Genomic DNA, 113545 nt, shown 5'->3' on the forward strand with positions numbered 1-113545 from the left:
ACCGCGCGGGCGAAGGTCCGGGTGGGTGCCAGTGGAATGGAGTCCGGGATGGCGCGGGCTCCTTGGATCGCTGCAATCTGCTGGTCCGTTACGGTGCGGCCATCCTCACGCAGCGTGATGGCCGGAACGAACGCCTCCGGGCCGGCCGCCTCCACCTGCTTTGCGTAGTCTCCCGGATCAACGCCCACCAGCGCGGCGAGCTTCGTGGCTGAAGCAGCGGGATCCGCCGCTCCGAGGCGCGGCTTGTCGATGCCTACATTTACGACCGGACGATAAGTGACCAGGGGCGCGTCACCGGCGCCAAGGATGTCCGCCCTGGGCGGTGTCTGCGTGCCTTTGGTGAGGATCTCATTGTCCGAGAGCCCGGGTGCAAGCGTGCCCGGATCCCACACAGCCAGCCACCCGTCCCCGGACTTCCTGAAGTTCACGGTCGAGGCATATTTCCATTCGGCATCCCCGAACGCCCACGTGAAGTTCATCGGCGCGGCGGCCTTGTCGCCGTCGAGAGTGAGCTCCCCGGCTTCCACAGCCGGCTTTTGTGGCTCGAGCGCCGCGAATACGGCCTTGACCTGCTCGTTGGCCGCGGCAGCATCCTTGCCGTCAAATGCCACGGAACCTACGTCCAGCCGGGAGAGGGCGGAGGCAAATTCCTGTGCCGCGGCTTCGGCCTCGCCGCGTCCGTCGTCGCAGGACACGAGTGACGCTCCAAGAACCAGTGCAACAGCCACGGCGGAAAGCTTTTGTTTTATCCCCATGGCGACATTATCGCCTGCCCGCCAGGCGCTTTATGACTGGAGTCCGAGGTCTGGAACATCCAGGCTGAATATGTCTTTCAGTGCATATCTTGCGGCATGGAGCCCGGGCATACCCGTGACCCCCGGACCTGGAGGCGTGGAGGACGAACAGAGGTACACTCCCTGGGCCGGGGTCCGCCACGGGACCGGGGAAACCACCGGACGCTGCACGAGGCCCCTGAGGTCCATGGTGCCCGCCGAAAAGTCCCCACCCACGTAGTTCCGGTTGTACTCGGCCAGTCCCGCCGCGGTGACCGCGTGTGATTCCAGCACGAGGTCGCGGAAGCCGGGCGCGAAGCGTTCAAGCTGGGCCGTCACGGCCTCGGTCATGTCCACGGTGGAACCTGCGGGGACGTGGCAGTAGGTCCACAGCGTGTGCCGGCCGGCCGGCGCCCGGGAAGGGTCGAAGCGGGACGGCTGTGCCACCAGGACATAGGGCTTTTCAGGATGCCGCCCGGCACTGACGTCGTTCTCGGCGCGGGCAAGTTCGGCACGGGTACCGCCCACATGGACCGTGCCGGCGTCCAAAAGCTCCGCCGCCTGCCAAGGCACCGGACCGGACAGGATGAAGTCCACTTTGCAGGACCCGTTGCCATACCGGAACCGCTCCAGTGCGCGTCGGTAGCGGGGCGGGAAGGCATTCCCGGCCATGGCCAGGAGCCCGCGGGGCGCCACGTCGAGCAGGGTGGCCCGGGCGCGCGGCAGTTCCGCCAGCCGGTCAATGGGCGTGCCCGTGTGAATCAGTCCGCCGTGGTCGATGATGTCCCTGGCCAGGGCACCGGCTATGGAGGCTGAGCCACCCACGGGGATGGGCCAGCCCTTGGCGTGGCCCAAGGCGCCCAGCATCAGCCCTGCGCCGGAGGCAGCCAGTGAGGGCAGGTGGGAGACAGCATGCGCGGCTACCCCGCTGAGCATGGCCGGCGCCGCGTCTTCGCGGAACCGGACGTTCCACAGCCCTGTTCCCTGTTCCAGCGTCCGCAGGCCAAAGATGCCTGCCGCGAAGGGGCTCCGCGGCAGGCGCAGCAGCTGGTTCTGGGTCAGATCCATGATCCCGCTGACGTGGCGGACCAGCGGAGCCATCAGCCGGCGGTACGCCGCCCCATCCCGCCCCAGTCCTGCAGCGGTCCGCTCCAGTGAAGTGAAGGATAACGCGGCCCGTCCACCGTCCAGGGGCGAGCCATAGGAAAGGTCCGGCGTAATCAGCTCCAGCCGGCGGTCCAGTTCGAACGCGCGGAAGAAGGGTGACGCCACGGCCATCGGATGGACGGCGGAACAAACGTCATGAAAATGCCCGGGTCGCATCAGCTCCGTGGTCCGCGTCCCGCCGCCGATGGCTTCCGAGGCTTCGAACACCTCGACGGACAGCCCGGCGCGCGCCATGACGGCAGCTGCGGCAAGCCCGTTGGGGCCTGCTCCCACGACGACGGCGTCAGGCATTTGCGCCAGCTCCCGCCCGTGAATGTGGCCCGCCCAGCCTGAACGCATCGGGCACCTGGTCGAAGGGCCCGCCATGGGGGTCGTCGGCGTGTTGCCGCCGGAGCTGGTCGCGGGCGGGCTCGTAAATGTCGCCGGCCACGCGCACCACGAGATATGCCACGGCGAGCATATGAGCAACGACAGCGAGGACGTAGTAGAGCATGTCCAGGTTGTGCTGGGTGGAGCCTGCGCTGGTCACCTGTCCAAGGTACATCCAGACGGCGCCCCAGTGGAGGCCCTCGATGCCCTGCCACACCAGGAACTCACGCCAGTGCGGCCGGACCAGGGCGAACAGCGGAATCAACCACACCACGTACTGCGGCGAATAAGCCTTCCCCGTGAGGATGAACGCCGCCACGAGCAGGAAGAGCAACTGCGCCAACCGGGGCCGCCGTGGTGCAGAGAGGGCCACCAGCGCAATGGCTGCGCACGCCAGGAGGAACAGCCCGGAGGACAGCACGTTGACGGCTTCAGCGCTCAGGGCAGGCCGATTGAGCCGTTCTGCCAGGAGATTGTAGGCAAACCAGGGAGAACCGTAGCCGGCCGGCCGATCCGCCAGGGAGGTGAAGTAGTAGCCCCAACCGGCTGCGTTGGCCGCCATGAACGGAACGTTCACGGCCAGCCACCCGGCCCCCGCTGCGGCCGACGACACGGCCAGGGGACGGAAGCGCCCGGTCCGCACGCTCAACAGCGCCACGGCCACGAGGAACATCAGCGGATACAGGTTCGTGGCCGCTGCCAGACCCACCAGCAGCCCGGAGGCCACCAGGCGTCCCGTCGCGAAGAAGTACATGCCCACGGCCAGCAGGGCCACGGTCCACAGGTCCCAGTTGATGGTTCCCGCCAGGATGATGCCCGGTGCCAGCGCCACGAAGGATGCGTCCCACGCACGGCGCCCCGCCAGCCGGGCGGTGGCCAGGACTGCCACCATGGCCGCCGCGGCCAGCAGCACGGCGTTAAGGTCGAAATAGGCCAGGATCCGGGCGTCCGTCGCACCGGAGCCCGGCACCAGCCAGGCGGTGATTCCAGCGATGAGCCCGGTAAGGGCCGGGTACTCGAATTGGCCGGCGGCAATGGGGAAGGCCCCGTCCGCGAGTCCGCGGTTACGGAAAATGTCCGGCAGGTCCGAATAGCAGGTGGAATAGAACTGTGACGGCGTGTCCCAGCCGTTGACCCGGCAATAGCCCTTGACCAGGAGTCCGGCGAAGGCGGCCAGGATGGTCAGCAGGACCAACACCCGGTCCACGCTGAAAAAGCCGGGGGAGACCACCCCCGGCTCGGCCCGGGCTCCCAGTGGCCCGCCCACCACTTCCGTGAAGTTCCGCAGCAGGTGGTCACTGCGGCTGGGTACCATCAGGCGGGCGCGCGGAAGATGTTCCTGCGGCTGCGTCTCCTGCATGGCTTGAGCTTACCCGGGCTATAGGCCCCACCGGACGATGGCGGGTGTCCTCTTATCCCAGCCCAACGTGCAGATTTTCGCCGTCCCCAGGATGAAATGGCGGCCTTCCACCGCGGGCAACTCGAGCCAGCGCGCGGTCAGGATCCGGGAGAAATGCCCGTGGGCCACGATCAGGACGTTGTCCATTCCGGATTCCAGGACGCGCGCGATGATCTTGTCCGCCCGTGCCGCGACCTCGTCCAGCGTCTCGCCGTTGGGCACCCCATCGGTCCAGATCAGGTAGTCGGGGTTGTCCTTGCGGATAAGGTCCGAACTGATGCCTTCGTAGTCGCCGTAGTTCCATTCCACGGCGAGGGGTTCGTGCCGGGCATCCGGGAATCCGGCCAGTTCCGCGGTGCGGCGGGCACGGCGCAGCGGCGAGGTGAGGACCAGGTCGAAATCGACGGTGTCCAGCAGCTTGCGTGCTTCGACGGCCTGCTGCTCGCCTTCGACGGTCAGCGGCAGGTCCGTCAGCCCCGTGTACTGCCCGCTTTTGGACCATTCGGTTTCGCCGTGGCGCAGGATCCACAGCTGCGGGCGGGGGGCAAAAGCGGAACTGGTCATTGGGACTCCTCTGACGGGGGACGGTCGACGGCGGCCGGCGGCGTTTCCGCCGGGGCTTCGGCAGGTACGGATTCAGGCTGTTCTGCCCACCAGCGCAGGAGCTTCGCCTCGGCCTCCTCGGGCGGCAGCGGGCCGTGCTCCATCCGCTCGTTCAGGAGGAACTTGTAGGCGCGCCCCACCACCGGGCCGGGCCTGAGACCCAGGAGGGCCATGATGCGGGCGCCGTCCAGGTCGGGTCGGACCGCATCAAGCGATTCCTGCTCACGGATCGCGGCGATCCGGGCCTCGAGGTCGTCGTACGCGAACGCCAGGCGTTCGGCCTTGCGCTGGTTGCGGGTGGTGACGTCGGACCGGGTGAGCCGGTGCAGCCGCTCCAGGAGCGGTCCGGCGTCGGTGACGTAGCGGCGCACGGCGGAATCGCTCCAGCCGGCGTCGCCATATCCGTAAAAACGCATATGGAGTTCCACCAGGCGCGCCACGGCCTTGGTGGTGTCCTTGTCGAACCGCAGGGCTTTCATGCGCTTTGAGGTCAGTTTCGCGCCCACCATGTCGTGGTGCCGGAAACTCACCGCGCCGCCCGGTTCGAAGCGGCGCGTAGCCGGCTTGCCGACGTCGTGCATTAACGCTGCGAAACGCAACACGAAATCGGGACCCGGAACGGGGCCATCCGGGTCCGTCTCCAGCTCCGCTGCCTGTTCCAGGACCTGCAGCGAGTGCTGGTAGACGTCCTTGTGCCGGTGATGCTCGTCGGATTCCAGCCGGAGGGCCGACACTTCGGGCAGCACGTGGTCTGCCAGGCCGGTGTCGACCAGCAGGTCCACTCCCACGCGGGGATGGGCGCCGCAGATCAGCTTGACCAGTTCCTCCCGGACACGTTCGGCGGAGATGATGTTGATCCGTTCGGCCATGCGTTCCATGGCGGAACGGACGTCCGGGTGCACCGAAACGCCCAGTTGAGCGGCGAACCGGGCGGCGCGCATCATGCGCAGCGGGTCATCGGAGAAGGAGGCCTCCGGAGCGCCGGGGGTGGCCAGGACCGAAGCGTGCAGGTCCCGGACACCGCCAAAGGGGTCCACCAGTTCCAGCGACGGCAGCTTCAGCGCCATCGCGTTAATGGTGAAGTCCCGGCGGAGCAGGTCATCGGTCAGCGAGGATCCGAACGCCACCACGGGCTTGCGGGAATCGGGGTCGTACGCCTCGGCGCGGTAGGTGGTTATCTCGATCTGGAAGCCGGCTTTGCGCATGCCGATGGTCCCGAAAGCGCGGCCGATCTCCCAGAAATTGTCAGCCCACTTCTTGATCAGCGCCACGGTCTGGTCCGGCGTCGCATCCGTGGTGAAGTCCAGGTCCGGAGAGGTGCGGCCCAGGAAGAGGTCACGCACGGGGCCGCCCACCAGGGACAACTCGTGCCCGGCGTCCACGAAGCGCTGTCCGAGCTCCAGGACCACCGGGTCCACCTGGAAATCGACGGTGTGGGATTCAATCTTGTGATGTGCGTGCGCCATAGTTTCTTAAGCTTGTCAGAAACCGGGCGGACGTCAGGCCAAAATGTGCGGAAGATCCGGTCTTATCCGCCGGGTCCCGGCTATCGGCGTCATATGCCGTCCATGTTGGTGTCATGTTCCGGTCATCACGAACGGGCAACAGTCGTTAGAGTGGACTGCATGGCCCATCCAGTACCGAGCGCTCCAGGCAGGAGGACAAACGCACCGTTGCCGTCGGCAATCGGTGCGCATGTTGCCCCTGCCGCGCACTCGGCGCCGGCGTCCCTGCCTACGGTGGAGGAGGTTTCGGCCGGCGGCGTGGTGGTTGATACGTCCGACGCCGTACTGCGGGTTGCGATTATCGCCCGCTTCAACCGCGGAGGGCGGCTTGAGTGGTGCCTGCCGAAAGGTCATCCTGAGGGCAAGGAAACCAACGAACAGGCCGCGGTGCGCGAAATTGCCGAGGAAACCGGCATCGAGGGCGACATCCTGGCCCCGCTGGGCAGCATCGATTACTGGTTCACAGTCAGCGGGCACCGCGTCCACAAGACCGTCCACCATTACCTGCTCCGCGCTACTGGCGGCGAACTCACCATCGAGAACGATCCGGACCAGGAAGCCGTGGACGTGGCTTGGGTGCCCATCCACGAGCTGGCCCGGAAACTGTCCTTTCCCAACGAGCGGCGCATCGCGGACCTGGCCCGGGAAGTCCTTCCCGGCCACCTCTAGCCAGCAGATTTCGTCCGCGTGCAGGGCCCAAAACCTCGTTATCAGCACTCCAAGTGGACAAAAATGCGCGGGGGGAGTGAGACGATGAAGTCGATGTCAGCTACCAACTCTTCCCCGGGCAACTCCGGTCCGGCCTCCCAGCCTGCGCCCCAGCCCGGCACAGCCAGCGAAACCCGTTCCAGTGCCATCATGGCCGCAGGCACACTGGTGTCCCGTTTCCTGGGCTTTGGCAAGACCTGGATGCTCGGCACGGCCCTTGGCCTCGGTTCCACAGTCAATGACACGTTCATCAACGCGAACAACTTGCCTAACCTGATCTTCCTGCTGGTGGCCGGCGGCGTGTTCAACGCCGTCCTGGTGCCGCAGATCATCAAAGCAAGCAAGGCCCCGGACAGGGGAGCAGACTACATCAGCCGCCTGCTGACGCTTGCGGTACTGCTGCTCCTCGGACTGACGGCCGTGGTGACCCTCGCGGCGCCATGGGTGATCGAGCTGACCACGCAGGGTTATTCGGGCCAGCAAAAGGCCCTCGCGGTGACATTCGCCTTCTGGTGCCTGCCGCAGATCTTCTTCTATGGGCTGTATGCCCTCCTCACCCAGGTCCTGAACGCCAACGGAGCTTTTGGCCCGGCGATGTGGGCGCCTATCCTGAACAACCTGGTGGCCATCGCCGGACTGGGCATGTTCATCTGGATCTTCGGCACCAACGAGCTCACGCCCCACACCCTGGACAGCTGGGGACCCACCCAGACCCTCTTCGTGGCGGGGTTCTCCACCATTGGTGTGGTGTCCCAGACGGCAATCCTCCTGATCCCGGTCTTCCGGCTCCGGCTGGGACTGCGTCCGCGTTTCGGATGGCGCGGCGTCGGCCTGGGCCAGGCAGCCCGCCTGAGCGTCTGGACGCTGTTGACTGCCGCCGTCGGGCAGCTGGCGTTCCTGTATGTCATGCGCATCGCCACCATTCCCGGCGCCGCGCGCCTCCGGCTGCAGCAGGCGGGCGATCCGGCCGCCGCCATGCTGCCCGGCAACGCTGTACTCGAAGTAGCCAGCCAGCTGTACCTGCTGCCGCACTCCATCATTGCGCTCTCGCTGGCCACCGTGCTGTTCAACCGGATGACGCGCGCTTCTCAGGACGGTGACCGGGATGAGCTTCGGGACGCCCTCTCGCACGGCCTGCGGACCATGGCCGTGGCCACCGTTTTCGGGGCGCTGGCACTGTTTGCGCTTGCCGGGCCCCTGGGCATGTTTTTCTCGGGCGGCCTGCGCCAGGACGGCGTCATGCTGGCCCAGACGCTCACCATCCTGGCTCTCAGCACGCCGTTCATGAGTGCCAACTTCATGATGTCCCGTGTCTTCTACGCCAACGAGGACGCTCGCACCCCGTTCTACATCCAGCTTTTGCTGGCCGTGGTGTACGTTGCCGGTGCGTTTGCCATCCAGTTCCTGCCGGTGGACCAGATCATTTACGCCATCGCCGTCCTGTACATGGTGGGCAACGTCCTGTCCGTAGTTATCAGCGCGTACTTCCTGCGGCGGCTTCTGGGGCACCTGGACGGTCCGCGGATCGCCAGCTCCTATATCCGCATGGGTTACGCGGCGCTGGGCTCGGCCGTCGCCGGTGCCGGTGCGCTCTGGCTCCTGGGAAGTTACAGCCCGGACGGCTTCGCCTGGCGGGACCGCGTCACCGCACTGGTCACTGTGATCGTGGCGGGCCCCGTCATGCTGGTGGCCTACCTGCTGCTGCTGAGGCTGTTCCGGGTCAGCGAACTCCGGGATCTCCTCCAGCCGCTTTTGGGCCGGTTTGGCCGCGGCGGCGGGTCGGACGATGAGGACGGGCAGCCTCCCCAGCGGCAGCCGGGGGAGGCATATCCCGGCGACCCGGACTCCAGTACCGCCGACGTTCCGGAACCCGCAGGCGCGGGGGTGGGGACGCCGTCGTCGGACGCTTCGCGGTACACGCCTGAGCGTGCCACTACGTCCGTGGACACCGGACTCATCCCCCGGATTTCCGGGGAGTTCGACGCCGTTTCGTTCCGGGCGGGACCGGATCCGGCGCGTCGTTCGGGGCGCAGAAACGCGGACGACGGCGGAACGAACGTTCCGTCCAAGGGCGCCTACCTGCCGGCGGAGGACCAACCGGGCACCGCCCGCGGCGGCCTGCTGCGTGAGCAGATCCCGCTGCCGGGCCGGCGCACCTTCCAGGGCAAGGCCGGCGAAAACCCGTATTTCAAGCCGCGGCGGCCGCGCAAAAAGTGACGCAGGCGTGCGTTCTGGCCCAGGTTCTTCAAGGCGCGGCGGGCTCGATCGGCTAGGATCGGAAAGGTACAGGGGTAGTTGCAGTCGCGAGTCGGCCGCCGGCCAGCCCGCGAATGAAAGCCGGCAATCCCGGACAGCATGAGGAGGAACACGTGTCCAACCCGATCGATGTCGGATCAGTACTGGGCGGCCGCTACAAGGTCACGGCCACCGTATTGACCTCGCACGACCACGATCTGGTGCTGGACGGTGTGGATCAGGTTCTGAACCGGCCTGTCAGCATCCTCGTTGCAGGCCCGGAGAACACCGAGCAGGTTGCCCAAAGCGCCCGCGAGGTGGCCACCGGAGAGCGGCCGGGTTCGGTCCAGGTGCTGGACCTTGGCGTGACAGAGGATGCCACCTACCTGATCACCAACCACACGTCCGCCGCGGACCTGCTGGACCTGGTGGTTGCCGCCAATCCGCCCTACGTGGAACCGTTTTTCACGGACACCCTTGGCAGCGAGATCTTCGGCCAGGCGCGCTCCCACGAGCCGGAACCGTATGACGATGACGAAGACGTCGACGCCGGCTACATCGACTACTCAAGCGGCCAGCCGCGCCAGGTGAGCCCGCCACGGGTTCCGCAGCCGCGCGTGTCGCCGCCCGTTCCCCCCAAGCCTCCTGCGCGTCCGACGGCGGCGCCCGCCGCAGGAGGTGCCGCCGGTGTTGCCGGGGCGGCCGGAGCAGGCGCTGCGGCCGGTGCTGCTGCGGCTTCCGCGTCGGTGAGTGGCCGGACCGATGCACACACCCGTCCCGTAGAACGCACGGATGTCCCCTCGTCAGTTCCCTCGTCCGGGGGGCGGGACGGTGAGGCAGGAAAACCGAAGGTTTCGCTGTGGTCCGGCGACGATTTCGACCAGGCGGGCATCCGCAGCGACGCGGACGATGAACCGCAGGAGCGGAACCGGCCAGGAATCCTGGCCCGTGCTGCCGCTCCGGCAGCAGCTGCGCGCGCGGCCTTTGAGAACCAGGGCGACTACGAGGACGACGAACCCCAGCGTGAACCGCGCTCCATGCGTTGGCTGGTCGGGGGACTGCTTGCCGTAGTCCTCATCACCGGACTCATCTTTGCCCTTACCAACCTTGGCGGGTTGTTCACTCCCGAGCCGCGGGCCGTGGCTCCGGCGGGTTCTGCGGGGGCCACCACGGGGGAGGGCTCGCCCAGTGCCACCGCCACCGAAGAGCCCACCACAGCCGCACCCACCGTGCCGCCGGCCATTGATTCCATCAGCCGCCAGGGCGACTTCGAATTCGCAGCGAATTTCGACGGCGACCTCGTGAAGGCCTATGACGGCAACGATGCGAGCTACTGGTCAGACATGGAATTCGCCACGGACGCCTGGGGTGGCCTGGCACCGAACGGCGTTCCGCTGGTCGTCAAGCTCAAGAACCCGGCGACGGTTTCGTCCATAACGCTGACCCAGCTGGGCGGCTCGGGCGGAAACATCACCGTCTACACCAACGACCGCCCCTCCCTGGACGGTGCCAAGGCTGTGGGCACCAACAGCTTCACCTCCACTGATCTGAACATGCCGCTCGCTGAACCCGTCGAAGCCCAGTATGTGATTGTGTCCATCAATTCGCTGCCGAAGCTCGCGGCGCCCAAGACCCGGTACGGTTACGGCCTGCGACTGGCCGAGGTCAAGGTCCAGTAGTTTTCCGGTATTGACTGAGCAGCCGTCCAACCCCTCCCATGGCTGGACGGGTGCTTGTGGATCCACCCGGAATAATCAGGGTGGGGTAATAGTTGTGCCATGTGGCCGGCCTCTAAAGGGAGGCGAGTCGAATAAGGAAGAGGTTCACCGTCAGTGACCACTGCAGAAAACACCGCGTCTGAAGTACGTGATGTCATCATTGTCGGCTCGGGCCCGGCAGGTTACACGGCAGCCGTCTACACGGCCCGCGCCAACCTGAAGCCGCTGCTGCTTGCAGGTTCGGTCACCGCAGGGGGTGAGCTCATGAACACCACCGATGTGGAGAACTACCCTGGTTTTCCGGAAGGCATCATGGGTCCGGACCTCATGGAGAACTTCGAAAAGCAAGCAGTGCGCTTTGGGACGGAAATCCAGTTCGAGGACGTCACAGAGCTCGATCTCAACGGCCCGGTCAAGACCGTGACCATTGCTTCCGGGGAGTCCTTCCAGGCCAAGGCCGTGATCCTCTCCACCGGCTCCGCGTACCGGGAGCTGGGCCTGCCGAATGAGAAGCGGCTTTCCGGCCACGGCGTGAGCTGGTGTGCAACCTGCGATGGTTTCTTTTTCAAGGACCAGGACATCGCCGTTATTGGCGGCGGGGACTCCGCCATGGAGGAGGCGCTTTTCCTCACCAAGTTCGCCAAGTCTGTCACCGTGGTGCACCGGCGGGACACCCTGAAGGCCTCCAAGATCATGGCTGACCGCGCACTGGCCCACGAGAAGATTAATTTCATCTGGAACAGCACCGTTGAAGATGTTCTCGGCGAGGACAAGGTTGCCGGCCTGACGCTGAAGAACCTGGTGGATGGCACCACCTCCACCCTGGACGTCACCGGCGTTTTCGTCGCTATCGGCAACGATCCCCGGACCGACCTGGTAAAGGATGTCCTGGAGATCACCGACGAGGGAACCATCGCCGTTCAGGGGAGGAGCTCCAAGACCAGCATCCCGGGCGTCTTCGCTGCCGGCGACGTAGTGGATCCCACCTACCGTCAAGCCATCACGGCATCCGGCTCCGGTTGCGTTGCAGCCATCGACGTCGAACACTACCTGGCAGATCTTGCTGCCTGAGCCTTCCCAGACACCCTTAGGAGAAAGACAAAGGATATGAGCAACGCGAAAGACGTAACTGACGCAAGTTTTGGTACTGATGTCCTGGCGGCGGATAAGCCTGTCATCGTGGACTTCTGGGCAGAATGGTGCGGCCCCTGCCGCAAGCTGGGTCCCATCCTGGACGAGATCTCGGTGGAGTACTCGGAAAAGGTCGACGTCGTCAAGGTCAACGTAGACGACAACCCGTCCATCGCTGCCCAATACGGGATTACCTCCATTCCCGCCGTTTACCTTTTTGAAGGTGGGGAAGTGAAGAACACCGTCATCGGCGCCAAGCCGAAGCAGTTCTTTGAGAAGGAGTTCGCGGACGTTCTGTCCTGACGCGCTTTTCGAATCATTCCGTGTGAGGCCATCACCCCTGTGGGTGGTGGCCTCACACGTTTGGGGGCTAAGGTCTGCATGTTTCACGTGGAACGCTGCGTACGGCTCGGGCTGGCGCGTCGCTGGAGAAGGTAGCCGCGTAACAGCTGCCTGAACGAGGCGCCGGATGCGCATAAGCGACGGCATGGTTTCACGTGAAACATGGTTTCAATGACTGTGCATCCGTCCCTCATCCCTTGGATCTGGGGCGGTTAGGACAACTGCGTTCGCGTAGGCCGTGACGGGGGCTAGGACGTGGGAGGCCTGTCCCGAAGCGGCTCACAAAGTAGCGGACGCCCTCGGAGACCATGTAGACAAGAGTGCGCGCTGCAGCATCTCCCTGCGCACCATGAGAAGGCCCGGTCGGGAGAAGATGCACGCGAGTCAGCCGTCTTGAGTCCGGATTTCGTTCCTCGCACGGGTCCAAGGTCGTGGCGCCAAACGATCAGGCACTCCGGGTGAGCCTTGGACTGCCCGTGGGCCCGGTCGTTCCCCGCCAACATTCCCGCCGGCAACGCTGTGCGGGGGTTGGCGTCGTCGGCGCACCTTGCCGCGAGAGCATGAGGGCCAGCACGGCCCACGCACACACGTTTCACGTGAAACAGCGCCCCTAACCGAGTCCACCCTGGCTTGCCAAGAAAGCGAGTACAACGGCAGTCTCCACAACGGTAACCATGCTGCGTTTGCAGGGAGGAATAAACCACGAAGAGCCTGCACCATGCCGCACCGTCCGCTACAGGGTTGTAAACCGCCCCTGGCATCGACCGCTCTGCCACCGACGCCACCGAAACCATCACAACCACCAGCCATCGCAGCATAACCCAAGCGGACGATTTCAATTTCGATGAACGCAGTCGCCTGGCCGGTCAAAGGCGCTGGAGGGGGCTTGAACTCACAAACCACATTCCCGGGCAGCTGACGATGCGGCCGCTAAGGATCTCGACCGGCATGACCGGACAGACTGCGCACTTGCTACCCTTTCCAACAGGGACGGAACAGCCGGAGGCGCATCCGGGCGACAGCGTCCCGTCGTACCAAAGGATGTGAGGAGTGTGGTCCGGACCCACCGAGGGAGTGTTGCGTGGGACGGAGGACCCAGCCGTCCGTACCAAGGAGAGCAAGTGCGCCTTCGAGCCGTCCCGGGAAAACGCTCCATACTGCTGGCCTCGCCGACCCACTATACAAAGGTCTGGGAAGCCACATCACAGCAGCTGCATTAGCCAACGGCACACCAGCGCTCTCGGGGGACCGATTAGGACCGCCTGAAGGCGCTTCGCAGACATTCCAAAGGTGCAGACCTTTCCATAGACCGGCGAGGGCTGGATTGTCCTTTGAATGCATACGACCTCCTTCGTCATGGCGACTTCTATCCGAAAGCGCCGCGCGGCTAACAGCCATGCGTCCCTACAGCAGGGCCCGGCCGTTGACTACGCTCCGCCACCGCATTCTGTTCTCCACAGCGATCCGCGTAGGCCCCCGGGCCGACCGGGCACGGGACCAACGGCAGCATTCTCCCCAATTTATCCACAGGGTCGGGCGCCCTTTATGCACATCGTTATCCACAGGGTGTCGGCGCTATTCGTGTGTAAAGCCGGGCCGCCGACTCCGAGTCCCACGAGGAGTTCCGCAGTCCATGCGTCGGCCCTCATGAGGGAGGAGCCATGAGCGTGCCACGGGACACCTCCAGTTGTACCTGAAGGGAGAACAGAAGCAGGTGATTTCCCTGTCCATCGTGCAAACCCGGAGGTCGACAGGGGCCCTGGGGCTGCGTTAGGTTTCACGTGAAACCGCACAGGCTCATTTGCACCTTGGACGAGGAAGCGAAGTACAGTCTGGGCAGGCCCATCCTTCCTAGCTAGCGGTGAAGGATGTGCCACAATATCCACATAGTTATCCACAGCGCTATCCCCTGCTTCGATGGACCCTGTGGATGTCGGCTGAGTCGGATTTGGGAGTGTCAAAACTAGTGGACCTATTCAATGACGGCACTGAGTACCATGCCTGGCGTCGCGGCCGCGGCCCCCGGCTGCGGCAACCCCGCCCCCCTCATGCTGGCATCTCAACGCCGTCCAGAGCATGGCGCGGCGCCCGGCACGACGACAAGGGCACGTGCCGGATATCCTGCCCCGTCTAGGACTTTATGCCCGGACGCATTCGGTAAGGTACAAGTGTTTCGGGGCGGGTTAGCAGCCAGACTCCGCCATCAGGCGGGCGGCAGCCAGGAAGCTAAGAAGTTGGACGCCAGTTCAGGGCCGGCCGCGGCTCGAGGCCCCAAGGCCCATGCACGGCATGTCTGGGTTGGGCCTGCAGAGCCATTGGGGCTAGCCTACGCCGTCCTCCGGGGCCTTCGCTGAGGAGCAGGGGAGCGAAGGGCCTCCATCAGCTCACAGCATTCAGTCGGGAGCGCGGATGGCCGCTTACCATCCAGTCGCGCTATCACGTCAACTGCGCCGGGGAGCAGTCTTCCGAGCTCCCGCACTTCAGGTGTGTCTCACTGGCATGGCCGCCACCGTTCCCGCCGTCTTCGCGGGGCGCGGGTTGCGCCCGCGCCTTACCGCACCGGCTCCATACGACCGGTGAGGCAGGGAGCGTCCTCCCAAGCCCTCAGAGTACAGCGCATTCGCCCATACCCACGAGGCGCGTTGGCTTTCCTTGCGTATCAGAACTAGCCGCTGATCTATCCATGGCCCTGGGCGTGGAATTACGTCGCCGGTATGGTCGCCCCAGACCAGCCTTATAGAAAAGCCTGCATTGCATGCCGGGGCGTCTATCTCTGCGAAGCCGTCCGTCCTAGGCCCAGTGCCAGGAATACTTCGGTGTTTCACGTGAAACACCCAAGTCTGGTGCCCATTCGCGGGCCGCTAGCAGGCGGCGGAGGAGCCCCGCCACTTGATTCAGCCTTTCACCCTGGTTGATTCTTGTTCGGCCCGCACGTGAACGGACTTCGCCATGCGGTTGCCTATCTCCAGCCTGCACTATCACTGCTCCCTAATGGGGCTTAGCCGGCCCGATCCTGCAGCATTCCCCAAAGTGAGGGACAGAGAAGACAACGGCAACGTTTCGGACGCCGTACGTCGGAACGGCAGGTAAGGGAAAATTGTGCTTGCGGGCTTCGATTCATCGCCTAGTGACACCGCAGAGCCTGACTCCAAAAGGCTCGGTGCGAAGCAAACGCTGGCTCCTCAAATGTGGCGCGGCAGTATCCGGATCTCTTGGAAGGCTGCCTGGCCGACAGGGCCCGGGGAAGGATGTCGCCTGCCCGGCAACGTTTCACGTGAAACACACCGGTAGCATTTCAGCGGATGGTTACGGTCGCTGTGACTACCGGCCTAACGGGACCTTTCCCGGTCCCATTTTGAGTCCAACGTGAGCCCGATGTTGCCTTTGCACACCTCAGTGTGGCACGTTTCAGCGCTTCGTGCGTTTCACGTGAAACCTAAGACATCGAAGTCCGCTGCGCGCGAAGTAATCAATACTGCACGAACGCTGGGTGCTTTCGCCGGGAAGCATCCGCTTTTACAACGTGCGGTGAGTAGCGCTGCCATTGTCTGGAGATTTGCAATTGGAGAATGAAAAAGGCCCGACCTCCAGGGGGTCGGGCCCTTTTCGGGCGCGCAAACACAGTGGTTTCGGATAGCTAGTTGCTGGATCCCGGTGCGAGGACATCCATAATGCGATTGAGGTCCTCAACGCTGGCAAACTCGATGCTCACCTTGCCCTTACGGACGCCCAGGGAAATCTTGACGTTGGTATCGAGTCGGTCCGACAGCGAGGATGCCAGGTAGTCCAGCCGCTCATGACGGGCTCCGGGCCTGGGTATATTGTTCTTGCTCGGCTTGGCAGGGTCCTGATGCAACGTCACCGCCTCTTCAGTAGCGCGCACTGACATACCCTCTGCGACGATCTTTTGGGCCAGCTTCTCCATGGCTGCCGCGTCGGGCAGGGAGAGCAGCGCCCGTGCGTGGCCGGCAGACAGCACACCAGCAGCCACACGCCGCTGAACCAGGGGAGGCAGCTTCAGCAGGCGCAGGGTGTTGGAGACCTGCGGACGCGATCGGCCAATCCTGTCGGCCAACTGCTCATGGGTAGTGCCAAAGTCTTCCAGCAGCTGCTGGTACGCCGCAGCCTCTTCCAGCGGGTTGAGCTGGCTGCGGTGGAGGTTCTCCAGCAGGGCATCCCGCAGGAGGTCATCATCGGTGGTTTCACGGACGATGGCGGGGATCGTGTCAAGACCCGCAGCCTGCACGGCACGCCAACGGCGCTCACCCATGACCAGCTCGAACGGTTCTCCACCGTTCTCAGTTGACTTTCGCACCACGATTGGCTGAAGGACGCCGATTTCACGGACCGAGTGCACCAGCTCGGCCATGTCGTCTTCATCGAATACCGACCGCGGCTGCTTTCGGTTCGGGTGGATGTCAGTTACCGGAATCTCAGCAAAGTGCACGCCGGGAACTTCTACGAGCTCGACGCCAGTTTCCGCACCGCTAAGTTCGTCCCTGTCCTTCGCCTTCAGACCCTTCCCATGGGACGCCGGGACGTCAGGCCCTACAGCAGCCGCGGAAGCCTCAGCCGCAGGTGTGGCGTCCGCTTCCGGTCGATCGGCGCCCCGCGTGAACCGGTTCTGCGAATCCGCATTCTTCGAATCGCCAGTGGCTGCAGGTTTCGCCTTTGCAGCAGTCTTCGGTTTAGCGACGGCAGCAGCAGGCTTGGCAGTGCCCTGCGATGAAGAATTCACGGTATCGGATGCCTTCGGCCCCGGACCCGGTTGGGTCTCCCCGGACATCGCCGGTTCAGACTTCTTCCGGCCTTCAGGAAAGAAGAGATCCACTGGGCGCGATGCAGTGACAGGAGCCGCAGCACCATTGCCGGCTGCGGAACTTGGAATCAGCGCGCCAAGACCGCGGCCCAGGCCCCGTCGCTTCTCACTCATGCAGTAATCCCCTTAGTGATAGAGCAAGGACATGCCAAGCTCCGGTCGTTGCAGTTTCCAAGATTCTAGCGTTCAGCTATTTCGGCGGCGGCTTCCAGATAAGACAGCGCGCCGCTGGAAGAAGGGTCGTAGGTCATGACGGTCTGCTGGTAGCTGGGCGCCTCGGAAATACGCACTGAACGCGGCACCACTGCGGAAAGGACCTTTTCCGGGAAGTGCTGGCGCACCTCGGCAGCAACCTGCGCCGCCAGATTGGTGCGGCCATCGTACATCGTCAGCAGGATGGTGGAGACTTCCAGTTCGGCATTGAGGTGCTTCTGGATCATCTCGATATTCTTCAGGAGCTGGCTTAGGCCTTCCAGGGCGTAGTACTCGCACTGGATGGGGATAAGTACCTCACCCGCGGCGCAGAAGGCGTTGACCGTGAGAAGGCCAAGGCTCGGCGGGCAGTCGATGAAGATATAGTCCAGTCGCTCCTCGCCGTTCTTCTCCCGCTCTTTGGCGTAGACGTCAATGGCACGGCGGAGGCGCTGTTCCCGGGCGACCAGAGACACAAGTTCGATTTCCGCGCCGGCCAGGTGGATCGTGGCTGGCGCGCACACCAGGTTTGCAATGTCCGGGCACTGGGCCACAACATCCGCCAAGGGAACGTCATTGATCAGCACATCATAGATGCTGTCCACGTCAGCGTGGTGCTCAATGCCCAATGCAGTCGAGGCGTTTCCCTGAGGATCGATGTCAATGACAAGGACATTCAGCCCGGCCGCCGCCAGTGCCGCCGCAATGTTGACGGTAGTGGTGGTCTTGCCTACACCGCCCTTTTGGTTGGAGACAGTGAAAATACGGGTCTTCTCCGGGCGCGGGAGGCGGCGGCCCATCAGGCGTTCCCGGCGGCGTGTTTCGTGGGCGAGGTCGCGTGCAATGGGGCTTGAGTCATCCATGGAATCCATAACGTTGGCGCGACCGGATGCGGTTGTTTCACGTGAAACCGGAACAGCAGGCGCGGCATCTTCAACCGGATTTGGGTGAATACCCGCGCGAATGGACATGCCAAAAGGACCAGCGGCGGAACGTGCAGACCCCAAAGACACGAACGGGGGTATCCGTTGTGCGGAGGCTTCGCTACTGGTCACTGGGCACACTCACTCTCGTTCGGCCAATTATGCTGCCGTTCTCTAGCCTAACGGGTTGCCCGGTAGGCACTGGCCAACCGGGCCCTGCCTAGGCCTTCTTTTGGGACTTGTTTACAACGATGCGAACCACCGTGGTGGGCTCCTCAAGGAGTTCCGCACCAACCGTGACCACGGAGGTTTCAACGCCACCCAATTTTCGAATGACCTTGGCCGCCTTCTCGATTTCCTCAGCGGCGCTGCGGCCCTTGATCGCAACTACCTCGCCATGCCCGCCAAGCAACGGAATGGTCAGTCCGGCCAGGTTGCTCAAGGCGGACACCGCCCGGGCCGTCACGACATCCGCATCTACATGCCCCACTGCCAGTTCAGCCCGGGTGCGCATCACCGTCACATTGTCGAGCCCCAGATCATCAACCACTTCCTGCAGCCAGATCACCCTGCGTTCCAGCGGTTCGATCAGGGTCAACTCCAGGTCCGGACGGGCAATCGCCAAGCACAGGCCGGGCAGGCCTGCGCCGCTTCCGACGTCCGCCACGTGGCTGCCCTGGGCGATCTCGCTTTCGATCACCGCGCAATTCAGTACGTGCCGGCTCCAGAGGCGGGGAATTTCGCGCGGGCCGATAAGCCCGCGCTCCGTGCCGGACGTTGCCAGGTGCCCGACATAGCGCTTGGCGAGGTCCAACCGGTCCCCAAAAATCTTTTCAGCGGCCAGCAGCTCAGCGGGCGTGATGTCAACCATGATTAGCGGATCCACAATTCCCTAGTCTGCGGATACAACGATGTGGCGTCCAGCGCCCTCGCCCTCGGACTCACTGACCAGGCCAAGGTCCGCAACGGCGTCGTGCACGATCTTCCGTTCGTAAGCGCTCATGGGCTCCAAGGCTACGGTTCCACCGGTCTTCTTCACGGTTTCAACCGCTTCTTCGGCAATCTTCTGGAGATGGCCGGTACGCTCCTGGCGGTAGCCGTTGATGTCCAGGACCAGGCGCGAACGGTTATCCGTTGCTGAGAGCACGGCAAGGCGCGTCAGCTCCTGCAAGGCCTCCAGCACTTCGCCGTCCTCGCCAACGAGGCCGTCCAATGCCGCGGATTCTTCCTCCGCCACAATCGAGATGTAGGTGCGTCCGCTGCGGACCTCGATGTCAATATCACCATCGATGTCAGCGATATCCAGGAGTTCTTCCAGATAGTCGGCCGCGACATCGCCTTCTTCTTCGAGACGGCTTGCCGCGGATCCCTTGGCGCCTTCGTTCGCTGCAGCGTCCTCGAGGGTCTCTTCGGGAAGTGCCTGTTCGGTGCTCTCGGCTGACATTACTTCTTCTTCCTGTTCTTGCGCTGGGGCTGGACACGCTGGACCTTGGGTTCAACGGGGGCTGCCGCGGCATCCGCCGCGTCGTCCTTCCTGCCGGTCAGGACAGCGAGGGGCGGAAGCCCCTTGGCGGCCCGGCGCTCGGCGAGGGCCTTCGCGGCAGGGGATCCCGGCGTCGGCATGCGGCGGATGACGAAGAACTGCTGTCCCATGGTCCAAAGGTTGGTAGTGGTCCAGTAAATCAGGACACCGATGGGGAAGTTGATGCCGCCGACACCGAAAACGATCGGCAGGATGTACAGCATCATCTTCTGCTGGCGCATGAACGGGCTGGCCATGGCCTCTTCGGACATGTTCTTGGCCATGATCTGCTTCTGGGTGATGAACTGCGATGCAGTCATCGCCAGGATCATGATGATCGAGAGGACCCACACGGCCACGACGTTGCCCCCGGGAGGGGTGCCGTGAAGCAGGGTTGCGGAGAGAGGCGCGCCAAAAATCGTGGATTCATCGAACTGCTCCACCTGCTGGTGGCTGAGTGCGCCAATGCCCTCGCCCTTGTCGCGGGCGGTGGAGATGCCGGACAGCACTGTGAACAGCGCGAAGAAGAACGGCATCTGGATCAGCATGGGCAGGCAGGCAGAGAACGGGTTGGTACCGTGCTTCTTGTACATGGCCATCTGCTCTTGCGCCATGGCCTGGCGGGACAGCTGGTCGGTCTTGCCCTTGTACTTGTCCTGGAGCTTCTTCAGGTCGGGCTGCAGCAGCTGCATCCCGCGCTGAGCCTTGATCTGCTTGACGAATACGGGAATCAGCGCAGCACGGATCACCAGCACCAGGCCGATGATGGACAGTGTCCACGTCCAGCCCGACGCTTCCGGCAGCCCAATGGCGGTCAGGCCCTCGTGGAAGCCCACCATGATGATGGACACAAGCCACTTGAACGGAAACATGATTGTTTCAAAGAAGTCCATACTTATCCCTATTCGTCAGGCCGCACTGCGGCCTTCTTTATCAGTCCGAGCAGCCAGGTACTTGTCCGGGTTGTTCAGCACAACAATTATGGGGGTGCGGCCAGCGGGCCATTCCCGCGATCCGGCGGGGACGTGGTCCACACCGCCGGCGTTCCATGGGTGGCAGCGGCCAAGGCGCCGCGCAGCAAGCCAGCTGCCCTTTACGGCACCGTGCACAGTGACAGCTTCGAGGGCGTAGGCCGAGCAGGAGGGAAAGAAACGGCAAACCTGGCCGTACAGAGGCGACACGGCTTTGCGGTACGCCTTCAGGAAAAGAATGATGATGTTCCGGGGCAGGTTCCAGAGGAAACGCCCCACCGCCGTAACGGCAGTACGGAGGGACCGGACGACGGCGGCGCTTGCGTCAGGCACGCGGTGTCCCTTCCTGTGTAGTCCCGGCCGGCCCCGGGGCGGCTGCCCGGGTTTGGGCGGCCAGCCGGGCTACGGTCAAATCCAATGCGGCGTTGTAGTCCGACGACAACTGGGCCCAGCTGGCGGAGGCGGACGCAGGAAGCGCCCGGACAACAATGGCAAGGCCCGTGCCGTGCTCGCGCAGCGAGGCGGCACCGGCTTCCCTCAGTCTCCGCTTAACGAGGTTTCTGACTACAGCGTTCCCGACACTCTTGGAAACGATGAACCCGATCCGGCTGGGCTCGTCGGCAGCGATGGCTGCCGCATATAACACTACGTTCCGGCGTCCATTGCGGACACCGGAACGTACAGTTGTTGAAAAATCGGCGGCAGTCCTCAATCGGTTACGGGTGGCCAGCACCTTAAACTCGCAAAGAAATGTCTGCCGACAAGTCAGTTATTTACGCCGACAGCTCGGTACGGCCCTTGCCACGGCGGGCTGCCAGGATGGCGCGGCCGGCACGGGTACGCATACGAAGGCGGAAGCCGTGCTTCTTGGCTCGACGGCGGTTATTCGGCTGAAAAGTCCGCTTGCTCACGTTAGTTACTCCAGTGGATCAAAGGTGCGTCCACCCGATCAGAATGGGGAAGAACTGGCCGACGCTAAGTTTTGTATATGCACGCTTCCCCCGGCTGCCCAGACGCTGTGCGGCTGGGAGAATCAGATGGGGCCAAAAAGCGGACACAAAGGACTTCACAACGTTAGGGCAAATCAGGCGCCGCAGTCAAACCGGACGGGCGCCGCAGCCGTGTCCACACCTGTGCTTAACCTGCCCTTCCGGCCTGTGGATGAAGTGGCTCACAGGGCCGATTTCAGAACCACAACGGTGTAATTATCCACAACCAACTTCCCAGCTATCTTCTGGGCATTTCATCCCCTAGAGTGGCTCAGTAGCCGATTATCCACGGGCTGTGCATAACCTGTGGATTACCGGGGGGCCGGCAACACGGTTCCTGCCATGGGGCTGCAGGCAATGCAGGCATAAGCAAGTTTGAGGGAACCCGTTGATGACAGTAGATGAAGCCAACCACGCCAATACTGTCGGCAGTTCCTGGCGGCGGGTCATCAGCCTGCTGGAAGAGGACCACCGGGTCACCCCGCGGCAGCGTGGATTCGTCATCCTGGCCCAGGCCCAAGGCCTGATCGGGTCCACACTCCTGGTGGCGGTCCCCAACGAGCTGACCCGTGAGGTACTCCAGACGCAGGTCAAGGAGGCACTGGACGACGCGCTCCACAGCGTATTTTCCGAGGACATCCGCTGCGCCATTGACGTAGACACTGATTTGGTGCCGGTTCACGCCGAGCCGGAACCCGTCGCCGAGCCTTCCTTCCCGGGTGACCAGCCGATCGAGCAGAAGCCGCAGCCCATGCTGCCCAGCACCTCCCATGAGTTCGGCCGACTGAACCCCAAGTACGTCTTCGACACCTTCGTTATTGGTTCATCCAACCGCTTCGCGCACGCAGCTGCCGTCGCCGTCGCCGAAGCGCCGGCGAAGGCCTACAACCCGCTTTTCATCTACGGTGATTCCGGCCTGGGCAAGACGCACCTCCTGCACGCCATTGGCCACTATGCCCGCCGGCTCTACAGCGGCATCCGCGTCCGCTACGTCAACTCGGAAGAGTTCACCAACGACTTCATCAACTCCATCCGCGACGATGAAGGCGCCAGCTTCAAGACCACGTACCGCAATGTGGACGTCCTGCTCATCGATGACATCCAGTTCCTGGCCGGCAAGGACCGGACGCTGGAGGAGTTCTTCCACACGTTCAACTCCCTGCACAACAACAATAAGCAAGTGGTCATCACCTCGGACCAGCCCCCCAAGCTGCTGGCCGGTTTCGAGGACCGGATGAAGTCGCGGTTCGAGTGGGGCCTCCTCACCGATATCCAGCCGCCGGAACTCGAAACCCGCATCGCCATCCTCCGCAAGAAGGCCCTGAGCGAAGGACTGTCTGCTCCCGATGATGCGCTGGAGTACATCGCGTCCAAGATCTCCAGCAACATCCGCGAGCTTGAAGGCGCCCTGATCCGCGTGACGGCCTTTGCCAGCCTGAACCGCCAACCGGTGGATGTTGCCCTGGCCGAGATGGTGCTGAAGGACCTCATCACGGACGACGGCGCGCAGGAAATCACGTCGGCGCAGATCCTGCAGCAGACGGCCGAGTACTTCAAGCTCAGCATGGACGAGCTCTGCAGCAAGTCCCGTACGCGCACGCTGGTGACCGCGCGGCAGATCGCCATGTACCTCTGCCGCGAGCTGACGGACATGTCCCTGCCCAAGATTGGTCAGGAACTCGGCGGCCGCGATCACACCACGGTCATCCATGCCGACCGGAAGATCCGCGAACTAATGGCCGAGCGCCGTGTGATCTACAACCAGGTCACCGAGCTGACCAACCGCATCAAGCAGCAGCAGCGCGACTCCTGATTCGCCGCCCCGTACCTTATTAACAGGTGCATGTGGATAAGCCTGTGGATACTTAAGGGGACAACCGCGGTTAATGGGCTTAAAACCCTTAAGGCGTCTGTGGATCAGCAAAATCGCGAAAAATCTTGTCCCCATCCACACCCTGTTTAAAACGTGGACTGCCCACAGTCCATGAACAGGGCTTAACCGCCGGATCCCGGGCTGTAACAGGGTTATCCACAGTTTCCACAGCAGTTATTAACACTACTAATCCCAAAAAATTGAAATCCCTCAAACAACAAGATCGATCCGCACCATGCTCCACACGGACCGGGCGGCCCAAAGGCCGCCTTGGAGCAGCCCCGGGGGATGGGTTAATCGCAGATCTTCCGGCTAAGCTGTCAGCAGCGCTCCCATCCCTGGGTCCCAGCACGGTTCCGTACAGCAAGGACCATGCACCTCCGGGGCGGGTGCCACACCCCCCTTGGCAGGGGCTTCCTTCCGGAGGCTCCCGGCAATCAGATGGCAGCAATGAAAGGCGGCACCCTTCCGTGAAGTTCAGAGTCGATCGGGACGTCCTGGCAGAAGCCGTTACCTGGACAGCCCGGTCCTTGTCTCCGCGGCCGCCGGTACCAGTCCTGTCAGGCCTCCTCCTCAAAGCCGAAGCCGGCACGGTCAGCCTCTCAAGCTTTGACTACGAAACCTCCGCGCGCCTTGAGATCGCGGCTGACATCCGGGACGAAGGAACCATCCTGGTCTCCGGCCGCCTGCTGGCAGACATCTGCCGCAGCCTGCCTTCTGCCCCCGTCGACGTGGAAACCGATGGCAACAAAGTCACCCTGACGTGCCGCCGAAGCAGCTTCCACCTGGCCACCATGCCCGAAGCTGAGTACCCGCCGCTTCCTGCCCTGCCGGCCATCAGCGGCACGGTCCCCGGAGATGCGTTCGCCCAGGCGGTTTCCCAGGTGATCATTGCTGCAAGCAAGGACGACACCCTCCCCATCCTCACCGGGGTGCGGATGGAGATCGAAGACGACCTCATCACCCTCCTCGCAACAGACCGATACCGGCTGGCCATGCGTGAAGTACCGTGGAAACCCGCAACTCCGGGCATCTCCACGAGCGCCCTGGTCAAAGCGAAAACGCTCAACGAAGTAGCGAAGACCCTCGGTAACAGCGGCGACATCAACCTGGCGCTTTCGGACGATGACAGCAGGCTCATCGGTTTTGAAAGCGGCGGCCGCACCACCACATCTCTGCTGGTGGACGGCGACTACCCTAAAATCCGCTCGCTGTTCCCCGACAGCACACCTATCCACGCGACGGTACAGACCCAGGAACTCGTCGAGGCAGTGCGCCGCGTTTCGCTTGTCGCCGAGCGCAACACCCCGGTCCGCCTGGCCTTTACCGAAGGACAGCTGAACCTGGACGCCGGAACCGGAGAGGATGCCCAGGCCTCCGAAGAACTCGAAGCGCAGCTTTCCGGTGAGGACATCACGGTCGCGTTCAACCCGCACTATCTGGTGGAAGGCCTGAGCGTCATCGAAACGAAATACGTGCGGTTCTCGTTCACCACCGCGCCCAAGCCCGCCATGATCACGGCACAGGCAGAGGCGGACGGCGAGGACCAGGACGACTACCGGTATCTCGTTATGCCGGTCCGCCTGCCGAACTAGTCCCCACCGCCGCCCTCGCCCCGCAAGTCCCCATTGGCTCCCACCCTTCGCAAGCTCAGGCAGGGCCCCTCGCCGATGGGGCTTAACGGCCAGGGAACCCTGGCGGCGTGGGCCCGGACGGTAGTTGTTGTTCTTGGACCCAAACTGACACCCATTCACCGCGCAGAAAAGAGTTCCTGATGCACATTGGACTGATTGGCCTTGGCAAAATGGGATTCAACATGCGCGAGCGGCTCCGCAAAGGCGGGATCGACGTCACGGGCTACGACCGCAACCCGGACGTCACCGATGTTGCCTCCATGGACGAGCTGCTCGCCGCAGTCCCCGTCCCCAGGCTGATCTGGGTGATGGTGCCCGCAGGTGCCATCACGGATGCGGTCATCACGGAACTTGGCGACAAGCTCGCCGAAGGTGACCTGGTGATCGACGGCGGGAACTCACGTTTCACTGAGGACCAGAAGCACGGCGAAGCCTTGGCCGCCAAGGGCATCCGCTTTGTGGACTGCGGTGTGTCCGGAGGTGTGTGGGGCCTGCAGAACGGTTACGGCCTCATGGCCGGCGGCGATGCCGCGGACATCGAATACGCGCTTCCGGTCTTCGATGCGCTGCGTCCGGAAGGTGAACGGGCGGACAGCTTCGTCCATGTGGGCGGCGTCGGTGCCGGGCACTACGCCAAGATGGTGCATAACGGCATCGAATACGGCCTGATGCAGGCCTATGCCGAGGGCTACCAGTTGCTGGCCTCGAAGGACATCATCAATGACCTCCCGGGGACCTTCCGCGCCTGGCAAAAAGGCACGGTGGTCCGGTCCTGGCTGCTGGACCTCGCGGTCAAGGCTCTTGATGAGGATCCGGGTCTGCAAAACATCGACGACTACGTGGAGGACTCCGGCGAGGGACGGTGGACTGTTGAAGAAGCCATCGCCAACGCCATTCCGGCTCCAGCTATCACGGCCGCGCTGTTCGCACGTTTCGAGTCCCGCGAGGACAGCTCCCCGGCCATGAAGATGGTTTCCGCCCTCCGCCACCAGTTCGGCGGACATGCCACCCGCCCTGCCAAGTAAAATCCACCGGGAACCCTTCCGGGTCCCAGAATTGCCGATTCCCGCGTGTACCTGGAACACCTTTCCCTGACCGATTTCCGAAGCTACGCCCAGGTTGACCTTGCCCTGGGACCAGGCGTTACGGTCCTGGTGGGTTCCAACGGGATCGGCAAGACCAACCTGATGGAGGCCATCGGTTACCTGGCCACTATGGGTTCCCACCGCGTCAGCTCGGACGCTCCACTCTTGCGGTTCGGAACAGAACGCGCCCTGGTCCGTGCGCGCCTGGTCCGCGGCGGCCAGGTCACCGTACTGGAGCTGGAAATCAATGCCGGCCGTGCCAACCGCGGCCGGATTAACCGCAGCAGTCCCGTGCGGGCCCGCGATCTGCTGGGAATCTGCCAGACCGTCCTCTTCGCACCGGAGGACCTTGCCCTGGTTAAGGGAGATCCCTCCCACCGCCGGCGGTTCCTCGACGAGCTCCTGGCCAGCCTGGTCCCGCACCACGCCGCCACCCGCAGCGACTACGACCGCGTCCTCAAGCAGCGCAACGCCCTCCTGAAGTCCGCCCGCGCCGGAAAGTTCACCGCCGGGCACGAGGCAACGCTGGATGTCTGGGACCAGCACATGGCCAGGGCCGGCGCCGAACTTCTACATGCCAGGCTGGCGTTGGTGGAACTGCTGCGCCCCCACCTTGCCAGCGCTTATGCGGGGCTTACGGATGGGTCCAAGCCTGCCGACGCTACCTACCGCTCCACGCTTCAGGACCAGATGGACGACGACGGTTCCCCCCTCCCGCGGCAGGGCGGCGCCGGAGTACCGGGGTCGGGAGTAAGGGAGGACCTGCGCTGGCTCTCCGTCGAGGAGCTCACCGAACGGTACGTGCGGGCTTTCACTGAGTCGCGCAAAAAGGAACTCGAACGCGGTATTTCGCTGGTGGGTCCGCACCGTGACGAGCTGGAACTGACGCTGGGCCAGGCGCCGGCCAAGGGCTATGCCTCGCACGGAGAAACCTGGTCCATGTGCCTTTCGCTGCGCCTTGCGTCCTACTACGTGATGCTGGACGATGCCCGGACCGGCGGTTCCGCTCCGATCCTGATCCTGGATGATGTGTTCGCCGAGCTGGACGTACAGCGCAGGCGTAAACTTGCGGCCATAGTCGCAGGTGCGGAGCAGGTCCTGGTGACCGCCGCCGTCGATGCCGATATTCCGGAAGAACTTGCCGGGCGGCGGGTGAATGTCATCCCGGGAGGAATAGATGAGCAGGGACAATGAGGGTACGGGCGGGCTGCAGCCCGGCCGGGACCCCGATGCAATCGATGCTGCCCAGGCTGCTCTGAACCGGATGCGGGAGGCAGCCGCGGCCAGGGGAGAGGTACGAAGGAAAGCGGTCCGTCCCGGCTCCGCCAAGGCCAAAAAGGGGATCCGGGACACCCGGGGTTTCGGCCAGTTCCACGCAACCGGCAGGGATCCGCTTGGTCTGGGGAAGGTGGTGGGCCGTCTCGTGGCGGAACGCGGCTGGACCTCCCCGGTCGCCGTGGGTTCCGTGATGGCCGAATGGCCCGCCCTCGTAGGACCGGAAATTTCTGCACACTGCACCCCGGAGAGTTTCACGGACACCACGCTTCATGTCCGCTGCGATTCCACGGCATGGGCCACTCAGCTGAGGTTGCTCAGCGCCAGCCTGCTGGAAAAGTTCCGGACCGAACTGGGTGACGGCGTGGTGACCAGCATTCACGTCCTTGGGCCCGCAGCGCCGAGCTGGCGCAAGGGCGGCCGGACCGTAAATGGCCGCGGTCCGCGCGACACATACGGGTAGTTCCGCCGGAAGCGCGTGCCGCGGCTCTTGAAAATCCACATAATGCCGTGTAGAGCCCGGTGGGGGCCCATGGGCGTATAGGCACCCGGGGACCATACTGTTCGAGCGCCCTGGATACGGTCTATGGCCAGCCACGGCCATATCGGACGCCGTCCGCACCTCTGGAATGCGGGAAAATAGGGCGTGTCGCGGTAGAATCAACGGAGATAACTGGGCGCGGGTGACACATTGACCGGGTCTATTCTCTGTGGCGTTCCTGGACGCGGAGCATGGATCCCCACCGTCAGTACCTCACCGGCGCCATAAGTTTGTGCCTGTTGGCGGGTGCTTCCCTGGTGTAACCCAGGGGGAATCAGCCGGCCATCATCGAGAACAGAGGAGTCGACAGCGCCTGTGGCTAACGACAATACAGACATTCCGGCCGCCCAGTCCGCAGCCGGGGATGGCCGCACCCCTGATACCCCGAACGCTACGACGCCACGGGAATACGGTGCCAGCGACATCACGGTCCTCGAAGGCCTTGAGGCTGTTCGGAAGCGGCCGGGCATGTACATCGGCTCCACCGGCCCGCGCGGCCTGCACCACCTGGTGTACGAAGTGGTGGACAACTCCGTGGATGAGGCCCTGGCCGGGTACTGCTCCCACATCGAGGTGGTGCTCCAGGCCGACGGCGGCGTGAAAGTTGTGGATGACGGCCGCGGTATCCCCGTGGACATGCACCCCACCGAACACAAGCCCACGGTGGAAGTGGTCATGACCATCCTGCACGCCGGCGGTAAGTTCGGCGGCGGCGGATATGCCGTGTCCGGCGGGTTGCACGGTGTCGGCATCTCGGTGGTCAACGCCCTTTCCAGCAGGGTGGATACCGAAGTGCGCCGCCAGGGACACGTATGGCGGATGTCCTTTGCTGACGGCGGCAAGCCGCAGGGCAGCCTGGTCAAGGGTGAAGAGACAGACCGCACCGGAACCACCCAGACGTTCTATCCTGATCCCGCCATCTTTGAGACGACGGAGTTCGATTTCGAGACGCTCCGGGCGCGCTTCCAGCAGATGGCCTTCCTGAACAAGGGTTTGCGGATCACGCTCACGGACGAACGCGAGACCGAGGCAACTGAAGCCGACGCGGACCTGGACCTGGACGGCGTTGCCACCGAAGGCGAAGTGACCGCCGAGCACCGCACCGTGGTGTACCAGTACGACGAAGGCCTGCTGGACTACGTCAAGCACCTGAATTCCGGCAAGAAGGTGGATGTTGTCCATGAGGACGTCATCGCTTTCGAAACCGAGGACACGGAGCGCCGGATTGCGCTGGAAATGGCCATGCAGTGGACCAACGCGTACTCCGAGAGCGTCCACACCTACGCCAACACGATCAACACCCATGAAGGCGGTACCCACGAAGAGGGTTTCCGCGCGGCGATGACCTCATTGATCAACCGGTATGCCCGCGAAAAGGGCATCATCAAGGAAAAAGACGACAACCTCACGGGTGATGACATCCGCGAAGGCCTCACGGCCGTCATCTCGGTCAAACTCGCCGAGCCCCAGTTCGAGGGCCAGACCAAGACGAAGCTGGGCAACTCCGAGGTCAAGGGCTTCGTGCAGAGGGTGGTTACCGACGGCCTCGGCGACTGGCTGGAACGCAACCCCGGCCCGGCCCGCGACGTGATCCGCAAGGCCATCTCCGCGGCGCAGGCCCGCATGGCCGCCCGCAAGGCGCGCGACAACGCCCGCCGCAAAAGTCCGCTGGAATCCTTTGGAATGCCAGGGAAACTCTCCGATTGCTCCTCCAAGAACCCGGAGAAGTGCGAGGTCTACATCGTGGAGGGTGACTCTGCGGGCGGTTCGGCCAAGCGCGGCCGAAACCCGGAAACCCAGGCAATCCTGCCGCTGCGCGGCAAGATCCTGAACGTGGAGCGCGCCCGCCTGGACAAGGCACTCGGCAATGCCGAGGTCCAGTCGATGATCACCGCCTTTGGCACGGGCATCGGTGAAGATTTCGACCTTTCGAAGCTTCGCTACCACAAGATCGTCCTCATGGCCGATGCCGACGTGGACGGCCAGCACATCACCACCTTGCTGATGACGCTGCTGTTCCGCTACATGCGCCCCCTGATTGAGCACGGTTACGTCTACCTGGCGCAGCCTCCGCTGTATCGCATCAAGTGGTCCAACGCAGCGCACGATTACGTCTACAGCGACCGGGAGCGCGATGCCAAGCTCGTGGCCGGGCAAGCGGCCGGGCGCCGCATCCCCAAGGAGAACGGAATCCAGCGGTACAAGGGCCTCGGCGAGATGGACTACACGGAACTGTGGGACACCACCATGGATCCGGACAACCGCACGCTGCTGCAGGTCACCATGGACGATGCCCTGGCCGCAGACCAGATCTTCTCCGTGCTGATGGGCGAGGACGTGGAATCCCGCCGTAACTTCATCCAGCAGAACGCCAAGGACGTCAGGTTCCTGGATATCTGAGGCACCCGCCGAAAATTCCCGGACTGACATATACCTGAAACGGAAAATATATACATGAGCGACGAAACTCCCGAGACTCCGGTCCCCGAAGCCGGGAATCCGGACACCGTTCTTGAAGGCGATGTGCTGATCGACCGCGTCGAACAGGTGGACCTGCAGACGGAAATGCAGCGCTCCTACCTGGACTACGCGATGGCCGTGATCGTTGGCCGGGCCCTTCCCGATGTGCGGGACGGGCTCAAGCCCGTGCACCGCCGCGTGCTGTACGCGATGTTTGACGGCGGCTACCGCCCTGAGCGTTCCTTCAACAAGTGCGCCCGTGTTGTCGGCGAGGTCATGGGCCAGTACCACCCCCATGGTGACACGGCCATCTACGACGCCCTGGTGCGCCTGATCCAGGACTGGACCATGCGCTACCCGCTGGCCCTCGGCCAAGGCAACTTCGGTTCTCCGGGTAACGACGGCGCCGCCGCACCGCGTTACACCGAGACCAAAATGGCGCCACTGGCCATGGAAATGGTCCGGGACATCGACGAGGAAACCGTCGATTTCCAGGACAACTACGACGGCAAGAACCAGGAACCCACCATCCTGCCGGCCCGGTTCCCCAACCTGCTGGTCAACGGCTCCTCGGGCATCGCGGTGGGTATGGCCACCAATATTCCGCCCCACAACCTGCGCGAAGTGGCGGACGGCGTCCAGTGGTACCTTGCCAACCCGGGTGCCAGCCGCGAGGAACTGCTGGAAGAGCTCCTGCTGCGGATCAAGGGACCGGATTTCCCTACCGGTGCCACGATCCTGGGCCACAAGGGCATCGAGGACGCGTACCGTACAGGCCGCGGATCCGTGACCATGCGTGCCGTGGTCAACGTAGAGGAACTCCAGGGCCGCACCTGCCTGGTGGTCACGGAACTGCCGTACCAGGCGAATCCGGACAACCTGGCCATCAAGATCGCCGAACTGGTCAAGGACGGCAAGATCCAGGGCATCGCGGACCTTCGGGACGAAACGTCCGGCCGCACCGGCCAGCGCCTGGTCATCGTCCTCAAGCGGGACGCAGTGGCCAAGGTGGTGCTCAACAACCTCTACAAGCACACCGAACTGCAAAGCAACTTCTCCGCCAACATGCTGGCCATCGTGGACGGCGTACCCCGGACATTGAGCCTGGATGCCTTCATCAGGCACTGGGTGACACACCAGATGGACGTCATCGCACGCCGGACGCGGTACCGCCTGCGCAAGGCCGAGGAGGAAGCCCACATCCTCCGTGCGCTGCTGAAGGCCCTGGACATGCTGGACGAGGTCATCGCCCTGATCCGCGCCTCCCGCACCACCGAGGCTGCACGCGACGGGCTGATGGAATTGCTGGATATCGATGAGCTGCAGGCCCGTGCCATCCTCGACATGCAGCTTCGCCGCCTGGCCGCCCTGGAGCGCCAGAAAATCCAGGACCGCCACGCAGAGCTTGAGGCGCTGATCGCCGAATACAATGCGATCCTCGGTTCCGAACAGCGCCAGCGCGAGATCATCAGCACCGAACTCGGTGAAATCGTGGATAAGCACGGGGACGACCGCCGGACCAAGATCCTCATGGGCTTCGACGGTGACATGTCGATGGAAGATCTCATCCCGGAGGAAGAGATGGTGGTCACCATCACCCGTGGCGGCTACGTCAAGCGGACCCGCAGCGACAACTACCGCTCGCAGCAGCGTGGCGGCAAGGGGATCAAGGGCGCCCAGCTGCGCGGGGACGACGTCGTGGAGCACTTCTTCGTGACCACCACGCACCACTGGCTGCTGTTCTTCACCAACCTTGGCCGCGTTTACCGGGCGAAGGCCTATGAGCTGATGGAAGCCGGCCGTGACGCCAAGGGCCAGCACGTGGCCAACCTGATGGCCTTCCAGCCGGATGAGCACATCGCCCAGGTGCTTGACCTCCGGGACTACCAGCAGTCTCCATACCTCGTCCTGGCCACCAAGCGCGGCCTGGTGAAGAAGACCAGGCTGGAAGACTACGACACCAACCGGTCGGCCGGCGTGATTGCGATCAACCTGCGCGATGGCGACGAGCTGGTATCCGCGCAGCTGGTATCCGAAACGGACGACCTCCTGCTGGTGTCCCGCAAGGGCCAGTCCATCCGCTTTACTGCCTCCGAGGAAGCCCTTCGTCCCATGGGCCGGGCCACGTCCGGCGTGACCGGGATGAAGTTCCGGGAGGAAGACGAACTCCTGGCAGCCAACGTGGTCACTGACGGTTCATACGTGTTCGTAGTTACTGAAGGCGGTTACGCCAAACGCACCGCCGTTGAGGAATACCGGCTTCAGGGCCGCGGCGGCCTTGGCATTAAAGTGGCCAAGCTTGCCGAGGAACGCGGTGACCTGGTCGGTGCCCTCATCGTCCAGGAAGAAGACGAGGTGCTGGTGGTCATGGAAGGCGGCAAGGTGGTCCGTTCATCGGTGGCCGGGGTGCCCGCCAAGGGCCGTGACACCATGGGCGTCATCTTCGCGAAGCCGGACAAGAACGACCGCATCATCGAGGTGGCCCGCAACAGTGAACGCGGCCTCGAGGGCGAGGAATCCGCAGAGGATGACGTAACGTTGGCTGAAGACGGCGGAGCCCCTGTGGACTCCACCGGGCCAGCAGTGGCAGAAGAATCACCGGCCGTTGAGTCAGAGGACGCCTCGGGCGACGTTGAGCCGAACGAAGACAACACGGAGGTAACGAGTGAGTAATTCCGACTCATTTCCCAAGCCGAACAGCGCTGCAGCCGGCCCTGGCCGGCCCTCTGCGGCGCCGCGGGTAAACGCTCCCGTCCGCCCGCAGCAGCGTCCCGCCGGCGCAAGTGCCCCGGTCCAGCGGCCTGCAGTTCCCGGGCAGCGGCCGGCCTCCGGACCCCGTCCCGCAGCGCCCGGCCAGCGCCCTGCTCCGCAGGGTACTCCCGGGCTGGTAAAGCCTGCCCCCAAGGCAAAGGTGCGGCGCGCCAGGCTTCTGGTCAGCAAGGTGGATCCCTGGTCAGTGTTGAAGATGGCCTTCCTGCTGTCCGTCGCACTGGGCATCGTGACGGTGGTGGCTGCCATCGTGCTCTGGACGGTCCTGGACCTCACCGGCATCTTCGACCAGGTGGACAGCCTGCTGGGCACCCTGGCCGGCTCCGAAAGCGGCGGTTTCGAGCTCAAGAAGGTGGCTTCGCTGGGACAGGTGGCCTCCTTCGCCACCATCATCGCCGTAGTGAACGTGGTCCTGCTGACGGCCCTTTCCATGCTTTCGGCCGTTCTCTATAACATCTCTGCCACCCTGGTGGGCGGCATCGGCGTGACCCTCACCGACGATTAGGAACCCCCCTCCCGCCGCGTAAAACCGGGCGGGAGGGCCCGATTTGAGATCGGGCCGGGATGTGCTGTAAAGTCATGTCTCGGCCCGATGAGGCATCGGGGCGTATAGCTCAGGCGGTTAGAGCGCTTCGCTGATAACGAAGAGGTCCCAGGTTCAAGTCCTGGTACGCCCACGGAACCTGTGCAGGTTCAAGTTGAAGGTCGGTTCGCAACTGCTGCGGACAGGCCGGAACGGGGAGCATGTGAAGAAGTTGCTTGTACTGGCAGCGGCAATCGCAGGCCTCCTGGTCTACAAGAAAGCACAGGAATCCGAAGCCCGGAAAGAACTCTGGAGCAAGTCGACCGACGAGGTGGACTAGCCCGGAACCCGGACCGGGGCCGGTCAAAGGCTCCCAGGTTCTAGGGTATGATGGATGGGTTGCTTCTTATGGGGGCATGGCGCAATTGGTAGCGCACCTGCTTTGCAAGCAGGGGGTTCGGGGTTCGAGTCCCCGTGCCTCCACCATAAAAAGTCCCGGTCAGCGGAAACGCTGACCGGGACTTTTGCATTGCCCTGAAGAGCCATATCGCGCATTAGTGTTATGCAGTGAACTTCTTTCTCGCTGCCGTGGGCGTACTGGGCGTGGCCTCCTCCGGCCCCCTGATCGCCGCCACCCTTGGGGCGACCTCCGTCAGCGCCCTGGCCATTGCGTTCTGGCGCAATGCCATTGGCGCCGCGGTGATGGCCGGCCCCACCCTGGTCCGGGACCCTGCCCAGTTCGGGAGGGTCACCAAACGCGAGTTCCGCTGGTCGCTGATCGCCGCCGTCGCGCTTGCCCTGCACTTCGCCTGCTTCATCACCTCACTGCAGCTGACGTCCGTTGCCGCAGCCACGGCGCTTGTCTGCCTGCAGTCGGCGTGGATCGCGGTGTTCCAGCTTCTGCGCGGCGCACGCCACGGGTGGCGCGTTTTGGCCGGGCTTGGGATCGCCTTCGGCGGAGTGGTGGCCATTACGGGCTTCGATATGGGTACGTCGCCTCAGGCCCTCATCGGGGACCTGCTGGCCGTGGCCGGCGGCGCCCTGGCAGGCCTGTACACGCTGGCCGGCGGCAAGGCCCGGCAGACCATGACCACCGGAACGTACACGACGCTGTGCTACGGCATGTGCGCCGCAGGCGTGGCTGTCCTGGCATTCGTCGCGGGGCAGCCGCTGGTGGGCTTTGAAGCCGCCGGCTGGCTGGGCATCCTGGCCATCACGGTCTGCGCCCAACTGGTGGGCCACACGGCCTTCAACCATCTTCTGGCCACCATGAGTCCCCTGCTGGTGTCCATGGTCATCCTGCTCGAAATTCCTGGCGCCGCGTTTTTGGCAGCGGTGTTCCTGGGTGAGACCCTGCCTGCCGGGACATACGCCGGCCTGGGCATGATCCTGTTGGGGCTGGTGGTGGTCGTCCTGGGACAGGGTTCGGGATGGCGGCTGATCCGCGGGCGGCAGGCCCGCCTACTGGCCCCCGCGCCGGACGGGCTGGGAGGTGTTGACGGTGTGGATGGCCCGGAGGATCTTCGCCGGGAAATAGACGGAGAAGAACACCACCATGGGCGCCTTTAGGGCCATCTTCTTCACGTTGTGGGCCTTGTATGTCCGGTCGAAGCGGGTGACATAGTACCTGTAGTCCCGGGGCGAGTCCTCAAGCCGGCGGGCGGACATTCCGGAAACCATCTGGGGGCAGTACTGGATCTTCAGGCCGTGGTCAGCCAAATGGAGGGACAGGTCGATGTCCTCGTGCATCTGGTCCTTCTCGTCCCGGCAGGTCTCGGCACGGATGGTGTCCCAGGCGGAAGCCCGCAGCGCCATGTTGGAACCGAAAAGGAAATGGTACTGGTGCTTGGCCAGCTTGAGCATGAGCTGGCGCATCTTGTCGTCCGCCTTGAGGCCGAAGCGGCGCATGGGCATGTCGTAGTACACCACCGGTCCGGTGGCCGCCTGCACCGTGGGGTCCAGGAACGCCTTCTGGACCTGCTCCACCCAGTCCGGCTCCACCACGGAATCGGCGTCGATCCTGCCCAGGACATCTCCCGTGGCATGGTCCAGGCCGAAGTTGCGGGTGGGGATGAGGCCCTGTTCCTGATCCTGGCTGAGCAGGAGCAGCGGCGTTTCAGGGTACTCCCGCTGCATCTGGCGCACGATGGCCGCGGTACGGTCCTTCGACAGGTTGTCCACCACGATGATCTCGTGGGCCGGCACCGACTGATAGATGGCGGCTATGAGGCACTGCCGGATCACGCTTTCCTCGTTGTAGGCCGGAATGACGATGGACACGCGGGGCAGCACGGCTGCGTCGTTCAAGGCATCCCCAGAGGATTGATCGGCTGACATCACTTTAAATCTAGCACCCATGGCGCTTCCGGCTCCGGTGCCGGCGTCCCGGCCTGAAGCCGGGCGAGGCATGCAAAAGGGCCCCGTCCACGAATGGACGGAGCCCCACTGCGGGCAATGCTGGGGTGGCCGGGCCGTCAGGCCTGGGTGCTGCTCTTGTTGCCCTTATCCCCGATGTTCGCTGCGATGTTCTTCGTGGCGGTCTTGGCGTCGGTAGCTGCGGTGGGCGCGCCGGCAGCATCTTCGGCAACGTGCTTGGCTTTTTCGCCAGCTTCCTTGTCGGTATCTTCCTTCCGAGTGCCTTCCTTGTCCCCGGCGGCCGCGGTTCCCGTGGCCGCTGCAGAAGGAGCGGCAGCTGCGGTGCCGGCGGTGTTGACGGCGGCGGCCGGGGTGTTGTCCTTGACCTCGCTGACGGTGGTGGCAGGAACCGGCGCGGGGGTGGGTTTTACGGGAGACGGCGTCTTCCACGGATCTTCAACAGGCTTCGAAGCTTTCCAGGCTGCAACGCCGGCGGCTACCGCCGCGGCGATGACCCCGAATACCAACCAGCCGCGCTTTTTGGGCTTCGCCGGTTCGGCCAGCTGCAGGTTTGCGGCACGGCCCGCCTCCGCGGCGGCAGCCTTGATCTGGGTGCCGGCCGCCTGGGCCTGTTCCTGGAGGGCGTGGATGAGTCCCACATCGCCCAACTTCTGCGCCACGGCGTCCACGTGGCCGGGCGTATTTTCAAGCGTGCGGTGGACAACCGTGGAGGCCTGGCCGATCTGGTCCGAAAGCCGAGGCAGGTATTCGACAACAACCCGGTCCCGGGCGTTCAGGATGACCGGGGTGGCCTTGTCCAACGCCTCGTGGAGGCGGGGCGAAGCACCCTCAACGGCGTCGTTGATCTTGGGGGCGAGGTGTGCCAGCCCATCCTGGATCCGCGGAGTAACAGTGGCCACGCCGTCGGCGAGGTTGTGCGCCGCCGTCTTCAGGCCTTCCTGGATCTTGGGGGATGCAGTATCGATGCCCTGCTGAAGGCGTGGGACCGCCCAGTCAACAGCCGCTTCCACGCGCGGCGTCGCCCACTCGCGCGCGTTTTCCACAGCGTGGGTGACCGACAGCTCAAGGTCACGGGCAATACGGTCTGATTTCTTCACAACTACCTCCCGATTAAAGTGACGGTTCTGTGGTTAGCCTACGTGTGTTGCCTTCCACCGGCTATTCCCAGCCCGGATTTCCGGCATATTTCACCGAGCGCGGAACTGCCTGCCCGGCCGCCTGCCTCTGCGGGCGGCGTGGAAGAATAAGCCTATGACTGCCATCGCAACCGCAAAAGCAACCATCCACACGAGCCTCGGCGACATCGTCGTCAACCTCTTCGGCAACCACGCCCCCAAGACGGTCAAGAACTTCATTGGCCTGGCCACGGGCGAGCAGGCATGGACCCACCCGGAAACGGGCGAGGACAAGACCGGCACGCCCCTGTACAACGGCACCATCTTCCACCGGATCATCAAGGACTTCATGATCCAGGCCGGCGATCCCCTGGGCCGCGGCACCGGTGGCCCAGGCTACCGTTTCGACGACGAAATCCACCCGGAACTGAGCTTCAACCAGCCCTACAAGCTGGCCATGGCCAACGCCGGAATCCAGATGGGCAAGGGCACCAACGGTTCGCAGTTCTTCATCACCACCATCCCCACCGACTGGCTGCAGGGCAAGCACAGCATCTTCGGTGAGGTGGCCGACGACGAATCGAAGAAGGTCGTCGACGCCATCGAGGGTGTCCGCACCGGCATGGGCGACCGCCCCGTCGAGGACGTCACCATCAACAGCATCGACATCGAGCAGCTGTAACAACGCACCATGAGCTACGGAATTCCGGCGGCTGAGCCGTCCGCGCAGGTTCCGGTCTGCCCCCGGCACCCGGACCGGCCATCCTATGTGCGCTGCCAGCGCTGCGGGCGGCCCGCCTGCCCGGACTGCCAGCGGGCGGCCGCCGTCGGATTCCAGTGCGTTGACTGCGTCAACGAAACAAAACGCACGACGCCGGAAGCACGCACCGTCTATGGCGGCGCCGTCGCGGACGGCACACCCAAGGTGACGTTCGGCATCATCGCGGCATGCGCGCTGGTCTACGTCCTCCAGTGGATCATCCCCGCAGACGCCGTATTCCGGAACTTCGCCTTCGCCTCCGTCTACGCAACCCCGGAATACGGTGCGTTTGAACCGTGGCGGATGCTTACCTCAGCCTTTCTGCACTCCCAGGGCTTCATCCTGCACGTGGTCCTGAACATGTACATGCTGTGGATCTTTGGCCAGGCCCTCGAACCGCTCCTGGGCCGCATCCGGTTCCTGGCCGTGTACCTGATCTCGGCCATCGGCGGCTCCGTTGGTTATCTCGCCTTAACGCCGATTCTTCCCCCGGGCGGGCCGGTTGGTGTGGTTGGGGCGTCCGGTGCCATCTTCGGCCTGTTCGGAGCCATGCTCCTGGTCCAGCGCCATCGCGGCGGCGATACCCGCCAGCTATGGATCCTGATCGCCATCAACGGCGTCATCGGCTTCATGATTCCCCAGATCGCCTGGCAGGCCCATCTGGGCGGATTGGTCACCGGTGCACTCTGCGCTGCCGTGTTGGCCTACGCACCCCGGGGCCCGCGCCAGCGGCTGCTCCAGATTGCAGGCCTCGCCGCCGTGGTGTTGCTGCTGGGAGCCGTCAGCTGGGCGCGCATCTCGCTCTAGCAGGACCTGCCGCAGGACCCCGTTCCAAGGAACCCATCGTTCACGCCTCTTCGCAGGCCGACGGTGGGATTTTCTTTATCACGGAGGTTTTCCACAGCACTTATCCACACTGTTGGTAACTTACACGTCTGTAGTTCGGGCCTTTTCATGTGGCTCTTTCCCGGTATTGCACACGTTGCCAAGGGAAACGCGGGAGGAAATCCACACATGTGGATAACTTTTGGGGATAGTCCTGTGTGTAAGTGGACAACTTCGCCCAATTCCTGTGCTGTGTGTATAGAGCAGGGTGATGAACCCGGTGCAGGCAGCGGCGGGCCTGGAAACCGGGTCCTATCAACAGGGTTTTGCACACTGTTAATAAGTCACAGTCCTGTAATTCAGGAGGCAGGTTTCCTTTACCTGCGCCCTCGTCAAGCCCCCTGCGGGCGGGTCAATGCACGGTCTTTCCACAGCTGTGGATAACTTGTGGGTATCGTGCTGTTGGTAAGTGCATAAGTGCCAGTGGATAAGCTTCGAGAAGCAGCTTGACCCACGCGAGGCCGCCGACGTCCGGGAGGACCCTTGACCACCAACACGAAGCACATCTTTCTCGACAAGGAGCACCCCGTCCTGTGGCGTGCCCTGAACGGCCTTGGTCTTAAGGTCCGCGAGGCTGCAGAGGAGGCGGGCCTGGACCAGCGCATGCTGGAGCTCCTGCACGTCCGGATCTCCCAGGTCAATGGCTGCGCCTTCTGCCTGGACCTCCATGTACGCGACGCGGTCAAGGCCGGGGAGACACCCCAGCGCCTGGCAGTGCTGCCGGCGTGGCGGGAAACGGCGCTGTTCACGGAGAAGGAGCGCGCCGCCCTCGCTTTGGCGGAGGCGCTGACGGAACTGCCGGATCATCTTTCAATGGAGCACGAAGAAGCGTACGCCCGGGAGCATCTCACCGTGGAGGAATACAGCGTGGTGAGCTGGCTGGCCATCACCATGAACGCCTTCAACCGGGTCTCCATCACCAGTCACCACCCTGTCCGCGCGGAGCGTTGAGCCGCCGCCCGCGCGGGCCCCGGGCCCGTCGAAAATGGTTCTGCGCGTCGAGAATGGAGGCGCAGGTGGGCTTGCGGGACTTGTCCACAGGACTGTCCACAGTGTTAATAACGGCATCCTGCGGGCAAGTTTGAACCCTGGCGCCAGTTGCAGGGTGCGGGACGTCTCCAAGGAAAGTTATCCCCATTGTGGATAACTTTCCCCACAGCTGGGGAAAACAGATGGCAGGACCAGCAGGGCCGGGATGTTGCCCGCGTCCGGAAATCAGTTCCCGGGCGTGGGAACCGCGCTGTGCGGCCAGAGTCCGGAAGATCCGCGGCGGTGGCTGTCCATGAGGTGGGTATCCACCATGCCTATGGCCTCCATCAACGCGAACATGGTGGTGGGACCTACGAAGGCGAAGCCCTTTTTTCGGAGGGCCTTGGACAGGGCCACCGACTCCTCAGACTGCGTGGGCACCTCTGCGAAGGTCGCGGGGCGGGGAGTGGCGGCCGGACGGAACTGCCAAACGAAGTCCACCAGGCCTCCCTCCGGCCGGAGAGCGAGGGTGGCCCTGGCGTTCGTGATGGCTGCACGGATCTTGAGCCGGTTGCGGACAATCCCGGCATCTGCAAGGAGGCGGGCCTCGTCAGCGTCGGTGAACCCGGCGACGGTGTCCGGACTGAAGTCCGCGAACGCGGCACGGAAGGCGGGGCGCTTCCGCAGGATGGTGGCCCACGAAAGCCCAGCCTGGAAGCCTTCCAGGCAAATGCGTTCGTAGAGGCCCTGTTCGTCGGTGACGGGCAGGCCCCACTCGGTGTCGTAGTACTCCCGCATGAGCGGGTCGGTTGCAGCCCAGGCGGGGCGGGCCAGACCGTCAGGGCCCACCACCACACCGGAGGCTGCTATTTCCATGGACTGGACTGTTCCGTCGGCTGGATCAGGAACGCCAGCGGGTGGTCATCAGGAAGCCGATGATGGCAATGCCGAAGCCGGCCACAATGTTCCACGAGCCCCACGCCTGGACCGGAAGCTGGCCTTCGCTGATGTAGAACGTGATGATCCAGAAGAGGCCGATAAGCATCAGACCGAACATGACGGGCTTGAACCACACCGGATTGGGCTTGTAGGCCTGGGCGGTAGCGGGGCGGGTGCTGCCGGTGCTCTTCTTGCGGGGCTTGGACTCGGGCACGGGGTCTCCTTGCGGGCGGCGGCAAGCTCGGCATGCCGGGCTTGATATCCTGCAGGGAGGAAATTGCCAGCGGTCTGCGCGATCTTGATGAAATCCTGTTGGTCACACTTGATTCTTACTAGCAGCCAATTCTAGCCGCAGTTCATGGGCGGGCCCCGCCCAGTGGAACCGCCCTTGAGGAGAACGCGTGGTGTTGCAGGAGAAGGCGAGGCCCCGCACTGCGCCGGCGGCCGGCGTCGTCATTCTGCGCGGCGCCGTTCAGGCCATCGGCGAACTGCTGATCACCGCCGGCATCATCCTGCTTCTTTTCGTTGCCTGGCAGCTCTGGTGGACCAACATCGAATCCGACGCAAGGCAGAGCCAGGTCATCAAGGAGTTCGCACAGGAGTTAGGTCAACCGGCCCAGCCGTCCGCCGCTCCAGCAGCCCCGGCCGATGAGCCCGCGACCAGAGGGTTCGGTGAGCCTGTGGTGGGTACCGCGCCCCCACACGCCGGCACCATCGGAATTATCTACATTCCCCGTTTCGGTACCTCGTACACCCGGCCCATCGTGGAGGGAACCACGGACGACGTACTGGACACGCTGGGCCTGGGGCACTACCCCTCAACAGCCATGCCCGGTGCCGTGGGAAACTTTGCCGTGGCCGGTCACCGGCAGACCCATGGCGCCGTCCTGGACAACATCCACACGCTGGTGCCGGGAGACAGGATCTACGTGCAGACCAGGGACGGTTTCTACGTCTACGTGTTCCGCAACAACCAGATCGTGATGCCGCAGCGCACGGACGTCCTGGAGCCCGTTCCCACCGCTCCCGGCGTAAAGCCAACGGAAAGATACCTAACGATGACCAGCTGCAATCCCCGTTTCGGGGCCGAGGAACGCATCATCGCCTATTCCCTCCTGGACACCTGGCGTCCCGCATCTGCCGGACCTCCACCTGAGATCGCCGCCCAGGTGGCTGCAGCAACAGGGAAGGGATGAGCATGTACGCGTGGATTTTCCGCCACCTCCCCGGTCCGCTGTGGGTCCGCATCGTGACCTCCGTGGTGCTGGTGGCGGCCGCCGTGGTACTGATGGTCCAGTTCCTGTTCCCCTGGATGTCCGAATACACGTCCCTGACCGACTCAACGATTGGTTCCGCAAGCCAGCCATGACCACAACCAAGATCCTCGTAGTGGATAACTACGACAGCTTTGTCTACACCCTGGTGGGCTACCTCCAGGAACTCGGCGCCGAGACCACCGTTGTCCGCAACGATGACGTCACCTTGGCCGAGGCCGTCGAACTGGCCGGCACGCGTGACGGCGTGCTCGTGTCTCCCGGCCCGGGCAACCCCGCAGAGGCTGGCGTCTGCATCGACCTGATCAGGTGGTGCGGCGAGAACAGTGTCCCGATGTTCGGCGTGTGCTTGGGGCACCAGGCCCTGGCGGAGGCCTTCGGCGGCAAGGTCACCCATGCCCCGGAGCTCATGCACGGCAAGACGTCCCTGGTGGAACACATCGGAACCAGCGTTTTCGCCGGTCTCCCCTCCCCCGTCACTGCTACCCGCTACCACTCGCTGGCAGCGGTCCGGGAGACCATCCCGGACGTGCTGGAGGTCACCGCGCAGACTGCATCAGGGGTGGTTATGGGGCTGCAGCACAAGACGGCGCCGCTGTGCGGCGTCCAGTTCCACCCTGAGTCGGTACTCACTGAGGGCGGTTACCAGATGCTGGGCAACTGGCTTGAATCGTTGGGCATGAAGGGGGCTGCAGCCAAAGCCGCCAAACTGAGCCCGCTCATTCAGCACTAGCGTTGCGTACGCCGGATGTTCCGCATAGGGAATATCTCTCCTAGCCCTTCTTGGTGGCTGTCGGGCTGGGGGTGGGCGCGGGGGAAGGCGGCGGCGCCTTGGCCACCACGATGGTTACGGTGCTGCCCTGCTCAACCAGCGTGTTTACCGGCTCACTCTGGTCCGTGACACGTCCCGGTTGCACTTGAGCGTTCGCGGCCTGGATCACTGTGGCCACCAGGCCCAGCTCCTTCAAGGCAGCTTCCGCCTCGGCCCGGGTGCGGCCGCGGAGCTCCGGCAGTGCCACCTTGCCGGTGGATACCACCAGCTCTACAGCCGTTCCAACGCCGACGCTCTGGCCCGGCGCGGGACTGGTGGTGATCACCACGCCGGCAGGCACGGTGGCGCTGTTGGCGGTGGTGGTTGACGGGGCTCCGGACAGGCCAACTTCACGCAGCAGGTCACGCGCGGCGGCCTCGGTCATGCCGGGCAGGTTGGCCGGAACCTTGACGGCGCTGGGGCCCTCGGAGATGTTAAGGACCACTTCCGAGCCCGGCTCCAGGGACGTTCCCGAGGCCGGGTCGGTGCCGACCGCAACACCCTTTTTCACGGTGTCGTTTTGGGACCTGGCGATTTTGGGCCGCAGTCCGGCGTTGTACAGCTCCTGCAGCGCCTCCGACTCCGTCATGGCGGCCACCGCGGGAATCTTCACCATGGCAGCCGCGGGCTCCGGACGGTTGACGATGTTGTAGACCCAGAGGCCGCCTCCGGCCAGAACTAGCAGGGTGAATACGACCAAGGTGGCGATCCAGGTACGACGGCGCGAATCCTGCCGGGCTGTCCGCGAACGTTCCGGCGGGAGCCCCAAGGGCATGGCATCCGCCGCTTCGTGCCTCACCGCCGGAGGCCCGGAAACTGAAGTTCCGCCGTCGTCCGCGTATTCCCGGGAGGCAGCGAGGCGGCCGGTGGGAGGTCCCTCAAGGAAACCCGGGCCGGCCATTGCGAATGCCTCGGTGGGAGGGGCATCCGGAGTGGGCACATGGTCGTTGGGGTCCGTCTGGGCCTCGGACGCGGGCACCGGCGGGACCGGGATCCCGGCGCGGGCCGCGCGGAGGGCACGGCGGAACGCGGCGGCATCCTGGAACCTGTCCGCCCGGTTCTTCTGGAGAGCCTTCGCGAGCACCGTGTCCAGGGCGGGGGTGACCTGCGGGTTCAGGCTGCTGGGCGGCTCGGGGATTTCGCGGACGTGCTGGTAGGCCACGGAGACGGGGCTGTCGCCCACGAAGGGAGGCCGGTACGTAAGCATTTCATAGAGGAGGCACGCCGCGGAGTAGAGGTCGCTGCGCGCATCGACCGTTTCACCCCGGGCCTGTTCGGGCGAAAGGTACTGCGCGGTTCCCACCACGGCCTGGGTCTGGGTCATCGTTGCGGATGAGTCTGCCATGGCCCTGGCAATACCGAAGTCCATGACCTTGACGGAGTTGTCGCGCGGGCAGTGCATCACATTGGCGGGTTTGATGTCGCGGTGCACGATGCCGGTTTTGTGGCTGTACTCCAGCGCGGAGAGGACGCCCAGGCAGTAGTCGATGGCCTGGGCGATGGTGACGTCCTTGGCGCGGATCAGGTCTCGGATGGTCTTTCCGTCTACGAATTCCATGACGATATAGGGAACCCGGACATTGTCCTCCGAGCCGTCGTGGACCGTATGTTCCCCGGTGTCGTAGATGGCCACGATGGACGAATGGTTCAGCGCCGCCACGGACTGGGCTTCGCGCTTGAAGCGCGCCTGGAACTGGGGATCGCGCGCCAGGTCCGGACGGAGCAGCTTGATGGCCACTGTCCGTCCCAGGCGGGTGTCAGTTCCCCTGTAGACGTCCGCCATGCCGCCGCGGCCAATCAGCGCGCCCAGTTCATAGCGCCCACTGAGGACACGCTGGTTGTCCACCGGAAGGCTGTCCTCCCGGTGGAGCGGCGTGCGCGGGCTTTGGTTCCGAGGTGCTTCGTTCACGGCGGTTCCGTCGGTTACGGGGCGGCGCAGGTAGGCGGCGTGCCGGGCTCTTCACCCGTGCCGCACACGGGCAGGACGGAGCCGGCGGAGGGCGCAGCCACGGAGGAGGTGGTTGGCTCAGGCGTCGGCGCGGGCGCGGTGGTCTCGGGCGGGGCCACGGCGTAGACGATGGTAATCGGTGTTCCCTTGGGCATTTCCCCGGTGGGGTTGAGTTCCAGGACCTCACCCGGGGCAGCGGCGGAGGTCTCCTGCGGGATCACGGTCACCAGCAGCCCCATGGCGGCCAGCTCAGCCTGGACCTGCCGGTAATCCTTGCCCAGGTAGGCTGCGGGGATCACGTTGACCATCTCTTCGGGCTCTTCGGTGGGCGTAGGCGTATCCTCGGTGGGCGTGGGAGTCGGGGACTCCGGCGTCGGCGTCGGCGTGGAACTCTTGCTCGCCGCGCTGCTGGTGACAGCGCCAGTGGGGCTGTTCGCCGGGAACAGGACGCCCGCCTGGTTGAGGAAGAACCCAACCAGGGCGAACAGCAGCAGGATGATCAGCGCAATCAGCGGCCACGTCCACGGGCTGCGGCCCTTGCGCCCGGGCTCATCGGCGGGTTCGTCGTCGTAGGTGTCGTCTTCCTGGTCCCAGTGGCGCTCTGCGGCGAGGGCATTCGCGCGCGCCAGCGCGCCCTGGGGTCCCTGGCCATCCGCAGCTGCGGCTGTCCCTGCCGCGGCGCCGGCGGCACCGGCGCCCAGGACGGGAAGGGCCGACGTCGGCGTAGGGGAAGAGTCGCGGTGCGTACCAATGACGCCGGTGGGCGCAGTTGCGGTGTCCACGGGCGCGGTGATGGGACCGGTTTCGGCGTCGAACAGCAGCATGCCGGGGACGGCTGCCCGCGCCGCCCCGATGTCACCGTTGCGGATAGCCTCGGCTGCCTCCGCCAGCTTGATGGCGTTCGCCGGCCGGTTCTTGGGATCCTTGGCGAGCATTGACATCAACAGCGCGCGCACCGGTGCGGGCAGCGTGTCCGGCAGAGGCGGCGGAGCATCGTTGACCTGGGCCAGGGCGATGGCGATCTGGGACTCGCCGGAGAACGGCCGGTGCCCGGTGAGGCATTCGTAGCCGATGACGCCCAGCGAATAGATGTCCGAAGAGCCGGTGGCGGTCTGCCCCGTGGCCTGCTCAGGCGCCAGGTACTGGGCGGTCCCCATCACCTGGCCGGTCTGGGTCAGCGGCACCTGGTCCGCGAGCCGGGCGATGCCGAAGTCTGTGACCTTGACGCGGCCGTCGGGGGTAATCAGCAGGTTGCCGGGCTTGATGTCTCGGTGCACCAGGCCCTGCTCATGGGCCACTGAGAGCGCCCGGGCCGTCTGCGCAATCATGGACAGTGTGCGGTCCGGCGAGAGCACCTGCTCGTGCTCGATGATGCTGCTCAGCGGCTGTCCCGGGACCAGTTCCATGACCAGGTAAGCGGAGCCTTCTTCTTCGCCATAGTCGAAGACGTTGGCGATGCCCACGTGGTTCAGGAGGGCCGTGTGCCGGGCCTCCGCACGGAAGCGCTGCAGGAAGCCGGGGTCACCCGTGTATTCCTCTTTGAGCACCTTGATCGCAACGATGCGGCCCAAGACGAGGTCTTTGGCTTTCCAGACTTCACCCATGCCGCCGATCGCGATCCGCGTGGTCAGCTGGAACCTTCCGCCGAGGGTGATTCCGGTTGTAGGCCTCACTTATTCAACACCGCCTCAAAAATTCTCTTCGCGTTGGGACTGGTTAGCTGTGCGCCGGTGGTGATATCCACGCCTTCCATGACGATAGTGACCACCACCTGCGGGTCATTGGCGGGTGCGAACCCGGTGAACCAGGAATTGTTCGTTCCGTTGCCGAGTTCGGCGGTGCCGGTCTTGCCCGCCACCTGGACTCCCGGTACCGCTGCGCCCCTGGCAATGCCTTCCGATACGGCACTGGCCATCCACTCGGTGATCTGGCCGGCGATCTCCGGAGTGGTGGACGTGCGCAGCTGCTGCGGCTGCGGTTCTTCGATGATGCGAAGGTCCGGAGCACGCAGTGCCTTGACGAGGTTGGGCTGCATCTGCACTCCGTCGTTGGCGATTGCCGCGGTCATGAGCGCAACCTGCAGCGGAGTGGCCCGGACGTCCTTCTGGCCGATGGCGGACTGGGTCAGGCCGGGCTCGTCCAGCCCGTCCGGGAACCCGTTGCCGCGGGCGTAGCCTAGCTTCAGCTGGCCGCCCAGGTCCTGGCCGAAGCCGAACTTGGCGGCCTGTTCCGCGATGGCGTCGCGGCCCAGGTCCAGGGCGATGCTCGCGAAGGGGGTATTGCAGGACTGCTGCAGCGCGAACGCGAAACTGGCCTTGTCCCGGGTGTAGCAGTTTCCGCCGGCGTAGTTGGGGAGCTTGTAGTCGATGCCCGGGAACGACATTTCCGCCGGGTTGGGCAGTTCGCTGTCCGCGTCGTACTTGCCGGACTCCAGGGCGGCCGCCGTGTCCACGAGCTTGAAGACCGAGCCAGGAGCCAGCAGGGCGCCCGTGGGGCCGCTGACGTTCTGGTTCAGGTTGATCCCAGGGACCTTGACGAGTTCCGCCATGTTGGCCGCTTCTGCTCCCGGATCCTGGGTAGCCACCAGGTTGGGGTCGTAGGAGGGTTTGGAGACCAGGGCCAGGATGTTACCGGTCTTGGGATCGGTGACCACGATGGATCCCCGCTGACCGTCCGGAATAAGGCTGTAGGCCAGCTTCTGGAGCTCGGAGTCGATGGTCAGTTCCACCGAGGCGCCCTTGGGCTGGTTTCCCAGGAAGAGCTGCCCCACCCGGTCCAGGAACAGCTGGTCCGAACTTCCGGCGAGCTGTTCACCCATGGTGCGCTCCAGCCCGGTGGCGCCGAAGTTCTGCGAGAAGTACCCTGTGATGCCGGCATAGAGCTCCGGCTGGGGGTAAGTCCGCTGGAACTTGCAGGACTCCGAGCCTTCCACGGACTCTGCGATCGGGGTTCCATCCACGACGATGGCACCCCGGTCATTGCAGTAGTTCTGGAGGATGGCGCGCTGGTTCCACGGGTTGGCCTGGAGTTCATCTGCGCCCACGACCTGGACGTAGCTGATGGCTCCGAAGAGCAGCGCAAACATGGCCACAGCTGCGACCCACGAATTCCGGATGGCCTGGTTCATGCGCTCTTCACCGTCTCGGTGGGGGTATCGATGCCCAGGGGTTCGCCGCCTTTTGCCGGCGGCAGCGGGGTGGTGTCCACGGGCCCCCGGGCAGTATTGGAAATCATCAGCAGCAGGCCCACGATGATCCAGTTGGCCAGCAGCGAGGAACCCCCGGCAGCCAGGAACGGCGTGGTCAGACCGGTGAGCGGGATCAGGCGCGTCACGCCGCCGATCACCACGAAGCACTGCAAGGCAACAGCGAAGGACAGGCCGCAGGCCAGGAGTTTGCCGAAGGCATCGCGTGTGCCCAGCGCCGCCCGGAAGCCCCGGGTGAACAGCAGAAGGTACATCAGGACCACGGCAAAGAGGCCAATGAGGCCGAGTTCCTCGCCTAATGAAGCAATGATCATGTCGCTGTTGGCGAACGGCACCAGGTTGGGGCGGCCCTGGCCCAGGCCGGTACCTACGAGACCGCCGTTGGCCATGCCAAAGAGCCCTTGCACGATTTGGTGGCTGCCGCCGGGTGACCGGCCGTAGACCTCCTCGGTAAAGGCATTCAGCCAGCCGTCAATCCGGAGTCCAACGTGGGAGAACACCCGCGATGCCACGAAACCGCCGCCCAGGATGAGGGCGACGCCGATGACCACCCAGCTGATCCGGCTGGTGGCCACATAGATCATCACAATGAACAGGCCGAAGAACAGGACGGAGGAACCGAGGTCCCGCTGGAAGATCAGTACGCCGATGCTGACCAGCCAGGCGGTGATCATGGGGCCCATGTCCTTGAAGCGCGGGAACTGGAGCGGTCCGATCTTGCGGCCCGCCAGGAGGATCAGGTCCCGGTTGGATGAAAGATACCCAGCGAAGAATATAGCAAGGGTGATCTTGGCGACTTCGCCCGGCTGGAAGGTCATGGGACCAAGGCGGATCCAGACCCTGGCGCCCAGGATTTCGCCGGCGCTGATGCCCGGGATCAGGGGAAGGATCAGCAGCAGGGCGCTGGCTGCCAGCGAGATGAAGGTGAAGCGCCGCAGGATGCGGTGGTCCTTGAGGAACCAGATCACGGCGATGGACACGGCCATGGCGATCAGGGTCCAGCGCAGCTGGTTGTTGCCAGTGTCGCCGCCTGGCTCATCGAGCCGGTGGATCATGGCGAGCCCCAGGCCGTTAAGGGCCACCACGAGCGGAAGCATTACCGGATCGGCATATTTTGCACGCAGGCGCAGGGCCACATGGAAGATGAAGGCTGCCACGGCCAGGAGGCTCGACTGGAACCAGAAGTCCGAGTCGAAGGCCTTCTCCTGATCCACGCCCACCAGCATGTTGGCACCGATGCCGACGGCCAGGGCGAGGAGGAGCAGGGCAAGCTCGACGTTGCGGCGCGGCTTGATGGCGGTACTGAGCTGGCTCACTGGCCCACCTCGCAGGTCACGGCAGGGCTGGGGGAGGGCGCGGGCGTGGTGGCCCCGGCGGATGGCTTGGCGGTGGCAGAGGGTGCCGGTCTGGTTGCAGTGGCCGTGGGAGCGGCCGTGGGGCTGGGGGAAGCCGCCGCAGTGGGGCAGCCTTCCTCCGGTGACGTGGTGCCGGTTAGTTCGAGGTTCTTCACGATCCGTTGCGCGTCATACAGGTCGCTGGCAGGTACCGTCTGCCGGACCCGCTGCTGGGAGAACGGAGGCAGGGAGTCCACGCGGATATCCGTAACGGCCTCCAGTGTGGACAGCGGAATAGGCCCGAGCCGCTGGGAGACACCGTTGAAGATGGCCACCCGCGAATCGAACTCACCGATGTAGTAGCGGGTCTGGGTCCACGCATAGCCCAGCCACAGGCCGGCAGTGAGCGCGACCAGGAGCGCCGCCGCCACGGACCACGTGACCCAGCGACGGGGCTTGGCGGGCTCAAGGATTTCATCAGCTTCCCCGTTGGGCTCGGCCTTGTGGGTGAGGACAGTGGCCGCACGGCGTGCCACGGTACGTCCGGCGATGCTGGGAATCGACCCGGATTCGGCGGCGGCCGCCGCTGCCCCCACCAGTTCATGCGGCCGGGAGGCCAGTTCCTCGCGCAGCACTTCGGCTGAGAGGTGTTCGCCCAGGTTCGGGTCCGTGGCCCCTACATCACCGGAGGTGGCGGTCGGGCTGCTGCCCTTGCCGGCCTTGTCGGCTGCGGCGTCCGGAGTGCCGTCCTTTGCGCGGCCGTCCCGGGCTTCTGCGGCGGGTTTGCCGTCACCGCCGGCTGCCTTGGCAACCGCAGCCGCCGCGGCGGCGCTGGCCGTTTGAGAAGGAACGACGTCGACCGCGGCCGTGCGGACGTCGTCGTGCGTTTCCTCCACGATCTCCACCATCACCACGGTGACGTTGTCCGGTGAGCCAGCCTCGAGGGTGAGGTCCACCAGTGTTTCTACGCATTCGCGGAGGTCCTTGGTTTCGCGGACCGTTCGCTCCACCGCGTGTCCGGCAACGTAATTGAGTCCGTCGGAGCAGAGCAGCCAACGTTCTCCGGGCTCCACGTCGAGGGTGTCCAGGTCCAGTTCGGGGCTGGCATCCACATCGCCCAGGACGCGCATAAGGACGTTCTTGTGCGGATGGGATTCGGCTTCTTCGGGGCGGAGCCGGCCTTCGTCGATGAGGCGCTGGACGAACGTGTGGTCGACGCTGATCTGTTCGAACTTGCCGTTGCGGAGGCGGTAGGCGCGGGAGTCGCCGATGTGGGCGAAGTGCAGTTTCCCTTCTGCGAGGAGCAGGGCGGTGACCGTGGTGCCCATGCCGGCAAGCTTGGGATTGACGTGGACCAGTTCGGAAAGCAGCGAGTTGGCTGTCTGGATCTCGTCAGCCAGGGTGGTGGAGGCCTCGCCTGCGTAGTCTCCGCGGTCAATGTGGATCATGTCCAGGACAGTCGCGGCAGACGCGACGTCGCCGCCTGCGTGGCCGCCCATTCCGTCCGCCACCACGGCAAGGTGGCGGCCCGCGTAGGCAGAATCATCATTCTTGGACCGGATCCGGCCGACGTCCGAGCGGGCGGCGAAACGCATGATGAGAGGCCGCCCTGCGGGCGCTTGCCCGGTGGCAGGGGTCTCGGGGACAGCCACGGCTATGGCCTCAATTCAATGACCGTCTTGCCGATCCTCACGGGAACGCCGGGCTCCACAGGGAGGGCACGGGTGAGCTGCTGGTCTGCAAGGTAGGTCCCGTTGGTGGAGCCCAGGTCCTCGATGAACCAGCGGCTGCCCTGGGGGAACAGCCTGGCATGGCGGCCGGAGGCGTAGTCGTCCTCCAGGACCAGCGTGGCCTCCTGGGCGCGTCCTAAGAGGATCGGGCTGGCTGCGAGGGGAAGGGTGGTGCCCTTGAGCGGACCTTCAACCACCACAAGCTGGTGGGCCTGCTGCTTTACTGGCTGCGGAGGCGCTTCGGCGAGCTCCGGATGCTTACGGACCTCGCGCGCAGTTGGCGTCCCGGATGCTGCCTTGCGGCCCACCATCAGGTCCCTGCGCATGGCCGAGACGATGCTGAAAACAAGCACCCAGAGCAGCAGAAGGAAACCGAACCGCAGTGCCGTGATGGTGAGGTCGCTCATGCGCGGCCCCCGGAGCTGGCGGGAAGCAGGCGGAAGATGATTTTTGTCCGTCCCATCGTGATGGTGGAGCCGTCAGTGAGCTCGGTGCTTCCGGAGACCCGCTGGCCATTGACATAGCTTCCGTTGGTGGAACCCATGTCAACCGCGTGGGTCACGCCGTTCCCGGTGCGGATCTCCAGATGGCGGCGGGACACACCGGTGTCCTCGATCAGGATGTCAGCCTCGGAGGACCGGCCAAGGACTATCGACGGTGCGTTCAGCGAATAGCGCTGGCCATCGATGTCCAGCACGGGCTGGAGGCGGACCGGCGGGCGGCTGGGGGCCGCCGGCATCATGGGCCGCGCGGAGCCGGGCGAACCCGGGGAATTCTCGCTGCGCTCGGTGCGGGAGACGATTTCAAAGTCCCCGCCGCGGAGTTCTTCCTGCCGGCGGAAGGAAATGCGGACCGGCCCCTGCAGCGTGTAGCCCTGGCTGCGGACGTGGTTGATGACAACGTCGCAGAGTTCCTCGGCGAGGGGCGTGCCCCATTCCTGTGCCCGGGCGAAGTCCTCCCCGCTGAGCTGCACGTCAAAGACGTTGGGGGCCAAGGTCCGGCCTGCGGCAACCGTCAGTGCCTTGTGATCCACTTCCCGGCGGAGCCTGCTGGCGATTTCCACCGGTTCAACCTGGGCTTTGGAGCCGGTGGAGAAGACGCCCCGGACAGCCTTTTCAATGCCGCGTTCAACTTTGTCCAGCAAACCCATGGTCTTCTCCTTTCCCCCCGGCCGCGGGGCATTATTGGCGGTGGAACTGCACACGTGGTGTAGCCCGTGACTCTGCCGGAAGCCTGCCATTGGCGGGCACTCCTACATCCGATAGTACTGGGCGGGCCTGTGAATGACCTTAATTCCAAACGGCCGGGCGCCGCCAAAAGTTTGGTGTTCCCGGCCGCCGAGCTGACCGGGCGGGCCGTGCTGGAGCCCGATTGGTGTTTTGCGGCAAGTGTCCGTTATGCTTGATCTCGCTGCTTTTGCAGGGCGCGGATCGGGAAACCGGACGCGAACAGTGAAAGAAGTTGCGCGCGAGTGGCGGAACGGCAGACGCGCTGGCTTCAGGTGCCAGTGTCCGAAAGGGCGTGGGGGTTCAAATCCCCCCTCGCGCACGCAACGATGTTCCAGGACATCATCACAAACACCCCCGGTCTACGGACCGGGGGTGTTTTGGTTTTTGGGACGGGTTATGCGATCGGACGTGCGCTCTCGGGCTGCCACCATCCCATGTTCGGATTGATCACAAATCGCCGGCCCGTCACCTCGGTAGGTGTGATGCGGACCAGCCTTGCCTTCTTACCGGGTTCCCACTGTGCCAGGCCGAAGGGCACCTCCGACGGATCCACCTGTTCGGGCGTCCCCTTGACAATGACGCTCCACGCGATAGTGCCGTAGTCGTTCAGACCGTCCGCCTCCATGACAACCGGCGAACCGGCCGCGACTGCATCGAGCTTGGTTCCGGGTGCGGTGCGAAAGAGGATGGTGGAATGGTCCGGCAGGAAGTTCACCGGAAAGATTTCCGGTTTCCCGCCGCTGATGACCGCGAGCCTGCCGATCGAGGAACTTTGCAGGAAGGCCCAGCAGTCATGGAGGCTGAGGTTTTCCGTGTCCGGATGGTCTGCTGGGTTGTTCATGGCCCGAGACTACCTACGCCGGGAAGGCGGCAACAGGGTCCTTTGTCCTGCCCTTTCCCGGATTTCTGCGGGCCAAGGATCGTGCGGGGTTATCCCCACTCCGGGTCGCGAGCATGGCCGGAAGCGGCTCCGGCGGCCCGCTCGGCTGCTGCCAGCGATTCAGCGAGGGCCGCCACCGCCGCAGGATAACCGGGATGTGCGCTGCCCGCCAGCAGGTCAGCGTCCCGCATCGCCCTGATCAGCGCTGATGTTTCCGGCAGGCGCACGTCCGTGATCCCCGGGTAGTCGATGGCACAGGCCGGGTCCAGTTCGTAACGCCGCCACCGTGCCAGCAGTTCCTGGTGCTGCACCTGCGCCGCCCGGTGGAGGGGAAGCCGCAGTCTGGCGTTCCGCCGTTGTTCACGCCATTGCGCGAGTCGAGGGGCGCCGCGGTAGGCTGCTATCCCTGCCGCTGTGGCTGCGAGGCCCAGCAGGAGTCCTGCCGGCGGCGCCATGAGCGTGGGGATGAGCAGCGCGGGAATCGCAACCGCTGCGCCCAGGAAAACGTCCCAGAAGAGCTGGTCCGGGCGTTCTGCCATTGTTCCGTCACCGGCATGCCGCCGCACCACCAGGGCAGTACCGGCCACACTGGCCAGCAGGACCGTGCCGCACAGGACGAAGACCCATGCACCCTGGAACACGAGCTGAGCGGTGGACATTCAGGACACCTCCATTGCCCACGCCCGGTCAAATGCTGGCTGGGCTGGTAATTCCATTGCATCCCGTGCTGCGCCCCGGGTCAATGGGGACGAACCACCACAGTCCGGTCAGAGTCCGGCCAGAAGTCCTGCGGCGCCTTCGAGTGCTCCCGGCGCCAACGAGTAGTAGGCCCACGTCCCCCTTTTGTCGCGGTGCAGCAGCCCGGCGTCCACCAGGGTTTTCAGGTGGTGGGACACGGTTGGCTGGCCCAGGCCGAGCGGCTCCGTAAGATCGCAGACGCAGCGTTCCCCGGTCTCGGAGGATTTGACAAGGGAGAGCAGCCGCAGCCGGTTCGGGTCGGCGAGGGCCTTGAAGAGGCGTGCTGCGTCCGCGGCGGCCGGGGCGGACAAGGCATGTCCTGCCTCCGGCGGACAGCAGGTGGTCCTGGGATCCTGGACTGTTGGGGCGGTCATGGCCCCATTATCCCCCAAATCGACGCCCATCAATATATGCGGCGGGTTAATTATCCGCCTGGTGGGGCACCACGACGTCGTCGGCCGCTTTGCCGGCCGTGGGGAACAGCAGCAGGACCAGGCCCAGTCCTACCGCTCCGCCGGCTGCCTGCGCCACGATGTAGCCCGGGACCGAACCGGGTGCGATACCGGCAAACGTGTCGCTGAAGATCCGGCCCACGGTCACGGCGGGGTTCGCGAAAGAGGTGGAGGACGTGAACCAGTAGGCGGCGCCAATGTAGGCGCCCACCGCCGGTGCCGCCAGCATGCCCCGCGACGTGCGCGCCAGCGCGAAGATCAACAGGATGAGTCCCGCAGTGGCCACTACTTCGCTCAGCGCGTGCGCTCCGGTGAGGCGGTCCTTGCCGGAGAAGGAGGTTCCGACGTCGAACATTGCGTTCGCGAGCACGCTGCCGCCGACGCCGCCGGCCACCTGGGCGGCGCTGTAGAGACCCGCTTCGGACAGGGTCAGCCCTGCGCCGTTGCGGCGCCCCAGGAGCCAGTCCGCCAAAGAGACCACCGGGTTGAAGTGCGCCCCGCTGACGGGCCCGAGCATGAGGATGAGGATGGTAAGCCCGAAAACGGTGGCCATGCTGTTTTGCAGCAGCTGCAGGCCCACATCGTTGGGTGAGAGCTGTTCGGCCATGATGCCCGAGCCCACCACGATGGCCACGAGCAGTCCGGTTCCGAGCAGTTCAGCGGCGGCGCGGCGCCAGAGCGGCGGTTGGGAAGAAGTCATGCAATACAGCTTGACCCCTCGAGTTACCTCAGTCAAACTTGAGGCAATGGAACTTGAGGAAAATTCGGCCTTGGAGGAACGCGTGGCGAAACACGCGGCCCTCGCCGATCCCGCGCGCCTCCGCATCGTGGACCTGCTGACCCTTGGAGACCTCTCGCCTTCTGAACTGCAGGCCGAACTCGGAATGACATCCAACCTGCTGTCCCACCACCTGCGCACGCTGGAACAGGCAGGCATGGTTACCCGCGGCCGGTCGGAGGCGGACCGGCGCCGCACGTACATCCGGCTCGCTTCCGGCGCGCTGGAAGGGCTGGCCCCCGGAGTGACGCACGCGGTGCGGAGGGTCCTGTTCGTGTGCACGGCCAACGCGGCCCGCTCTCAGTTGGCCGCGGCCCTGTGGGGCCGGATGAGCGGGATTCCGGCGGTGTCGGCTGGCACGCATCCCGCGGAGGCTGTCGCGGCCGGCGCCATAGACATCGCATGGCAGCACGGGCTGCGGCTGCCGGACGCCGCACCGCAGCACCTTGACCAGGTGGCAGGTGCGGACGACTTTGTTGTCACTGTCTGCGACAACGCCCACGAGGAGCTGCCGTCCCTTCACGCGGTCCACTGGTCCGTCCCGGATCCGCTTCGACGCAACAACAGCCAGGCTTTCGCGGAAACCTACCGGGACCTGGAATCCCGGATCGCCGGGCTGGCGCCCCGCCTGAAGGCCGCCTAAGCACATATTGACATTCATCGATGTATCCGGCGATACTCGCTGTATCGATCCTCATCAATATCCTGCGGGGACGGCAGCGGCCGGGTGTAGCCCATATACAGCACTACAAATCAAGGAGAAGTCCATTGACTACTGAAACAGCCAGAAAGCCGTCCGTCCTTTTCGTCTGCGTACACAACGCAGGACGCTCCCAGATGGCCGCCGCCTTCCTGACCACCTTGGGCAAGGGTGCCATCGAGGTTCGCTCGGCCGGATCCAAGCCTGCGGACAAGATCAACCCGGCAGCCGTGGAAGCCATGGCGGAGCTGGGCATCGACATGTCCGCCGAGGTTCCCAAGGTCCTCACCACGGAGGCCGTCAAGGAGTCCGACGTGGTGATCACCATGGGTTGCGGCGACGAGTGCCCGTACTTCCCGGGCAAGCGCTACGAGGACTGGGTGCTGGAGGATCCGGCCGGCAAGGGCGTGGAGTCGGTCCGCCCCATCCGGGACCAGATCAAGTCCCGCATCGAGCAGCTGATCACCGAGCTGGTGCCGGCGCAGCACGCGGACGCCCAGTAAGCCTTCCCGAGGAGACACCATGAGCAACGAACAGCTGATCATCGTCGGTTCCGGCCCGGCAGGCTACACGGCGGCAATTTACGCGGCGCGGGCGGGGCTGCGGCCCCTTGTCCTGGCCGGATCCGTAACCGCCGGCGGCGCGCTGATGAACACCACCGAGGTGGAGAACTTCCCTGGCTTCCCGGGCGGCATCCAAGGTCCCGAACTCATGGACGGGCTCCAGGAGCAGGCCGAGAAGTTCGGCGCGAGGGTAGTGTTCGACGACGCCACGTCCGTTGAGCTGACCGGCCACCTCAAGCGCGTGGTCACCGGCGCCGGGGAGACTTACGAGGCCCCCGCGCTCATCCTGGCCACCGGCTCCGCCTACAAGGAACTCGGGCTCCCGGAGGAGAAGAAACTCAGCGGCCACGGTGTGTCGTGGTGTGCCACATGTGACGGCTTCTTCTTCCGCGAGCAGGACATCGTCGTGGTGGGCGGCGGCGATTCCGCCATGGAGGAAGCCACCTTCCTGACGCGCTTCGCGAAGTCCGTGACCGTCGTCGTGCGCAAGAACGAACTGCGTGCCTCGCGCATCATGGCCCAGCGCGCCAAGGACAACCCGAAGATCAGCTTCGCCTGGAACTCAGCCGTCACCGCCATCCACGGCGAGGACAAGGTCACCGGCGTCACTTTGACGGACACCCGCACCGGCGAAACCCGCGAGCACGCGGCCACCGGCCTGTTCGTGGCAATCGGGCACGTGCCCCGCACCGAACTGCTCACCGGCCAGGTGGACCTGGACGCCGAAGGCTACATCAAGGTGGATTCGCCCACCACGGTCACCAACCTCTCCGGCGTATTCGCCTGCGGTGACGCGGTGGACCACCGCTACCGGCAGGCCATCACCGCGGCCGGAACCGGCTGCGCCGCCGCGCTGGACGCGGAGCGCTACCTGGCCGCACTGGAGGACGCGGACAGCATCGCCACCGCACTCGTCGAGGAACCCACCCACAACTAAGGAACCGCCATGAACGGACAGAACAACCTTCGAGTCGCCGTGATCGGTGCCGGTCCGATAGGCCTGGCCGCCGCGGCACACCTGCTGGAGCGCGGCCTGGAGCCGGTCGTCTTCGAACAGGGCACGACGGCGGGCGCGGCCATTGCCCAGTGGCGGCACATCCGCCTGTTCTCTCCGTGGCGTTTCAACCTCGACGCCGCAGCGGTGCGGCTCCTGGAGGCCTCCGGCTGGGAAGCGCCGCGGCTGACGGCGCTTCCCTACGGCGGCGAGCTCCTGGACAACTATCTTGGCCCGCTGGCCAACCTGCCGCAGCTTGCATCCCGGCTGCACACCGGGGCCCGGGTCACCGCCGTGACACGGCAGGGCCTGGACAAGACCCACGTGAAGAACCGGGATGCTGCCCCGTTCGTGGTCCGGGTTCAACTCGCAGACGGCTCAACGCAGGACCACGCGGTCTCAGCAGTCGTTGATGCCTCCGGCACCTGGTCCACCCGAAATCCGCTGGGCACGTCCGGCCTGCCAGCGATCGGGGAAGAGGCCGCGGCGGACCTGATCTCGTCGCCGCTCCCGGATGTCCTGGGCCGTGACCGTTCCAGGTTCGCGGGGCGCACGGTGCTGGTGGTTGGCGCCGGCCACTCGGCGGCGAACATGCTGACCAACCTCGCGGACCTGGCGAAGGAAGAGCCCGGCACGCGCCTCCTCTGGGCCATCCGCGGCGTATCCGCTGACAAGGTATACGGCGGCGGTGACGCTGACGGGCTGCCCGCCCGGGGCCAGCTGGGCTCCCGGCTGCGTCGCCTCGTCGAGGCGGGCCGGATCGAGCTGCAGACCGGGTTCGGAATCGCGTCACTAACCTCCTCTGGATCGGGCGTCACCGCCGGTGCGGTGGACGGCCGCACCCTGGAGGCCGACGTCGTCATTCCCTGCACCGGCTTCCGCCCCGACCTCGGCATGCTCCGCGAACTGCGCCTTGATCTGGATCCCGCCGTGGAGGCGCCGGTGCAGCTCGGACCGCTGATCGACCCCGAATTCCACTCCTGCGGAACAGTCCCGCCGCATGGCGCGAAGCTCCTGGCCCACCCGGACAAGGACTTTTACATCGTGGGCATGAAGTCCTACGGCCGCGCCCCCACCTTCCTGCTGGCTACCGGCTACGAACAGGTCCGCTCCGTAGCGGCGGCCCTGGCTGGAGACCGGGAAGCAGCGGACACCGTCCAGCTGGAGCTTCCGGAAACCGGCGTCTGCTCCACGGATGCCGGCACCAGCTGCGACGTTCCCGCCGGGGACCCCCGCGGCGGGGAAGCGGACGCAGGATGTTGTGGCGCGCCGGAGCCAGTCCTGGTCGGCTTTCCCACCGGACTGGTCCACGGCCGCTCGGGCACCAACTGACACGACGACATCCGCGGCGTGTGCTGCAGCTTCGCCAGGAACCGGCGCGCGGCTGACGGCTTGCGGGTAGCCTCGAACCCATGAGACTCAAAATGTGCAGCATCCACGTCACGGACCCCGCCGCCGCCCACGAGTTCTACACGGGAACGCTCGGCTTCGAGACATTGATGGCCATGCCGGAACACAACCTGTTCATCATCAAGGACCCCGGTGCGGGCGAGAACGCAACGGGCCTGTTGCTGGAACCCAGCGACAACCCCATCGGCGCGGACTACATGAACGCAGTGCACGACGCCGGCCTGCCGGCGATCGTCTTCGGCGTGCCGGACGTCCGGGCCGAGTATCAGCGGCTCGTGCAGGCCGGCGTGACGTTCAAACAGGAGCCCGAGGAGAGTCCGTTCGGCGTCACGGCGGTGTTCGACGACGGGTGCGGCAACTACATCCAGCTGCACCAGGACTGAATCCTACCGAACACGAGAGGCTTGTCCCCGGGTCACTGCCTTCAAAGCCGGATCCGTGAACAAGCCCCTGGTTCGCGGGTGCCTACCTCGCCTTGCGGGCTTCCTTCTTGGCGGCTTCTTCCTTGACGCGCTGTGCTTCGGCGCGGACGGCGGCGTGCGTGGCGCGCTCGGTGACCAGCCACTGAGGGGGAGCCTGGAGCAGCGCGGTGATTTCCGCCGTCGTCAGCGCTTCCTCAACGCCGCCGCGGGCCAGGCCGCTGATGGAGATGTTCAGCTTCTGCGCCACCACCGGGCGGGGGTGCGGGCCGTTGCGGCGGAGTTCCGCGAGCCATTCCGGCGGGTCGGACTGGAGCTCGGCGAACTCTGCCCGGGTGATGGTGGATTCCTGGAACTCCTGGGGCGTGGCGGGCAGGTAGATGCCAAGTTTCTTGGCAACGGTGGCCGGCTTCATGGACTGGGAGTTTGCAGAGGTCATGCTTCAAGGGTATCCGGGCGGACGGTACTGTGAAGACGTGCCCGCCGACCCCATGCCCCCAGCCGCCCCCGCCCCCGCCGATCCGCCGCAGTCCGCCGCGGAGGACGCGCCCCGGGTCCTCCGGATTGCCTACGTTGCCGGGGTTACACCCGGCAAGTGGATCCGCAGGTGGGAGGAGCGCATGCCGGGGGTGCCGCTGGAGTCGTTCATGTCCGACGACGGCGCCAGGGCCGCCCCGGTCCGTGACGGCCTGGCTGACATGGCGTTCGTCCGGCTCCCCATAGAGCGCGAGGGCCTCAGCGTCATTCCCCTGTATGAGGAACAGCCCGTGGTGGTGGCGCCCAAGGGGCACGAAATTTCGGTGTTCGAGGAAGTGGCCCTGGCCGACCTGGAGCAGGAGTCCTTCCTGGATGCGGCGGCGCTCGGCGGGCCGGAACCTGCGCTGCAGGTAGTCGCCAGCGGTGCGGGGCTGGTGATCCTGCCCATGTCCGTGGCGCGCCACTTCAATGTCAAGGACACCGTGGCGCGGCGGCTCACCGGAGCCGACGTCACGGAGATCGCGCTGGTATGGCCGGCGGACGCAACCGATGAGGTCATCGAGGAGTTCATCGGGATTGTCCGCGGGCGAACGGCCCAGAGTTCCCGCCAGCCGTCCGCACAGCCGGTCAAGGTGAAGAAGGAACCCAAACCGGACCGGCGCGGAACCGGAACAAAGAAGGCACCCAAGGTGGCGCAGCGGTACGCCCCCAACCCGGACAAGGGCCGCGGCAAGGGCTCACGCAAGAAGGGTAAACGGTAGGCCCGTACTAGTAGCGGTTCCGCTGGGCAGGCCGGCCGGTGCGGGCCTGGCGCGCCTTCCGGGCGCGCATGATGCGGCTGATGACGGTGGGCAGCAGGGCGAAAAGCAGTTTCTTCATGGCGTTGCTCCTTGGTTTAGGACGGGGAAACCGAGGGCCGCCCTTCCGGACGGAAGAGCGGCCCTCGGTGGTTCCTTCTAGCTGTGTTGGATGTGGTCTTTGGCGTTGGTGGCGCGGTCCTTGACGTCGGTGGCGGCGGTTTGGCCTTCGGCTTTGACGTTTTGGGCGGCGTCGGTCGCGGCGGTTTTGACGTGGTCCATGGCTTCTTGTGCTGGTGCTTTGAGGTCTTCGGCCATGTTTTTGGCGGCGTCGGTGACCTGGGTGGTGAGGGGTTCGGCGGCGGTTTTGAGCTGGTCCGCGGCCTGGCGTTCCTTGTCCGTGGGCGGGATCAGGGAGGAGACGAGCATTCCGGCGCCGAAGGCGATCAGGCCTGCGGCCAGGGGGTTGCCCTGGGTTTTGGCTTTGACCTGTTCCGGTGCGTGGGAGACCGCGGTGCCGGCGTCGGAGAGCCGGGCGGTGACGGTGTCCTTGGCGTCGTGGAGGGTGCCGGTGGTGTGTCCGGCGCCTGTGTGCATGGTGTCCTGGACGCGGGTGGTGGCGTGGTCTGCTGTGCCCATGATTTTCTCCTTCACGCCGGTGAGGGCCTCTTTGGCCTTGTCGGTTTGGCGGTGGACGATGTTGGACGGGCTGACTTTGTCCGCGACGGCGTCGACGTTGGTGCCCAGCCGGGCGCGGGTGGCTTCTATGTCGGAGCGGATGGCGTCCGGGTTCTCGTTGGTCATCGGTTTACCTCGCCTGGTTTGAGGGTTGGGGGGATTTCGGAGAGTGTTTCGCCTGTTTGGGGCAGGCCTTTGATCTGTTTGAGTTCCTTGCGGCCGATCGAGGCCAGGACTGCGGCGGTGATGCCCCAGATCACGGCGAGGATCACGGCTGCCCAGCCCAGTGGCATGATCGCGCCGAGGGCGAACATCAGGGCCAGGGAGAGGAAGAGCAGGACGAAGTGTCCGGCCACGCCGGCGCCGGCGAGCATGCCGCCGCCTTTCCCGGCGCGGGTCGCGGACTGTTTGGCTTCGGCCTTGGCCAGTTCCACTTCCTGGCGCATCAGGGTGGACAGGTCACGGGTCACTTCACCGAGCAGGTCCCCGAGCGAGGAGCTCTCAGCTTTCTGGTGCGCCGCACTGCCCTGCTCCGTCCCGGCAGGAAACTCCGAATACTGGCTGCTCACAGGTGCCGTCCTTCCTGCGTCCCGTACGGGTCGCCATCCGCCCGGGTGCCGCCGGCGAAGGGGTCGTCTTCGTAGCGGAGGGGGGTGTCCTGGGCTGTACCGGACGGCAGCGTGGAGGTGGAGACGGGTGCGCCCGAGCCCACTACCGGTTCATCGAACAAACCGGCGTCCGTTCCGGCTGCGAAAACGGTTTCCTGCCTGATGCGCTCCTGCTGCGGCTGGTAGTGCCGGGGCGTGGTGCCTTGGCCAACCTGCGCGGATGCCTGGGTTTCGGGGGCTCCGGCGGCGAGGCCGCGGGTGAGGCGTCCTGCCAGGACGCCGGCTCCGGCTGCGAGCAGGAGGAAGGTTCCGGGGCGGTTCCGGGCGAAGGACTGCACCTCGGTCAGGAGTGATCCCGGGTCCCGGTTTTCAAGCCAGGTTGCCAGCGAGGAGGTACGCTGCGCGGCTTCGCGGACCAGGTCCGAGGCGACGCCCGGCTGGTCCGGGGCGGCGGCCATGCGGTGCAGCTCGCTGGAGATGTTCCGGATCCCTTCGGCGGCCTTCTGCTGCTGCGCTCCGGCCTGGCTGCTCAGCCCGGTCCGGGCCTGCTCCAGCAGGTCCTGGGCGCTGGCCTTGGCCTCGGCGGCGACGTTCGCCGCTTCCTCCTTGGCCGTGGATGCCACATCCTGCGCCGCGGACTTCGCCTGGCCGGCCACCTGGGAGGCCTCCTCCTTCGCAGCATCCTTCTTGGATCCGCCGGCGGTTCCGGGCGAGTCAAACGTTCCCGTGGTGCCGGCAACCGGGGCCGCGTAGGTCTCCGGCGCTACACCGGTCTCTGTCCCGTACGGATCTGCCGCGTAGGGGTCAGTCGTGGCGGGCTTGGGGGTCTGGGGCCATTGGTTCTCTGTCATCGGGCTCTCTTTCAGGAAATGTCAGCTGGCGATCAAGAACCAGCAGTGCTGGCGGTTAGTAAGCAAGGTTACTAATCCGATACTAAGCACACTTCCCATTTGATGCGCAAGGGGCTTGCCGATCTGGATCCGGAATGGCACCTCCACTTGCACCCATGATGGTAAGCATGCTTATTGTAGAGGTGTAGCGACGAAGGGTAACCCTCCACCTACAGGAAGGCTGGGAGAATGACCAGCGATCTTGATCCGGACGCCCGGGACAGCTATCGCCTGATCACCGTGGCGGCCCGGTTGGTCCAGCGGCGCCAGGACGACGCCCTGGCACACCTTGGCCTGACCCGCGCAGCCGTCATCGCCCTCGAAGGGCTTGCCGGCGGACCATTGAACCAGGAGCGCCTCGCAGAGGCCGTCAGGGTCCAGAGCCAGACCCTGGGACGGGTCCTTGCCCGGCTTGAGTCCGCCGGCCACATCACCAGGCACCGTCAGCCCACGGACCGGCGCCAGTTCAAGGTTGAGCTGACCGACGCCGGCCGGGCAGCACTCGAAGCGGCGCGCCAGGCGGAAGCCAACGCCTACCCGGACGATCCCTCCATCGCGTGGAAGGTGCTCCGGGAGGAGCTCTCCAAGTTCGTCCGGGCCCTGCCCGTTGGCAGGACAGCGGGAGTTGTCCCGCTGGTGCAGCCCGCAGACCGGGGACATCCCCACCGGCCGGACCCGCACCACCGGCGCTTTGGACGCCCCCGCGCATAGGTCGGGGTTAAGTTCCCGGGGCTATGCGCCGCAGGCGTCCTGCAGTGCCTTGACGGAGTCTGACGGCACCCGGTCTCCGGACTCCGCGATCTGGCGCATCGGCGTCGTAATTTCGGCGGGGAGCCCTGCCGTCGCGGCGGCATCCACGAGGCCGCCCAAAACCTGCTTGTCTGAGGCGCTGACCAGGCCGTCCTTGATAACCGCGCAGATCTGGCGGTTCACTTCGTCCGCAGCAGCAGAAGCTACCTTGGACGCCGCCTCGCTGGCCGCGCTGCCGGCCGCATCCCCCACGGCACCGCACCCCGTGAGGAGAAGGAGGGCGGCAAGGGGCACGGCGGCAAGGCGGAAGTTCATCTCTACAGAGTATCGGGCGAGTCCGCCAGGCGGGATTTTTCGCTTCCAGGAGGAGTGTGCGGGGCAACAGGTTTATCGTGGGACGAAAGACAACCAGCTGGCCCCTGATCCGGGCGGCCGCTTTGTGTCTAATTCCACTTGAGAGAGAGCTATCCAATGAACCGGTCTGCCTGCCGCCGCATCGCGCACGGCGTAGCCCTTATCCCCGCTGTCCGGAGCGTGCGCGCATGAGCTCTTCGCAAGGTTCCCCCGCTCCCGTGAAGCGTGAGACGTTCTCCACGCGCCGGCTCTTCATCCTGTCCGCCATCGGCTCCGCCGTGGGCCTGGGCAACATCTGGCGCTTTCCGTACATCGCCTACGAAAACGGCGGCGGCGCGTTCCTCATTCCGTACCTGGTGGCGCTGCTCACCGCGGGCATCCCCCTGCTGTTCCTGGACTATGCCGTTGGGCACAAGTTCCGCGGGTCAGCGCCCTTGGCCTACCGCCGCCTGCATCGCGCCGCCGAGCCGCTGGGCTGGTGGCAGGTACTGGTCTGCTTCGTCATCGCTGCCTACTACGCGGTGATCATCGCGTGGTCCCTGATGTACATGATTTTCTCCTTCACCGAGGCGTGGGGTGACGACGCCGAAGGCTTCTTCTTCGGCAACTTCCTCGCGGTGGCCGAGGCTCCCGGGCTGGGCTTCGATTACGTGCCGTCCGTGTTCTTCCCGCTGCTGCTGACCTGGGTTGCGGTGATCATCATCATGGTGGCCGGCATCCGCAAGGGTATTTCCCGCGCCAACTCCATCCTGCTGCCACTGCTGATGGTCATGTTCCTCCTGCTGGTGGTCCAGTCCCTGTTCCTGCCCGGCGCGGCACTCGGCCTCAACGCCTTCTTCACCCCGGACTGGGCGGCGCTGGGCAACGCGTCCGTGTGGGCCGCAGCGTACGGCCACATCTTCTTCTCGCTGTCCGTGGGCTACGGCATCATGGTCACGTACTCCTCCTACCTCAAGCGCCGCACGGACCTGACCGGTTCCGGCATGGTGGTGGCGTTCTCCAACTCCGGCTTCGAGATCCTTGCCGGCATTGGCGTGTTCGCTGCCCTCGGGTTCATGGCGCAGGCCGCAGGGGCCGGGGTCGATGACGTGGTCACCGGCGGAATCGGACTGGCGTTCATCGCCTTCCCCACGATCGTGTCCCAAGCGCCGTTCGGCGCCGTCATGGGCGTGCTGTTCTTCGGCTCGCTGGTGTTTGCGGGAATCACTTCGCTGATCTCCGTGCTGGAAGTCATCGTCTCCGCCGTGCAGGACAAGCTCGGCTGGGCCCGGGTGCGCACCTCCGTGTTGGTCAGCGTGCTGGTGGCCGCTGTCTCCCTGGCGCTGTTTCCCACGGCCACCGGCCTGTACCTGCTGGACACCTCTGACGCCTTCGTCAACAGCTTCGGCATCACGCTTGGCGCGCTGGTCACGGTGGTTGTCCTGGCCTGGTTCCTGCGCAGGCTGCCCCTGCTGGCGGACCACCTGAACCGGACCTCCACCATCAAGATGCGGAGGATCTGGATCGCCCTCGTCGCAGTGGTGGTCCCCGCTGCCCTGATCTACATGGTGGCCAACGAGTTCATCAGCAAGATCGGTGAGCCGTACAGCGGCTACCCGGACTGGTTCCTGGCCGTGTTCGGCTGGGGCATGGCGGCGGCACTGGTGGTGCTGGCCCTGGCGCTGACCTTCATCCCGTGGAGCAGCCGGTCCAAATTGAATGATGACCCCGAATACGACGCCCTGGTGGCGGAGGAAGCAAAGGAAGCAGCACCGTGACCCCCATCGCCATCATCATGATGATCATCGCCATCCTCACGGTGTGGGGCGGCCTGGCACTGTCCTTGCTGAACCTGAAGCGCCACCCCGAGGACGAGGGCGCCCTGCCCGAAGAAAACGCCTGGGAGCTCTAGGGCATCAGAGGGCGCGCGCCGCAGCTGGCCCTGCGGCGCGCGCAAGGACCCATGACCCACTGCGGCGGGTGGATTGCGGTGGGATACTGGGGCAATACCAGTACTACGGCCTATGGGGGGCTCACCGTCATGATCCTGGACATTGCCACGCTCCGCGTTGCTTTCGTTGTGATGGCCGTGGTTCAGCTGTTCCTCTTCTATTTCTCGGCGTACCGCGTCACGCGCTCCCCCTACAGCGGGTGGTGGTGCGTGGCGCTGGGTTTTTTCCTGGCCGGATCCGCCGCCTATCTGCTGGACGGCACCCCGCACCAGGTGTGGGCAAACCCGGTGGGCAACGCGCTCCTGGTGCACGGCGGTGTGGCGGTATGGGCGGGAGCCCGCTCCCTGCGGACAACCCTGCCAAAAGGCTGGATTTCCGCTGCGATCCCGTTGGCGGTGCTCGTTGCCGGCCTGGTGGACGACCCCGCCAACAACAGCTGGGCCGGCGGAGCGGTTTTCCTGGCCGCGATGAGCCTTACCGTAGGCCTTTCCGCTCATGAGCTGTGGCAACTTGGGCCGGAATATTCGCGGGTCCGGATCCCCTTGGCTTCTGCGGCCGGCCTGCTCTCCGCCTTCTACGCGGCACGGCTGGTGGCGTTCCTGGCAGAGGGCGGGGATGGGAAGCTTTTCACCGGCATCCTCGGTTCCGGACCAACCACCCTGTTGAGCATGATGCTGCTGGTGGTGGCCTCCTACAGTATGCCCGCACTGAGCAGCGAGCAGCACACCCGGGCGCTCCGGCTGGTGGCCTCACGGGATGACCTCACGGGGCTGCTGAACCGCAAGGCGTTCCTCAGCCTGGCCGCCGACCGGCTCCGTTCCCGCCGGTCGGCAGGCACCTGGGGTGCTTTGGTCCTGGCGGACCTGGACCATTTCAAGTCCGTGAACGACACGTACGGCCATGCCGCGGGGGACCGGGTCCTGCAGCGCTTCGCGGATGCCTGCGCGGCCACTGTCCGGGAGTCGGACCTGGTGGGCCGCTACGGCGGCGAGGAGTTCGTGCTCTTCATTCAGGGCGCCGGCGCCGAGCGGGCCGAGGCCGTTGCTGCCGGCATCAGCGACCGCCTCGCGGAGGCGTCGGAGGCGGAGGGCTTTGAGATGCCGACGGTCAGTTACGGAATTTCCACGTACGACGCCGGGACGTCCAGCCTCGAGGATGTCATCGCCTCCGCGGACAGGGCCTTATACGCGGCTAAGTCGCGGGGCCGGAACAGGAGTGCGCGCAGCGACAGCTGACGTGCTCCGGTTCGGCATCCCGGACCAGCTCCAGTAAGAGCCCGGCGGTAGAATCTGTGGGTGCGGTCGGCCCGGGCGCTGCCCGCATTTCCGGTGCAGTGGTGCGCCCCCTTCTTCCAACGTGCAATTCTTCCAAGTGCAATGGCCGCTGCAGTGCGTCCTCCCGACCATGAACGGAGCCAGCAATGGCCGTCAAGACCGCCCAGGCGCCCACACCGGAACAGCTACAGTCTGTCCGCGAAACCCTGAAATCGCCGCGGCGGCTCAAGACCGAGGTCCTTGCGGGCCTCGTGGTCGCGCTGGCCCTGGTCCCTGAGGCCATCGCCTTCTCGATCATCGCCGGGGTAGATCCCCGGCTGGGCCTGTTTGCCTCATTTACCATGGCAGTCACCATTGCCTTTGTGGGCGGGCGCCCCGCAATGATCTCGGCGGCCACCGGCGCGGTCGCCCTGGTTATCGCCCCTCTGGTGAAGTCCCACGGCATCGACTACTTCATCGCCGCCGTCATCCTGGCCGGCGCTTTCCAGATCGTCCTGGGCGTCTCCGGCGTCGCAAAGCTCATGCGCTTCATCCCGCGGTCCGTCATGGTGGGCTTCGTCAACGCCCTGGCCATCCTGATTTTCATGGCGCAGGTCCCGGAGCTGATCAACGTTCCGTGGTTGGTGTACCCGCTGACGGCATTGGCCCTGGCCATCGTGTTCGGGCTGCCGAAGCTCACCAGGGCCGTTCCCGCCCCGCTGGTGGCGATCGTGGTGCTCACGCTTATCACCGTGCTGGCCGCCGTCGCGGTTCCCACCGTGGGGGACAAGGGCGATTTGCCCGAGTCGCTGCCGTCCCTGTTCATTCCCGACGTGCCGTTCAACCTCGAGACGCTGCAGATCATCTTCCCGTACGCCCTGGCCATGGCCTTCGTGGGACTGCTGGAGTCGCTGATGACCGCCAAACTGGTGGACGACGTCACCGACACGCGGTCCAACAAGTCCCGCGAAGCCTGGGGCCAGGGCGTGGCCAACATCGTCACCGGCTTCACGGGTGGCATGGGCGGCTGCGCCATGATCGGCCAAACCATGATTAACGTGAAGGCCTCCGGCGCCCGCACCCGCATTTCCACGTTCCTGGCCGGTGTCTTCCTGCTCATCCTCGTGGTGGCGCTCGGCGGGGTGGTGTCCGTCATCCCGATGGCCGCGTTGGTGGCCGTGATGATCTTCGTTTCCTGGGCCACGTTCGACTGGCACAGCATCCACCCGCGGACCCTCAGGATGATGCCCAAGAGCGAAACCCTGGTCATGGCGGCCACCGTCATCGTGGTGGTGGCAACGCACAACCTGGCCATCGGCGTCGGCGTTGGCGTCCTGGTGGCGATGGTCCTCTTCGCCCGGCGGGTGGCGCACTTCGTCACCGTGGAACGCACGGTCAATACGGCGGAAGGCCGGGAAACCGCCACGTACGTGGTCAACGGGGAGCTGTTCTTCGCGTCCTCCAACGATCTCTACACCCAGTTTGAGTACGCACATGACCCGGAGCACGTGGTGATCGACATGCATGCCTCGCACCTGTGGGACGCTTCCACCATTGCCGCGCTGGACGCCATCATCGGGAAGTACCGCCACCACGGCAAGCACGTGGACGTGGTCGGCCTCAATGACGCCAGCCTGCAGATCCGCCACCGCCTGGGCGGGCAGCTCGGTGCGGGGCACTGACAAAAGCCGGCCGCCGGGAAAGACAGGCCCCCGGGAAATACCGGCTGATAAAATAGCGGCCTGCAAGGCGGCCATCTCTGCTGGTCAACCAGCGCCGTACCAAAGTAGGGGACCACACACATCATGACGGCAGGCGGTTCACCCCTCGGAACCTCGGAGAGCCGTCCGGGCGCGCCGAAAGAGGGCGCCCCGCACACCGGCCGCCGCCCCTACATCGGCACCGCGCAGGGTTTCCTCGGTGCCCTGATGATGTTCGTCGGATCCATCGGAACCGGCTGGATCGCCAACGGCTCACCCATGATCCGGCAGCCTGTGGTCATCGCACTGCGGACCGAGGGCTGGGGCGTGGCCGTGTCCACCATCCTGCTGACCGCCGGTGCCATGCTGCTGATCCGCTCCTGGCTCCGGCTGGGCCAGCGGCTCGCCGGCTGGGGGCAGCATTCCCTCCGGTCCGTGGTCATTGCGGTGTCCGCCTGGTCGCTGCCCCTGATGTTCTGCGTCCCTGTCTTCTCCCGGGATGTCTACGCGTACACCGGCCAGGGCCGGCTGGTACGGGAGGGACAGAACCCCTACGAGGTAGGCATCTCCACCCTGAGCAACTGGTTCTCTCTCGGAGCCGACCCCGCCTGGGCGGAGGCCCGCACCCCCTACGGCCCGTACTTCCTGTGGCTGGCGCGCGGTGTGGTGGGGCTGACCGGCGCCCAGCCGGACCTGTCCGTCCTGCTCTTCAGGCTCCTGGCCGGCGTCGGCGTGCTGCTGTGCGTCATCTACGTGCCCAAGCTGGCCGAGCTTCATGGGATCAACGGGGCCCGGGCGCTCTGGATCACGGTGGCCAACCCGTTGTTCCTGATCAGCTTCATTGCCAGCGCGCACAACGACGCGCTCATGGTGGGTCTCGCCGTCGCGGGCGTCTACTTCGCCGCCACCCGCCGGTACGTCCTGGGCATCCTGCTGGTGACCGCCTCGATCGGCATCAAGCCCATCACTGTCCTGCTGCTGCCGTTCCTCGGCGTGATGTGGGCCGGTGCTTCAGCGACCTGGCCGCGCAAGTTCCTGATGTGGGCGGCCACGGCGGGGCTCAGCTTCGGTGTGCTGCTGCTCAGCGGCCTGCCGTACAACCTGGGGACGGGCTGGGTGTGGGCCATCATGGACCCCACGCCCGGGTACACCGGCTACTCCCCGTCAGGTTTCCTGGGCCAGCAGGTGGAGATGCTGGCCAACGTGCTGGGGCTGCCGGGCGGCGCCTTCGCGGACGTGCTGCGGGCCGGCCTGAAGTGGATCGCCATAGGCCTGGTGCTGCTGCTGATGTTCCGCGGCGACTATTCGCGCGCCGTCCGCCGGATGGCCCTGGCGTTCACCGCCGTCGTGATGCTTTCCCCGATTATCCAGCCCTGGTACATCCTGTGGTTCCTGCCGTTCCTGGCCGTCACCGGCATCCGCGACGACTGGCAGATCCGCTCCCTCTATGTGGTGGTCACGTTCTTCGTGGTGTTCGGCGCGCAGGACCAGCTCTCCGTCTGGTCCTTCGTGGAGCTGCCCGTCGACGCGTCCTCGCTGGCGTTCGTCACGGCCCTGGCGTTCACGTTCTACCTGCTGGTGCTGGACATCCACACCAGGAAGCTGCTCATCGAGGGGAAACCGCTGGACGTTGCCCGGCAGGGGTGGCGGTGGCTGCAGGAGCGGCGCGCGGCCGCCCGGCAGGCGGGATAGCGCAGGCGTAAATGCGGTTACGCGGCCACGCGTTCCGCGGGCTTCCGGCCCAGCTCGGCCGTCCGCTGCACCGACCACCACAGCAGCACCACCAGGAGCACGTTGCGGGTGGTGAGGACCGCCGCCATCACCGGGTGTGCGTGGATGAGCGGGGTGTAGAACAGCGGGTAGATCACAAACGTGGTCATCGCGATGCCCATGAGCAGCGCGGCCGGGACCTTCCAGCGGTCCCAGTCGTGGGTGAGCCCGGCGATGATCACCGGGGCCAGCCAGATGATGAACTGCGGCGAACCCACCTTGTTGAACACGATGAACGCGGTGACCATCATCAGGGAGCCTTCGAGGAACAGTTCCTCGCGTTCGGCGCCACGCCGGAGGGCGCGGACCAGCAGGATGGCCGCTGCGACGGCGGCGAGGATGAGCAGCGGCTGCATCAGGAACGCGGCGGTGGCGGCACCCGGACCGTAGACCTCGGTGGAGTTGATGGCGGTGTTGTCCGCCATCTTCGACCCGGCTATGTCGAACACGCTCAGCCACACCCACGGTGTGGAGAAGGTGGCCTCGAGCTGCATGCCGCGCTCGCCCTGGTTGAGGAGGAAATCCAGGATGTGCGGCAGGCCGCCCGACAGCCACGTGCCCGCGGTGACGACGGCGGTCACGGCAACGCCGGCCAGGACCACCTGGATCCGCTTGTGGCTGGCGATCACGATCGGCGCCAGCACGGCGGCCGGCCAGACCTTGATCCAGGTGGCAATGCTGAGCAGGACGCCGGCCACCACTGGCCGCTCGGCTGCATAGAGCAGTGCGATCAGCACGATGGGTGCGGTGATGCCTTCCACGCGGGCGAAGCTGAGATAGCCCATGAAGACGGTGAAGAACAGCCACCACCAGGCCGGGGCAATGCCCGCAACCTTCCGCGGGCCGCGGGTCAGGTAGAGGAGCCCGACGGCGTTAAGCGCCGTGATGATCAGGAACCACGTGAGCAGGTAGAGGCCTGGCCCGGCGATGTTGGCGAGGAAGATGGGGATCTGCGCCAGCACCGGGTAGACCCACGGGCTGATCTTTCCGTCCAGGTCCGACGGGTTGTACCCGGCCGTGGCCCATTGGCGGTACTGCTCGGTGTCGCTGAAGGTGTCGCCGTGCAGGAAGAAGGACGCCATCCAGCCCAGGAAGTAGAGATGGACGACGGCGAAGCCCCACCACACGCTGGACGGGCGGGCGAACCAGTCCACCACCTTGGCGGGGAGGACTTTGCTGCGGATCGCCACCAGGCGGTCAAAGAACCTCGTGGAAATCTCAGGACTCCTTGAGCGCGGGGGCGGCGGCCGGTGCCTTCTTGCCCAGCAGGTACAGGCGCCGCACGCTCCACAGGAACAGGACCACCAGGAGGACGTTGCGGATGGTGAGCACCAGTGCCATCCACGGGTTGTTGTGGCTGAGCGCGTCGTAGAACAGCGGGTAGATGAAGTACGTCGCCACGGCGATGGCGACCAGCATGGTGGCCGGCAGCCGCCATTCCCGCCAGCTGTGTGCCAGGCCCACGGCTACGGCCGGGCCCAGCCACACCATGAACTGGGGCGAGCCCACCTTGTTGAAGACCACGAAGGCCGTGCTGAGGCTGAGCGCCCCGGCCAGGAGCAGTTCAGTGCGGTCCACGCCGCCACCGGTTTTTCCGCTGTACTGGTTGCCGTTGTGCAGTGCCCAGAAGGTCAGGCCCGCCACGAGCAGTGCGGCGAGGATCAGCAGCGGCTGCATCAGCACGGACATGGTGGCGGTTCCGGGGCCATCCACCTGCATGGAGTTGATGTCAGTGTTCATGTACATCCGGGAGTCCCCGATGTTCAGGACGGACAGCCACAGCCATGGTGTGGTGAACGTGGCCTCCAGCTGCATGCCGCGGTCGCCCTGCTGGGTGAGGAAGTTAAGCAGCCTGGGGACTTTGCCGAGGGCAGCGGCCAGAGCGACGACTCCCGCCGTCGTCGCAATTCCTGCCAGTACCACCAGCAGGCGGTTCCGGAGCACTGCGAAGAGGGCCAGCATGACCGCCGCGGGCCAGACTTTGATCCAGGTGCCGACGGCCAGCAGCACGGATGCAATAAACGGGCGGTTGACGCCGTAGGCGAGGGCCACCAGGACAAGCGGGGCGGTGAGGCCGTCCACGCGGGCGAAGCCGAGCCAGCCCATCAGGAAGGTGAAGGTGAGCCACCACCACGCCGCGGGGATGGCGGCGGCGTTGCGACCCCGTTCGGTCAGCTTGAGCAGTGCCCAGGCATTCAGGACGGTGGTCACGAGCACCCAGAGGAAGAAGAACGGCCCCGGTCCGGCGATGCCGGCGATGGCCATGGGGATCAGGGCGAGGATGGGGTAGACCCAGGGGCTGGGCCCGCCGGTGAGGTTGGCGTCGTCAAAGCCGGCCGCAGCCCAGTCCCTGTAGATATAGGTGTCGCTGAGTGCCTCGCCGCGCAGTGACAGGGAGGCCGCGAAGACCAGGAAGACCAGGTGCACCACGATGAATCCGGCCAGCAGGCCCCGCGGAGTGTTCAGCGCGTTGCGGGCGGGGGCTGGGAGGACGACGTTGCGGATCCGGGCGAGTCTGCCGAAAAAAGCATCCATGGGAGTGGCGGGACCTTGTCAGGTTGGGGGTTTCGGTGGGGCCAGGAACAGCCCGCGCCCGCAGTCAACTCTAATTCACGGCATATTGGCCGCGTAATTGCGGTCTGCGTTGTGAGCTTTGTCGCGTGGACCGGCGCTTGGCGCAGGATTCCGCCCACTGGCCGATATCTAAAGTTGCTGGCGCCGCCGCGGTGGGGGACCATGGGGCAGGGCACTTTACGGTGCCCTGCCGCGTTTGCAGCCTGGGGGAGCGCAACCGTTGAACCCACTCCCTGCCCCTGACGATCCACAAAGGCTTTTCCCATGAATTTTCCCCTGACCCTCACCGTTGCCGACCGCAAGAGCATGGACAGCGAGCTCGAAGCCGCAGTCTCCGCCGCCAAGGCGCATGCCCTCGCCGGCAAGCAGCATGGCATCCTGGTCACCCGTCATGCCGCCGACACGTTCACCGTTGCGCTGAGCGAGACCGTTCCGTTCGGCCTGACACGCGAACACCAGGCCTGGTAGGAACAGCGGCCAGCCCGGACCTCCGCCCCACGGCCGCCCGCTCCCGGCCCGCCAGCCAGATGGCCGCCGAGTTGGCGGCAATGATCATCCCCATACCCAGCCACTCATGCAGTACCAGCACCTGACCCAGCACCAAAGTCCCGGACAGTGCGGCCAGGATGGGGTTGATGCTCATGAACACTCCAAAGAATGCTGCCGGGACGTGCCGGAGGGCCATGAGGTCCGCGGTGTACGGGACCACGGAGCACAGGATCCCCGCGGCCGCAGCGTAGAGCAGCCACGGTCCTGAGAAGGCGCCCTGGAGAACCAGGACGACGACGGCCGGCACGTAGAACGCGAGGGACACCACCGCTGCGGCGGCCGGCGCCTGCAGGCCCGGCAGGCGCTGCCCGGCCACGCGGTTCAGCAGGATGTACGCTGCCCAGCACGCCGCACCGGTGATCCCGATGGCAATCCCGGCGAAGTCGCTGCTGGGAGCGGGCATGACCAGCACGTAGACACCGATGCCGGCGACCAGGCCGCACACCAGGTCCCGGCGGCTCCGGGACCCCATCAGCGCCACGGCCAGCGGGCCCAGGAACTCCAGGGTCACCGCCAGCCCCAGCCCGATCCGGTCGATGGCCACGTAGAGGCAGATGTTCATCAGTGCCGTCGCAGCGCCCAGCAGCAGCACCGGCCACCACTGCGCCCGGCTGAACCGGTGCAGCGGCGGACGCGCCACCGGAACCAGAACCGCCGCGGCCACCAGCTGCCGCACCGCCACCACGCCAGCGGGTTCGAGCACGGGGAACGCCAAGGCGCCAATTCCAGCGCCGAACTGGTTGCTCGCGCCGCTCGCCGTCATGGTCAGCACGCCACGGAGAACGGACGACGACGGCCCGCGCCGCCCGTCCCGCGGCGCTGGTGCGGTGGTTCGCCGCTGTCGCAGGGATGTATCCATACGCCACAGTTTCCGGCTGTCGTGGTGGGCTGAGAAATGCACGCCACGAAGGGTCTATACGATGAGCGTATGAATGTAGAGCTGCGCTACCTGCGGGCCCTCGTGGCGGTGGTGGACGCGGAGACCTTCACGGACGCCGCGATCGAACTCGGCACGTCACAGGCCGCTGTTTCCCGCTCCATCGCGGCGCTGGAAAAGGCGTTGGGGATGCAGGTCCTGCAGCGCACCACGCGCAGCGTCGCGCCGACGCCGGCCGGGGAGAGGATCATCGACCACGCACGCCGCATCCTGGATGAACTGGCGCTTCTGGAGCGAACCGCCAAGCACCTCGGAACGGAGTTCCGGGTCAGCTACGCCTGGTCAGCCCTGGGACGGCGCACCCGTGCCGTGGAGCGCGCGTGGGACACCCTCCATCCGGACGCTCCGCTGGTGTGGGTGCAGTCCAACGGCCCCACGGGCGGGCTCGCGGACGGTTCCGCTGATGTCGCTGTGCTGCGCCGGCCGCTCAGCGATTCCCGGTTTGCCTGCTCTGTCATCGGCCGCGAGGAGCGTTTCGCGGCGGTGGCCAGGGAGGATCCGCTGGCGCGGAAGCGGGCGCTGCGGATGTCCGACTTCGCCGGCCGGACCATTGCCGTTGACGCCCGCACCGGCACCACTACCGAGGACCTTTGGCCTGCGGGGCAGGGGCCCTCGGGTGCACGCCTGGTGCACGGCGTGGACGAATGGCTGACGCTTATCGCCGGCGGCCGCGCTCTGGGCATGTCCTCCGAGGCCACGGCCGCCCAGAACCCTCGTCCGGGCGTCGCGTACCGGCCGGTGAAGGATGCGCCGCCCATCGACGTCGTGCTTGCCCGGCGCAAAGGCGACACTTCCGCCTTGGTGGCGGACTTCATCCGCCTGGCGGAAGACTCCTATCGGCCGGAGCAGCCCCAAATATAGGCACTACACTGGGACGCATGACCGAGGAACCGGTCCCGTCTGCCCCTCCTTCGGCTCCCGCCGCCGTCGATACCTCCCTGCGTCCGCCGGAGCAGCGGTCCCGCACTTTCACCGGAATCCTGGTGAACACCGCCCTGGCGAACGTCACCACCAGCTACCTGTGGTTCGCCCTGACGTTCTGGGTGTATCTGGAAACCCGCAGCGTCATCGCCACCGGCGTCATCGGAGGCGCGTACATGCTGCTGATTGCCCTCTCGAGCATCAGCTTCGGCACGTTCGTGGACCGCTACCGGAAGCTGGCCGTGATGCGGTTCGCGGCCGCCTTCACGTTGGGCATGTTCCTGCTGGCAGGGGGCCTGTTCCTGGTGACGCCGGCAGCGAACCTGCTGGACCTGGCACACCCGTGGTTCTGGGTGTTCGCCGTGATCATCCTGACGGGCGCGGTGGTGGAGAACATGCGGAACGTGGCGCTTTCCACGGTGGTCACCATCCTTATCGAGCCGGACCGGCGGGCCAACGCCAACGGGCTCGTGGGCATGGTGCAGGGTATTGCCTTCATCATCACCTCGGTGCTGTCGGGGCTCTCCATCGGGCTGCTCGGCATGGGCTGGACCATCGCCGTCGCTCTTGTACTGACGGCCGTGGCGTTCCTCCACCTCGTGACGTTGCGCATGCCGGAAGAGACGCAGGTTGCGGCCGGGGACGCGCATGGTGCCTTCGATCTGCGCGGTTCCTTGGCCGCCGTTCTGGCCATCGCGGGGCTCTTCGCGCTGATCCTGTTTTCCACCTTCAACAACTTAATCGGCGGCGTTTATATGGCGCTGATGGATCCGTACGGCCTGGAAATGTTCCCGGTGGAGGCGTGGGGCGCCGTCTTCGCACTCGGGTCCACCGGGTTCATCGCGGGCGGGGCGCTGATTGGCAAGTTCGGGCTGGGAAGCAACCCGCTGCGCACCATGCTCATCATGGTCACCGTGATGGGGTTCATCGGTGCTGTCTTCACGCTGCGGGAGTGGCAGTGGCTCTACATCGCCGGGATCTGGCTGTACATGGTGCTGATTCCCTTCGTAGAAGCTGCCGAGCAGACGGTCATCCAGCAGGTAGTGCCCCTGAACCGCCAGGGCCGGGTGTTCGGCTTCGCCATGGCCTTCGAGTCCGCGGCGGCCCCGGTCACGGCGTTCCTGATCGCGCCGATCGCGCAGTTCTGGATCATTCCGTATGCGCGGTCCGCCGAGGGCTCGGCCGCGCTGGAACCTCTGCTGGGGGAGGGAGTCTCCCGCGGCATAGCGCTGGTGTTCCTGGTGGCCGGGACCCTCATGATCGCCGCAGCCCTGCTGGCGTTCCTGACACCCGTGTACCGCAGGGTGTCGGCGACGTATGCGGAGAAGGCCAGGCAGGGCACGACGGCGGTGCCTCCTGCCGCGGCCGGCTCTGACTGAGCGGCCTGCGCTACGCAATGCGCAGGGCCGAATTTTCCTCAAAGAAATTGAAGCATAGCCTCTTGCATTTCTGAGGGCCGGGCGTAGCCTAGCAATTGCACCGGAGCGTCTCGCCGCTGAGCGCGGGCCGGTGCAGGCATCGAGGGCGTGGCGGCGCTCCTGCCACACCAGTTTTTGCCCATGTACTGGGGACTACGGACAGTTCCCGGGCCGATCACGCGGCCCGGCTGACATCCAAAACACCTACGGCCCAGGGCCGTAATCCAAAAGAGGCCATGTGATGCACAGGTTCCTCAAACCTTTTATGTTGTTCTTTACCGCAGTGCTGCTGATGTTCACCGTCGGAATCTCCGCAGCCCAGGCGGCAAGTCCGCACTTCAAGCGCGGCGGGTCGCCCGTCTGTGAGGTCAGCGCGGCTGGCAGCACTTCCACCACTACCTGTACCGCCGTCCTGGCCGGGCTTGGCAACGAAGACCTCGTTGCCACGGTGACGGTAGCGGGCTATGCCGTCTACGAGTGCCAGAACTACGGCGGCAACGTGGCACCTGGCCAGAACAAGGTGGTGACCGGACCAGTCACCGAGCCCACGTCGGTTCCCAGCGACGCCATCAAGAACGGCACGCTGCGGTTGGCCACCGATCCGGTAACCCTCTCCGCGCCTGATACCGCGACAGCTGCCGAGGCTGGTTGCCCCAACGGGAACTGGCAGGGCATCAACCCTGTCCTGACCGTCACTTCGATCCAGTTGACGATCACCCAGGGAACGTTCTCGGTCACCTGCTGGGCATACAACGAGAATGGCCTGACGGGGTCGGTAGCCCTAACGTGCTGATCGGCACCTCCTGAGGGTTTATTGGAAGGCCCGTAACCACCAGATGCCGGGCCGGCCCAAGAAGCCGGCCCGGCATTGTCACGCCCCGACGTAGGCCGCGAGGTGCTGTCCGGTGAGTGTCGCTCTCCCCTCAACAAGATCTGCCGGCGTGCCCTCGAAAACCACCGTGCCGCCGTCGTGCCCGGCGCCCGGGCCCAGGTCGATGATCCAGTCAGCGTGCGCCATCACCGCCTGGTGGTGTTCGATCACGATCACCGACTTACCGGACTCCACCAGGCGGTCCAGCAGGCCCAGCAGGTTCTCGACGTCGGCCAGGTGCAGGCCCGTGGTGGGCTCGTCCAGAATATAGACGTCGCCTTTCTCGGCCATCTGTGTGGCGAGCTTCAGCCGCTGGCGCTCGCCGCCGGACAGCGTGGTGAGCGGCTGCCCCAGCGTGATGTAGCCAAGGCCAACGTCCGCCAGGCGTTCCAGGACCCTGTGCGCCGCGGGGGTCTTGGCCTCGCCCTCGGCGAAGTAGGCCAGCGCGGCGTCCACCGGCATGTCGAACACGTCCGCGATGTTCCGTCCAGCCAGCGTGTACTCCAGGACGGCCGGCTGGAAGCGGCGGCCCTCGCACTCCTCGCAGGTGGACTCCACCGTGGCCATGACGCCGAGTTCGGTGAAGATGACGCCCGCCCCGTTGCAGGTGGGGCACGCGCCCTCCGAGTTGGAGCTGAAGAGTGCCGGCTTGACCCCGTTGGCTTTGGCGAACGCCTTGCGGACGGGTTCCAGGAGGCCGGTGTAGGTGGCGGGGTTGCTGCGGCGGGAGCCTTTGATGGCTCCCTGGTCGATGACCACCACGCCCTCGCGTTTGGCCAGTGACCCATGGATCAGCGAACTCTTGCCGGACCCGGCCACGCCCGTGACCACGCAGAGCAGGCCCAGGGGGACATCCACGTCGACGTTGCGCAGATTGTGCATTGATGCGCCGCGTACCTCGAGGACCCCGGCGGCGCTCCGCACCGCAGCTTTGAGGCGGGCGCGGTCGTCCAGGTGCCTTCCCGTGACGGTATCGCTGGATCGCAGCCCGTCCACGCCGCCCTCGTAGACAATCTCGCCGCCGCCGGTGCCCGCGCCCGGGCCGAGGTCGACGACGTGATCGGCAATGGCGATCATCTCCGGTTTGTGCTCCACCACCAGGACGGTGTTGCCTTTGTCCCGCAGCTGCAGCAGGAGCGTGTTCATCCGTTCGATGTCGTGCGGGTGCAGGCCGATGCTTGGTTCGTCAAAGACATAGGTGACGTCGGTCAGCGAGGAGCCCAGGTGCCGGATCATCTTGGTCCGCTGCGCCTCACCGCCGGAGAGGGTACCGGCAGGGCGGTCCAGGGAGAGGTAGCCCAGGCCGATTTCGGTGAAAGCGTCCAGCAGGTCCCGCAGCCCGTCCAGCAACGGCTTCACCGAGGGTGCGTCGAGCTCCCGGATCCATTGGGCCAGGTCACTGATCTGCAGGGCGCACAGGTCTGCGATGTTCCTGCCGTTAATTTGGGCGGACAGTGCTTCCGGGGTGAGTCGGGTTCCCTTGCATTCGGGGCAGGTGGCGAAAGTGACGGCCCGTTCCACGAAGCGGCGTACGTGCGGCTGCATGGCCTCCACGTCCTTGGACAGCATCGACTTCTGGATCTTGGGGATGATGCCCTCGAACGTGAGGTTCACGCCCTCCACCTTGATCTTGGTGGGCTCGGCGTACAGCATCGTGTCCAGCTGCTTGGCGGTGAACGCCGCGATTGGCTTGTCCATTGGCAGGCCCATGCCCTCGAACAGCCGGCCGTACCAGCCGTCCATCGAGTAGCCCGGTACGGTCAGGGCGCCGTCGTTCAACGACTTGGAGTCGTCATAGAGCGCGGTCCGGTCGATGTCGCTGATGTTGCCCATGCCCTCGCAGCGCGGGCACATGCCGCCCAGGTAGGTGACCTGGCGGACCACGTTCTTTTCCACCCGGCCGTCCCTTTCCCTGCTCATCACGCCGCTGGCCTTACGTGTGGGCACGTTGAAGGAGAACGCGGTGGGCGGGCCGATGTAGGGGTCTCCGATCCGGCTGAACAGGATACGCAGCATGGCGTTGGCGTCCGTGGCGGTTCCCACGGTGGAGCGCGGGTTCGCGCCCATCCGCTCCTGGTCCACGATGATCGCCGTGGTGAGTCCCTCCAGCCGGTCCACGTCCGGGCGGGCCAGGCTGGGCATGAAGCCCTGCACGAAGGCGCTGTACGTCTCATTGATCATCCGCTGGGATTCGGCGGCAATCGTGGCGAAGACCAGGGAGCTCTTGCCGGAACCCGAAACGCCCGTGAATACGGTGAGCCTGCGCTTGGGCAGCTCAACGCTGACATCCTTGAGGTTGTTCTCCCGGGCACCCTGCACCCGGATGATGTCGTGGGTGTCGGCGGCGTGCAGGCCGCCCTTCCGGCTGGCTGCAGTGGTTTCGGTGCTCACACGTCAGATCGTGCTACGCGCCGAAGGAGATGTCCAGATGCGCCGGCTCCTGCACGTTTTCCCAGAACCGTTGCCCGCGGATCAGCTGGAACCTAGCGTAAATGGGTGCACGCTCCCACTTCCGGGGGCGGACGTTGATACGAAGAGGTTTCCGATGTCCCAACGCATTTCCGTTTTTCTCGCGGCGCTCGCCCTGTTGGCCGGGATGCTTGCCGGGGCTGCGCCCGCTTCCGCCGATACGGCAGACATTTCGCCCCCCGGCGCCAACAACTGGTCCTGCAAGCCCTCCGCTGAGCATCCTTATCCGGTCATCCTCGTTCCAGGCACCTTCGAGAGCATGCTCAAGAACTGGTCCACGCTCTCGCCGGTCCTTGCAGGGCAGGGATACTGCGTCTTCGCACTGAATTACGGCACCACCAACGGGGTTCCGGCCACGGGGCCTGTAACCGAGTCCGCCCGCGAGCTGTCCTCCTTCGTCGATGCAGTTCTCGCTGCCACCGGCGCCAAGAAGGCTGACCTCGTGGGGCACAGCCAGGGTGGCATGATGCCCCGTTACTCCATGGGGTTCCTGGGCGGCGCCCGGAAGGTCAACCACCTGATAGGGATTGCACCCTCGAACCACGGCACCGAAGGCGTGATCGCCCCGGCACCGGAAGACTTCCCGGCATCCACCGGGGACATGGAATTCGTGTGCCAGGCGTGCGCGGACCAGGAAGCGGGCTCGGCGTTCATGACCGAGCTGAACTCCATCGGCGATACCGTGGCGGGTCCGTATTACACCGTCATTTCAACCAAGTACGACGAAGTGGTCACCCCCTACACCAGCCAGTTCCTGGCCGGCTCCGCCCGGCAGGTCACCAACATCACCATCCAGGACAAATGCCCCCTGGACCTGGTTGAACATGACCAGGCTCCGAACGATCCCGTGGTCCACCGGCTGGTCTCGCACGCCTTGGCGTCACCCGGCCCGGCTGACCCGACGTTCCAGCCGAGCTGTATCTAGCCCCCGCCCGGCGGGAGGACGCCTGCGCCGCAGCCAGGAACCGTTGGTGGCCCGGTAAGTCCCCGAAGCACAAAGAGGCGGCACCCTTGCGGATGCCGCCTCTTTGGTTTGACCGGCTTTGCCGGGCCGGTTACAGCCCGGCGCCTACCTGTTCCCTGGCGCCCGAGTCCTCGCCCTGGCCTGCGAGGCGGAGCCAGGTGTCCACCACGGTGTCAGGGTTCAGGGAGACGGAGTCGATGCCCTGGCCGGCGAGCCACTCGGCGAAATCGCTGTGGTCGCTCGGGCCCTGGCCGCAGATGCCCACGTACTTGCCGCGGGCCTTGCAGGCCTTGATGGCCATGGACAGCAGCTTCTTGACCGCGGGGTTGCGCTCGTCGAAGCCGCCTGAGACGAGGGCCGAGTCCCGGTCCAGGCCCAGCGCCAGCTGGGTCATGTCGTTGGAGCCGATGGAGAATCCGTCGAAGTACTCCAGGAACTCGTCCGCGAGCAGGGCGTTGGACGGCAGCTCGCACATCATGATGACTTCGAGGCCGTTTTCGCCGCGCTTGAGGCCGTTCTCAGCCAGCAGGTCGATGACGCCGCTGGCCTCGTCCAGGGTCCGCACGAACGGGATCATGAGTTTGACGTTGGTCAGGCCCATCTCGTTCCGGACGAAGGACAGTGCCTCGCACTCCAGGTCGAAGCAGTCCCGGAAGGACGGCTCCAGGTAGCGGGACGCGCCGCGGAAACCAATCATCGGGTTCTCTTCGTGCGGTTCGTAGGCAGGCCCGCCGATGAGGTTCGCGTACTCGTTGGACTTGAAGTCGGACATCCTGACGATCACCGGTTCCGGCGCGAAGGCAGCCGCAATGGTGGCCACGCCCTCCGCCAGCCGCTTGATGTAGTAATCGCGCGGACCTTCGTAGGCCGCGATCCGTTCGCGGATTTCCGCGGCAACATCGGCCGGCTGGTCCTCGAGGTTCAGGAGGGCCTTCGGGTGGATGCCGATCTGGCGGTTGATGATGAACTCGAGCCGGGCCAGGCCCACGCCGTGGTTGGGCAGCTGGGCGAAGGTGAACGCCTGCTCGGGGGTGCCCACGTTCATCATGACCTTGACCGGAACTTCGGGCAGCTGGTCAACCTCGGTCTCGTCCACGCTGAAGTCCAGCAGGCCTTCGTAGATCAGGCCCGTCTCGCCGTCGGCGCAGGAAACGGTGACTTCCTGGCCGTCGCGGAGCGTTTCGGTGGCGTCGCCGGTTCCGACCACGGCGGGGATCCCCAATTCGCGGGCGATGATCGCTGCGTGGCAGGTACGTCCGCCGCGGTTGGTCACGATCGCGGCGGCACGCTTCATGATCGGTTCCCAGTCCGGGTCCGTCATGTCCGCCACCAGCACGTCGCCGGTCTTGAAGCTGGCCATCTGGTCGATGGCGGTGAGGATACGGACGCCGCCGGCGCCGATCCGCTGGCCGATCGCACGGCCTTCGGCCAAGACCGGGCCGGTGCCGTTGAGGCGGAAACGGCTCAGGTTCCCTGCGGCGCGCCGGGACTGCACGGTTTCCGGGCGTGCCTGCAGGATGTACAGGCCGCCGTCGATCCCGTCCTTGCCCCACTCGATGTCCATGGGCCGGCCGTAGTGGTTTTCGATGGCGATGGCGTGCCGGGCGAGCTGCTCGACATCTTCATCGCTGAGGCTGAACCGGTTCCGCTGGTCGGCGGCAACCGGGACCAGGTCGATGGTGCGCCCGATTTCTTGGTTGGCGGTGTAGGTCATCTGCAGGGCCTTCTCGCCCAGACCGCGCTTGAGGATCGCGGGCCGGCCAGCACGCAGCGCCGGCTTATAGACGTAGAACTCGTCCGGGTTCACGGCACCCTGGACTACGGCCTCGCCCAGGCCGTAGGAGGACGTGACGAACACGGCGTCCTGGAACCCGGACTCGGTGTCCATGGTGAACATGACGCCGGACGCGCCGACGTCGGAGCGGACCATGCGCTGGATGCCCGCCGAGAGTGCCACTTCAGCGTGCTCGAACTTGTGATGCACCCGGTAGGCGATGGCGCGGTCGTTGTAGAGGGAGGCGAATACGTCCTTGATCGCCAGCAGGATGTTGTCGATGCCGCGGACATTCAGGAACGTTTCCTGCTGACCGGCGAAGGACGCGTCCGGCAGGTCCTCGGCCGTTGCACTGGAGCGGACAGCCCAGGAGAGGTCCTCGTGGCCGCCGTGCTTGTCCACCAGCTGCTGGTAGGCGTCGCGGATCTGCGATTCGAGGTTGGGCAGGAACGGGGTGTTGCGGATCAGGCTGCGGATTTCCTTGCCGGCAGCGGCCAGGGCGGTGACGTCATCGGTGTCGAGCCCCACCAGCCGGTCGGCGATCTTCTGGTCCAGGCCGGAGCCGGCCAGGAAGTTCCGGTAGGCATCCGCGGTCGTAGCGAAACCATCCGGGACCTGGACCCCGGCGGAGGTCAGGTTCTGCACCATCTCACCGAGGGAGGCGTTCTTCCCGCCTACCCGGTCCAGGTCCTTGAGTCCCAATTCCGAGAACCACAGGATCTCTGTTGTCATTCTTACTGCTCCTTCGCAGGTAATGGCATGCCTAGATGCGTCCTCCTCCGGCGATGGCCGGGGGACAGGGCGCAAGTCCGTCCACAGTGACAGGTCTGTGGCGGTCTTTCCATATGACGTCTGCCACACGGAGTTTGTGAAAACTTTCCCTAATGCTTGAGGTTCATCCGCTGGAGGATGGTCGCAGCCATTTCCTCTACGGAGACGGTGGCCGAGTTCAGGTACGGAATCCTATGCGAAACATACAACTGCTCGGCGCTGCGGAGCTCAAATCCGCACTGCCGCAGCGACGCGTAGGAGGAACCGCGGCGGCGTTCCGTGCGGATCTGGCTCAGGCGCAGCGGGTTGGAGGAGAGGCCGAAACACTTCGCAACGTAGGGGCGCAGCGGTTTGGGGAGGCCTTCCCGGCCGAAGTCCTCGTCCACCAGCGGGAAGTTCGCGGCGAAGATCCCGTGCTGCAGGGCCAGGTACATCGTGGTGGGGGTCTTGCCGCAGCGGGACGGCGCCACCAGGATCACCTGGGCCTTTTCCAGCGCGCGGAGGCTCTGGCCGTCGTCGTGCTCCATGGCGTACTCCACCGCCGCCATCCGCTTTTGGTAGAGCTCGGCGTTCCCCACGCCGTGCGCCCGGCCCGGTTCGCCGCTCGCCGGGGCGCCCAGGGCGTGCTCGAGCTGCCCCACATGCGTGCCGATCAGGTCGACGATGGTTCCCTTGCATTTGCCCACGGCCTCGCGGATGTCGCTGCTGACCGCGGTGGAAAAGACGATGGGCCGCAGCCCGTGGGCAGCCAGCTTGTCAATGCCGTCCACCACCTTGCGCGCCTGCTCCACGGACGTAATGAACGGGACGGTGATGCGGTCAAAGCGGTTGCCTGGAAACTGGGTCAGGAGGGTGTTTCCGAGGGTCTCGGCGGTGATTCCCGTGCTGTCCGAGAGGAAGTAGACAGGCCGAACGTCGTTGTTGGTCATGCCCTCATTGTTCATCAGGACGGGGCGCCGGGCCATTCGGCATCCCGCCGCCCTATTTCTTGGTCAGCCTGTACCGTTCGATCTGCCGTAATCGCCGCAGGAGGCTGTCGCGCCGCGGGTGCGGGACGGCGTCGGGCGCTTCCGCGGTGAGGTCGATGTGCTTGGTGCCGTACTGCCACAGGAGGAGATCGTCCAGCAGGCGGTCCGGGCCGGGGGAGTAGCGGTGGTCCAGGGCCTTGCGCACCTCGGTGATGCGGTTGGCGCTGAGCAGCCCGGCCAGCTGCATGGTCTGGTTGAGGCCGTGGGCGGCCAGGAGCTCGGCGGCCCAGCCCCAGTCGTCATCCACCTTGCGGTCCACGTGCGGAAGGAGGGTGCGCCACACATCGCGGATGCGGTTGGGCGTCAGCGGCGCCGCGCCCTCGCCGTCCATGTCCCAGAAACTGCGGACCTCCTCGTAGCGCTCGTGCAGGTCGGCGAAGGCGGTCTCCACGGTTTCCAGCATGGCTGCAGTCGCCGTGAACTGGCGGTCGAAGTGCGGCGTCCAGGCTCGCGGGTCCTCGGCCTTGAAACGGATGTCGTGCTCGATCTCGCTCCAGGCGTGCGCGAAGATGGTCCGGATCTGGCACTCGAAGAAGTAGCTGCCGTTGGGCGGAATGTCCGGGTTGAAGACCTGCTGGTACTCCTTGACGGCCTCGTTCTGGAGGGTTCGCAGGATCAGGTGCCGGCTGGAATAGCCGTAGGTGCCCGACTCGATCGAGCCGATGTCCTTTTCCCGGTCGCCGCGGCAGTCGAAGAGCTGGCGCTGGCGCTTGATGATGTTGGCCACCACCGCGTTCTCGGCCGGCAGCTTGGTGATGACCCGGATGCCCACCATGTCATTCAAGGTGCGGAACGGGTCCGGGAACTTCAGCACCGGCGGCCCGCCTGGCTCCAGCGGCTCCTCAACCCTAGAGATCTTCTCGCGGAAGGACTCAACGGTCTTGGTCCGGCCCGTGACGAACAGCGGGGTGACCTCGGTGTCCTTGAGCATGTCCCGGGTGAGCGTGAGGACGTCCCGGGTGACCAGCTTCAGGGCAGGGCGGACGCGCTCGTAGATCTCCACGTTGTGCTGCACGGATTCGCGAAGAGTTGCGTCCAGGCTGTCCCAGTTACTCGGCATGGCTCCAGCTTACGGCGGGGGTGTGACACATGGCGGGACCGCGTGCCTAAGGTAAAGGAACCAGCCCGCCGGACCGAAAGCCCTGCCATGCCTTCCTACGCCGAATTTCCGTTCTCCCAAGTAGACGTCTTTGCCCCCGGCCCGCTGCCCGGAAATCCGGTGGCCGTAGTGCACGGCGCGGACGCCCTGACCACCGGTCAGATGCAGCGGTTCGCCAACTGGACCAACCTCTCGGAAACCACATTCCTGCTGGAACCCAACGCTCCGGAAGCGGACTACCGCGTGCGGATCTTCACCCCCGCGGACGAACTGCCCTTCGCCGGCCATCCCACCCTGGGCACGGCACACGCCTGGCTCACCGCGGGCGGACAGCCCCGGGACAAGGGGGAGCTGGTGCAGGAGTGCGGCGCCGGCCTGGTGCGCGTCCGCGCTGGCGGCCAGTCAGGGGCCGCAGAATATGCGTTTGCCGCCCCGCCACTTCGGCGGTCCGGTCCGGTTGAGCAGGCCACGCTGGAACAGGCGGTGGCGAGCCTGGGCGTTGACCCCGTACGGGTCCTGGGCAGCAACTGGGTGGACAACGGTCCGGGCTGGATGGGCATCAGGCTGGACTCCGCGGAAACCGTCTTGGGCCTGCGCCCGGACTTTGCGGCCATGGGCTCCTTGAACCTTGGCGTCATTGGCGCCTATGGCGCGGGCGGCCCGGCGGATTACGAGGTCCGGGCGTTCGTTCCGAGCCTCGCCGTGCCGGAGGACCCCGTAACGGGAAGTGTCAACGCGGGCCTGGCTCAGTGGATGCGGTGGGAAGGCAACGCGCCGGAGAACTACACGGTCCAGCAGGGCACGGTGCTGGGCCGCGGCGGCCGTATCAGCATCACGAATGAAGCGGACACCACGTGGGTGGGCGGCGCCTGCCGGACCGTGGTCAGCGGCCAGGTCACCATTTAGGTCAGGTAGCCATCTAACCGCCAGCGTCCGTCGGCGCGGCCCGGTCATCAATCCCGGCGGCCAGCCCATCGATCCGCTCCAGTGCGCCGGTGAGCCGTTCCACGGTGGACCACAACGCGGGATGCTGCCGGCGGATGTCCTCAAGCGTGCTTCCGGCAGAACGGAGCGCGCCAAGGTCGAAGCTGACGTTGGTGCGCGCACCGGCCACCGCCGCGCGCAGAGCACCGAAGGCCACCACGACGTCGGCAACCAGGGCGCGGTTGCCGTTGCCTGCCAGCCAGGCGAGGTCGTCCACGGCGGCGATGGCGCGGTCGCCCAGCACCGCGGACGCCTTCGCGGCTTCCACCGAGGCGGCCCGGATAGCCTCGTCGCGCTCCGGGCCCGGATCCAGCCGGAAGGCGGCCCCGAAAGCCTGTGAGGCGGTCGCATCCTCATCAGCCAGGCGCAGCGCCTCGGCCCGAAGGTCCCGGGCGCGCGCCCGGATGCGCTCCACCTCGCCGCCTGCCTCGCCGTCGGCCTCTGAATAGCCCGCCACCATGGAGGTGAGCGACGCCGCCACCGCCAGCATCAGGCCGGTCCCGGCGCCGCCGCCGGGAGAGCCGGTGGACTCGGCCAGCGCGCGGGTCCAGTCCTCAACGGTGGAGCCTTGGGTGGTCACGGCAGCAGAATCATCCATGGCATCCAGTGTGCCCGCTCACCGGGGCGGCAGCGTGGTATTCCCACCGAGTGGCGGCGTCCGGGGCGGAACGGTGCGCCGCTGGCGGGTGGCCTCGATGGCCGAGGCCAGGTGCAGCAGGGTGCTGTCGGTGTAGGCCCGTCCGGCGATGGTCAGCCCCACCGGCATGCCAGTGTCGGCCATGGTCCCCATGGGAACCGTGACGGTGGGAATGCCCAGGTGCCGGAGGGCCAGGTTGCCGTTTGCAACCCATACGCCGTTGCGCCATGCCAGCTCTGCCGCAGCCTCGTTTGTGTCGGCGTCCGCAGGTCCAACATCGGCCGCCGCCGGAAAGACGACGGCGTCCAGGCCGTGCCGGTCCATCCAATCCTCGAGGTCGATCCGCCGGGTCTCCTCCAGCCCGCGCAGGCCTTGGGCCAGATGCGGAATGTCCTCCAGGGCCGGGATCCCGCATTCGCGTGCCCGCTCCACGTACCCGGCAGGGTCGAAATCCAGTTCGGCGTAGCGGTCCGGCAGTGCCCCGTCCGGATGAGGAAAGATGCTGGGCCCGTCGACGTCGGCAAGGCGGTTCAGGGACGGGTCGCCGTTGGCGTCGAGGAAGTCGTTCCAGGACCACATGGACAGATCCCAGAGCTCGCGTTCGAGGTATGCCGGGCTGACGAGTCCGCGGGTGGCGATGGTGGGTGCACCGGGGCGGTCCCCCTCGTAATTGCTGACCACGGGAAAATCCACCTCGACCACCTGGGCGCCTGCGGCCTCCAGGTCAGCCCTCAGGCGCTGCCACAGCTCCAGCACTGAGGGCCTGGTAAGGATTTTCTTCCCGGTGGGGCCGCCAAAACCCGGGGCCGGGTTCGTTCCGGCACCGGGATCGGCATTGATGTACATCCGGGGAACTCCGAAGCGCCGCCCGTCGAGGGCGCGTTCGGCCGACTCCCTGTCCGCGACCGCAAGGGAAGCATAGTCAGCAGGCCGAACGCTGTCCGCCGTCGGGATCTTCACCCAGGGTTGGGTGCGCCAGAAGTCACCGCGGGGCTGGGCGTCGTCGGCGACGATGACGTCCAGGACCTCAAGGAGGTCCGGCATGCTGCGGGTATGTGGCACCACCACGTCCATCGTGGGTACCAGTGGCCAGTTCCCGCGGACGGAGATGACCCCCCGGGACGGTGTGTACGCGCAGAGGGCATTGTTGGACGCGGGTGCCCGGCCGGATGACCAGGTTTCCTCGGCCAGACCGAATGCGGCGAAGCTGGCCGCCGTCGCGGTCCCGGAACCGTTTGACGAGCCCGAGGCGAAGGCCGCCGTCAGGTACCTTGCGTTGTAGGGGCTCTCCGCCCGCCCGTACAGTCCGCGCTGCATGCCGCCGTTGGCCATGGGCGGCATGTTGGTCAATCCGATCAGCACCGCCCCGCCTGCCCGGAGCCGCTCGATGGTGAATGCATCCGATCGCGCCACCAGATGTTCGAAGGCAGGAGAACCCGCGGCGACCGTCAGGCCGCGCACCTTGAAGCTGTCCTTGGCCGTGTATGGAATCCCGTCCATCGGTCCCAGCAGCGCTCCGGCGGCGCGGCGATCATCTGACGCCCGGGCTTCGGCGAGGGCTTCGGGGTTCATGGCCACCAACGCGTTCAGCCGGATGCCGCCCTGGTCATACGCCGCGATGCGGGCCAGGTATTGGCGGACCAGGTCCTCACTGCTCACCAGCCCGGCTTCCATGGCGTTGCGGAGCTCCGCAATCGAGGACTCTACGACGTCGAAGTGGCTCATCGGGCGCCCTTCCGGGCGGGCTGCTGCTGCGTGATGCAGTGGATGCCCCCGCCGAAGGCGAAGATATCGCGGGCGTCCACGAGTTCCACTGTGCGCCCCGGATAGGCCTCGGCCAGGATGTCCGCGGCCACCTTGTCATTAGGGTCGTCAAAGGCGCAGAGCACCACCACGCCGTTGGCGACGTAATGGTTGATGTAGGACCAGTCGACGAAACCGCTTCCGTCGTCCAGGACTGTCGGGGCAGGAACGTCAATGATGCGCAGGTGCCGGCCGCGAGCGTCCACAGCATCTTCCAGGATGCTGCGGAGCTCCCGGGTGACCCGATGGTCGGGGTGGCGCGGATCCTCCTGCCGGTGCAGCAGGACGGTGCCGGGTGCTGCGAACGCGGCCACGATGTCGACGTGTCCACGCGTGCCGAACTGGTCGTAGTCGCGGGTGAGCCCACGGGGCAGCCATATGGCCTTGGTGGTGCCGAGCTGCGCGTGGATCTCCGCCTCAACTGTTGCTTTGGTGGCGCCTGGGTTGCGGCCAGGGTCCAGCTGCACGGTTTCTGTCAGCAGGACTGTACCTTCGCCGTCCACGTGGAAGCCGCCACCTTCATTGACCAGGCTGCTGCTTCGCACCACGGCGCCGGCCCGGCCGGCGACAAATGACCCCAGGTGCCGGTCACTCTCCCATGCGGCCCAGTCCTGGCCGCCCCACCCGTTGAATGTCCAGTCGACGGCCGCAACGTCTCCTTCCTTCGTGTGCACGAAAGTGGGGCCGGAGTCACGGAGCCACGCGTCATCGAGGGGTGATTCGACGACGGCGACGTCGCCGCCGAGTTCGGTGCGCGCGATCCCGGCGTCGGCCGGGCGTGCAAGGACAGTGACCGGCTCATACTGGGCAATGGTCCTGGCTGCGGTTCCCCAGGCGTTGCGGGCTCTTGCCAGCGTGCTGCTGCCCGCGGCACCGAACGTGGGGTTGGCTGGCGGAAATGCCATCCAGGTCCGGGTGTGAGGATGCCATTCGGCGGGCATCAGGGGCGCTGCGGAGGAAATGGGGTTCATGGGTCGGAAGGTCCTCGTATCGGAATGGCGCAGCCTTCTTGCCGCACTATAAATGAATGACGTTCATTTATAGTGCGGCAAGAACGCGCGGGATGCAAGGTCTTCCTTGGGAGGGGCCGGTTGGCCTTGACGTGCCGGCTATTCCGGCAGGAGGGCCGCCAGCCCGGAGATCAGCGACTCAAGACCCAGGGTGAAGGCGGCGTCCGCAGGCTTCCCGCCTGACCGGGCAGCGCTGCGTACCGCCGAGGTGAAGTGCGGGGTGGATTCGGCCATGGAGCCCGAATCGAAGATGTCTTCCGGGGCGGTCGCGTCATACGCGGAGCCGAATATAAAGGACTCCAGGGCAACGATCGACGGCACGATCCTCTCCTCGGGGAACCCTGCTTCGGTGAATCCCCTGGTGACGGTTTCGTACATGGCCAGCGTCTGCGGCGCGTCGGTGACGGGCAGGACTGCGATCACCGGAATCAGCGGGGTGTGCTCCGCAAAAACATTGCGGTAGCTCCAGGCCCAGTGGCGCACGGCTTCATCCCAGGGCGCCGCGCCGAACCGGGAAACATCCACCAGTGACGCGAGGTGGTCTTCAACGAGAAGGAGGACGTCACGTTTGGCGGCCACGTGGTTGTAGAGGGCGGACGGGGCCACGTCCAGTTCCCTGGCCAAGGCGGCCATGGTGAGTCCGTCGTAACCCTTACGCTTGACGAGTTTCAGTGCTGCCGCAGTAATTCCGGCTTTGCCCAGGACTGCCGCAGAGGGCCGTCCGGCGCGCCGTCGTCCGACGCCCGGGCCGGCGGTTGAGCGTCCTTGGGCAGCAGGTACTGCAGGCATCACGGCCCTTTCTGTGGTGGTTCCTGCATTATTCCATCCGCTGCCTTCCCGCCGGGCCAGGAAGCGGCTAGGCTAAATAATGAACGTCATTCATTTAGTCGTTCATCGACTTGGACCCCACGCTGTGTGGGCTGCAGAGAGGACATCATGCTGAACCTGAACCGAGACGTCGTGGTCGTCGGAGCGGGGCCGTCGGGGCTGACAGCCGCGCGCCAGCTGAGGCGGGCCGGCCTTACGGTCGCCGTGCTGGAGGCGCGCGACCGCGTCGGGGGCCGGACCTGGACCGACACCGTGGACGGAGCAGTGCTGGAAATCGGCGGCCAGTGGGTTTCGCCGGACCAGACGGCGCTCCTGGAGCTTCTTCAGGAACTGGGGCTGGAAACCTATCCCCGTTACCGCCAAGGCGAATCGGTGTACATCGGCGCGGATGGAATCCCCGTGCGCTATTCCGGTGATACCTTCCCCGTGGAGCCGGCCACCGCCGTCGAAATGGCACGGCTGACCGGGCTGCTGGATGCCCTGGCCGCCGAAATTGGCGCGGCAGAGCCATGGGCCCATCCCAAAGCCCGCGAACTGGACACCATCTCCTTCCACCAGTGGCTGCGTGCGCAGTCGGGCAGCGAGGAGGCGTGCAACAACATCGGCCTGTTCGTTGCCGGCGGCATGCTGACCAAACCGGCGCACTCCTTCTCCGCCCTGCAGGCCGTGCTCATGGCCGCGTCGGCGGGCTCATTCAGCCACCTCACGGACGAGGATTTCATCCTGGACCGGCGCGTGGTGGGCGGGATGCAGCAGGTCTCGCTGCTGCAGGCCGAGGAGTTGGGGGACGACGTCGTCCTCGACAGTCCCGTCCGCACCATCAAGTGGGGTGGGAGTGCCGGCGCCGGCGTCACCGTCATGTCCGACCGCGCCACCGTCAATGCGCGCTTTGTCATCATGGCCGTGCCGCCGAACCTGTACTCCCGCGTATCCTTCGACCCGCCGCTGCCGCGCCGCCAGCACCAGATGCACCAGCACCAGTCGCTCGGTTTGGTGATCAAGGTGCATGCGGTCTACGGCACGCCGTTCTGGCGGGAGGCTGGACTTTCCGGTACCTGCTTCGGCGCCGGATCGCTGGTCCAGGAGGTGTACGACAACACCAACCAGGGGGATCCGCGCGGAACGCTGGTGGGTTTCGTTTCGGATGAAAAGGCCGACGCCGTCTTCGAGTTGGATGCCGAAGGCCGCAAGCGGGCCATCCTTGAGTCCATTGCGGCCTTCCTGGGCCCGAGGGCCCTTGACCCGGAGGTGTACTACGAATCGGACTGGGCCTCCGAGGAATGGACGCGGGGAGCCTACGCATCCAGTTACGACCTGGGTGGTCTCCACCGGTACGGCAAGGACCAGCTGGCACCGGTGGGTCCCATCTATTGGTGTTCCTCGGACCTTGCCGCCGAGGGCTACCAGCACGTGGACGGCGCCATCCGGATGGGCACGCTGACCGCCGCAAGGATTTCCGCTGTTGCAGGAGCTTCGGCTGACGCGATGGCGGCAGTTTCGGCAGGCATCTAGCCGGATTCCGGCTGTACCTGAACGGCAAACGGGCCCCGTCCGGAGAATCTCCGGACGGGGCCCGTTTTATGCCGTGGGTCTGGTCTACTCCGGAACCACCAGGGCGGGAGTGTCCTGCCGCAGGGTCTCGCCGCTGAAGAATCCGGGCCGCAGCCGGGACATGATGACCATGAAGACGGCTCCGAGGACCAGGATGCCGACGCCCAGGACGAAGACGAGCCCGACACCGAACAGTTCCGATCCGCTGCCGAATTCCGGCGCAAGGCTGTCCACCGCCGTCTGCAGGAATACCACCAGCAGGCCGGTACCGCCCAGCAACGGGCATGCCAGCCGGAACACGAAGTTGCGGATGCTGCTGAAAACGCTGTTGCGGAAGTACCAGGCGCAGGCGAATGCCGTGAGGCCGTAGTAGAAGCAGATCATCAGGCCGAGGGCAAGGATTGTGTCATTGAGGACGTTTTCGCTGACCACATGCATCACGGCGTAGAAGCCGGCGGAAAGGAGGCCGGCCGCGACGGTGGCGAAGCCCGGCGTCGCGAACCTGCTAAGGCGGTTGAACGGCGCGGGCAGGGCGCCGTAGTGCGCCATGGCGAGCAGGCTGCGGGACGGAGAGGTGAACGTGGACTGCAGGGAGGCGGCCGAACTGGACAATACGGCCAGGGACATCAGGATGGCGAACGGACCCATGATGGGCGACGCCAGCGCCGTGAAGATATTCGCGTGGTTTTCCTCGTTGTTCAGGCCCAGGCCCTCGGTGCCCACGCCGGCGAACATCATGGTGGCGATGCTGACCAGCAGATAGATGCCGAGGACAACGACGGCGGTGAGGGTTCCGGCGATGCCGGCCGTCTTCTTCCCGTTGGCGGTTTCCTCATTTACGGTCAGGCACACGTCCCAGCCCCAGTACACGAAGATGGACAGCGAAATGCCGGCGGCGACCTGGCCGAACGTCTCGATCCTTGTAACGTCGAACCATTCCCAGCTGAACGGGATCGATGTCGCGGACGAGGACCAGTTGGCGAAAGCCATGGCGACGAACATCCCGAGCACCAGCAACTGGAAGCCCACGAGTCCGTACTGCACCACCTTGGTGGCGTGCAGCCCCCGGTAGCTCACCCAGGCGGCCAGCGCCACGAAGACGAAGCACGTGGCGATGTTGAGGGGCTTGTTTGCCGCAAGGTCCGCCAGCCCCGGTGCGCCAGTGAGTTGGGCCAGGAAGAGATAGAAGAAGTCCACGGCCACCGCTGCAAGATTGGACAGCACAATGATGTTCGCGGCGAGCAGGCCCCACCCGCCCATCCATCCCACCCACGGACCGAACGCCTTGGTGACCCAGGTGAAGGTGGTGCCGCTGTCCGGCGAGTCGGCATTGAGCTCGCGGTAGGCCAGGGATACCAGGATCATCGGGATGAACCCGATGAGGAAGATGACGGGCAGTTGGAGTCCGGCTTCATTGATGGTGGGGCCCAGCGCGCTCGTCAGCGTATACGCCGGGGCGATCGTGGAGATTCCAATGACGACGACGGCTAGAAGGCCGAGTTGCCCGCCTTTGAGTCCTTTCGGACTAATGCCGTGCGGGGCTGCGGCCACGGCGGCTACGTTGCCGCCGGAGTTGGTGCGGATGCTTTGGGTCATGTCGCTCCCTTTCTGGGTATCGGCACAGCTCCATGAAACAGCAGTTTGCTGGCAAGGGGTGCCGTGGGACGCAACCGTCGCGAATGTTGCATGAGACGGCCGTCACTAAATGAAGGACGTTCATTTAGTATCAACCGAGCGGCAGCACGAGGCAAGCTCAAAATGAATAAAGTTCATTTGAGACAGGCCGGTTGGCCGCCGCCACCCGTCCTGCCCTCGGTGATGGAATGGAGGGGCTCTGTCACTTAGCCAGGGAGGACCCCATCACCGCAACCCCAGTCCAGCGCCACCGGTACAGCTACGGTGCTGATCCCAGCCAATGGGGCGAACTCTTCCTGCCCGGGCTGCCCGAGGACAGCGGCCCGCGCCCCGGGGGTGTCGCCGTCGTCATCCACGGCGGCTACTGGCGCTCCCGCTACGGCGCGGAGCTCGGCGAACCGCTCGCACTGGATTTGGCCCGCAGCGGTATCACCGCGTGGAACCTGGAATACCGGCGCGCGGGCAACGGTGGCGGCTGGCCCGCCACGTTCCAGGACATCCTGGCGGGCATCGGCAAGCTCCGGGACCTCGCGGAGAAGCATGTGCTGGACCTGAGCCGGGTGGTGGCGCTGGGCCACTCCGCCGGAGGGCACCTCGCCGTGTGGGCGGCCGGGCAGCAGGCGTCCGGCGGCGTCCGCCTCACCGGGGTGGTCAGCCAGTCCGGCGTGCTCAACCTGGCCCTCGCCGAGGAACTGAACCTCAGCGACGGTGCCGTGGCCAACCTGCTGGGCGGGCCGTCGTCGGCCGTTCCGGAGCGGCACCGCAGCGCCGACCCCATGGCGGCGCTGCCGTTGGACATCCCCGTGGTTGCCGTCCATGCGGAGGACGACGCCGACGTGCCGCCCGCGCTGTCTGCCACCTACGTCGCCGCGAGCGGAGCAGCCGGCGTCCCCGCGCGGCTGGTTACCGTCCCGGGGGACCACTTCGCGCTGATCGACCCTTCGGCGGAGGCTTACCGGACGTGCCGGGAGCTGGTCCGGGAGCTCTTAACCTAAGCCCCGGAAACGGAATTCTGGCAGAGTATGTCCATGCTCACAGTTATCGGCGAAGGCCTTGTTGACGTGGTCCAGCGCGCGTCCGGAATCGAAGCCCACGTGGGCGGCAGCCCGCTCAATGTTGCCGTCGGCCTGGCCCGTCTGGACCACCCCGTGCAGTTCATTGGCCGATACGGCCGGGACGCGTACGGCGATTCCGTTGCCGCGCACCTGCGCTCCAGCTCCGTGATGCTTCCGCTGGGCGCCGATGACCTTCCTACCAGCGTGGCCACTGCCCTGATCGATGACGACGGCGCCGCCACCTACACGTTCGACCTCACCTGGGAGCTTCCCGGCCTTCCCGAGCGGCTCGCCTTCATGCTGCAGGGCACCACCCTGCTGCACACCGGATCCATCGCGACGATGCTGGCGCCGGGCGCCAAAGAGGTGCTTGCCGCCGTCGAATATGCCCATCCGCACGCCACCATAAGCTTTGACCCGAACTGCCGGCCCAGCATCATCACGGATGTGGACTATGCGCGGCGGCAGGCGGAAAAGTTCGTCACCCTGGCGGACGTGGTGAAAGCCTCGGACGAGGACCTGGAGTGGCTGTACCCGGGCCAGGATCCGCTGGAATCTGCCCGCCGCTGGCTGAAGCTGGGTGGCTCGGAAGGGCCGGCCATGGTGGTGGTGACGCGCGGAGCCGCAGGCCCGTGGGGCATCACCGCGGCAGGGGAAGCGCACGCTGCGGCGCCGCGGGTGCAGGTGGCGGACACCGTGGGCGCGGGGGATTCGTTCATGGCGGCGCTGCTGTCCGGGTTGGTGGACCGCGGGCTGGACGGCGCCCAGAACCGTGAGGACCTGCGCGAAATGCCTGCTGAGACTCTCGCCGAACTGCTCGCCCACGCCGCCCGCGCCGCCGCCGTCACCGTCTCCCGGCCTGGCGCCAACCCGCCCACGCGCGAGGAGATGAACGCCGCCCCGGTGGAGTAGCGCCTACCCGCCGTGGGGCCGGAAGGAGCTGCCGCCGTCGTCCGATACGAAAACCCCGGCCGACGTCGCAGCCCAGATGCGCAGGCTGTCGCCGGAACCCGTGGCGGCGACAGCCATGGTGCGCCCCTCCAGCTGTCCCTTGGGTGTCCAGGTGGCGCCGCCGTCGGACGAGATGTGCACGGCGCCGGAGGGCTCCACCCCCACGGCGTCCAGGGGGCCGGCGAACGAGGCGAACTGGACCACTGGTCCGCCCTCCTCCAGCGCCCAGGTCCTGCCGCCGTCCGTGGAACGCTGAACGCCTTCTTCCGTGGTGGCCAGGACGGTGTCGGACTCGGGGTGCCCGGCCAGGGCCGCGGGCGCAAATGCCGCGGCCACCGTGTCCCAGGTGACGCCGTCCCTGCTGGTCCGGAGCGTGCCGTCGAAGGCGACGATCCCGGACTTGGTGGTGGTCAACGTGTGGAAATCTGACTCGCCTTGCCGCGAGACTTCCTCCCAGGTGGCGCCGCCGTCTGTGCTGCGGATCAGCCCCACCGGGTTGGGAAGCGTGGACCCGTGGCCGGGATGGCCGGACGCATAAAAGGTGTCCTGGTCCTTGGCGGCGGTGAACCCCATGAGGTCGATGGTGGGGCCAACCTTCACTGCCGGATCTTTCGTGACATCGAACAGGCCATCGTGTGTGGCCAGCAGGACCTTGCCGTCCGCGCCCACGCCCAGCCCGTGGACGTGCGCACTGGGCAGCGCGGACTGCGCAGCGGACGTTGTTGCGCTCCCGGGCGCGGCCCCGGGAGCGCAGGCGGCGAGGGAGACGGCAAGGACGACGGCGGCTGCCGCGCTACCGGCGGCGCGCAGGCGAAAGCTGGGGTGGGGCATGGGTATCAGCTTATCGGCGCGCGATCCGAGCTGCCCCGCCAGGAAAACTTTACCTTCCGGATGGTAAAGTTTGGAGGTGCGTGAGAACCAGCGGCCCCAGATCCTCGAAGCAGGTTTGCGGGTGGCCGCCCGAAGCCAGGGGGCCGCCATCACTTTGGACGCTGTGGCCTCGGAGGCAGGGGTGACCAAGCCCGGGCTGATGTACCACTTCCCAAACCGGGACGCGCTGATGGCCGCCCTCGTGCAATACGCCGCCTGCCAGCTGGAGCGCAGGATGGCCGCGCTGCTTGGCGGGGGCGATGCGACCGTCAAGCAGCGGTACCGTTCCTACATCCACGCCGCAGCCGAAGGGCAGAACATGCGCGCGGAGTGGGTGCTGTGGTTCCACTCGGCGTACAGGCCCGAGCTGCAGGAAGCCTGGGCCCGGCACCTGGACCCATGGCTGTCGATTCCCGAGGGCACTCCGCCTGGCCTGCGGGCCCGCCTCATGACAGCCCGGCTGGCGGCGGACGGATTATGGGCCGCCCAGGCAAGTGGTGTGGCCGCGCCAGACGAAGCTGACCGCGCGGCCATCCTCGGCCACATCCTCGGCCTGGTCGGGGAAGCGGGTGCGGAGTGAGGCAATGGCTCAGCCTCGGCGGCGCAATCGTCACTGAGGTCAGCGCCACCCTTGCACTGAAGGCAGCCCTGGAAGCGCCTGCCTGGTATGTCCTGGTGGTGGCCGGATACGCCGCGGCCTTCTCCCTGCTGGCTGTCTGCCTGCGCCTTGGCATGACCATCAGCGTGGCGTACGGTGCGTGGGGCGCCGGTGGAGTCGCCGCCACCGCCCTGCTCTCGGCAGGCATTTTCGACGAGCCGCTCACCGGGCTCATGGGGTTCGGCATAGCCCTCATCCTGGCTGGCGTAATCACCGTCGAGGTCTGCTCGCAGAGGGCCCGCAGGGCGGCGGAACGGGAGGGCCCGGCATGACATGGGTCTTTCTCGGCCTTGCCATCCTCACCGAAGTTGCGGCCACTATGTCGCTGCGTGCTTCCGAGGGTTTGAAAAAGAAACTCTGGCTCATTCCCATTCTCTCCGGATACCTCGGGGCCTTCACTTTCCTGAGCCTTGCGCTTGCCGCCGGGATGCCGCTTGGCGTGGGCTACGGCATCTGGGTGGCCTGCGGTGTGGCCCTGACGGCGGTGGCCAGCCGGATCTTGTTCAAGGAGCCCCTGACGCCCGTGATGGCCGGCGGAATCCTGCTCATTTCGGCCGGTGTGCTGGTTGTAGAGGCCGGTGCGGGCCAGGTGCACTAGAAGCACCATCCGGCCGGCGCCCCAAGGTGCACCCCGCAGGGTTTGCCCATAGTCTGGCCGGGTGGACACAACGACAGTGAACTCCGGAGAACAGCTTGACCGGCAGGCCCGCATACTCGAAGCCGCGCTGGACCTGCTGTCCCGCCACGGCATCTCAGGCGTAAGCATGCGCGCCGTGGCCCGCGAGGCCGGGGTGGCGCTGGGACTGGTGAATTACTACTTCGAAGACAAGTCGAGCCTGATCAAGGCCGCCCTGCGGCAGATCGACGAGCGCGACTTCAGGCTGGTCGCCCCCGACCCCGCATCGCCGCCCGATGAGCAGCTGCGAAGGGCGCTCCGGAGCGTTGCGGATCCGCAGTTCCTCACCACGCAGCACCTCTCCCTGCGCCTGCATCTGTGGGCGCTCGCCCAGGCGCATGAGGACTTTGCCCTGATCAACGCTGAGGCGTTCGACCGTTACCTGGCGGGACTGGCGGCCCTGATTGGTCATGCGAAGCCCATGCTGTCCGGCGACGACTGCCGGGAGCGCGCGGCCGACATCGTGGTGGTGCAGAACGGAATGTGGCTCACAGCGCTGCTTGGCGTGGATCAGGCGTCAATCCAGAGGAGCATCGCCCGGACCGAGGAAATCGCCTTCGCCGAATAGCCGGGTGCGCAGGGGAGTGCCGGCAGAAGCCTCACAGCACCGTTTGGCGTAATAAAGAAAAACTTTGAACGCTCGTTCAGTCGAGCTATTGAACACTTGTTCAAGGTGGACTACTGTCCATCGGTATGACCTACGCCACACAGTTCCGGAGCATGACAAAAACCAGCTACGACTACGTCATCGTCGGCGGCGGAAGCGCGGGTTCCGTGCTCGCCAACCGGCTGAGCGACGGCGGCCGGGCCAGCGTCCTGGTCCTCGAGGCCGGGCGGAGCGACTACCCTTGGGACCTCTTCATCCAGATGCCCGCCGCGCTCACGTTCCCCAGCGGCAACCCGCTCTACGACTGGCGCTACGAATCGGACCCCGAGCCCCACATGGGCGGCCGCCGCGTGGCACATGCGCGCGGCAAGGTCCTGGGCGGCTCGAGCTCCATCAACGGCATGATCTTCCAGCGCGGCAACCCCCTCGATTACGAGCGCTGGGGTGCCGATCCCGGCATGGAAACCTGGGACTTCGCGCACTGCCTGCCGTACTTCAACCGGATGGAAAACGCGCTCGCCGCCGACCCGGACGATGAACTCCGCGGGCATGACGGCCCGCTGGTCCTGGAACGCGGCCCGGCCACGAACCCGCTCTTCCAGGCGTTCTTCAAAGCCGCGCAGGAAGCCGGCTACCCGCTGACGGACGACGTCAACGGCTACCGCCAGGAAGGCTTCGCGGCCTTTGACCGCAACGTGCACAAGGGGCAGCGGCTCTCGGCGTCGCGCGCCTACCTGCGGCCCAATTTCGGCCGGAACAACCTGACCGTCCTGACCCGGGCACTGGCCACCAAGATCAACTTCACGGGCAACGTGGCCACCGGCGTCACCTACCGCCGCAACGGCAAGACCCACCAGGTGAACGCGGGGGAGGTGATCCTGGCCGGCGGCGCCATCAACACCCCGCAGCTGCTCCAGCTCTCCGGCGTCGGCGACGCAGCCCACCTGAACTCCCTGGGCATCAACTCCGTGGCCAACCTGCCCGGCGTTGGACAAAACCTGCAGGACCACCTGGAGGTCTACATCCAGCACGCCTGCACCCGGCCGGTGTCCATGCAGCCGGCCCTGGACGTGTGGCGCATGCCCTGGATCGGCATGCAGTGGCTGCTTGGGCGGAAGGGTCCGGCCGCCACCAACCACTTCGAGGGCGGCGGCTTCGTCCGCTCCAACGAGGACGTGGCGTACCCGAACCTGATGTTCCACTTCCTCCCGGTGGCGGTCCGCTACGACGGGCAGAAGGCGGACGCGAAGCACGGCTACCAGGTGCACATCGGCCCTATGTACTCGGATGCCCGCGGCACGCTCAAGATCAAGTCCACCGACCCCACCGTGCACCCGTCCATGGTGTTCAACTACCTGTCCACCGACCAGGACCGCCGTGAATGGGTCGAGGCCATCCACGTGGCCCGCGACATCCTGGGCCAGTCCGCCATGAGCCCCTTCAACGGCGGCGAGCTCTCGCCCGGCCGTGCGGTGCAGACCGACGCCGAGATCCTGGACTGGGTTGCCCGCGATGCCGAGACGGCGCTGCACCCGTCCTGCACCGCCAAGATGGGCCCGGACTCCGACCCGATGGCCGTGGTGAACCCCCTGGACATGACCGTGCACGGCACCCGCGGCCTCCGCGTGGTGGACGCCTCGGCCATGCCCTACGTCACCAACGGCAACATCTACGCCCCCGTGATGATGCTCGCCGAAAAGGCCGCCGACCTGATCGCCGGCAAGGCACCCCTGGCGCCGCAGCACGCGGAGTTCTACCGGCACGGCATCAGCCCGCTGGAGCGCCCTGCCGCAGGCAGCGGAACAGCCGCGGCGGCACGGGCCTGACGATGACTGACGCACAGAAGAAGGAGCAACCGTGACCGCCACGATTGAGCAGGCACACCACGCCGGGCAGGAGCAGGACACTGTGAAAGGCCTGTACATCGACGGCGCCTGGCAGCAGGCGTCCGACGGCGGCACAACAGTTGTGCGCTGTCCCGCGGACGGCAGCGGGGTGGCAGTAGTCGCCAAGTCGACGCCGGAGGACGCGGAGCGGGCCATCGCCAGTGCACGTGCAGCGTTCGACGGCGGGCCCTGGCGGCGGCTCACCGACCTTGAACGCGGGGCGGTCATGCTTCGCGTGGCCGAACTGCTGGAGCGGGACAAGGCCGCCTATGCCCGGGCCGAGGCGCTCGACACCGGCAAGCGCCTTGTCGAAGCCGAATACGACATCGACGACATCGCCGCCTGCTTCCGCTATTACGGAAAGGTTGCCGGCCTCGACGCCGGCCGGGTGATCGACACCGGCCGCCCGAACGCCATCAGCCGTGTGGTGTACGAGCCGCTGGGCGTCTGTGCCCTCATCGCACCCTGGAACTACCCGCTCCTGCAGGCCGCCTGGAAGGTGGCCCCGGCGCTCGTCGCGGGAAACTCGTTCGTGCTCAAGCCCAGCGAGCTCACGCCGTCCACCGCCATCCTGCTCATGGAGACCCTTGCGGAAGCCGGGGTTCCCGCCGGCACCGCAAACCTGGTGACCGGAAGCGGGTCGAAGGTGGGCGGCCCGCTCAGCTCCGACCCGCGCGTCGACCTCGTCTCCCTGACCGGCAGCCTGGCCACCGGCCAGACCATTATGGCCGCCGCCGCGGAGACGGTGAAGCGCGTCGCCTTCGAGCTCGGCGGAAAGAACCCCAACGTCGTCTTCGCGGACGCGGACTGGGACGCCGCCGTCGACAACGCCCTGACCGCCGTCTTCCTGCACTCCGGCCAGGTCTGCTCGGCAGGGGCTCGGCTCGTCGTCGAAGAGTCGATCGCAGAGCGGTTCGTGGCCGAGGTTGTGGAGCGGGCGCAAAAGATCCGGATGGGCGGCCCCTTCGATCCCGACGCCGAGACGGGCCCGCTCATTTCCGCCAAGCACCGGGACCAGGTCCACGCCTATGTCCAGGCCGGCATCGCGGAGGGCGCCGCGCTGTTGTGCGGCGGTTATATCCCGGACGACGGACCGCTCGCGGACGGCTTCTTCTACCCGCCCACGGTGCTCGGCAACTGCCGCTCAGGCATGAGTGTGCTGCGGGAGGAGTCCTTCGGCCCGGTGCTGACGGTCGAGACGTTCCGGTCCGAGGACGAGGCCGTGGCCATCGCCAACGACACGGAGTACGGCCTGGCGGGCGCGGTGTGGACGTCGGATGCGTCCAAGGCGCAGCGTGTTGCGGGTGCCCTGCGGCACGGAACAGTATGGATCAACGACTATCACCCGTACGTCCCGCAGGCGGAATGGGGCGGCTTCGGGAAATCCGGCATCGGCCGGGAGCTCGGCAGCGCGGGCCTCAACGAGTACCGCGAGGCGAAACATATCTGGCAGAACATCCGGCCCGCGCCCAGCGGCTGGTTCGGCGCGGCTCCGGCCCCGGGGGAAACGGGGGAGGGCGCAGCCAACGAGGCAATCTAACCGGGGGAACAGGCCGTGCCGCGCACTGCAGCAGCCGGCCAGCTACACAACCCGCGTCCAATGGCGGCCGCGGGTCATCACCATCGTGCTTTTTAGACTTAGGAGTTCGGATGTTGGCACCCAGCAAGAGTACTGATTCAAGCGGCATGGCCGAGTTCGGCTATGCCCAGACCCTGGACCGGAGCATCGGCAAGTTCGCCAGCTTCGCGGCCGGGGTCAGTTATATCTCCATCCTCACCGGCGTCTTCCAGCTGTTCTACTTCGGCTACGCCATGGCCGGCCCCGCCTATGCCTGGTCGTGGCCGCTGGTCTTCGCCGGGCAGCTGATGGTTGCCTTGTGCTTCGCAGAGCTGGCAGGCCGCTACCCTGTGGCCGGATCGGTGTACAACTGGGCCAAAAGGCTCTCCTCCGGCACCTTCGCCTGGCTCGCGGGGTGGTTGCTGCTGATTTCCTCCATCGTCGCGCTGGGGGCCGTGGCGCTTGCGCTGCAGCTGACCCTGCCGCAGATCTGGTCCGGTTTCCAGATCATCGGGGACGGCACCGGCACCTATGATTACGCGCTCAACGGTGTCCTGCTGGCAAGCATCATGATCGCCGTCTCCACCCTCATCAACGCCTTCGGCGTGAAACTCATGACCAAAATCAACAGTGTGGGCGTGTTCGTGGAGCTCGCTGCCGCCGTGTTGCTCATCCTCGCCCTCGGCTGGCACATGCTTCGCGGGCCCGGCGTCCTCTTTGAAACCACGGGCTTCGGAGAGGACCATCCGCTGGGCTTCTTCGGAGTGTTCATCATCGGCGCCATGGCATCCGGTTACGTGATGTACGGCTTTGATACCGCGAGCTCCCTTGGCGAGGAGACGAAGGATCCCAAGCGCACGGCACCCAGGGCAATCCTGCGGGCCGTCACCGCGTCCTTCGTGCTGGGCGGGCTGATCCTGCTCACCGGCCTCCTCGCGGCTCCCGACCTGTCCGACCCCAAGCTTGGCTCGGCCGACGGCGGCCTGCAGTACATCGTGCTCTCCGTGCTGGGCGGCCCCTTCGGCAAGGCATTCCTTGTCTGCATCGTAGTGGCCATCATGGTTTGCACGCTGGCCGTGCATGCCGCCGCCATCCGGATGATGTTCGCCATGGCACGGGACAACAACCTGCCGTTCAGCCGGCAGCTGGGCAAGGTCCATCCGGTCCGAAAGACTCCCACCGTTGCCGCCATCGTGATCGGCATCATCGCCATCACCCCCCTGATCGTCAACGTTTCCCAGCCCGCGATCTTCACCATTCTCTCGAGCATCAGCATCGTGCTGATCTACCTCTCCTACCTGCTGGTCACCGTCCCCCTGCTCCGCAACCGCCTGGCAGGGAAGTGGCCGCTGCGCGACGGCGCTGAGGCCGGTTTCAGCATGGGCAAGTGGGGCCTGCCCGTGAATATCCTCGCCGTCGCGTGGGGCGGGGCCATGACACTGAACCTCATCTGGCCGCGCCCGGAGATCTACAACTCAGTGCCGCCGTTTGAGTGGTACCTGCAGTGGGGCGGCGTCCTGTTTGTCACCGCTGTTACCGTGGCCGGCGTCCTGATGTACCGCCTGAAGCTTCGGCACCGGACGGGCGTCCTCGACGGGCATGCCGCCGCAGCCGCCACACCGTTCACCGCGGACGTGGCCAATGAGTACCGCGACCCGCTGGCAGAACATGGTGCTGCGTCAGGGGTACGCGCCGGCTCATAGGATCCGGTTTCGGCGGCACCCAGGCACGGGCATCCCTCGCAAATCCCAACGGCGAAGGGATGCCCGTCCGTCTGCGTTCAGCTGCCGTTCAGTTGGAGGGTGCTGCTGCCGTCCTTGCCGGTCCGGAGCCTGCCGTCGAAGCGCGCGTTCGGGACCAATGGCACTGCCCCGGGAACCGGAAACCACCGACGATGTAAGTGCCATGAACGCCTGCACATCGCCGGTCGTCCTCCAGCGCCGGGACTTCCTGGGACTCTCCATCGCAGCCGCCTCCGCCGCGCTCCTTGCAGGGTGCACGCCCTCCGGCCGGTCCGGCGGCCAGCGCATCCTCGCCGACGACGCAGCGGCCCGCGCCGCGGAGGACGCGCGCCCGTCCAGCGGCCGGACGGTCAAGGGCACGCTCACCGCCGCCCCATTCACTGCGGACCTGGGCGCGGCAGTATTGGGCGGCGGGAAGCTGTCCACCTGGGGCTACGACGGCGCCATAAACGGCCCGCTGCTGCGCGGCTCTGTGGGCGACAGCCTGGAAGTGACCCTGCGCAACCGCCTGCCCGAACCCACCAGCGTCCACTGGCACGGCCTGGCCCTGGCCAACAGCCAGGACGGCGTGGAGAAGCTCACCCAGGAGGCCACGGCCGCGGGCTCCAGCTTTAACTATGGCTTCCGCCTCGCCCACCCGGGAACCTACTGGTACCACTCCCACATGGAACTCCAGCGCGAACGCGCCCTCTACGGCGCCCTCATCGTGGACGATCCGGACGAGGCCAAGGACTACGACCACGAGTGGGTCATCCTCCTGGACGATTGGCTGGACGGCGTCACAGGCACCCCCGAAGAGGCCCTCGCCGAGCTCAGCCAGGGCATGGGCTCCATGATGCAGGGCGGGCACATGGCCATTGGCCCGGCGAGCCCGTTCCTCGGCGGCGACGCCGGAGATCTGCGGTATCCGCTCCACCTGTTCAACGGCCGGGCCCCTGCGGATCCGGACATCCTTGCCGCAAAGCCCGGGGACCGGGTCCGCCTGCGGATCATCAACGCCGCCGGAGACACCGCCTACCGGGTAGGCGCCCCGGGCGTCCGGCTGACGGTGACCCACACCGATGGCTTCCCCGTGGAGCCCAAGGAAGCGGACGCCGTCGTGCTCGGCATGGGCGAGCGGATCGACGCCCTCCTGACCGTCCCCGCCGGCTGGACCCCGCTGATGGCCCTCCCCGAGGGCAAGACCGGCCTGGCGCTGGGGCGCATCCGCGCCGGAACCGGCCAGGAGCCGGTTTCCGCCGCCCTGCCCTCCCGGATCAACGGGGAAGTGTTCGACGGCGGCCGCCTCACCTCCGCGCCGTCCGTCCGCCTGCCGCGCAAACCCGTGACCGTGCGCCACGCCGTGCGCCTGACCGGTTCGATGATGGGCTACAACTGGGGGATCAACGGCCGCCGCTTCGCTCTGGACTCCCCCTACGACGGTGCGCTCGCCGTCCGGGAGGGGGACCGCGTGCAGCTGGACTTCATCAACCCAAGCATGATGTGGCACCCCATGCACCTGCACGGGCACACCTTCCAGATCGGGGAGTCGGGCGCCCGGAAGGACACCGTGATCGTGCGGCCCGGGAGTGCGGTGTCCGTGCTGTTCGACGCCGACAACCCCGGCCAGTGGCTGTACCACTGCCACAACGCCTACCACGCGGCCAGCGGGATGATGGGAGTCCTCAGCTACGTCCGCTGACGCCCCGTAGACTGGCAGGATGCGGCTGGTAGCAAGTGATATCGACGGAACAATCCTGGGTCACGACGGGAAAATCAGCGCCCGCACCGTCCGCGCGTTCCACGCCTGCCGGGATGCGGGCATCGAGCTCGTCTTCGTCACAGGCCGGCCGCCGCGCTGGCTCCACCCGCTCGAGGAGCAGCTGGGCCATACCGGCAGGGTGATCTGTTCCAACGGCGCCGTGGTGTGGGACCTGGAAGCGGACAAGCTCGTCTCTGCCCGGACGCTGACCACCGACGCCGTGCTGGAACTGCGCCGGATCATCAAGCAGCTACGGCCCGCTGCCCTGTTCGCCGCGGAAACCCTGGACGGCTTCCACCTGGAGCCCGGCTTCATTGAGAACGGCTCCAGCGAGCTGCTGGGCGAGTTCACGCCCGCCCCGCTGGCCGCGACCCTGGCCGCCGGTGAGGCCGTGGCCAAGTTCCTGGCCATTGTCCGGGAGGGCACCGCCGATGACTTCCTGGCGCAGGTTCGTCCAGCCGTTGCGCATCTGGCGTCCGCCACCCATTCCGCCCCCAACCTGGCGATGCTGGAGCTGGCCGTCCCCGGCGTCAACAAGGCGGTCACGCTGGCGGGGTACGCAGCGTCCCTGGGGATCGGGGCAGCCGACGTGGTGGCTTTCGGCGACATGCCCAACGACATCGAGATGCTCCGCTGGGCCGGCCACGGGTATGCCATGGCCAGCGGCCACCCCGCGGCGATCCGAGCCGCGGGCCGGCAGGCACCGCACTTCGATCAGGACGGCGTCGCCCAGGTCCTCGAGGAACGGCTCGCAGCCCTGGGCGTCCGGCTATAGGCCCGCTATAAGCCGGCTGTCAGCTGGCGCTCACCCGGCGTTCATCTTGGCTCCCTACTTTGGAGTAGGGAAACCGATGAGGGGGTAATGATGGGCAGAACCGCAAAACGCCACATGGTGGACGGGCCCGTGCGGAAGGTATCGCCGGCGCCGCACTGGAAGAAGCTCCGGCAGGGCGACCGGGTCCGTGTGGAGCTCGCTCCGGGCTTCGAAACCGGCGGAATCGTGGACGCAGTGACGGCGAACCACGAGGCCGTCTGGGTTAACCTGGACGACGGTGCGGGCCGCACGCTTCTGCACTGCAGCGACAGCGTGGACATCCGTCCCGGCGACGCCTGAAACTCCGGTACGCTCACGGGGTGAGCCTGCCATTTTTTGAGGACCATCCGGCCGCCCTGGCGCACCGAGGGTTCTCGCGCGAAGGGCTGGAAAACTCCATGGCCGCGTTCCGCGCCGCCGTCGAACTCGGCTACCGCTACCTGGAAACGGACGTGCACACCACGTCCGACGGCGTCCCGCACCTTTTCCACGACAGCACCCTCGAGCGCGTGACCGGCAGCCCGGGCAGGATCTCCGGCCTGACTGCGGAACAGGTGGCGGATGCCCGGATTGGCGGCACGGAGCAGGTTCCGCGGCTGGACGCCCTTCTTCTGGAGCTGCCGGAGGCCTTGCTTAACCTGGACGTGAAGGACTGGAATTCCGTCGTGGCAGTAGCGGCAGTCATCGAACGCCGCCAGGCGCACCACCGGGTCCTGGTCACCAGCTTCTCGGACCGCCGGCGCAGGGCGGTCCTGAAACGCCTGAGCCGGCCGGTCGCCTCGTCTGCCGGGTTAGGGCTGAGCGCCGTCTTTACGCTGCTGGGGCCTGCACTTCCCGCGCCGGTGTTCCGCCGGGTGATGCCGCGGATCCTGCACGACGTCCATGCCCTCCAGGTTCCCGTCCGGTACGGTCCGGTCCGTGTGGCCACGCCCGGTTTCATCCGCCGGGCGCACTCCCTGGGCCTGGTGGTCCACTGCTGGACCATCAACGACCCGGGCGAGATGCGGCGGCTGCTGGACCTCGGCGTGGACGGAATCGTCACCGACCGGGCGGACCTGCTGCGGGACGTGCTGATGGAGCGGAATCAATGGCCGGATGGTCCGGTGCGGTAATCGGTTGCGGTGGCCGACGGGTCCTGACCGCCCTCGGAAGGATCCGCACGCAACTCGTCAGGATCGCCTTCGGGCAGGCCGCCCGGGCCCGCAACGCGTCCCGGGCCCGGCGCAGCCGCGTCGGTGCCGCCGGTCCCGTCCTCCGCAATGGCTTCAGTTGGTTTGGAGCCGGATCTTTCCGCGTCCAGGCCCTGCGGGCTCGCCGAGACCGGACCGGGCGCCGCGCCCGTCTTCAGGCCCGGTGCTTTTTGCTTCTCCGCCTCCAGGGCGTTGGAGCCTTCGCTGATGGAGGAGTGGACTTCAACGTCATCGTTAGGATCAGTAGGCTCCGGAACGTTGGACTTTTCCACCGGGTCCGATGTCCCTGCGAGGTCTTCCATCGCGTTCTCCGCCGCCTTGCCGATGTTGTCGCCGATTCCCATGACTGTTCCTCCTGACATCGTGCGGGGCCACCATCGGTGGCACTGCCTTGCAGTTCCAGAATTATCAGCAGGCTTACATTTAGTCCAGTGCAAGACTGCCTGGACGGCGGACGCCGACACCCCGGTTTTCAGGAAGTTCCGCCGGCGGGCCTCATCCCGGATCCGTCGGCCGCGAGCTGCCGTTTCAGCCCGTCCGGATCCAACCGGGTATTCCAGCCGGCCCAGTCCTGCGGCCGCACGGACGGCCTGCCCAGGAGGTACCCCTGCCCGGCGTGAATTCCCAGCTCGGTCAGGGCCTTGAGTTCGCCCGGCGTTTCGATGCCTTCAGCCACCAGGGACGTTCCCACTTGCGCAGCGAAGTCAACCAGGCAGGCTGCAAGGGCGCGCTGGACTTCATCCGTGTCCACGCCGCTGATGACGTTGCGCCCCACCTTCAGGAAGTCGGGCTGCAAATGGATCATTCGGCTCAGCGCGCCGGCGCTGGGCTGGGTGTCATCGATGGCGATCCGCAGGCCCCTCTCGCGGAAAGGGTTAATGGCCGTCATGAACTGCAGGTATTCCGCGTCCGAAATGTCTTCGGTCAATTCGAGCACTACCCGATTAACCGGCAGGTCGATGTGCTCGAACAATTCGGGCAGCCGCGGGTCGATGCAAGACATGGGGGAAATGTTCAGGGAAACGTACAGGTGCTCGGGCAGGTCCCTTGCCGCAGCGGCAGCCGAACCCAGTGCGGCGAACTCAAGATTGGCCCCGAGCCCAACGGAAGCCGCCTCTGCAAACCACAATTCCGCGGCCGCGCCGTCGTCGCTGACAAACCGGGAGAGGGCTTCGGCGCCCACGACGGATTTGTCATTGAGTCCGTAAATCGGCTGGAAGGCCGTCATCAGCATCCGGCTTTGCAGCAGTGCGCTGATCCGGGACATGCTCCGGATGGCGTCCATCTGTTCGGCCAGCTTGGGCGGAATGACGGGAAGGGCTCGATGCGCTGTGCCGGCCTCCGGCGCATGGCGGGACCGCGGTTCGTCGCGGCGCGATTCCATGAGGTACTCCAGGAGCGCCCGTTCGGGAACTCCAGGGTTCTCTTCGAGGCTTCTGCTGAGGCGCTGGCGCACACCGGCGCCGGACGGATCAGTATCCGCCAAGACTCCGGCAATGATTCCCCATGCCTGTACCCGAACCGACATTAGCTACGCCCCCAGTTGACGAAGTAATGACCCAGTGGCCGTTTGATTCCCAAGTAAACGCCTTTGTAAAAATGGTGCCGCAAACGCCTTGATTTAGCGGCCATAAAAGCGGACACCGTTAGTTGATGGTATATCGGCGCAGCTAAAAGCGCAGTAGCCTTCGCTTTATTGGTTGGCGCGTTCCGTCAGGCTCGCCAGCACTTGGGGAACCTGTTCCGGCGGGACCGGCCGGCTGAAGAAATAGCCCTGAGCGCTGAGGCACCCGAGTTCGCGGAGCATGCCGGCCTGTTCGGCCGTCTCCACCCCTTCCCACACGGCTTCCAGCCCGCAGGCCCGAACCAGTTGCAGGACCGCGCCCACCAAGGCGGGCTGGGTGGGGTCGCTTCCGAGCCCGGAGAGCAGTGAACGGTCCACTTTGACCCGGTCCACGGGAAGCCGGCGGAGGTAGCTGATGGATGAGTAGCCGGTACCGAAGTCATCGATTTCCAGGCCGACACCCAGGCCCCGGAGCCCGCCGAGGGAGTAGCGGTCCAGCTCATTGCCGCGAACAATCGCTGCCTCAGTGAGCTCCAGGACCACCTGGCGGGGCAGCACCCCGGTTTCCTTCAGGACCTCCCGGACGTCCTCGATAAACTGCAGGCTCTGCAGGTCCGTGGCGGAGATGTTGATCCGCACGGAAAAGCGGCTGTCCACTACCGACGCCACCTGCCATTCTCGAAGCTGGTGCACGGCAGTCCGGAGTACCCAGAGGCCGAGCTCGGAAATGAGGCCCGCCTCTTCGGCCACGGGAATGAACTGGTCCGGCATGACCATTCCCCGCTCGGGGTGGTGCCACCGGACCAGGGCCTCCATGCCCTCGATCCGCCCGGTGCTGAGCTCCACCACCGGCTGGTAGACCAGCTCCAGGCCGTTACTCCGGATGGCGTTTCGCAGGTCCTCAACGAGCTGGCTGCGGAGCCTCCGGACAAGCAGCATTCCTGGTTCGAAGCGATGGAGCCGGTTCTGGCCCTCTGCCTTGGAGGCGTACATGGCCACGTCCGCCTCCATGAGCATGTCCTCGGGGCTTTGGCCGGAGCCCCCGATGCTGAGGCCGATACTTGCCCCGCACCTGATGGCGCGCCCCGGGACCTGGATGGGTTCGCCCACGTCCGCGAGGACCCGGTGGGCCACGATGTCCGCCTGGTCCGGGGACGCTGCAGGCATGACGATGGCGAACTCGTCCCCGCCCAGCCGTGCCACCACGTCCGAGGTGCGCACGGCGGTGCGCATCCGTTCCCCCACGGCCACAAGGACCTGGTCCCCGGCACTGTGCCCCAGGCTGTCGTTGATGGCCTTGAACCCGTCAAGGTCCATCAGGAGCAGCACCGGCCCCTCGCCGTCGGGTGCGTCCGCATCAATGGCGGAGCGGAGTGCCTCGAGGAGGGCGGATCGGTTGGCCAGCCCTGTCAGCGGGTCCTGCATGGCCATTTTTTGCATCTCCAGGTGCGCCTCGTGGAGCATCTGGGTGCGCACCTGGACGCGTTGTTCCAGCTCCTCGTAGATGATCTGGAGGTCTTCGGCCAGTAGATTCGTGCCCATGATGATGGCGTCGAGGTCGTCGCGCGCCGGTGAAACCTCGATGCGCGAGCTGAGGTCCCCGGAGGCCAGCCTGACGATGCCTTCCAGGAGATGGGAGAGCCGCGGGTCGTTGTCGGCAAACATCTGGTTCCTCCTCCCGCCCTCTCAGTTGGCCTGGTTGCGGGCAGCATCCAGCGGCAGGCTCACCGTCACGGTGGTGCCGGCGCCGAGTGTGGAGGCGACGTCGATGCGCCCGCCGTGCCGGGCGACGATGTCCTTGGTGATGGCCAGGCCCAGGCCGGTGCCGGGGATGGCTCCGGCCATGGCGTTGGATGCCCGGTAGAAACGGGTGAACACGTGGTCGATCTCCTCGCTGGAAATCCCGATACCGGTGTCAGCAACGCTGACGGTTGCCCAGCGGGTGCCGTCCGGCGCGGCATGCGATTCGCTGCCCACTTCGATCCGCCCGCCGCTGGGGGTGAATTTGATGGCGTTTGAGACCAGGTTGGTGAACACCTGCTGTAGCTGGACTTCGTCCCCCAGGATCTCCGGGTCTTCGGGGACCGGTTCCAGGGCGATGGTGACGTTCTGCTGCTGGGCCAGGGGCCGGAGTGCGGCGGCCACGAGGTCCAGGGTCTGGCCCAGGCGCACAGGGGTCAGGTGCATGAGAGTGTCGTCCAGGCCGTTGCGGGAGACGCTCAGCATGTCCTCCATCAGGGCCCGCAGCCGTTCGGTGTTCCGGACCACGATGTCCAGCATCTGGTGCACCTCGGCGGACACCGGCTCCTCGGCGCTTTCCTGGATCATGTCCAGGTAAGCGATGATCGAGGTCAGCGGCGTGCGCAGTTCGTGGTTGACGGTGGCCAGGAAATCGGTCTTGGCCTTGTCCAGCTCGCGCAGCTGCCGGACAACCTGCTGCTGGCTGCTGATCAGGTGGCTCTGGATGAGGCCGTGGGCAGCGTTTCCGGCCACGTGCTGGATCAGCCCGAGTTCGGTGCTGGACCAGGAACGCGGGCAGCCGAGCACTGTAATCCAGACGATGCCCAGTGACGAACTGCCCTCACCCAGCGGAACGGCCAGCGTTGAGACAGCACCGGCCGGCGCTGTCCGGGCCTCGTCGTCCGCGGTTTCCGCGGCCCCCGGGACAAGGCCGGACGCCGGCAGCGTCTCCGCTCCGGCCCAGAGCTGGTCCGCAATCTGCCGGGCCTCGCCTTCCTCCGGAAACATCGAATCCGGAACGGGGTCCAGGCCGGGCCGGGTCCAGTCCACGGTGAGCTGCGGAACCCGCGGGTCCTCGAAGGTTGCCAGCCTGACGTGGTCAGCCTGGAAGGTGCCGCCGAAGCCGGCAACCACGTGGTCGGCGATCTCCTGCGGATCATTGGTTCCCCGGACAGCTGCCGACACCTCGCGCAGCCGCTCGCGCAACGCTTCGGTTTCCTGCCGCGCGGCCCGGCGGCGCGCCAACATTCCGACCAGCGCATCGGCGCGGTGCACCAGCTCCTTGGGCGACGGCGGCTTAACGATGCCGTCCCGGACGCCAGGGCGCTCAAGGGCGGCCCTCTCTTCATGGCTGTCCAGGTCGACCAGGACCAGGACGGGGACGTCGGCGTCAAAACCGGCCAGTGGCGCATCCACCACGGCGACGTCGGGGACCTCGGCGGCCAGCAGCGCTGCCAGGGCGCCTGCGTCTCCGGCGGTCCGGACCGTGTAGCCCGCCCGGCGGAGTGCCTGGACGAGCATGGCCAACCGGGCAGCGTCAAGGTCTGCCACCACAGCGGCGCGGGGCGTCCGTGCATCCGAAGGCATGTCAGGCCCCACGATCCCCCTTCCCTCCCAGTTGAGTACATTGTAGGGGGATGCCGCGTTCAGGCTCCATGAAAGAGCGGGGAGGGGCAGTGATGCAACCAGGGACAGATCGCGGAAAACCGGTTCTCTTCCTCGACGACGGCGGTGTCCTGCAGCTGCGGTGGCCCCGGAATGCGACCATTACGGAAGACGATGCCGAGGCGGCCATGGATCGCGTCAACCGGCTTTGCGGCCAGGACCGGCACCCCATGCTCGTCGATATGGCCACGACGGAAAAGGTGAGCCGCGGCGCCCGGGCGGTCTTCGGGCGCCCGTGCCAGGCTTCCCGGATCGCGCTCTTGGGATCGTCGCCTGTGGACAAAATCATGGCGAATTTTGCCCTCGGCCTGGGGAACCGGCCCTGTCCCACGCGCTTCTTCACGTCCCGTGAGGACGCCATGGCGTGGCTGAAAGCGGATGGTGAACCCGCATGAATCCGTTTATGTCCACTGTGCGGAAATACCTGATGGCTCCCAGGCTGGTACGGCTGGCGAGCTCAGCCCCGAAGAACCGGCCGCTGGCTTGGGAGCGCTACTGGGCCGGGATCACGGGGGCCGGGGGCGGTGGCGAGGTGTTGTGGGATTCCGGGACGGACCGTGAATTCCTGGGTTACAAGGATGTGCTGCTCCGGCACTTCGACCCCGAACTCCCGGTGGTGGACGTGGGGTGCGGGCACGGCAGCTTCACCCGGGCCCTGGCAGGGTTGTTTCCGGAAGTTGTCGGCGTGGACATTTCGCGCCACGCTGTGGAGCGCGCCCGGGCGGAGCAGGCTTCGCCGGACGAGCGCTCAGGCAGCATCGC

105 protein-coding genes and 3 tRNA genes (2 of these 108 running past the window's edge) are annotated in these 113545 nt (G+C 65.8%); 58 read left to right on the forward strand and 50 right to left on the reverse strand.

Going from position 1 to position 113545, the window contains the following annotated elements:
- The 5 genes in view from ACIQCN_RS06515 to ACIQCN_RS06535 are tightly spaced (at most 30 nt apart) and all read right to left on the reverse strand, a layout consistent with a single transcriptional unit that may run on beyond the window.
- Positions 1-755: the beginning of a penicillin-binding transpeptidase domain-containing protein gene (locus ACIQCN_RS06515; protein WP_400610026.1), read on the reverse strand. Its footprint begins 1192 nt before the window's first position; 755 of the gene's 1947 nt are visible here — the first part of the coding sequence; the start codon lies at positions 753-755; its stop codon lies off the left edge, out of view.
- Between the two features lie 30 nt (positions 756-785).
- Positions 786-2231 carry a phytoene desaturase family protein gene (locus tag ACIQCN_RS06520; RefSeq protein ID WP_400610028.1) on the reverse strand — a complete coding sequence of 482 codons (1446 nt, stop codon included), beginning with the start codon at positions 2229-2231 and terminating at the stop codon, positions 786-788.
- Positions 2224-3669, reverse strand: a complete 1446-nt coding sequence (locus tag ACIQCN_RS06525) for a glycosyltransferase family 87 protein (protein WP_400607106.1) — start codon at positions 3667-3669, stop codon at positions 2224-2226. Before ACIQCN_RS06525 ends, ACIQCN_RS06520 begins: the two co-directional genes overlap by 8 nt.
- Positions 3670-3687: 18 nt before the next feature.
- Positions 3688-4272, reverse strand: a complete 585-nt coding sequence (locus tag ACIQCN_RS06530) for a histidine phosphatase family protein (RefSeq protein ID WP_400607104.1) — start codon at positions 4270-4272, stop codon at positions 3688-3690.
- A complete protein-coding gene (locus ACIQCN_RS06535; protein ID WP_400607101.1) occupies positions 4269-5777 on the reverse strand; it encodes a CCA tRNA nucleotidyltransferase in 1509 nt (502 codons plus the stop codon). Before ACIQCN_RS06535 ends, ACIQCN_RS06530 begins: the two co-directional genes overlap by 4 nt.
- 207 nt (positions 5778-5984) lie before the next feature.
- On the opposite strand from ACIQCN_RS06535, the gene ACIQCN_RS06540 reads away from it, so the two are divergent.
- The 5 genes from ACIQCN_RS06540 (at position 5985) to trxA (ending at position 11911) form a co-directional block, all read left to right on the forward strand.
- Entirely contained in the window at positions 5985-6485 is a 501-nt protein-coding gene (locus ACIQCN_RS06540; RefSeq protein WP_400607438.1) for an NUDIX hydrolase, read from the forward strand.
- A 93-nt stretch (positions 6486-6578) separates the two neighbouring features.
- On the forward strand, positions 6579-8741 hold the full coding sequence (gene murJ / locus ACIQCN_RS06545) for a murein biosynthesis integral membrane protein MurJ (RefSeq protein WP_400607099.1): 2163 nt from the start codon (positions 6579-6581) through the stop codon (positions 8739-8741).
- A 152-nt stretch (positions 8742-8893) separates the two neighbouring features.
- Positions 8894-10438, forward strand: a complete 1545-nt coding sequence (locus ACIQCN_RS06550) for a discoidin domain-containing protein (protein ID WP_400610029.1) — start codon at positions 8894-8896, stop codon at positions 10436-10438.
- Between the two features lie 153 nt (positions 10439-10591).
- Positions 10592-11548, forward strand: a complete 957-nt coding sequence (trxB, locus tag ACIQCN_RS06555; protein ID WP_400610031.1) for a thioredoxin-disulfide reductase — start codon at positions 10592-10594, stop codon at positions 11546-11548.
- Positions 11549-11584: 36 nt separating this feature from the next.
- Positions 11585-11911, forward strand: coding sequence for a thioredoxin (gene trxA / locus ACIQCN_RS06560; protein ID WP_400607092.1), 327 nt, complete (start codon positions 11585-11587; stop codon positions 11909-11911).
- A gap of 3676 nt (positions 11912-15587) precedes the next feature.
- Here the strand turns inward: trxA and ACIQCN_RS06565 are convergent.
- The 8 genes from ACIQCN_RS06565 to rpmH all read right to left on the reverse strand — a co-directional run bounded on the left by ACIQCN_RS06565 (position 15588) and on the right by rpmH (position 21288).
- Positions 15588-16883, reverse strand: coding sequence for a ParB/RepB/Spo0J family partition protein (locus ACIQCN_RS06565; protein ID WP_400610033.1), 1296 nt, complete (start codon positions 16881-16883; stop codon positions 15588-15590).
- A gap of 65 nt (positions 16884-16948) precedes the next feature.
- On the reverse strand, positions 16949-18016 hold the full coding sequence (locus tag ACIQCN_RS06570; RefSeq protein ID WP_400610035.1) for a ParA family protein: 1068 nt from the start codon (positions 18014-18016) through the stop codon (positions 16949-16951).
- Between the two features lie 88 nt (positions 18017-18104).
- A complete protein-coding gene (gene rsmG / locus ACIQCN_RS06575) occupies positions 18105-18755 on the reverse strand; it encodes a 16S rRNA (guanine(527)-N(7))-methyltransferase RsmG (protein ID WP_400610037.1) in 651 nt (216 codons plus the stop codon).
- Between the two features lie 21 nt (positions 18756-18776).
- Entirely contained in the window at positions 18777-19328 is a 552-nt protein-coding gene (locus ACIQCN_RS06580; protein ID WP_400607082.1) for a protein jag, read from the reverse strand.
- On the reverse strand, positions 19328-20299 hold the full coding sequence (gene yidC / locus ACIQCN_RS06585; protein ID WP_400607080.1) for a membrane protein insertase YidC: 972 nt from the start codon (positions 20297-20299) through the stop codon (positions 19328-19330). The genes ACIQCN_RS06580 and yidC overlap by 1 nt, the downstream gene beginning before the upstream one ends.
- Before the next feature lie 15 nt (positions 20300-20314).
- Positions 20315-20710, reverse strand: a complete 396-nt coding sequence (gene yidD / locus ACIQCN_RS06590) for a membrane protein insertion efficiency factor YidD (protein ID WP_400607077.1) — start codon at positions 20708-20710, stop codon at positions 20315-20317.
- Positions 20703-21110 carry a ribonuclease P protein component gene (gene rnpA, locus ACIQCN_RS06595; protein WP_400610039.1) on the reverse strand — a complete coding sequence of 136 codons (408 nt, stop codon included), beginning with the start codon at positions 21108-21110 and terminating at the stop codon, positions 20703-20705. Before rnpA ends, yidD begins: the two co-directional genes overlap by 8 nt.
- A 40-nt stretch (positions 21111-21150) precedes the next feature.
- Entirely contained in the window at positions 21151-21288 is a 138-nt protein-coding gene (gene rpmH, locus ACIQCN_RS06600) for a 50S ribosomal protein L34 (RefSeq protein ID WP_003800212.1), read from the reverse strand.
- A 469-nt stretch (positions 21289-21757) separates the two neighbouring features.
- Between rpmH and dnaA the strand changes: the two genes are divergently transcribed.
- The 12 genes from dnaA to ACIQCN_RS06660 all read left to right on the forward strand — a co-directional run bounded on the left by dnaA (position 21758) and on the right by ACIQCN_RS06660 (position 35095).
- Entirely contained in the window at positions 21758-23179 is a 1422-nt protein-coding gene (dnaA, locus tag ACIQCN_RS06605; protein ID WP_400610041.1) for a chromosomal replication initiator protein DnaA, read from the forward strand.
- Between the two features lie 530 nt (positions 23180-23709).
- Positions 23710-24834: a DNA polymerase III subunit beta gene (dnaN, locus tag ACIQCN_RS06610; protein ID WP_400607070.1), complete on the forward strand. Its 1125-nt coding sequence runs from the start codon at positions 23710-23712 to the stop codon at positions 24832-24834.
- A gap of 179 nt (positions 24835-25013) precedes the next feature.
- Positions 25014-25898, forward strand: a complete 885-nt coding sequence (gene gnd / locus ACIQCN_RS06615) for a phosphogluconate dehydrogenase (NAD(+)-dependent, decarboxylating) (RefSeq protein ID WP_400607068.1) — start codon at positions 25014-25016, stop codon at positions 25896-25898.
- A gap of 45 nt (positions 25899-25943) precedes the next feature.
- Positions 25944-27152 (forward strand): DNA replication/repair protein RecF, encoded by a 1209-nt coding sequence (gene recF / locus ACIQCN_RS06620; RefSeq protein WP_400610043.1) that lies wholly within the window; start codon positions 25944-25946, stop codon positions 27150-27152.
- Positions 27136-27696: a DUF721 domain-containing protein gene (locus ACIQCN_RS06625; RefSeq protein ID WP_400610045.1), complete on the forward strand. Its 561-nt coding sequence runs from the start codon at positions 27136-27138 to the stop codon at positions 27694-27696. The genes recF and ACIQCN_RS06625 overlap by 17 nt, the downstream gene beginning before the upstream one ends.
- 393 nt (positions 27697-28089) lie before the next feature.
- Positions 28090-30174 (forward strand): DNA topoisomerase (ATP-hydrolyzing) subunit B, encoded by a 2085-nt coding sequence (gene gyrB / locus ACIQCN_RS06630; RefSeq protein WP_400607062.1) that lies wholly within the window; start codon positions 28090-28092, stop codon positions 30172-30174.
- A gap of 54 nt (positions 30175-30228) precedes the next feature.
- Positions 30229-32907, forward strand: coding sequence for a DNA gyrase subunit A (gyrA, locus tag ACIQCN_RS06635; protein ID WP_400607060.1), 2679 nt, complete (start codon positions 30229-30231; stop codon positions 32905-32907).
- Entirely contained in the window at positions 32900-33508 is a 609-nt protein-coding gene (locus ACIQCN_RS06640) for a DUF3566 domain-containing protein (protein ID WP_400607058.1), read from the forward strand. The genes gyrA and ACIQCN_RS06640 overlap by 8 nt, the downstream gene beginning before the upstream one ends.
- Before the next feature lie 98 nt (positions 33509-33606).
- Positions 33607-33680 (forward strand) — tRNA-Ile (locus ACIQCN_RS06645).
- 69 nt (positions 33681-33749) lie between these two features.
- The gene (locus ACIQCN_RS06650; RefSeq protein WP_400607056.1) at positions 33750-33866 is read left to right on the forward strand and encodes a DLW-39 family protein; all 117 of its coding nucleotides are present in this window, start codon (positions 33750-33752) and stop codon (positions 33864-33866) included.
- A 70-nt stretch (positions 33867-33936) separates the two neighbouring features.
- Positions 33937-34012, forward strand: a tRNA-Ala gene (locus ACIQCN_RS06655).
- 81 nt (positions 34013-34093) lie between these two features.
- Positions 34094-35095: a DMT family transporter gene (locus ACIQCN_RS06660; RefSeq protein WP_400610047.1), complete on the forward strand. Its 1002-nt coding sequence runs from the start codon at positions 34094-34096 to the stop codon at positions 35093-35095.
- On the opposite strand, the gene ACIQCN_RS06665 is transcribed toward ACIQCN_RS06660, so the two are convergent.
- The gene (locus tag ACIQCN_RS06665) at positions 34988-35863 is read right to left on the reverse strand and encodes a glycosyltransferase (RefSeq protein WP_400607052.1); all 876 of its coding nucleotides are present in this window, start codon (positions 35861-35863) and stop codon (positions 34988-34990) included. The genes ACIQCN_RS06660 and ACIQCN_RS06665 overlap by 108 nt on opposite strands.
- Positions 35864-36000: 137 nt before the next feature.
- Positions 36001-36999 (reverse strand): hypothetical protein, encoded by a 999-nt coding sequence (locus ACIQCN_RS06670; protein ID WP_400610049.1) that lies wholly within the window; start codon positions 36997-36999, stop codon positions 36001-36003.
- Positions 37000-37153: 154 nt separating this feature from the next.
- Here ACIQCN_RS06670 and ACIQCN_RS06675 point away from each other — a divergent pair, with 154 nt between their 5' ends.
- The 3 genes from ACIQCN_RS06675 to ACIQCN_RS06685 all read left to right on the forward strand — a co-directional run bounded on the left by ACIQCN_RS06675 (position 37154) and on the right by ACIQCN_RS06685 (position 39613).
- A complete protein-coding gene (locus ACIQCN_RS06675) occupies positions 37154-37699 on the forward strand; it encodes a peptidylprolyl isomerase (RefSeq protein WP_400607047.1) in 546 nt (181 codons plus the stop codon).
- A 9-nt stretch (positions 37700-37708) separates the two neighbouring features.
- Entirely contained in the window at positions 37709-38584 is an 876-nt protein-coding gene (locus tag ACIQCN_RS06680) for a rhomboid family intramembrane serine protease (protein WP_400610051.1), read from the forward strand.
- Positions 38585-39145: 561 nt separating this feature from the next.
- Entirely contained in the window at positions 39146-39613 is a 468-nt protein-coding gene (locus tag ACIQCN_RS06685) for a carboxymuconolactone decarboxylase family protein (RefSeq protein WP_400607043.1), read from the forward strand.
- Between the two features lie 264 nt (positions 39614-39877).
- On the opposite strand, the gene ACIQCN_RS06690 is transcribed toward ACIQCN_RS06685, so the two are convergent.
- Both ACIQCN_RS06690 and ACIQCN_RS06695 read right to left on the reverse strand, forming a co-directional pair.
- Positions 39878-40507 (reverse strand): DNA-3-methyladenine glycosylase I, encoded by a 630-nt coding sequence (locus ACIQCN_RS06690; RefSeq protein ID WP_400610053.1) that lies wholly within the window; start codon positions 40505-40507, stop codon positions 39878-39880.
- A 25-nt stretch (positions 40508-40532) separates the two neighbouring features.
- A complete protein-coding gene (locus tag ACIQCN_RS06695) occupies positions 40533-40784 on the reverse strand; it encodes a cell division protein CrgA (RefSeq protein ID WP_400610055.1) in 252 nt (83 codons plus the stop codon).
- A 187-nt stretch (positions 40785-40971) separates the two neighbouring features.
- Here ACIQCN_RS06695 and ACIQCN_RS06700 point away from each other — a divergent pair, with 187 nt between their 5' ends.
- Genes ACIQCN_RS06700 through ACIQCN_RS06710 form a run of 3 tightly spaced genes read left to right on the forward strand, consistent with a single transcriptional unit; the run spans position 40972 to position 42577 of the window.
- A complete protein-coding gene (locus ACIQCN_RS06700) occupies positions 40972-41766 on the forward strand; it encodes a class E sortase (RefSeq protein WP_400610057.1) in 795 nt (264 codons plus the stop codon).
- A gap of 2 nt (positions 41767-41768) precedes the next feature.
- Complete coding sequence (locus ACIQCN_RS06705; protein WP_400610059.1) at positions 41769-41939, forward strand: hypothetical protein; 171 nt, start codon at positions 41769-41771, stop codon at positions 41937-41939.
- Positions 41936-42577, forward strand: a complete 642-nt coding sequence (locus ACIQCN_RS06710; RefSeq protein ID WP_400610061.1) for an aminodeoxychorismate/anthranilate synthase component II — start codon at positions 41936-41938, stop codon at positions 42575-42577. Before ACIQCN_RS06705 ends, ACIQCN_RS06710 begins: the two co-directional genes overlap by 4 nt.
- A 40-nt stretch (positions 42578-42617) precedes the next feature.
- Here the strand turns inward: ACIQCN_RS06710 and pknB are convergent, their stop codons facing one another.
- From pknB to ACIQCN_RS06745, 7 genes are all read right to left on the reverse strand, one after another.
- Positions 42618-44501 (reverse strand): Stk1 family PASTA domain-containing Ser/Thr kinase, encoded by a 1884-nt coding sequence (gene pknB, locus ACIQCN_RS06715; protein ID WP_400610277.1) that lies wholly within the window; start codon positions 44499-44501, stop codon positions 42618-42620.
- Between the two features lie 77 nt (positions 44502-44578).
- Positions 44579-46276: a protein kinase gene (locus ACIQCN_RS06720; RefSeq protein ID WP_400610063.1), complete on the reverse strand. Its 1698-nt coding sequence runs from the start codon at positions 46274-46276 to the stop codon at positions 44579-44581.
- Entirely contained in the window at positions 46273-47730 is a 1458-nt protein-coding gene (locus ACIQCN_RS06725) for a peptidoglycan D,D-transpeptidase FtsI family protein (RefSeq protein ID WP_400607029.1), read from the reverse strand. The genes ACIQCN_RS06720 and ACIQCN_RS06725 overlap by 4 nt, the downstream gene beginning before the upstream one ends.
- Positions 47727-49124 (reverse strand): FtsW/RodA/SpoVE family cell cycle protein, encoded by a 1398-nt coding sequence (locus ACIQCN_RS06730; protein WP_400607027.1) that lies wholly within the window; start codon positions 49122-49124, stop codon positions 47727-47729. Before ACIQCN_RS06730 ends, ACIQCN_RS06725 begins: the two co-directional genes overlap by 4 nt.
- Positions 49121-50794 carry a PP2C family protein-serine/threonine phosphatase gene (locus tag ACIQCN_RS06735; protein WP_400610065.1) on the reverse strand — a complete coding sequence of 558 codons (1674 nt, stop codon included), beginning with the start codon at positions 50792-50794 and terminating at the stop codon, positions 49121-49123. Before ACIQCN_RS06735 ends, ACIQCN_RS06730 begins: the two co-directional genes overlap by 4 nt.
- A gap of 2 nt (positions 50795-50796) precedes the next feature.
- The gene (locus tag ACIQCN_RS06740; RefSeq protein ID WP_400610067.1) at positions 50797-51279 is read right to left on the reverse strand and encodes an FHA domain-containing protein; all 483 of its coding nucleotides are present in this window, start codon (positions 51277-51279) and stop codon (positions 50797-50799) included.
- The gene (locus tag ACIQCN_RS06745) at positions 51276-52022 is read right to left on the reverse strand and encodes an FhaA domain-containing protein (RefSeq protein ID WP_400607019.1); all 747 of its coding nucleotides are present in this window, start codon (positions 52020-52022) and stop codon (positions 51276-51278) included. The genes ACIQCN_RS06740 and ACIQCN_RS06745 overlap by 4 nt, the downstream gene beginning before the upstream one ends.
- A 315-nt stretch (positions 52023-52337) precedes the next feature.
- On the opposite strand from ACIQCN_RS06745, the gene ACIQCN_RS06750 reads away from it, so the two are divergent.
- Positions 52338-52420 (forward strand) — tRNA-Leu (locus ACIQCN_RS06750).
- A 75-nt stretch (positions 52421-52495) separates the two neighbouring features.
- Here the strand turns inward: ACIQCN_RS06750 and ACIQCN_RS06755 are convergent.
- From ACIQCN_RS06755 to ACIQCN_RS06770, 4 genes are all read right to left on the reverse strand, one after another.
- Positions 52496-52942, reverse strand: a complete 447-nt coding sequence (locus tag ACIQCN_RS06755) for a pyridoxamine 5'-phosphate oxidase family protein (RefSeq protein ID WP_400607017.1) — start codon at positions 52940-52942, stop codon at positions 52496-52498.
- Between the two features lie 89 nt (positions 52943-53031).
- Positions 53032-53640, reverse strand: coding sequence for a hypothetical protein (locus ACIQCN_RS06760; protein ID WP_400610068.1), 609 nt, complete (start codon positions 53638-53640; stop codon positions 53032-53034).
- 108 nt (positions 53641-53748) lie between these two features.
- Positions 53749-54093, reverse strand: a complete 345-nt coding sequence (locus ACIQCN_RS06765) for an ArsR/SmtB family transcription factor (protein WP_400610070.1) — start codon at positions 54091-54093, stop codon at positions 53749-53751.
- Positions 54094-54139: 46 nt separating this feature from the next.
- Complete coding sequence (locus ACIQCN_RS06770) at positions 54140-54871, reverse strand: aquaporin (RefSeq protein WP_400610072.1); 732 nt, start codon at positions 54869-54871, stop codon at positions 54140-54142.
- Between the two features lie 46 nt (positions 54872-54917).
- On the opposite strand from ACIQCN_RS06770, the gene ACIQCN_RS06775 reads away from it, so the two are divergent.
- The 5 genes from ACIQCN_RS06775 (at position 54918) to ACIQCN_RS06795 (ending at position 58999) form a co-directional block, all read left to right on the forward strand.
- The gene (locus tag ACIQCN_RS06775) at positions 54918-55592 is read left to right on the forward strand and encodes a metalloregulator ArsR/SmtB family transcription factor (protein ID WP_400610074.1); all 675 of its coding nucleotides are present in this window, start codon (positions 54918-54920) and stop codon (positions 55590-55592) included.
- Positions 55593-55717: 125 nt separating this feature from the next.
- Positions 55718-56152, forward strand: a complete 435-nt coding sequence (locus ACIQCN_RS06780) for an arsenate reductase ArsC (RefSeq protein WP_400607007.1) — start codon at positions 55718-55720, stop codon at positions 56150-56152.
- 19 nt (positions 56153-56171) lie between these two features.
- Entirely contained in the window at positions 56172-57149 is a 978-nt protein-coding gene (trxB, locus tag ACIQCN_RS06785; protein ID WP_400610076.1) for a thioredoxin-disulfide reductase, read from the forward strand.
- Positions 57150-57158: 9 nt separating this feature from the next.
- Positions 57159-58538: an FAD-dependent oxidoreductase gene (locus ACIQCN_RS06790; protein WP_400610077.1), complete on the forward strand. Its 1380-nt coding sequence runs from the start codon at positions 57159-57161 to the stop codon at positions 58536-58538.
- Positions 58539-58618: 80 nt separating this feature from the next.
- On the forward strand, positions 58619-58999 hold the full coding sequence (locus tag ACIQCN_RS06795; RefSeq protein WP_400607000.1) for a VOC family protein: 381 nt from the start codon (positions 58619-58621) through the stop codon (positions 58997-58999).
- Between the two features lie 82 nt (positions 59000-59081).
- Here the strand turns inward: ACIQCN_RS06795 and ACIQCN_RS06800 are convergent, their stop codons facing one another.
- Positions 59082-59474: a DUF5997 family protein gene (locus ACIQCN_RS06800; protein ID WP_400610079.1), complete on the reverse strand. Its 393-nt coding sequence runs from the start codon at positions 59472-59474 to the stop codon at positions 59082-59084.
- On the opposite strand from ACIQCN_RS06800, the gene ACIQCN_RS06805 reads away from it, so the two are divergent.
- Complete coding sequence (locus ACIQCN_RS06805) at positions 59473-60273, forward strand: LysR family substrate-binding domain-containing protein (RefSeq protein WP_400607434.1); 801 nt, start codon at positions 59473-59475, stop codon at positions 60271-60273. The genes ACIQCN_RS06800 and ACIQCN_RS06805 overlap by 2 nt on opposite strands.
- Positions 60274-60468: 195 nt before the next feature.
- On the opposite strand, the gene ACIQCN_RS06810 is transcribed toward ACIQCN_RS06805, so the two are convergent.
- Genes ACIQCN_RS06810 through ACIQCN_RS06820 form a run of 3 tightly spaced genes read right to left on the reverse strand, consistent with a single transcriptional unit; the run spans position 60469 to position 62446 of the window.
- Entirely contained in the window at positions 60469-61113 is a 645-nt protein-coding gene (locus ACIQCN_RS06810; RefSeq protein ID WP_400610081.1) for a DUF3618 domain-containing protein, read from the reverse strand.
- Positions 61110-61556, reverse strand: coding sequence for a phage holin family protein (locus ACIQCN_RS06815; protein ID WP_400606442.1), 447 nt, complete (start codon positions 61554-61556; stop codon positions 61110-61112). Before ACIQCN_RS06815 ends, ACIQCN_RS06810 begins: the two co-directional genes overlap by 4 nt.
- On the reverse strand, positions 61553-62446 hold the full coding sequence (locus ACIQCN_RS06820) for a hypothetical protein (RefSeq protein WP_400610082.1): 894 nt from the start codon (positions 62444-62446) through the stop codon (positions 61553-61555). Before ACIQCN_RS06820 ends, ACIQCN_RS06815 begins: the two co-directional genes overlap by 4 nt.
- A gap of 228 nt (positions 62447-62674) precedes the next feature.
- On the opposite strand from ACIQCN_RS06820, the gene ACIQCN_RS06825 reads away from it, so the two are divergent.
- The gene (locus ACIQCN_RS06825) at positions 62675-63196 is read left to right on the forward strand and encodes a MarR family winged helix-turn-helix transcriptional regulator (protein WP_400607880.1); all 522 of its coding nucleotides are present in this window, start codon (positions 62675-62677) and stop codon (positions 63194-63196) included.
- 21 nt (positions 63197-63217) lie between these two features.
- Here the strand turns inward: ACIQCN_RS06825 and ACIQCN_RS06830 are convergent, their stop codons facing one another.
- On the reverse strand, positions 63218-63550 hold the full coding sequence (locus ACIQCN_RS06830) for a hypothetical protein (protein ID WP_400610084.1): 333 nt from the start codon (positions 63548-63550) through the stop codon (positions 63218-63220).
- A gap of 227 nt (positions 63551-63777) precedes the next feature.
- Between ACIQCN_RS06830 and ACIQCN_RS06835 the strand changes: the two genes are divergently transcribed.
- From ACIQCN_RS06835 to mptB, 5 genes are all read left to right on the forward strand, one after another.
- Complete coding sequence (locus tag ACIQCN_RS06835; protein ID WP_400610086.1) at positions 63778-65346, forward strand: sodium-dependent transporter; 1569 nt, start codon at positions 63778-63780, stop codon at positions 65344-65346.
- Complete coding sequence (locus ACIQCN_RS06840; RefSeq protein ID WP_400607871.1) at positions 65343-65480, forward strand: methionine/alanine import family NSS transporter small subunit; 138 nt, start codon at positions 65343-65345, stop codon at positions 65478-65480. Before ACIQCN_RS06835 ends, ACIQCN_RS06840 begins: the two co-directional genes overlap by 4 nt.
- 129 nt (positions 65481-65609) lie before the next feature.
- Complete coding sequence (locus ACIQCN_RS06845) at positions 65610-66755, forward strand: diguanylate cyclase (protein ID WP_400610279.1); 1146 nt, start codon at positions 65610-65612, stop codon at positions 66753-66755.
- A 185-nt stretch (positions 66756-66940) separates the two neighbouring features.
- Positions 66941-68455: a SulP family inorganic anion transporter gene (locus ACIQCN_RS06850; RefSeq protein WP_400610088.1), complete on the forward strand. Its 1515-nt coding sequence runs from the start codon at positions 66941-66943 to the stop codon at positions 68453-68455.
- A gap of 123 nt (positions 68456-68578) precedes the next feature.
- Positions 68579-70165, forward strand: a complete 1587-nt coding sequence (gene mptB, locus ACIQCN_RS06855; RefSeq protein ID WP_400607868.1) for a polyprenol phosphomannose-dependent alpha 1,6 mannosyltransferase MptB — start codon at positions 68579-68581, stop codon at positions 70163-70165.
- Between the two features lie 17 nt (positions 70166-70182).
- Here the strand turns inward: mptB and ACIQCN_RS06860 are convergent, their stop codons facing one another.
- Both ACIQCN_RS06860 and ACIQCN_RS06865 read right to left on the reverse strand, forming a co-directional pair.
- Positions 70183-71433 (reverse strand): glycosyltransferase 87 family protein, encoded by a 1251-nt coding sequence (locus ACIQCN_RS06860; RefSeq protein WP_400610090.1) that lies wholly within the window; start codon positions 71431-71433, stop codon positions 70183-70185.
- Between the two features lie 28 nt (positions 71434-71461).
- On the reverse strand, positions 71462-72778 hold the full coding sequence (locus ACIQCN_RS06865) for a glycosyltransferase family 87 protein (protein ID WP_400610092.1): 1317 nt from the start codon (positions 72776-72778) through the stop codon (positions 71462-71464).
- 303 nt (positions 72779-73081) lie between these two features.
- On the opposite strand from ACIQCN_RS06865, the gene ACIQCN_RS06870 reads away from it, so the two are divergent.
- The gene (locus tag ACIQCN_RS06870) at positions 73082-73285 is read left to right on the forward strand and encodes a hypothetical protein (RefSeq protein WP_400607860.1); all 204 of its coding nucleotides are present in this window, start codon (positions 73082-73084) and stop codon (positions 73283-73285) included.
- Here ACIQCN_RS06870 and ACIQCN_RS06875 read toward each other — a convergent pair.
- Entirely contained in the window at positions 73224-74225 is a 1002-nt protein-coding gene (locus ACIQCN_RS06875; protein ID WP_400610093.1) for an EamA family transporter, read from the reverse strand. The two genes, ACIQCN_RS06870 and ACIQCN_RS06875, sit on opposite strands and share 62 nt — an antisense overlap.
- Positions 74226-74294: 69 nt before the next feature.
- Between ACIQCN_RS06875 and ACIQCN_RS06880 the strand changes: the two genes are divergently transcribed.
- From ACIQCN_RS06880 to ACIQCN_RS06890, 3 genes are all read left to right on the forward strand, one after another.
- Complete coding sequence (locus ACIQCN_RS06880; protein ID WP_400607854.1) at positions 74295-75164, forward strand: LysR family transcriptional regulator; 870 nt, start codon at positions 74295-74297, stop codon at positions 75162-75164.
- A gap of 17 nt (positions 75165-75181) precedes the next feature.
- On the forward strand, positions 75182-76603 hold the full coding sequence (locus tag ACIQCN_RS06885) for an MFS transporter (protein ID WP_400607852.1): 1422 nt from the start codon (positions 75182-75184) through the stop codon (positions 76601-76603).
- Between the two features lie 307 nt (positions 76604-76910).
- Entirely contained in the window at positions 76911-77435 is a 525-nt protein-coding gene (locus ACIQCN_RS06890) for a hypothetical protein (protein ID WP_400610095.1), read from the forward strand.
- Positions 77436-77513: 78 nt separating this feature from the next.
- On the opposite strand, the gene ACIQCN_RS06895 is transcribed toward ACIQCN_RS06890, so the two are convergent.
- On the reverse strand, positions 77514-79904 hold the full coding sequence (locus ACIQCN_RS06895; RefSeq protein ID WP_400610097.1) for an ATP-binding cassette domain-containing protein: 2391 nt from the start codon (positions 79902-79904) through the stop codon (positions 77514-77516).
- A 154-nt stretch (positions 79905-80058) separates the two neighbouring features.
- On the opposite strand from ACIQCN_RS06895, the gene ACIQCN_RS06900 reads away from it, so the two are divergent.
- Positions 80059-80907, forward strand: a complete 849-nt coding sequence (locus ACIQCN_RS06900; protein ID WP_400610098.1) for an esterase/lipase family protein — start codon at positions 80059-80061, stop codon at positions 80905-80907.
- Between the two features lie 130 nt (positions 80908-81037).
- Here the strand turns inward: ACIQCN_RS06900 and ppsA are convergent, their stop codons facing one another.
- The 3 genes from ppsA to ACIQCN_RS06915 all read right to left on the reverse strand — a co-directional run bounded on the left by ppsA (position 81038) and on the right by ACIQCN_RS06915 (position 85579).
- Entirely contained in the window at positions 81038-83452 is a 2415-nt protein-coding gene (gene ppsA, locus ACIQCN_RS06905; RefSeq protein WP_400607844.1) for a phosphoenolpyruvate synthase, read from the reverse strand.
- Between the two features lie 149 nt (positions 83453-83601).
- A complete protein-coding gene (locus ACIQCN_RS06910; protein ID WP_377216435.1) occupies positions 83602-84420 on the reverse strand; it encodes a pyruvate, water dikinase regulatory protein in 819 nt (272 codons plus the stop codon).
- A gap of 52 nt (positions 84421-84472) precedes the next feature.
- Entirely contained in the window at positions 84473-85579 is a 1107-nt protein-coding gene (locus ACIQCN_RS06915; protein WP_377216436.1) for a GTP pyrophosphokinase family protein, read from the reverse strand.
- Positions 85580-85666: 87 nt separating this feature from the next.
- On the opposite strand from ACIQCN_RS06915, the gene ACIQCN_RS06920 reads away from it, so the two are divergent.
- Entirely contained in the window at positions 85667-86524 is an 858-nt protein-coding gene (locus ACIQCN_RS06920) for a PhzF family phenazine biosynthesis protein (RefSeq protein WP_400610281.1), read from the forward strand.
- A 13-nt stretch (positions 86525-86537) separates the two neighbouring features.
- Here ACIQCN_RS06920 and ACIQCN_RS06925 read toward each other — a convergent pair whose 3' ends face one another.
- The 4 genes from ACIQCN_RS06925 to ACIQCN_RS06940 form a co-directional block, all read right to left on the reverse strand.
- Complete coding sequence (locus ACIQCN_RS06925; RefSeq protein ID WP_400610100.1) at positions 86538-87200, reverse strand: cyclodeaminase/cyclohydrolase family protein; 663 nt, start codon at positions 87198-87200, stop codon at positions 86538-86540.
- An 18-nt stretch (positions 87201-87218) separates the two neighbouring features.
- Positions 87219-88964 (reverse strand): amidase, encoded by a 1746-nt coding sequence (locus ACIQCN_RS06930; RefSeq protein WP_400610102.1) that lies wholly within the window; start codon positions 88962-88964, stop codon positions 87219-87221.
- A complete protein-coding gene (locus ACIQCN_RS06935) occupies positions 88961-90013 on the reverse strand; it encodes an agmatine/peptidylarginine deiminase (protein ID WP_400610104.1) in 1053 nt (350 codons plus the stop codon). Before ACIQCN_RS06935 ends, ACIQCN_RS06930 begins: the two co-directional genes overlap by 4 nt.
- Positions 90014-90151: 138 nt before the next feature.
- Positions 90152-90841: a TetR/AcrR family transcriptional regulator gene (locus ACIQCN_RS06940; protein ID WP_400607833.1), complete on the reverse strand. Its 690-nt coding sequence runs from the start codon at positions 90839-90841 to the stop codon at positions 90152-90154.
- A gap of 147 nt (positions 90842-90988) precedes the next feature.
- Here ACIQCN_RS06940 and ACIQCN_RS06945 point away from each other — a divergent pair, with 147 nt between their 5' ends.
- Positions 90989-92392, forward strand: coding sequence for a flavin monoamine oxidase family protein (locus ACIQCN_RS06945; RefSeq protein ID WP_400610105.1), 1404 nt, complete (start codon positions 90989-90991; stop codon positions 92390-92392).
- Positions 92393-92476: 84 nt separating this feature from the next.
- On the opposite strand, the gene ACIQCN_RS06950 is transcribed toward ACIQCN_RS06945, so the two are convergent.
- Complete coding sequence (locus ACIQCN_RS06950; protein ID WP_400610107.1) at positions 92477-94027, reverse strand: APC family permease; 1551 nt, start codon at positions 94025-94027, stop codon at positions 92477-92479.
- 227 nt (positions 94028-94254) lie between these two features.
- Between ACIQCN_RS06950 and ACIQCN_RS06955 the strand changes: the two genes are divergently transcribed.
- Both ACIQCN_RS06955 and ACIQCN_RS06960 read left to right on the forward strand, forming a co-directional pair.
- Positions 94255-95061, forward strand: coding sequence for an alpha/beta hydrolase (locus ACIQCN_RS06955; protein WP_400610108.1), 807 nt, complete (start codon positions 94255-94257; stop codon positions 95059-95061).
- A 33-nt stretch (positions 95062-95094) separates the two neighbouring features.
- Positions 95095-96033 carry a carbohydrate kinase gene (locus ACIQCN_RS06960; protein WP_400607826.1) on the forward strand — a complete coding sequence of 313 codons (939 nt, stop codon included), beginning with the start codon at positions 95095-95097 and terminating at the stop codon, positions 96031-96033.
- Between the two features lie 3 nt (positions 96034-96036).
- On the opposite strand, the gene ACIQCN_RS06965 is transcribed toward ACIQCN_RS06960, so the two are convergent.
- On the reverse strand, positions 96037-96903 hold the full coding sequence (locus ACIQCN_RS06965; RefSeq protein WP_400607824.1) for a F510_1955 family glycosylhydrolase: 867 nt from the start codon (positions 96901-96903) through the stop codon (positions 96037-96039).
- A 76-nt stretch (positions 96904-96979) separates the two neighbouring features.
- Between ACIQCN_RS06965 and ACIQCN_RS06970 the strand changes: the two genes are divergently transcribed.
- The 11 genes from ACIQCN_RS06970 to ACIQCN_RS07020 all read left to right on the forward strand — a co-directional run bounded on the left by ACIQCN_RS06970 (position 96980) and on the right by ACIQCN_RS07020 (position 107736).
- Positions 96980-97522 carry a TetR/AcrR family transcriptional regulator gene (locus ACIQCN_RS06970; RefSeq protein WP_400610110.1) on the forward strand — a complete coding sequence of 181 codons (543 nt, stop codon included), beginning with the start codon at positions 96980-96982 and terminating at the stop codon, positions 97520-97522.
- Complete coding sequence (locus ACIQCN_RS06975; protein ID WP_400610111.1) at positions 97519-97872, forward strand: DMT family transporter; 354 nt, start codon at positions 97519-97521, stop codon at positions 97870-97872. The genes ACIQCN_RS06970 and ACIQCN_RS06975 overlap by 4 nt, the downstream gene beginning before the upstream one ends.
- Complete coding sequence (locus ACIQCN_RS06980; RefSeq protein ID WP_400607818.1) at positions 97869-98198, forward strand: DMT family transporter; 330 nt, start codon at positions 97869-97871, stop codon at positions 98196-98198. The genes ACIQCN_RS06975 and ACIQCN_RS06980 overlap by 4 nt, the downstream gene beginning before the upstream one ends.
- A 61-nt stretch (positions 98199-98259) precedes the next feature.
- Positions 98260-98844 carry a TetR/AcrR family transcriptional regulator gene (locus ACIQCN_RS06985; protein ID WP_400607815.1) on the forward strand — a complete coding sequence of 195 codons (585 nt, stop codon included), beginning with the start codon at positions 98260-98262 and terminating at the stop codon, positions 98842-98844.
- Positions 98845-98996: 152 nt separating this feature from the next.
- On the forward strand, positions 98997-100709 hold the full coding sequence (gene betA / locus ACIQCN_RS06990) for a choline dehydrogenase (RefSeq protein WP_400610113.1): 1713 nt from the start codon (positions 98997-98999) through the stop codon (positions 100707-100709).
- Between the two features lie 31 nt (positions 100710-100740).
- Positions 100741-102309: an aldehyde dehydrogenase family protein gene (locus tag ACIQCN_RS06995; protein WP_400610115.1), complete on the forward strand. Its 1569-nt coding sequence runs from the start codon at positions 100741-100743 to the stop codon at positions 102307-102309.
- 110 nt (positions 102310-102419) lie between these two features.
- Complete coding sequence (locus tag ACIQCN_RS07000) at positions 102420-104030, forward strand: APC family permease (RefSeq protein ID WP_400607809.1); 1611 nt, start codon at positions 102420-102422, stop codon at positions 104028-104030.
- Positions 104031-104187: 157 nt separating this feature from the next.
- Positions 104188-105750: a multicopper oxidase family protein gene (locus ACIQCN_RS07005; RefSeq protein ID WP_400610117.1), complete on the forward strand. Its 1563-nt coding sequence runs from the start codon at positions 104188-104190 to the stop codon at positions 105748-105750.
- Positions 105751-105769: 19 nt separating this feature from the next.
- Positions 105770-106585: an HAD family hydrolase gene (locus ACIQCN_RS07010; RefSeq protein WP_400607804.1), complete on the forward strand. Its 816-nt coding sequence runs from the start codon at positions 105770-105772 to the stop codon at positions 106583-106585.
- Positions 106586-106675: 90 nt separating this feature from the next.
- A complete protein-coding gene (locus tag ACIQCN_RS07015) occupies positions 106676-106924 on the forward strand; it encodes a hypothetical protein (protein WP_400607898.1) in 249 nt (82 codons plus the stop codon).
- Between the two features lie 20 nt (positions 106925-106944).
- Positions 106945-107736, forward strand: coding sequence for a glycerophosphodiester phosphodiesterase family protein (locus ACIQCN_RS07020; RefSeq protein WP_400610119.1), 792 nt, complete (start codon positions 106945-106947; stop codon positions 107734-107736).
- On the opposite strand, the gene ACIQCN_RS07025 is transcribed toward ACIQCN_RS07020, so the two are convergent.
- The 4 genes from ACIQCN_RS07025 to ACIQCN_RS07040 all read right to left on the reverse strand — a co-directional run bounded on the left by ACIQCN_RS07025 (position 107709) and on the right by ACIQCN_RS07040 (position 112705).
- Positions 107709-108158, reverse strand: coding sequence for a hypothetical protein (locus tag ACIQCN_RS07025; RefSeq protein ID WP_400610121.1), 450 nt, complete (start codon positions 108156-108158; stop codon positions 107709-107711). The two genes, ACIQCN_RS07020 and ACIQCN_RS07025, sit on opposite strands and share 28 nt — an antisense overlap.
- 128 nt (positions 108159-108286) lie before the next feature.
- Positions 108287-109342, reverse strand: a complete 1056-nt coding sequence (locus ACIQCN_RS07030) for an EAL domain-containing protein (RefSeq protein ID WP_400610123.1) — start codon at positions 109340-109342, stop codon at positions 108287-108289.
- Between the two features lie 165 nt (positions 109343-109507).
- On the reverse strand, positions 109508-111043 hold the full coding sequence (locus ACIQCN_RS07035; protein WP_400610125.1) for a putative bifunctional diguanylate cyclase/phosphodiesterase: 1536 nt from the start codon (positions 111041-111043) through the stop codon (positions 109508-109510).
- A gap of 21 nt (positions 111044-111064) precedes the next feature.
- Entirely contained in the window at positions 111065-112705 is a 1641-nt protein-coding gene (locus ACIQCN_RS07040) for an ATP-binding protein (RefSeq protein WP_400607795.1), read from the reverse strand.
- A gap of 92 nt (positions 112706-112797) precedes the next feature.
- Here ACIQCN_RS07040 and ACIQCN_RS07045 point away from each other — a divergent pair, with 92 nt between their 5' ends.
- Together ACIQCN_RS07045 and ACIQCN_RS07050 are read left to right on the forward strand one after the other, a co-directional pair.
- Complete coding sequence (locus ACIQCN_RS07045; protein ID WP_400607794.1) at positions 112798-113178, forward strand: STAS/SEC14 domain-containing protein; 381 nt, start codon at positions 112798-112800, stop codon at positions 113176-113178.
- Positions 113175-113545 carry the 5' end (the start) of a class I SAM-dependent methyltransferase gene (locus ACIQCN_RS07050; protein ID WP_400610127.1) on the forward strand. Its footprint extends 436 nt past the window's final position, so 371 of the gene's 807 nt are visible here — the first part of the coding sequence; the start codon lies at positions 113175-113177; the stop codon falls past the right edge of the window. The genes ACIQCN_RS07045 and ACIQCN_RS07050 overlap by 4 nt, the downstream gene beginning before the upstream one ends.

This window comes from Pseudarthrobacter sp. NPDC092424, from assembly GCF_044754925.1.
GTDB lineage: Bacteria > Actinomycetota > Actinomycetes > Actinomycetales > Micrococcaceae > Arthrobacter.

Excerpts from the sequence above, each read along its gene's own strand:
- ACIQCN_RS06900 (WP_400610098.1), top strand. The coding sequence starts at position 80,059 with ATGTCCCAACGCATTTCCGTTTTTCTCGCGGCGCTCGCCCTGTTGGCC.
- ACIQCN_RS06775 (WP_400610074.1), top strand. The coding sequence starts at position 54,918 with ATGGAACTTGAGGAAAATTCGGCCTTGGAGGAACGCGTGGCGAAACAC.
- ACIQCN_RS06930 (WP_400610102.1), bottom strand. The coding sequence starts at position 88,964 with ATGAGCCACTTCGACGTCGTAGAGTCCTCGATTGCGGAGCTCCGCAAC.
- trxA (WP_400607092.1), top strand. The coding sequence starts at position 11,585 with ATGAGCAACGCGAAAGACGTAACTGACGCAAGTTTTGGTACTGATGTC.
- ACIQCN_RS06810 (WP_400610081.1), bottom strand. The coding sequence starts at position 61,113 with ATGACCAACGAGAACCCGGACGCCATCCGCTCCGACATAGAAGCCACC.
- ACIQCN_RS06725 (WP_400607029.1), bottom strand. The coding sequence starts at position 47,730 with ATGAACCAGGCCATCCGGAATTCGTGGGTCGCAGCTGTGGCCATGTTT.
- ACIQCN_RS06675 (WP_400607047.1), top strand. The coding sequence starts at position 37,154 with ATGACTGCCATCGCAACCGCAAAAGCAACCATCCACACGAGCCTCGGC.
- ACIQCN_RS07025 (WP_400610121.1), bottom strand. The coding sequence starts at position 108,158 with ATGGGAATCGGCGACAACATCGGCAAGGCGGCGGAGAACGCGATGGAA.
- ACIQCN_RS06870 (WP_400607860.1), top strand. The coding sequence starts at position 73,082 with ATGAATTTTCCCCTGACCCTCACCGTTGCCGACCGCAAGAGCATGGAC.
- ppsA (WP_400607844.1), bottom strand. The coding sequence starts at position 83,452 with ATGACAACAGAGATCCTGTGGTTCTCGGAATTGGGACTCAAGGACCTG.
- ACIQCN_RS06535 (WP_400607101.1), bottom strand. The coding sequence starts at position 5,777 with ATGGCGCACGCACATCACAAGATTGAATCCCACACCGTCGATTTCCAG.
- betA (WP_400610113.1), top strand. The coding sequence starts at position 98,997 with ATGACAAAAACCAGCTACGACTACGTCATCGTCGGCGGCGGAAGCGCG.
- ACIQCN_RS06665 (WP_400607052.1), bottom strand. The coding sequence starts at position 35,863 with ATGTCAGCCGATCAATCCTCTGGGGATGCCTTGAACGACGCAGCCGTG.
- ACIQCN_RS06790 (WP_400610077.1), top strand. The coding sequence starts at position 57,159 with ATGAACGGACAGAACAACCTTCGAGTCGCCGTGATCGGTGCCGGTCCG.
- ACIQCN_RS06520 (WP_400610028.1), bottom strand. The coding sequence starts at position 2,231 with ATGCCTGACGCCGTCGTCGTGGGAGCAGGCCCCAACGGGCTTGCCGCA.
- ACIQCN_RS06710 (WP_400610061.1), top strand. The coding sequence starts at position 41,936 with ATGACCACAACCAAGATCCTCGTAGTGGATAACTACGACAGCTTTGTC.
- ACIQCN_RS07000 (WP_400607809.1), top strand. The coding sequence starts at position 102,420 with ATGTTGGCACCCAGCAAGAGTACTGATTCAAGCGGCATGGCCGAGTTC.
- ACIQCN_RS06525 (WP_400607106.1), bottom strand. The coding sequence starts at position 3,669 with ATGCAGGAGACGCAGCCGCAGGAACATCTTCCGCGCGCCCGCCTGATG.
- ACIQCN_RS06925 (WP_400610100.1), bottom strand. The coding sequence starts at position 87,200 with ATGGATGATTCTGCTGCCGTGACCACCCAAGGCTCCACCGTTGAGGAC.
- ACIQCN_RS06580 (WP_400607082.1), bottom strand. The coding sequence starts at position 19,328 with ATGTCAGCCGAGAGCACCGAACAGGCACTTCCCGAAGAGACCCTCGAG.
- ACIQCN_RS07035 (WP_400610125.1), bottom strand. The coding sequence starts at position 111,043 with ATGTTTGCCGACAACGACCCGCGGCTCTCCCATCTCCTGGAAGGCATC.
- ACIQCN_RS06880 (WP_400607854.1), top strand. The coding sequence starts at position 74,295 with ATGAATGTAGAGCTGCGCTACCTGCGGGCCCTCGTGGCGGTGGTGGAC.
- ACIQCN_RS07015 (WP_400607898.1), top strand. The coding sequence starts at position 106,676 with ATGGGCAGAACCGCAAAACGCCACATGGTGGACGGGCCCGTGCGGAAG.
- dnaA (WP_400610041.1), top strand. The coding sequence starts at position 21,758 with ATGACAGTAGATGAAGCCAACCACGCCAATACTGTCGGCAGTTCCTGG.
- gnd (WP_400607068.1), top strand. The coding sequence starts at position 25,014 with ATGCACATTGGACTGATTGGCCTTGGCAAAATGGGATTCAACATGCGC.
- ACIQCN_RS06835 (WP_400610086.1), top strand. The coding sequence starts at position 63,778 with ATGAGCTCTTCGCAAGGTTCCCCCGCTCCCGTGAAGCGTGAGACGTTC.
- ACIQCN_RS06820 (WP_400610082.1), bottom strand. The coding sequence starts at position 62,446 with ATGACAGAGAACCAATGGCCCCAGACCCCCAAGCCCGCCACGACTGAC.
- ACIQCN_RS07005 (WP_400610117.1), top strand. The coding sequence starts at position 104,188 with ATGGCACTGCCCCGGGAACCGGAAACCACCGACGATGTAAGTGCCATG.
- ACIQCN_RS06760 (WP_400610068.1), bottom strand. The coding sequence starts at position 53,640 with ATGTCCACCGCTCAGCTCGTGTTCCAGGGTGCATGGGTCTTCGTCCTG.
- ACIQCN_RS06705 (WP_400610059.1), top strand. The coding sequence starts at position 41,769 with ATGTACGCGTGGATTTTCCGCCACCTCCCCGGTCCGCTGTGGGTCCGC.
- ACIQCN_RS06690 (WP_400610053.1), bottom strand. The coding sequence starts at position 40,507 with ATGGAAATAGCAGCCTCCGGTGTGGTGGTGGGCCCTGACGGTCTGGCC.
- ACIQCN_RS06980 (WP_400607818.1), top strand. The coding sequence starts at position 97,869 with ATGACATGGGTCTTTCTCGGCCTTGCCATCCTCACCGAAGTTGCGGCC.
- ACIQCN_RS06945 (WP_400610105.1), top strand. The coding sequence starts at position 90,989 with ATGCTGAACCTGAACCGAGACGTCGTGGTCGTCGGAGCGGGGCCGTCG.
- murJ (WP_400607099.1), top strand. The coding sequence starts at position 6,579 with ATGTCAGCTACCAACTCTTCCCCGGGCAACTCCGGTCCGGCCTCCCAG.
- ACIQCN_RS06830 (WP_400610084.1), bottom strand. The coding sequence starts at position 63,550 with ATGAACTTCCGCCTTGCCGCCGTGCCCCTTGCCGCCCTCCTTCTCCTC.
- ACIQCN_RS06885 (WP_400607852.1), top strand. The coding sequence starts at position 75,182 with ATGACCGAGGAACCGGTCCCGTCTGCCCCTCCTTCGGCTCCCGCCGCC.
- ACIQCN_RS07040 (WP_400607795.1), bottom strand. The coding sequence starts at position 112,705 with ATGCCTTCGGATGCACGGACGCCCCGCGCCGCTGTGGTGGCAGACCTT.
- ACIQCN_RS06955 (WP_400610108.1), top strand. The coding sequence starts at position 94,255 with ATGGAGGGGCTCTGTCACTTAGCCAGGGAGGACCCCATCACCGCAACC.
- ACIQCN_RS06915 (WP_377216436.1), bottom strand. The coding sequence starts at position 85,579 with ATGCCGAGTAACTGGGACAGCCTGGACGCAACTCTTCGCGAATCCGTG.
- ACIQCN_RS06960 (WP_400607826.1), top strand. The coding sequence starts at position 95,095 with ATGCTCACAGTTATCGGCGAAGGCCTTGTTGACGTGGTCCAGCGCGCG.
- ACIQCN_RS06850 (WP_400610088.1), top strand. The coding sequence starts at position 66,941 with ATGGCCGTCAAGACCGCCCAGGCGCCCACACCGGAACAGCTACAGTCT.
- ACIQCN_RS06865 (WP_400610092.1), bottom strand. The coding sequence starts at position 72,778 with ATGGATGCTTTTTTCGGCAGACTCGCCCGGATCCGCAACGTCGTCCTC.
- ACIQCN_RS06800 (WP_400610079.1), bottom strand. The coding sequence starts at position 59,474 with ATGACCTCTGCAAACTCCCAGTCCATGAAGCCGGCCACCGTTGCCAAG.
- ACIQCN_RS06530 (WP_400607104.1), bottom strand. The coding sequence starts at position 4,272 with ATGACCAGTTCCGCTTTTGCCCCCCGCCCGCAGCTGTGGATCCTGCGC.
- ACIQCN_RS06740 (WP_400610067.1), bottom strand. The coding sequence starts at position 51,279 with ATGAGCGACCTCACCATCACGGCACTGCGGTTCGGTTTCCTTCTGCTG.
- ACIQCN_RS06565 (WP_400610033.1), bottom strand. The coding sequence starts at position 16,883 with ATGAGTGAGAAGCGACGGGGCCTGGGCCGCGGTCTTGGCGCGCTGATT.
- ACIQCN_RS06920 (WP_400610281.1), top strand. The coding sequence starts at position 85,667 with ATGCCTTCCTACGCCGAATTTCCGTTCTCCCAAGTAGACGTCTTTGCC.
- ACIQCN_RS06940 (WP_400607833.1), bottom strand. The coding sequence starts at position 90,841 with ATGCCTGCAGTACCTGCTGCCCAAGGACGCTCAACCGCCGGCCCGGGC.
- mptB (WP_400607868.1), top strand. The coding sequence starts at position 68,579 with ATGACGGCAGGCGGTTCACCCCTCGGAACCTCGGAGAGCCGTCCGGGC.
- ACIQCN_RS06795 (WP_400607000.1), top strand. The coding sequence starts at position 58,619 with ATGAGACTCAAAATGTGCAGCATCCACGTCACGGACCCCGCCGCCGCC.
- ACIQCN_RS06875 (WP_400610093.1), bottom strand. The coding sequence starts at position 74,225 with ATGGATACATCCCTGCGACAGCGGCGAACCACCGCACCAGCGCCGCGG.
- rsmG (WP_400610037.1), bottom strand. The coding sequence starts at position 18,755 with ATGGTTGACATCACGCCCGCTGAGCTGCTGGCCGCTGAAAAGATTTTT.
- ACIQCN_RS06965 (WP_400607824.1), bottom strand. The coding sequence starts at position 96,903 with ATGCCCCACCCCAGCTTTCGCCTGCGCGCCGCCGGTAGCGCGGCAGCC.
- ACIQCN_RS06910 (WP_377216435.1), bottom strand. The coding sequence starts at position 84,420 with ATGACCAACAACGACGTTCGGCCTGTCTACTTCCTCTCGGACAGCACG.
- ACIQCN_RS06765 (WP_400610070.1), bottom strand. The coding sequence starts at position 54,093 with ATGACCGCCCCAACAGTCCAGGATCCCAGGACCACCTGCTGTCCGCCG.
- yidC (WP_400607080.1), bottom strand. The coding sequence starts at position 20,299 with ATGGACTTCTTTGAAACAATCATGTTTCCGTTCAAGTGGCTTGTGTCC.
- ACIQCN_RS06805 (WP_400607434.1), top strand. The coding sequence starts at position 59,473 with ATGCTTCAAGGGTATCCGGGCGGACGGTACTGTGAAGACGTGCCCGCC.
- trxB (WP_400610076.1), top strand. The coding sequence starts at position 56,172 with ATGAGCAACGAACAGCTGATCATCGTCGGTTCCGGCCCGGCAGGCTAC.
- ACIQCN_RS07045 (WP_400607794.1), top strand. The coding sequence starts at position 112,798 with ATGCAACCAGGGACAGATCGCGGAAAACCGGTTCTCTTCCTCGACGAC.
- gyrA (WP_400607060.1), top strand. The coding sequence starts at position 30,229 with ATGAGCGACGAAACTCCCGAGACTCCGGTCCCCGAAGCCGGGAATCCG.
- ACIQCN_RS06950 (WP_400610107.1), bottom strand. The coding sequence starts at position 94,027 with ATGACCCAAAGCATCCGCACCAACTCCGGCGGCAACGTAGCCGCCGTG.
- ACIQCN_RS06845 (WP_400610279.1), top strand. The coding sequence starts at position 65,610 with ATGATCCTGGACATTGCCACGCTCCGCGTTGCTTTCGTTGTGATGGCC.
- ACIQCN_RS06770 (WP_400610072.1), bottom strand. The coding sequence starts at position 54,871 with ATGACTTCTTCCCAACCGCCGCTCTGGCGCCGCGCCGCCGCTGAACTG.
- ACIQCN_RS06825 (WP_400607880.1), top strand. The coding sequence starts at position 62,675 with ATGACCAGCGATCTTGATCCGGACGCCCGGGACAGCTATCGCCTGATC.
- ACIQCN_RS06625 (WP_400610045.1), top strand. The coding sequence starts at position 27,136 with ATGAGCAGGGACAATGAGGGTACGGGCGGGCTGCAGCCCGGCCGGGAC.
- ACIQCN_RS07030 (WP_400610123.1), bottom strand. The coding sequence starts at position 109,342 with ATGTCGGTTCGGGTACAGGCATGGGGAATCATTGCCGGAGTCTTGGCG.
- ACIQCN_RS07010 (WP_400607804.1), top strand. The coding sequence starts at position 105,770 with ATGCGGCTGGTAGCAAGTGATATCGACGGAACAATCCTGGGTCACGAC.
- ACIQCN_RS06745 (WP_400607019.1), bottom strand. The coding sequence starts at position 52,022 with ATGGGTTTGCTGGACAAAGTTGAACGCGGCATTGAAAAGGCTGTCCGG.
- ACIQCN_RS06755 (WP_400607017.1), bottom strand. The coding sequence starts at position 52,942 with ATGAACAACCCAGCAGACCATCCGGACACGGAAAACCTCAGCCTCCAT.
- ACIQCN_RS06680 (WP_400610051.1), top strand. The coding sequence starts at position 37,709 with ATGAGCTACGGAATTCCGGCGGCTGAGCCGTCCGCGCAGGTTCCGGTC.
- ACIQCN_RS06935 (WP_400610104.1), bottom strand. The coding sequence starts at position 90,013 with ATGAACCCCATTTCCTCCGCAGCGCCCCTGATGCCCGCCGAATGGCAT.